Annotated in this window: 102 protein-coding genes, 1 pseudogene and 2 riboswitches (1 of these 105 only partly in view); of the genes and pseudogenes, 54 read left to right on the top strand and 49 right to left on the bottom strand. The window is 72.6% G+C overall.

Going from position 1 to position 114414, the window contains the following annotated elements; all coding sequences use genetic code 11:
• Positions 1-1356: the 5' portion of a phosphoketolase family protein gene (locus DY240_RS06655; protein ID WP_119659162.1), read on the bottom strand. Its footprint begins 1125 nt before the window's first position; only the first 1356 of its 2481 coding nucleotides appear in the window; its start codon is at positions 1354-1356; its stop codon lies off the left edge, out of view.
• Between the two features lie 150 nt (positions 1357-1506).
• On the opposite strand from DY240_RS06655, the gene DY240_RS06650 reads away from it, so the two are divergent.
• The gene (locus tag DY240_RS06650; RefSeq protein WP_119659161.1) at positions 1507-1815 is read left to right on the top strand and encodes a hypothetical protein; all 309 of its coding nucleotides are present in this window, start codon (positions 1507-1509) and stop codon (positions 1813-1815) included.
• Positions 1816-1823: 8 nt separating this feature from the next.
• Here the strand turns inward: DY240_RS06650 and DY240_RS34015 are convergent.
• The 8 genes and pseudogenes from DY240_RS34015 to DY240_RS06610 all read right to left on the bottom strand — a co-directional run.
• Positions 1824-2194 (bottom strand): annotated as a pseudogene (locus DY240_RS34015) (DUF899 family protein); the annotation flags it as partial.
• Positions 2195-2342: 148 nt separating this feature from the next.
• Positions 2343-3221, bottom strand: a complete 879-nt coding sequence (locus DY240_RS06640; protein WP_119659160.1) for a proline dehydrogenase family protein — start codon at positions 3219-3221, stop codon at positions 2343-2345.
• On the bottom strand, positions 3218-4084 hold the full coding sequence (gene sigJ, locus DY240_RS06635; protein WP_199700949.1) for an RNA polymerase sigma factor SigJ: 867 nt from the start codon (positions 4082-4084) through the stop codon (positions 3218-3220). The genes DY240_RS06640 and sigJ overlap by 4 nt, the downstream gene beginning before the upstream one ends.
• Entirely contained in the window at positions 4081-4524 is a 444-nt protein-coding gene (locus DY240_RS06630; protein WP_119659158.1) for a carboxymuconolactone decarboxylase family protein, read from the bottom strand. Before DY240_RS06630 ends, sigJ begins: the two co-directional genes overlap by 4 nt.
• A gap of 276 nt (positions 4525-4800) precedes the next feature.
• Positions 4801-5424, bottom strand: coding sequence for a superoxide dismutase (locus DY240_RS06625; RefSeq protein ID WP_119659157.1), 624 nt, complete (start codon positions 5422-5424; stop codon positions 4801-4803).
• 115 nt (positions 5425-5539) lie between these two features.
• Positions 5540-6196 carry an acVLRF1 family peptidyl-tRNA hydrolase gene (locus tag DY240_RS06620; RefSeq protein ID WP_119659156.1) on the bottom strand — a complete coding sequence of 219 codons (657 nt, stop codon included), beginning with the start codon at positions 6194-6196 and terminating at the stop codon, positions 5540-5542.
• A 373-nt stretch (positions 6197-6569) separates the two neighbouring features.
• Positions 6570-7130, bottom strand: coding sequence for a Uma2 family endonuclease (locus DY240_RS06615; protein ID WP_119659155.1), 561 nt, complete (start codon positions 7128-7130; stop codon positions 6570-6572).
• Between the two features lie 116 nt (positions 7131-7246).
• The gene (locus tag DY240_RS06610) at positions 7247-7756 is read right to left on the bottom strand and encodes a DUF1990 family protein (protein ID WP_119659154.1); all 510 of its coding nucleotides are present in this window, start codon (positions 7754-7756) and stop codon (positions 7247-7249) included.
• Between the two features lie 59 nt (positions 7757-7815).
• On the opposite strand from DY240_RS06610, the gene DY240_RS06605 reads away from it, so the two are divergent.
• Together DY240_RS06605 and DY240_RS06600 are read left to right on the top strand one after the other, a co-directional pair.
• Entirely contained in the window at positions 7816-8367 is a 552-nt protein-coding gene (locus DY240_RS06605) for a carboxymuconolactone decarboxylase family protein (RefSeq protein ID WP_119659174.1), read from the top strand.
• Complete coding sequence (locus tag DY240_RS06600; protein WP_233552628.1) at positions 8364-9287, top strand: RNA polymerase sigma-70 factor; 924 nt, start codon at positions 8364-8366, stop codon at positions 9285-9287. Before DY240_RS06605 ends, DY240_RS06600 begins: the two co-directional genes overlap by 4 nt.
• A 75-nt stretch (positions 9288-9362) precedes the next feature.
• Here the strand turns inward: DY240_RS06600 and DY240_RS06595 are convergent, their stop codons facing one another.
• On the bottom strand, positions 9363-9587 hold the full coding sequence (locus tag DY240_RS06595) for a hypothetical protein (protein ID WP_119659152.1): 225 nt from the start codon (positions 9585-9587) through the stop codon (positions 9363-9365).
• Between the two features lie 139 nt (positions 9588-9726).
• On the bottom strand, positions 9727-10668 hold the full coding sequence (locus tag DY240_RS06590) for a phosphatase PAP2 family protein (protein ID WP_119659151.1): 942 nt from the start codon (positions 10666-10668) through the stop codon (positions 9727-9729).
• 131 nt (positions 10669-10799) lie between these two features.
• On the opposite strand from DY240_RS06590, the gene DY240_RS06585 reads away from it, so the two are divergent.
• Genes DY240_RS06585 through dgoD form a run of 3 tightly spaced genes read left to right on the top strand, consistent with a single transcriptional unit; the run spans position 10800 to position 13434 of the window.
• Complete coding sequence (locus tag DY240_RS06585) at positions 10800-11585, top strand: SDR family NAD(P)-dependent oxidoreductase (RefSeq protein WP_119659150.1); 786 nt, start codon at positions 10800-10802, stop codon at positions 11583-11585.
• Entirely contained in the window at positions 11582-12292 is a 711-nt protein-coding gene (locus DY240_RS06580) for a FadR/GntR family transcriptional regulator (RefSeq protein ID WP_119659149.1), read from the top strand. The genes DY240_RS06585 and DY240_RS06580 overlap by 4 nt, the downstream gene beginning before the upstream one ends.
• Positions 12289-13434 (top strand): galactonate dehydratase, encoded by a 1146-nt coding sequence (gene dgoD / locus DY240_RS06575; protein ID WP_119659148.1) that lies wholly within the window; start codon positions 12289-12291, stop codon positions 13432-13434. Before DY240_RS06580 ends, dgoD begins: the two co-directional genes overlap by 4 nt.
• A gap of 8 nt (positions 13435-13442) precedes the next feature.
• Here the strand turns inward: dgoD and DY240_RS06570 are convergent, their stop codons facing one another.
• Positions 13443-13625 carry a hypothetical protein gene (locus DY240_RS06570; protein WP_119659147.1) on the bottom strand — a complete coding sequence of 61 codons (183 nt, stop codon included), beginning with the start codon at positions 13623-13625 and terminating at the stop codon, positions 13443-13445.
• 31 nt (positions 13626-13656) lie between these two features.
• Positions 13657-13827: a hypothetical protein gene (locus DY240_RS31720; protein WP_158602764.1), complete on the bottom strand. Its 171-nt coding sequence runs from the start codon at positions 13825-13827 to the stop codon at positions 13657-13659.
• A gap of 154 nt (positions 13828-13981) precedes the next feature.
• Between DY240_RS31720 and DY240_RS06560 the strand changes: the two genes are divergently transcribed.
• Complete coding sequence (locus DY240_RS06560; protein WP_199700948.1) at positions 13982-15166, top strand: winged helix DNA-binding domain-containing protein; 1185 nt, start codon at positions 13982-13984, stop codon at positions 15164-15166.
• A gap of 14 nt (positions 15167-15180) precedes the next feature.
• On the opposite strand, the gene DY240_RS06555 is transcribed toward DY240_RS06560, so the two are convergent.
• Positions 15181-15552 carry a VOC family protein gene (locus DY240_RS06555; protein ID WP_119659172.1) on the bottom strand — a complete coding sequence of 124 codons (372 nt, stop codon included), beginning with the start codon at positions 15550-15552 and terminating at the stop codon, positions 15181-15183.
• A gap of 89 nt (positions 15553-15641) precedes the next feature.
• Between DY240_RS06555 and DY240_RS06550 the strand changes: the two genes are divergently transcribed.
• Entirely contained in the window at positions 15642-15923 is a 282-nt protein-coding gene (locus DY240_RS06550) for a DUF2277 domain-containing protein (protein WP_119659145.1), read from the top strand.
• 15 nt (positions 15924-15938) lie between these two features.
• Here DY240_RS06550 and DY240_RS06545 read toward each other — a convergent pair whose 3' ends face one another.
• The 7 genes from DY240_RS06545 to DY240_RS06515 all read right to left on the bottom strand — a co-directional run bounded on the left by DY240_RS06545 (position 15939) and on the right by DY240_RS06515 (position 23583).
• On the bottom strand, positions 15939-17459 hold the full coding sequence (locus DY240_RS06545) for an SWIM zinc finger family protein (RefSeq protein ID WP_119659144.1): 1521 nt from the start codon (positions 17457-17459) through the stop codon (positions 15939-15941).
• An 8-nt stretch (positions 17460-17467) separates the two neighbouring features.
• Positions 17468-17890, bottom strand: a complete 423-nt coding sequence (locus DY240_RS06540; protein ID WP_119659143.1) for an OsmC family protein — start codon at positions 17888-17890, stop codon at positions 17468-17470.
• A 31-nt stretch (positions 17891-17921) separates the two neighbouring features.
• Complete coding sequence (locus DY240_RS06535; protein ID WP_119659142.1) at positions 17922-18920, bottom strand: helix-turn-helix transcriptional regulator; 999 nt, start codon at positions 18918-18920, stop codon at positions 17922-17924.
• A gap of 3 nt (positions 18921-18923) precedes the next feature.
• A complete protein-coding gene (locus DY240_RS06530; RefSeq protein ID WP_158602763.1) occupies positions 18924-19802 on the bottom strand; it encodes a helix-turn-helix transcriptional regulator in 879 nt (292 codons plus the stop codon).
• A gap of 230 nt (positions 19803-20032) precedes the next feature.
• Positions 20033-21847 (bottom strand): HelD family protein, encoded by a 1815-nt coding sequence (locus tag DY240_RS06525; protein ID WP_158602762.1) that lies wholly within the window; start codon positions 21845-21847, stop codon positions 20033-20035.
• Positions 21848-22005: 158 nt separating this feature from the next.
• Complete coding sequence (locus DY240_RS06520; protein WP_119659139.1) at positions 22006-22773, bottom strand: 8-oxoguanine DNA glycosylase OGG fold protein; 768 nt, start codon at positions 22771-22773, stop codon at positions 22006-22008.
• A 57-nt stretch (positions 22774-22830) separates the two neighbouring features.
• Entirely contained in the window at positions 22831-23583 is a 753-nt protein-coding gene (locus DY240_RS06515; RefSeq protein WP_119659138.1) for an 8-oxoguanine DNA glycosylase OGG fold protein, read from the bottom strand.
• 40 nt (positions 23584-23623) lie between these two features.
• On the opposite strand from DY240_RS06515, the gene DY240_RS06510 reads away from it, so the two are divergent.
• Positions 23624-24190 carry an NUDIX domain-containing protein gene (locus DY240_RS06510; protein WP_119659137.1) on the top strand — a complete coding sequence of 189 codons (567 nt, stop codon included), beginning with the start codon at positions 23624-23626 and terminating at the stop codon, positions 24188-24190.
• Here DY240_RS06510 and DY240_RS06505 read toward each other — a convergent pair.
• Positions 24117-25103, bottom strand: a complete 987-nt coding sequence (locus tag DY240_RS06505) for a helix-turn-helix transcriptional regulator (RefSeq protein WP_119659136.1) — start codon at positions 25101-25103, stop codon at positions 24117-24119. The genes DY240_RS06510 and DY240_RS06505 overlap by 74 nt on opposite strands.
• Complete coding sequence (locus tag DY240_RS06500) at positions 25100-26035, bottom strand: WYL domain-containing protein (protein WP_147375213.1); 936 nt, start codon at positions 26033-26035, stop codon at positions 25100-25102. Before DY240_RS06500 ends, DY240_RS06505 begins: the two co-directional genes overlap by 4 nt.
• A 202-nt stretch (positions 26036-26237) precedes the next feature.
• Here DY240_RS06500 and DY240_RS06495 point away from each other — a divergent pair, with 202 nt between their 5' ends.
• From DY240_RS06495 to DY240_RS06485, 3 genes are all read left to right on the top strand, one after another.
• Positions 26238-27560, top strand: coding sequence for an AAA family ATPase (locus DY240_RS06495; RefSeq protein WP_119659134.1), 1323 nt, complete (start codon positions 26238-26240; stop codon positions 27558-27560).
• Positions 27561-27780: 220 nt separating this feature from the next.
• Positions 27781-28983, top strand: coding sequence for an MFS transporter (locus tag DY240_RS06490; RefSeq protein ID WP_119659133.1), 1203 nt, complete (start codon positions 27781-27783; stop codon positions 28981-28983).
• A complete protein-coding gene (locus DY240_RS06485) occupies positions 28980-30359 on the top strand; it encodes an MFS transporter (protein WP_119659132.1) in 1380 nt (459 codons plus the stop codon). Before DY240_RS06490 ends, DY240_RS06485 begins: the two co-directional genes overlap by 4 nt.
• Here the strand turns inward: DY240_RS06485 and DY240_RS06480 are convergent, their stop codons facing one another.
• A complete protein-coding gene (locus tag DY240_RS06480; RefSeq protein ID WP_119659131.1) occupies positions 30360-30887 on the bottom strand; it encodes a DUF6578 domain-containing protein in 528 nt (175 codons plus the stop codon).
• Positions 30888-30993: 106 nt separating this feature from the next.
• Here DY240_RS06480 and DY240_RS06475 point away from each other — a divergent pair, with 106 nt between their 5' ends.
• The gene (locus DY240_RS06475; RefSeq protein WP_158602761.1) at positions 30994-31944 is read left to right on the top strand and encodes a DUF4862 family protein; all 951 of its coding nucleotides are present in this window, start codon (positions 30994-30996) and stop codon (positions 31942-31944) included.
• A gap of 17 nt (positions 31945-31961) precedes the next feature.
• Here the strand turns inward: DY240_RS06475 and DY240_RS06470 are convergent, their stop codons facing one another.
• Positions 31962-32294, bottom strand: a complete 333-nt coding sequence (locus DY240_RS06470) for a nucleotide pyrophosphohydrolase (RefSeq protein ID WP_233552627.1) — start codon at positions 32292-32294, stop codon at positions 31962-31964.
• Positions 32295-32304: 10 nt separating this feature from the next.
• Between DY240_RS06470 and DY240_RS06465 the strand changes: the two genes are divergently transcribed.
• From DY240_RS06465 to DY240_RS06445, 5 genes are all read left to right on the top strand, one after another.
• Positions 32305-33027 carry a sulfite exporter TauE/SafE family protein gene (locus DY240_RS06465; RefSeq protein WP_119659171.1) on the top strand — a complete coding sequence of 241 codons (723 nt, stop codon included), beginning with the start codon at positions 32305-32307 and terminating at the stop codon, positions 33025-33027.
• A 61-nt stretch (positions 33028-33088) separates the two neighbouring features.
• On the top strand, positions 33089-36550 hold the full coding sequence (locus DY240_RS06460; protein ID WP_119659128.1) for a TM0106 family RecB-like putative nuclease: 3462 nt from the start codon (positions 33089-33091) through the stop codon (positions 36548-36550).
• 118 nt (positions 36551-36668) lie between these two features.
• A complete protein-coding gene (locus tag DY240_RS31715) occupies positions 36669-37703 on the top strand; it encodes a hypothetical protein (RefSeq protein WP_158602760.1) in 1035 nt (344 codons plus the stop codon).
• Positions 37700-38593, top strand: coding sequence for a nucleotidyl transferase AbiEii/AbiGii toxin family protein (locus tag DY240_RS06450; RefSeq protein WP_119659126.1), 894 nt, complete (start codon positions 37700-37702; stop codon positions 38591-38593). Before DY240_RS31715 ends, DY240_RS06450 begins: the two co-directional genes overlap by 4 nt.
• Positions 38594-38682: 89 nt before the next feature.
• Complete coding sequence (locus tag DY240_RS06445) at positions 38683-39330, top strand: nitroreductase family protein (protein WP_119659125.1); 648 nt, start codon at positions 38683-38685, stop codon at positions 39328-39330.
• A gap of 3 nt (positions 39331-39333) precedes the next feature.
• On the opposite strand, the gene DY240_RS06440 is transcribed toward DY240_RS06445, so the two are convergent.
• Positions 39334-39729, bottom strand: a complete 396-nt coding sequence (locus DY240_RS06440) for a cupin domain-containing protein (RefSeq protein ID WP_119659124.1) — start codon at positions 39727-39729, stop codon at positions 39334-39336.
• 77 nt (positions 39730-39806) lie between these two features.
• Here DY240_RS06440 and DY240_RS06435 point away from each other — a divergent pair, with 77 nt between their 5' ends.
• From DY240_RS06435 to DY240_RS06415, 6 genes are all read left to right on the top strand, one after another.
• Positions 39807-40397, top strand: coding sequence for a DJ-1/PfpI family protein (locus DY240_RS06435; RefSeq protein ID WP_199700944.1), 591 nt, complete (start codon positions 39807-39809; stop codon positions 40395-40397).
• Positions 40394-40630 (top strand): helix-turn-helix domain-containing protein, encoded by a 237-nt coding sequence (locus tag DY240_RS32740; RefSeq protein ID WP_199700939.1) that lies wholly within the window; start codon positions 40394-40396, stop codon positions 40628-40630. Before DY240_RS06435 ends, DY240_RS32740 begins: the two co-directional genes overlap by 4 nt.
• Positions 40631-40782: 152 nt before the next feature.
• Positions 40783-50100, top strand: a complete 9318-nt coding sequence (locus tag DY240_RS06430; RefSeq protein WP_147375212.1) for a carboxypeptidase regulatory-like domain-containing protein — start codon at positions 40783-40785, stop codon at positions 50098-50100.
• A gap of 81 nt (positions 50101-50181) precedes the next feature.
• On the top strand, positions 50182-51648 hold the full coding sequence (locus tag DY240_RS06425; protein ID WP_119659122.1) for an NAD-dependent succinate-semialdehyde dehydrogenase: 1467 nt from the start codon (positions 50182-50184) through the stop codon (positions 51646-51648).
• 29 nt (positions 51649-51677) lie between these two features.
• A complete protein-coding gene (locus tag DY240_RS06420; RefSeq protein ID WP_119659121.1) occupies positions 51678-52415 on the top strand; it encodes an alanyl-tRNA editing protein in 738 nt (245 codons plus the stop codon).
• A gap of 66 nt (positions 52416-52481) precedes the next feature.
• Positions 52482-53843 (top strand): ATP-binding protein, encoded by a 1362-nt coding sequence (locus tag DY240_RS06415; RefSeq protein WP_119659120.1) that lies wholly within the window; start codon positions 52482-52484, stop codon positions 53841-53843.
• A 4-nt stretch (positions 53844-53847) separates the two neighbouring features.
• Here DY240_RS06415 and DY240_RS06410 read toward each other — a convergent pair whose 3' ends face one another.
• Positions 53848-54366 carry a DinB family protein gene (locus DY240_RS06410; RefSeq protein ID WP_119659119.1) on the bottom strand — a complete coding sequence of 173 codons (519 nt, stop codon included), beginning with the start codon at positions 54364-54366 and terminating at the stop codon, positions 53848-53850.
• 113 nt (positions 54367-54479) lie between these two features.
• Here DY240_RS06410 and DY240_RS06405 point away from each other — a divergent pair, with 113 nt between their 5' ends.
• The gene (locus tag DY240_RS06405; RefSeq protein ID WP_119659118.1) at positions 54480-54821 is read left to right on the top strand and encodes an ArsR/SmtB family transcription factor; all 342 of its coding nucleotides are present in this window, start codon (positions 54480-54482) and stop codon (positions 54819-54821) included.
• Positions 54818-56488 (top strand): SulP family inorganic anion transporter, encoded by a 1671-nt coding sequence (locus DY240_RS06400; RefSeq protein ID WP_119659117.1) that lies wholly within the window; start codon positions 54818-54820, stop codon positions 56486-56488. Before DY240_RS06405 ends, DY240_RS06400 begins: the two co-directional genes overlap by 4 nt.
• On the opposite strand, the gene DY240_RS06395 is transcribed toward DY240_RS06400, so the two are convergent.
• The 4 genes from DY240_RS06395 to thiO all read right to left on the bottom strand — a co-directional run bounded on the left by DY240_RS06395 (position 56473) and on the right by thiO (position 59305).
• Positions 56473-57063, bottom strand: coding sequence for an HAD-IA family hydrolase (locus DY240_RS06395; RefSeq protein ID WP_119659116.1), 591 nt, complete (start codon positions 57061-57063; stop codon positions 56473-56475). The genes DY240_RS06400 and DY240_RS06395 overlap by 16 nt on opposite strands.
• 65 nt (positions 57064-57128) lie before the next feature.
• The gene (locus tag DY240_RS06390; RefSeq protein ID WP_119659115.1) at positions 57129-57917 is read right to left on the bottom strand and encodes a thiazole synthase; all 789 of its coding nucleotides are present in this window, start codon (positions 57915-57917) and stop codon (positions 57129-57131) included.
• 9 nt (positions 57918-57926) lie between these two features.
• Entirely contained in the window at positions 57927-58151 is a 225-nt protein-coding gene (gene thiS, locus DY240_RS06385; RefSeq protein ID WP_119659114.1) for a sulfur carrier protein ThiS, read from the bottom strand.
• Positions 58148-59305: a glycine oxidase ThiO gene (gene thiO, locus DY240_RS06380; RefSeq protein ID WP_119659113.1), complete on the bottom strand. Its 1158-nt coding sequence runs from the start codon at positions 59303-59305 to the stop codon at positions 58148-58150. Before thiO ends, thiS begins: the two co-directional genes overlap by 4 nt.
• Positions 59297-59402: riboswitch (TPP riboswitch) on the bottom strand. (Overlaps the previous gene by 9 nt.)
• A 42-nt stretch (positions 59403-59444) precedes the next feature.
• Here thiO and thiE point away from each other — a divergent pair.
• Positions 59445-60113 (top strand): thiamine phosphate synthase, encoded by a 669-nt coding sequence (gene thiE, locus DY240_RS06375; RefSeq protein WP_119659112.1) that lies wholly within the window; start codon positions 59445-59447, stop codon positions 60111-60113.
• A gap of 4 nt (positions 60114-60117) precedes the next feature.
• On the opposite strand, the gene DY240_RS06370 is transcribed toward thiE, so the two are convergent.
• Positions 60118-60393, bottom strand: coding sequence for a GNAT family N-acetyltransferase (locus DY240_RS06370; protein ID WP_199700938.1), 276 nt, complete (start codon positions 60391-60393; stop codon positions 60118-60120).
• A gap of 190 nt (positions 60394-60583) precedes the next feature.
• On the opposite strand from DY240_RS06370, the gene DY240_RS06365 reads away from it, so the two are divergent.
• On the top strand, positions 60584-61219 hold the full coding sequence (locus DY240_RS06365; protein ID WP_119659111.1) for a VOC family protein: 636 nt from the start codon (positions 60584-60586) through the stop codon (positions 61217-61219).
• Between the two features lie 14 nt (positions 61220-61233).
• A complete protein-coding gene (locus DY240_RS06360; RefSeq protein WP_119659110.1) occupies positions 61234-61917 on the top strand; it encodes an SIMPL domain-containing protein in 684 nt (227 codons plus the stop codon).
• On the opposite strand, the gene DY240_RS06355 is transcribed toward DY240_RS06360, so the two are convergent.
• From DY240_RS06355 to DY240_RS06330, 6 genes are all read right to left on the bottom strand, one after another.
• A complete protein-coding gene (locus DY240_RS06355; RefSeq protein ID WP_119659109.1) occupies positions 61898-62674 on the bottom strand; it encodes an ABC transporter permease in 777 nt (258 codons plus the stop codon). The two genes, DY240_RS06360 and DY240_RS06355, sit on opposite strands and share 20 nt — an antisense overlap.
• Complete coding sequence (locus tag DY240_RS06350) at positions 62671-63693, bottom strand: ATP-binding cassette domain-containing protein (RefSeq protein ID WP_119659108.1); 1023 nt, start codon at positions 63691-63693, stop codon at positions 62671-62673. Before DY240_RS06350 ends, DY240_RS06355 begins: the two co-directional genes overlap by 4 nt.
• A gap of 407 nt (positions 63694-64100) precedes the next feature.
• Complete coding sequence (locus tag DY240_RS06345) at positions 64101-64967, bottom strand: fructosamine kinase family protein (protein WP_199700931.1); 867 nt, start codon at positions 64965-64967, stop codon at positions 64101-64103.
• Positions 64948-65484, bottom strand: coding sequence for a low molecular weight protein-tyrosine-phosphatase (locus tag DY240_RS06340; protein ID WP_119659107.1), 537 nt, complete (start codon positions 65482-65484; stop codon positions 64948-64950). Before DY240_RS06340 ends, DY240_RS06345 begins: the two co-directional genes overlap by 20 nt.
• An 11-nt stretch (positions 65485-65495) precedes the next feature.
• On the bottom strand, positions 65496-65933 hold the full coding sequence (locus DY240_RS06335; RefSeq protein ID WP_119659106.1) for a hypothetical protein: 438 nt from the start codon (positions 65931-65933) through the stop codon (positions 65496-65498).
• 197 nt (positions 65934-66130) lie between these two features.
• Positions 66131-66505 carry a phage holin family protein gene (locus tag DY240_RS06330; protein WP_119659105.1) on the bottom strand — a complete coding sequence of 125 codons (375 nt, stop codon included), beginning with the start codon at positions 66503-66505 and terminating at the stop codon, positions 66131-66133.
• 54 nt (positions 66506-66559) lie between these two features.
• Here DY240_RS06330 and hisC point away from each other — a divergent pair, with 54 nt between their 5' ends.
• Positions 66560-67642, top strand: coding sequence for a histidinol-phosphate transaminase (hisC, locus tag DY240_RS06325; protein WP_119659104.1), 1083 nt, complete (start codon positions 66560-66562; stop codon positions 67640-67642).
• A 303-nt stretch (positions 67643-67945) separates the two neighbouring features.
• Positions 67946-69343: a tetratricopeptide repeat protein gene (locus DY240_RS06320; protein ID WP_119659103.1), complete on the top strand. Its 1398-nt coding sequence runs from the start codon at positions 67946-67948 to the stop codon at positions 69341-69343.
• 165 nt (positions 69344-69508) lie between these two features.
• Here the strand turns inward: DY240_RS06320 and DY240_RS06315 are convergent, their stop codons facing one another.
• A complete protein-coding gene (locus DY240_RS06315; protein WP_199700929.1) occupies positions 69509-70474 on the bottom strand; it encodes an EamA family transporter in 966 nt (321 codons plus the stop codon).
• Positions 70475-70658: 184 nt separating this feature from the next.
• A riboswitch (cobalamin riboswitch) is annotated at positions 70659-70892 on the top strand.
• A gap of 162 nt (positions 70893-71054) precedes the next feature.
• Here DY240_RS06315 and DY240_RS06310 point away from each other — a divergent pair.
• From DY240_RS06310 to DY240_RS06300, 3 genes are read left to right on the top strand one after another with little or no spacing between them, the layout of a single operon-like run.
• On the top strand, positions 71055-73556 hold the full coding sequence (locus DY240_RS06310; RefSeq protein WP_119659101.1) for a ribonucleoside-diphosphate reductase subunit alpha: 2502 nt from the start codon (positions 71055-71057) through the stop codon (positions 73554-73556).
• Positions 73557-73576: 20 nt separating this feature from the next.
• The gene (locus DY240_RS06305) at positions 73577-74563 is read left to right on the top strand and encodes a ribonucleotide-diphosphate reductase subunit beta (RefSeq protein ID WP_119659100.1); all 987 of its coding nucleotides are present in this window, start codon (positions 73577-73579) and stop codon (positions 74561-74563) included.
• Positions 74564-74568: 5 nt separating this feature from the next.
• Positions 74569-75831 carry an Nramp family divalent metal transporter gene (locus DY240_RS06300; protein WP_119659099.1) on the top strand — a complete coding sequence of 421 codons (1263 nt, stop codon included), beginning with the start codon at positions 74569-74571 and terminating at the stop codon, positions 75829-75831.
• On the opposite strand, the gene DY240_RS06295 is transcribed toward DY240_RS06300, so the two are convergent.
• Positions 75821-76966 carry an ADP-ribosylglycohydrolase family protein gene (locus DY240_RS06295; protein ID WP_158602759.1) on the bottom strand — a complete coding sequence of 382 codons (1146 nt, stop codon included), beginning with the start codon at positions 76964-76966 and terminating at the stop codon, positions 75821-75823. The genes DY240_RS06300 and DY240_RS06295 overlap by 11 nt on opposite strands.
• A 98-nt stretch (positions 76967-77064) precedes the next feature.
• Here DY240_RS06295 and DY240_RS06290 point away from each other — a divergent pair, with 98 nt between their 5' ends.
• The 9 genes from DY240_RS06290 to DY240_RS06250 all read left to right on the top strand — a co-directional run bounded on the left by DY240_RS06290 (position 77065) and on the right by DY240_RS06250 (position 86129).
• On the top strand, positions 77065-78234 hold the full coding sequence (locus tag DY240_RS06290) for an ADP-ribosylglycohydrolase family protein (RefSeq protein ID WP_158602758.1): 1170 nt from the start codon (positions 77065-77067) through the stop codon (positions 78232-78234).
• A gap of 75 nt (positions 78235-78309) precedes the next feature.
• The gene (locus DY240_RS06285; protein WP_119659096.1) at positions 78310-79626 is read left to right on the top strand and encodes an ABC transporter substrate-binding protein; all 1317 of its coding nucleotides are present in this window, start codon (positions 78310-78312) and stop codon (positions 79624-79626) included.
• Complete coding sequence (locus DY240_RS06280; protein WP_119659095.1) at positions 79626-80582, top strand: carbohydrate ABC transporter permease; 957 nt, start codon at positions 79626-79628, stop codon at positions 80580-80582. Before DY240_RS06285 ends, DY240_RS06280 begins: the two co-directional genes overlap by 1 nt.
• A complete protein-coding gene (locus tag DY240_RS06275) occupies positions 80579-81415 on the top strand; it encodes a carbohydrate ABC transporter permease (protein WP_119659094.1) in 837 nt (278 codons plus the stop codon). Before DY240_RS06280 ends, DY240_RS06275 begins: the two co-directional genes overlap by 4 nt.
• Positions 81412-82389, top strand: a complete 978-nt coding sequence (locus DY240_RS06270) for an aldo/keto reductase (protein ID WP_199700927.1) — start codon at positions 81412-81414, stop codon at positions 82387-82389. The genes DY240_RS06275 and DY240_RS06270 overlap by 4 nt, the downstream gene beginning before the upstream one ends.
• A gap of 10 nt (positions 82390-82399) precedes the next feature.
• Positions 82400-83614, top strand: coding sequence for an enolase C-terminal domain-like protein (locus DY240_RS06265; protein WP_119659093.1), 1215 nt, complete (start codon positions 82400-82402; stop codon positions 83612-83614).
• Entirely contained in the window at positions 83611-84684 is a 1074-nt protein-coding gene (locus DY240_RS06260; RefSeq protein WP_119659092.1) for an Ldh family oxidoreductase, read from the top strand. Before DY240_RS06265 ends, DY240_RS06260 begins: the two co-directional genes overlap by 4 nt.
• Before the next feature lie 3 nt (positions 84685-84687).
• Positions 84688-85362, top strand: coding sequence for an RraA family protein (locus DY240_RS06255; protein ID WP_119659091.1), 675 nt, complete (start codon positions 84688-84690; stop codon positions 85360-85362).
• Between the two features lie 89 nt (positions 85363-85451).
• Complete coding sequence (locus tag DY240_RS06250; protein WP_147375211.1) at positions 85452-86129, top strand: GntR family transcriptional regulator; 678 nt, start codon at positions 85452-85454, stop codon at positions 86127-86129.
• A 2-nt stretch (positions 86130-86131) separates the two neighbouring features.
• Here DY240_RS06250 and DY240_RS06245 read toward each other — a convergent pair whose 3' ends face one another.
• Positions 86132-86929, bottom strand: a complete 798-nt coding sequence (locus DY240_RS06245) for a thioesterase family protein (RefSeq protein WP_119659089.1) — start codon at positions 86927-86929, stop codon at positions 86132-86134.
• A 144-nt stretch (positions 86930-87073) separates the two neighbouring features.
• On the opposite strand from DY240_RS06245, the gene DY240_RS06240 reads away from it, so the two are divergent.
• The 4 genes from DY240_RS06240 (at position 87074) to DY240_RS06225 (ending at position 92148) form a co-directional block, all read left to right on the top strand.
• A complete protein-coding gene (locus DY240_RS06240; protein ID WP_158602757.1) occupies positions 87074-88327 on the top strand; it encodes a thioester domain-containing protein in 1254 nt (417 codons plus the stop codon).
• Between the two features lie 364 nt (positions 88328-88691).
• On the top strand, positions 88692-89831 hold the full coding sequence (pdhA, locus tag DY240_RS06235; protein WP_119659088.1) for a pyruvate dehydrogenase (acetyl-transferring) E1 component subunit alpha: 1140 nt from the start codon (positions 88692-88694) through the stop codon (positions 89829-89831).
• Complete coding sequence (locus tag DY240_RS06230) at positions 89828-90805, top strand: alpha-ketoacid dehydrogenase subunit beta (protein ID WP_119659087.1); 978 nt, start codon at positions 89828-89830, stop codon at positions 90803-90805. The genes pdhA and DY240_RS06230 overlap by 4 nt, the downstream gene beginning before the upstream one ends.
• An 11-nt stretch (positions 90806-90816) precedes the next feature.
• Positions 90817-92148: a dihydrolipoamide acetyltransferase family protein gene (locus DY240_RS06225; RefSeq protein WP_119659086.1), complete on the top strand. Its 1332-nt coding sequence runs from the start codon at positions 90817-90819 to the stop codon at positions 92146-92148.
• Between the two features lie 11 nt (positions 92149-92159).
• Here the strand turns inward: DY240_RS06225 and DY240_RS34010 are convergent, their stop codons facing one another.
• The 3 genes from DY240_RS34010 to paaI form a co-directional block, all read right to left on the bottom strand.
• Positions 92160-92870: an HNH endonuclease signature motif containing protein gene (locus DY240_RS34010; protein ID WP_147375210.1), complete on the bottom strand. Its 711-nt coding sequence runs from the start codon at positions 92868-92870 to the stop codon at positions 92160-92162.
• A gap of 1101 nt (positions 92871-93971) precedes the next feature.
• On the bottom strand, positions 93972-95171 hold the full coding sequence (gene pcaF / locus DY240_RS06210; RefSeq protein WP_119659083.1) for a 3-oxoadipyl-CoA thiolase: 1200 nt from the start codon (positions 95169-95171) through the stop codon (positions 93972-93974).
• Entirely contained in the window at positions 95168-97069 is a 1902-nt protein-coding gene (gene paaI / locus DY240_RS06205; protein WP_119659082.1) for a hydroxyphenylacetyl-CoA thioesterase PaaI, read from the bottom strand. The genes pcaF and paaI overlap by 4 nt, the downstream gene beginning before the upstream one ends.
• A gap of 96 nt (positions 97070-97165) precedes the next feature.
• On the opposite strand from paaI, the gene paaN reads away from it, so the two are divergent.
• The 5 genes from paaN to DY240_RS06180 all read left to right on the top strand — a co-directional run bounded on the left by paaN (position 97166) and on the right by DY240_RS06180 (position 103375).
• Positions 97166-98845, top strand: a complete 1680-nt coding sequence (paaN, locus tag DY240_RS06200; RefSeq protein ID WP_119659081.1) for a phenylacetic acid degradation protein PaaN — start codon at positions 97166-97168, stop codon at positions 98843-98845.
• Positions 98846-99011: 166 nt separating this feature from the next.
• On the top strand, positions 99012-100379 hold the full coding sequence (locus DY240_RS06195) for an ABC transporter substrate-binding protein (RefSeq protein ID WP_119659080.1): 1368 nt from the start codon (positions 99012-99014) through the stop codon (positions 100377-100379).
• A gap of 104 nt (positions 100380-100483) precedes the next feature.
• Positions 100484-101422 (top strand): carbohydrate ABC transporter permease, encoded by a 939-nt coding sequence (locus tag DY240_RS06190; RefSeq protein WP_119659166.1) that lies wholly within the window; start codon positions 100484-100486, stop codon positions 101420-101422.
• Positions 101419-102333: a carbohydrate ABC transporter permease gene (locus DY240_RS06185; protein ID WP_119659079.1), complete on the top strand. Its 915-nt coding sequence runs from the start codon at positions 101419-101421 to the stop codon at positions 102331-102333. Before DY240_RS06190 ends, DY240_RS06185 begins: the two co-directional genes overlap by 4 nt.
• Before the next feature lie 34 nt (positions 102334-102367).
• Complete coding sequence (locus DY240_RS06180; RefSeq protein WP_119659078.1) at positions 102368-103375, top strand: LacI family DNA-binding transcriptional regulator; 1008 nt, start codon at positions 102368-102370, stop codon at positions 103373-103375.
• Between the two features lie 5 nt (positions 103376-103380).
• Here the strand turns inward: DY240_RS06180 and DY240_RS06175 are convergent, their stop codons facing one another.
• The 3 genes from DY240_RS06175 to DY240_RS06165 form a co-directional block, all read right to left on the bottom strand.
• On the bottom strand, positions 103381-103764 hold the full coding sequence (locus tag DY240_RS06175) for a DUF779 domain-containing protein (protein WP_119659077.1): 384 nt from the start codon (positions 103762-103764) through the stop codon (positions 103381-103383).
• Positions 103765-103777: 13 nt separating this feature from the next.
• Positions 103778-105301: an aldehyde dehydrogenase gene (adh, locus tag DY240_RS06170; RefSeq protein WP_119659076.1), complete on the bottom strand. Its 1524-nt coding sequence runs from the start codon at positions 105299-105301 to the stop codon at positions 103778-103780.
• 84 nt (positions 105302-105385) lie between these two features.
• A complete protein-coding gene (locus DY240_RS06165; RefSeq protein ID WP_119659075.1) occupies positions 105386-106678 on the bottom strand; it encodes a GAF domain-containing protein in 1293 nt (430 codons plus the stop codon).
• A gap of 106 nt (positions 106679-106784) precedes the next feature.
• Between DY240_RS06165 and DY240_RS06160 the strand changes: the two genes are divergently transcribed.
• Positions 106785-108848 carry an alpha/beta fold hydrolase gene (locus DY240_RS06160; RefSeq protein ID WP_233552626.1) on the top strand — a complete coding sequence of 688 codons (2064 nt, stop codon included), beginning with the start codon at positions 106785-106787 and terminating at the stop codon, positions 108846-108848.
• A 21-nt stretch (positions 108849-108869) separates the two neighbouring features.
• Here DY240_RS06160 and DY240_RS06155 read toward each other — a convergent pair whose 3' ends face one another.
• Both DY240_RS06155 and DY240_RS06150 read right to left on the bottom strand, forming a co-directional pair.
• Positions 108870-110654, bottom strand: a complete 1785-nt coding sequence (locus tag DY240_RS06155; protein ID WP_119659074.1) for a bifunctional metallophosphatase/5'-nucleotidase — start codon at positions 110652-110654, stop codon at positions 108870-108872.
• On the bottom strand, positions 110654-111589 hold the full coding sequence (locus tag DY240_RS06150; protein ID WP_119659073.1) for a glycerophosphodiester phosphodiesterase family protein: 936 nt from the start codon (positions 111587-111589) through the stop codon (positions 110654-110656). Before DY240_RS06150 ends, DY240_RS06155 begins: the two co-directional genes overlap by 1 nt.
• 794 nt (positions 111590-112383) lie before the next feature.
• Between DY240_RS06150 and DY240_RS06145 the strand changes: the two genes are divergently transcribed.
• Positions 112384-114228 carry an NHL domain-containing thioredoxin family protein gene (locus DY240_RS06145; RefSeq protein WP_119659072.1) on the top strand — a complete coding sequence of 615 codons (1845 nt, stop codon included), beginning with the start codon at positions 112384-112386 and terminating at the stop codon, positions 114226-114228.
• The last annotated feature ends 186 nt before the right edge of the window (positions 114229-114414 follow it).

The following is a 114414-nucleotide window of genomic DNA, read 5'->3' as shown; positions in this document are numbered from 1 at the left end:
CGTCTCCAGCGTCTCGCCCAGCCAGCGCTTGCCGCCCGCGTCGACCGCGGCGGAGAGCCGGTTCGACGCCGTCTCGTCCGGCCCCATGATGAGGAAGTTCGACGGGTTCGCCGTGACGACGCCGGCCAGCCACTCGCCGAGCACGCGCGTGGGCTCGGCGATGGCGCCGCCCGGCACCGGCACGTCGACGGCGTGGTCGCGGAAGTCGGGCAGCCGCAGGTCGCGGGTGAGCAGGCCGCCGTTGGCGTGCGGGTTCGCGCTCATCCGCCGAGGTCCCGACGGCGACAGCTCACGCAGCTCGGCGCGGAGCCGGCCGTCGTCGTCGAACAGCTCCTCGGGGCGGTAGGAGCGCATCCACTGCTCCAGGAGCCGGGTGTACTCCTCGTTGCCGCGCACCGCGCTCATCGGCACCTGATGCGCCCGGTAGGTGTTCTCGACGAGGTGGCCGTCGACCTCGTGCGGCCCCGTCCAGCCCTTCGGCGTCTTGAACACGATGGCCGGCCATGCCGCCCGCTCGCCGAGGCTGCCGTCACGGGCGTCGCGCTGGATGGTGGCGATGTGGTCGAGCACCTGGTCCAGCAGCGTGGCGAACCGGCGGTGCACGGACAGGTGGTCCTCGTCGTCGAAGCCGCCCTCGAACCAGTACGGCGTGTAGCCGTAGCCGGTCAGCAGGGCCTCCAGCTCGCCGCGCGGGATGCGGGCCAGCACCGTCGGGTTGGCGATCTTGTAGCCGTTGAGGTGCAGGATCGGCAGGACGGCGCCGTCCGTCGCCGGGTTCAGGAACTTGTTGCTGTGCCAGGCCGTCGCCAGCGGGCCGGTCTCGGCCTCGCCGTCGCCGATGCAGGCCGCCACCGTCAGCCCGGGGTTGTCGAAGGCGGCGCCGTAGGCGTGCGAGAGCACGTAGCCCAGCTCGCCGCCCTCGTGGATCGAGCCGGGCGTCTCCGGCGCGACATGGCTCGGGATGCCGCCGGGGAAGGAGAACTGACGGAACAGCTCGCGCAGCCCGGCCTCGTCCTCGCCGACGTTGGAGTAGACCTCGCTGTAGGTGCCGTCGAGCCAGGCCGCCGACACCAGCGAGGGACCGCCGTGGCCGGGGCCGGAGAGGTAGATCATGTCGAGGTCGCGCTCGACGATCGCGCGGTTGAGGTGCGCGTACAGGAAGTTCTGGCCGGGCGAGGTGCCCCAGTGGCCGAGCAGGCGCGGCTTGACGTGCTCGGCCCGCAGCGGCTCTCTCAGCAGCGGGTTGTCCAGCAGGTAGATCTGCCCGACGGAGAGGTAGTTGGCCGCCCGCCACCACGCGTCGATGCGCGTGAGCAGGGCGTCGTCGATGGTCCGGGTGCTGGCCTCGTCGAGCATTCGCCGCTCCTTCGATGGGGTCTGCTCGTCAAGGACCAGCATGTACCCGGGGGCCCTGGACTCATACACGTTTCTCAGGACCGTCTCCGGATGTTCTCAGGAAGGACGGAGAGGATCGCAGCATCGACGACGACCTCACTGGAGGCGGCCATGTACGCGATCCCCACGGCAGCGGACATCCTCGGCGTCACGCCGGCGGCCCTGGAAGCGGCCCTCGACCGCGGCGAGACCATCCACAGCCTGACGATCGCCTGCGGGCAGGACCCCGACCGGATGACCGAGGCGATCGTCGACGCCGAGACGGCCGACGTCGTCGCGCTCGCCGGCATCGCCGGCTTCGGGCCCGACGCGATCGCCGAGTTCACCCGTGAGCTGCGCGCCTACCTGGTGGCGTTCGTGCGCGACGGCGAAGCCGCGGCCGACCGGCTGTTCGAGACCCGCACCCTCCAGCCGGTCTGACGGCACTCTCAGTGGTCGTGGGCGCGCCGGCCGAGCGTCTGCGCGGGGGTCGCGCCGGGGCGGGTCCACTGCGGTACGGGGCGGCTGGTCGGGCCCCAGGTCGCGTTCCCGTCCACGTCCGAGCGCCAGTACCAGCAGGCGTGCAGCTCACGGGTGAACTCGGCGATCGCGTCGGGCCCGAAGCCGGCGATGCCGGCGCCGCCACGTCGCGCACCGAGCACCAGGGCTGGGCGTAGCCCATGAACTCGACGAAGGGGGCCACCTCGTCCCACCGGCCCGTGGTCAGGACGGCGAACGACACGCCGCGGGCGTTGAGGTAGACGGCGTCCTTCAGATGCCAGGCCGCGTACGTGCAGCCCTCGCATTGCCCCACCATCGGCAGCCGGCGGGCGGGCGGCCGGGCAGTTTGGTGGCCGGGTCTCGCGGCGCGGTCGTCATGCGTCCTCCGTGGTGTCTCGTGCCGGTCACGGGAACAGACTCGCGACGCGTCCGGAACTCATCGCGGCGGGGCGCTGAGACGGTGGGCGTCATGCGCCCTGGGACTCGGCCAGCCGCCGCATCCAGTAGCGGAACCAGCTGTCGCCGTACGGCGCGTAGATCCGCACGGGGACGCCGCGCGCGGCCAGCTCGCGGGCGTCGTCCTCGCGGACGCCCAGCAGCATCTCGACGCCGGCGCCGGGCAGGGCCTCGAGCAGCGCCTCGAGCAGCACGCGGTCGTGCGTGGCCAGGACCGGCGCGCTGCCGCCCGCGTGCACCCGATGGGCCAGCCGAACGAACGCGATCCCGGTCGGCTCGCCCCACGCGTACGCGTCGTCGCCGGACTCCAGGTAGGCGCCCTTGACCAGCCGGATGGGCACCCCGGCGGCGAGCAGCCGGTCGACGTCGGCGGGACTGCGCCGCAGGTTCGCCTGCACGGTCGCCAACACCGGCGCGCCGGCCTCGGCCAATGCCACCGTGAGGTCCATGATGCGCGGCGTGCGGTGGCTCTCCTCGGCGCTGATCTCCAGCCGCGATCCGGCCGGCAGGACTTCGACCAGCTGCTCCACGTGCCGGCGGCAGACGTCCGGGCCGAGGTCCAGGCCCAGGTGCGACGGCACGATCTCGAGGTACACGTCGCCGTCGATGCCGGCCAGTGCGGCCGCCGCCTCGCGGTAGCCGCGCACCGTCGCGGCCAGCGCGTCCTCGTCGGCGGCGCCCTCGCCGAACAGGTCGAGGCTGACCGCCAGGCCGGCGCCGGTGAGCCGGCGGACCGTCTCGAGCGCCTCGTCGAGCGTCGTGCCGGCGACGTAGCGGCGCGCGGCCGAGTAGGCGAGGTCCTGGACCGGCGGGACGGCCCGGGCCAGCGACTCGACCTCGGGGCTGGTGGCCAGCGCGTAGAGCGCCCGCCGGGCGAGCGATGCGATCACGTCGCCGACGGTAACAGCCCGCCCAGCTTGTCGGGATTGGCGATCAGGAACAGGGCGCTGATGCGCCCGTCCGCGACGCTGAACGTCAGCGCCTGCCGGTCGGGCAGGCTGATGACGGCGCCCGGTGCGCCGTTGAGCTCCACCAGCTCGTACGCCGGGCGGCGCCGCGAGTAGATGCCGGCGAAGAACCGGGCGACGCGGTCGGCGCCGAGCACCGGGTTGCGGGCCGCCCGGGCCCGGCCGCCGCCGTCGGACCAGGCGACGACGTCGTCGTGCAGCAGTGAGCGCAACGTCGCGAGGTCGCCCTCGCGAGCGGCGACGAGGAACCGTTCCAGCAGGACGGCGTGCTCCCGGCGGCTCGGCGCGAACCGGGCTCGGCCGTCGGCCAGCCGCGCGGCGGCGCGCCGGTACAGCTGCCGGCAGTGCTCCTCGGTGCGGCCGACGATGCCGGCGATCTCCGCGTACGGCAGGTCGAACGCGCTGCGGAGGACGAACACGGCGCGCTCCAGCGGGTCCAGCCGCTCCATCAGATACAGGGTGGCCGCCGACACCGAGTCGCGCTGCTCGACGGTCTCCAGCGGGTCGAACGGCCAGTCGGCCGTGGCCACCGGTTCCGGCAGCCACGGCCCCACGTAGCGCTCGCGTGCCGTCCGCTCCCGCAGCCGGTCCAGCGCGAGCCGCGTCACCGTCCGGGACAGGTAGCGGCGCGGCTCGCGGACGGCGGACCGGTCGACGTCGCGCCAGCGCAGGTAGGCGTCCTGCACGACGTCCTCGGCGTCGCCGGTGGAGCCGAGCATCCGGTACGCCAGCCCGAGCAGCATCGGCCGGTGCTGCTGGACGTCGGCGGCGGCAGCGTCGATCACACCGTCGCCGGCGGCTCGGTCTTGGTCGGTACGGTGATGCGGTTCCATACGTTGATGGTGCCGATGGTCAGCAGCAGATCGGCCAGTTCCTTCTCGGTGAAGTGCTTCGCGGCCAGGTCCCAGACGTCGTCGGGCACGCCGCCGGGCGCCAGCCGGGTGGCCGCATCGGTGAGCGCCAGGGCCGCGCGCTCGCGCTCGTCGAAGAACGGCGCGTCCTCCCAGGCGCCGACGGCGAACAGCCGCCGGGCGTCCTCGCCGGCGGCCAGGGCGTCGCGGCTGTGCATGTCGACGCAGAAGGAGCAGCCGTTGATGATCGAGGCGCGCAACTCGATCAGGTGCATGAGCGTCCGGTCGACGTTGGCCTTGATGTACTCGGCCAGGCCGGCCACCGCGCGGTAACCCTCGGGCGCCACTGCGGGGACGTTCAGCCGTTGCGTCATCGTCGTTTCCTCTCGGTGCGGATGGTTCGTGTCACCGAGACGACGGGGCGGGACCGGGGCGGCGTGACGACATGGGGTGTGAGGCCGCGCACAGCGGCGGGCTCAGAAACCCAGCAGGAGACCCGCGAGCACCGCCGCATAGCCGAGGCACAGCGCGAGGACGGCGATCCTCACGCTGGTGCCGCGCCGGCTGGGCTGCGGCGGCGGTTTGAACACGCGGGCCTCCGGTCGGTCAGGGGGCGCCGGCCGGTTGCCGGCGCCCCCTCGCAGAACGGGTCAGGGCGTGATGAGCCCCGAAGTCTTCGACCGGGCCGCCTCGAACCGTGCGGCGACGTCCGGCCAGTTGACGATGTTCCAGAACGCCGCCACGTAGTCGGGCTTGACGTTCTTGTACTGCAGGTAGAACGCGTGTTCCCACATGTCGAGCATGAGCAGCGGGACGGTGCCGGCGGCGAGGTTGCCCTGGTGGTCGTAGAGCTGCTCGATGACCAGCCGCTGGCCGATGCTCTCCCACGCCAGGATGGACCAGCCCGAGCCCTGGATGCCCAGCGCCGCCGCCGTGTAGTGCGCGCGGAAGCCGTCGAAAGAGCCGAAGAACTCGTCGACCGCCGCGCCCAGCTCACCGTCGGGCCTGTCGCCGCCCTCGGGCGAGAGGTTGTTCCAGAAGACGGTGTGGTTGACGTGGCCGGCGAGGTTGAAGGCCAGGTTCTTCTGCAGCTGGTTCACCGTGTCGAGCTTGTTGGTGGCACGCGCCTCCTCCAGCTGCTCGAGAGCGGTGTTCGTGCCGGTGACGTACGTCTGGTGGTGCTTGGAGTGGTGGAGCTCCATGATCTGACCGGCGATGTGCGGCTCGAGCGCACCGTAGTCGTAGGGGAGATCCGGCAGAGAATAGACAGCCATGCTTCTGAGCTTCCTCTCGACGACACTCGTCAGGCCCGGGACCTGTCACTGGCTAACCTACGCCTGACCACCGGGCGCGACCACCGACGGCCCGGACTCTGTGATGTCGGCCTGATCACGCGGTGACGTCCGGCTCGGAGAGGGAGATCCGGATCGCCCGGTATGCGGCCGGCGCCGCCTCGAGGACGGACTGCTTGGGGTCCGGCACGGCCAGGTGCGGCAGGCCGGCGGAGCGGTCGCGGAGCGCGGCCAGCGCCGTCAGCCGGCGGTCGGCGAGCACGTGGTCGACGGCGGCGCGATCGCCTCCGGTGACGACGGCGTCCAGCTCGGCCGCGTGCGGGAGGATGATGCGCGCCGCGACGTCGGCGGCCGCCTCGAACGCCTCGCGGGCCTGCTTCTCGCGCCGCCGGGCGAACCGCTGCTGCGACTGCCCGCCCGCGGCCGTCCGGCCCTGTACGTGCCGTGAGCCCACCTTCGACGCCACCAGTGTGGCGCCGTGGAAGACGCCGGCGGCGTAGCCGCCGCGGCGGACCAGCAACACGCCGACCCGGCGCTCGCGGGCCGCATGCACGAGCAGGCCGCCGTACGGCTCCGCGTCCTCGGGCAGCAGCGGCGGGAACGGGACGGCGCAGCTGGCCACCGCTCCGTCCGCGGCCTCGACGACGACGGCGTCAGGGCCGGCGCGGTGGGTGGTGGCGCCGTGCCGCTGGGTGAAGCCGGCCAGCCAGGCCGCCAGCCGTTCCGGCGGGACGGTGAGCACGCGATCGGGCATGCCCACGAGGATGCCCTGTGGAGGGCGGCGGCGGAGCGGAGGTTGCGACCCCGGCCTCCGCAGCGAGCCGGGGCCGCAACCGGTACCCGAACGCTGCCATGGGGTCCGAAAGGCTCGGCGGCTTGTTGCCTGACCCCCGCCGGTGCCCGGAACTCCACGGCATTCGTCGAATGGACCCGTGATGTGAACTGGTCTGGGACCCCGGGCGTCAGCCCGGCATCTTCGCTGGACCCTTCGGTCCGGTGGTCGACCGCCGGAAGGGCGAGACAGCGCCGGTGACCGGCACGGTCTCACTTCGATTCCTACACCATACCGGACTGATCGTCGAGGTCCAGGTCACGTTCACCCACTGATCATCTCGCCGTGCGGGGGGTCAGCCGGGCAGCGCCGACGGGGTGACCGTTACCGGGTAGGGCCGCTCGAGCCGGATCTCGTCGTCGCCGCTGCCCTGGGCCACCTCCACATAGTCGCCGTCGACGAGGTCGTAGGCGACGATCGACGGCCCGCCGTCGGGGTCGACGATCCAGTAGGAGGCGACGCCGCCCTCGGCGTACTTCGCGAACTTGACCTTGGTGTCGTACAGCCGGCTGCTCGGCGACAGGATCTCGACCGCCAGCCGCAGCGGGCGGTGGATGGCCCGCTCGTCGACAAGGTCCTTCTTGGCGACGACCAGCAGATCCGGCTCGAGGGAGTTGTGGTCGTCGGGCTGCCAGTCGACCGGTGCGTAGAACAACTCCAGGTCTGCCGGGCAGGCGTCCTCGAGGACGTACAACAGTTTGCGGCTGACCCGCTGGTGCGACCAGCGCGGCGCGGGGCTCACGATGAGCATCCCGTCGACGAGCTCGTATCGATTGCCGTCGCTCTCGGGGAACTGGCCGAGGTCGTCGACGGTCCAGGGATCAGTCGCACGGCGCAGCTCCTGCATGGTTGTCATGGTGCCCTCCTCGGGGCTCGGATGTCACTCGCAGGATGGCGTCGCGACCACCCGGAAACGGGTAGGGCTAACGTCCGGGCTAACCGCCCACCGGTTGCCCGTTTCGTCGCTGCTGGTCAGCCCTGTGACGCGCGCTCGGCCAACCGGCGGGCGGCCGTCACATAGCGGCGGGTGGCGACCGCCTGAGCGGCGCGGGTGAGCGGCCCGCCGAGGCGGGCGTACCAGGCGGCCGCCCGGCTGAACGCCGTCACCGTGAACCAGACGTCGTCGTTCTCGTCCAGCTCGATGACGAAGGACTCCTCGCCGCGCTCCGGGTGGCCCGGCAGCGTCCCGTACGCGTACCCGCCGCGGCGGTCCTCGTCCAGCACCCAGACCACCTCGCAGGGGATCCGGAGCACGCCGGCCAGCGTGCTGGTCACCCGGACGCCCACCGCGGCCCGCGGCTGCGACGTCACGACCCGCAGTCCGATGGAGCGGTGCAGGTCGAACGTCACGACACCCTCGACGACGGCGGCGAAGGCGGCCCGGCCGTGGCCGACGCGCTCGCGGACGCGGACGTGGTGGTAGCCCGCAGGGAGCGGCCCGCCGTCGCGGGTGGCGCCGACCTCGGGATAGGTGAAGGACATCACGGCGACTCTGCCACAACGCCATGTCACATCCGCGCGCCGGTGGGTGTCTGGTGGGCATGGCACGCATCTCGCTCGCACCGAAGCCGACCCTCGGCTACCGCCTGGTCCGATTCGTCCTGCGCCGCCGTTACGGCGTCATGCTCGACCCGATCGCCGCCACCGCCCATCAGCCGCGCGTCATGCGGACGTTGAGCCTGCTCGAGGCAGGCGCGGCGAAGTGGCGGGTGCTCGACCGCGACCTCAAGGCGCTCGCGATCCTCGCGACGTCCGCCCGTACGGGCTGCGCGTGGTGCATGGACTTCGGCTACTGGGAGAGCCACCATGCCGGCGTCGAGCCGGCGAAGCTGCGCGCGGTGACGCACTGGCGCGACAGCGACCTCTACACTGCGCTGGAACGCCGGGTGATGGCCTACGCCGAGGCCATGACCGCCACGCCGCCGGAGGTGACCGACGAGATGGTGGCGGAGCTGCGGGCGGACCTGAGCGAGGCCGAGCTCGTCGAGCTGACGGCGACCGTGGCGCTGGAGAACCTGCGCAACCGCAGCAACGCCGCGCTCGGGCTGACCGGCCAGGGGTTCAAGGACCGCTGCGAGGTGCCGGCCGCATGAGCCGACCGACTGATGACATGACCGCCGACCCGTTCCAGCGGCACCGCGGGCTGCTGTTCACCGTCGCCTACGAGATGCTCGGCAGCGTCGCCGACGCCGAGGACGTCGTGCAGGACACCTGGCTGCGGTGGTCCGCCGCCGACCGCTCCGACGTCGTCGAACCGAAGGCGTTCCTCGTCCGCATCGCGACCCGGCTGGCGCTGAACCGGCTGCGCACGCTGCGGAACCGGCGCGAGACGTACGTCGGGCCGTGGCTTCCGGAGCCGCTGGTGACCGGGCCGGACGCCGCCGGTGGCGTGGAACTGGCCGAGGACGTGTCGATGGCGATGCTCGTGGTCCTGGAGACCCTCACGCCGATCGAGCGGGCGGTGTTCGTGCTGCGCGAGGTGTTCGGGTTCGCCTACGCGGAGATCGCGACGGCGCTGGACCGCAGCGAGGCCTCGGTGCGACAGGTCGCGCACCGCGCGCGCGAGCACGTCCAGGCGCGGCGGCCGCGCTTCGACACCGACCCGGAGCAGCGACGCGCGGTCACCGAGCGGTTCCTGCGCGCCTGCTTCGAGGGCGACCTCACCGCGCTGCTGGAGGTGCTGGCGCCGGACGTCGTCATGACGAACGACGGCGGCGGCAAGGCGCGGGCGGCGCTGCGGCCGGTGCTGGGCGCGGACCGCGTGGCGCGGTTCATCCTCGGCATCCGTGCCCGCGGCGAGCTGGACGGTTTCCGCTTCGAAGCCGTCGAGCTCAACGGCGAGCCCGGGTTCCTGGGCTGGGTGGGCGACCGCGTGGAGGTGGCCGCGATCATCCAGTCGGCGAACGGGCGGGTGCGGCGACTACTGTCGTTCCACAACCCCGAGCGCCTCAGCGGTGTGAACCGCGTGGCTGGATGCGCGTCCCGCCCGGCCGGCCGGCATGGCGGATATTGACACAACCCGATGCCGGACGGCCGGATGCCGGAACGTTTCGGTGGTGTTTTGCGGCTATTTCAGAATGGCGACGGCTCAGAGCCGGGTCACCTTCGGGTTCGGCAGGGCGATGCGGCGTACCGCGGTGCCGAAATCGACGTGTACCTCGTGGTCGCCGGGCACGCTGACAACGCGGCCAAGACCGTGGCGGTCGTGTGTGAGCAGGTCATCGACGGAGAACTTCTCGACGGGGGGCGGTGCGATGGGGCGGAACGGACTCGAAGGAAGAACAGGCCTCGCGGCCGGTGTACGAGAGGTCATTGCGTCAGTCTGCCGCTCTGGACAGCCGTTGTGTAGCCCTCTTTGGAAGACTATGTCAACTCTTGACCATCAGTTCGGCGGGCAGCGTTGAACACCTGTTCCCCGTCCTGCGGCACGCTGGCGTGACAGCAGCGAACCGCTACGACACGGCGTCGGACACCCGCGTCGAGACCGACCGGGCGGAGGCCTGACGAGCGGCCTGTAGCGGGCGGCTGGCGACCTGATGCGCGACGAGGATCGCGGCGAATGACAACGCCGTGACGGCCACCACGCCGAGCGCCGCGCCCACGTACGCCGTCGCCAGGTCCGGCCGTTCGGTGACCGACCCGGCGGTGTTCAGCACGTCGCGCGTGCGCAGCAGCGCCGACGCGGCCATGGCGCCGGCGACGCCGGCCGCCGCGAGGAACAGGCCGGTGACCACCGCCGTCGGGGCGTTGCCGATGGGCGGGGAGGGCATGCGCTCCGGGCTGCTGAGCGCGGTGAGCATCGTCGTCAGCCCGGCCCACGCCAGCACGACGGTGACCGCCGCGACGACGTCGGACGGCCGGTGCCAGCCGCCGACCATGGTCGAGACGCCGGTGACGGCGGTGTAGCCGGCGCCGACGATCGCGACCGCCGGCCGGGTCCGTCGCGGCACCACGAGCAGCAGCGCGGCCGCGACGCTGGCCGCGACCGTCGTGTGCCCGCTGGGCAGCGAGTTGCCCAGCGGCCCGGTGTCGTCGGCCAGCCGCGGCCGGTCGAGCACGGCGTGCTTGAGCACCTGCGTGGTGAGGTTGGCACCGCCGACCAGCACGATGACCTGCAAGGCCAGCAGCCATCGCCGGCGCAGCAGCGCGATGAGCGCCACAGTGCCGAGCACCACCACGACGAACGGGACCGAGACGACGTCGAGCACCCGCTCCGCGCCGGACCACAACGTGGACCGGCCGATCCCGGAGCCGCGGAACGCGACCTGGTCGATGCGCTGCCCGACGGCTGTGTCGACGAACCACCGCCAGCTCGCCCACGTGCCCAGGGCGCCGGCCACGAACATCAGCAGGCCGAGGACGACACCTCCGGGCCGGGGCGAGTAGGGGCGCATGCTCCGAGGGTAGTCAGACTCGCGGTGAATCCCGCCCGGCCGACTCGCCGGCCCACGCCCACCCACTTGGAGGGTAGTCAGCTGTGCGGCCATATAGTCATACAAGATGACTGAATGCTAGGTTGCCGTGCGTGAGTGAGTCGCACACTGTCGTCGCGCCCCGCTACCGCGGCCGGGTCGCGCTGGTCACGGGCGCCGGCTCCGGCATCGGCGCCGCCACGGCCGAGCGGCTGGCCGCCGAGGGCGCGCACGTCCTGCTCGCCGATGTCGACGAGGCGGCGCTGGGCACGGCGGCCGAGGGGGCCGCGGCCGCCGCGGGGTTCGGCGGCGGCGCGGAGAGCGTGCCGCTCGACGTCGCCGACGAGGACGGCTGGGCGCGGATCGCCCGGCGGCTGGAGGACGGCCCCGGGCGGCTGGACCTGCTGCACTCGAACGCCGCCATCGCGGTGATCGAGCCCGCCGACCGGCTGGCCGTCGCCGACTGGCACCGCCAGCTCGACGTCAACCTCACCGCGTCGTTCCTCGCCGTGCGCGCGCTGGCCGGCCTGCTGGTGGGCAGCCGCGGGTCGATCGTCCTGACGTCGTCGGTGCACGCGATGCGCGGGCTCCCCGGCCGGCCGGCGTACGCGGCCACGAAGGGCGCGCTGCTCTCGCTCGGCCGCCAGCTGGCCGCCGACTACGGGCCGCGGCTGCGGGTCAACAGCGTCGTCCCGGGGCCGATCATGTCACCGGCCTGGGACGACGTCAGCGAGCCCGACCGCGAGCGGAGCATCCGGGCCACCACGCTGGCACGGTTCGGCCGGCCCGACGAGGTGGCGGCCGCGGTGGCGTTCCTCGGCTCCGACGACGCGTCCTACATCACGGGGGCCAGCCTGGTCGTCGACGGCGGCTGGAGCGTCACGGCGGACTCCGCGTGAGCGCGTCGCCGTTCCGCGGCATCCACGGCGCCGTGGTCGCCCACCTCGGCGAGCTGATCGTCCGCGGCGACGTCGCGCCGGGCGCCGCCCTCGACTCGGTGAAGCTCGAGGAGGAGCTGGGCGTCAGCCGCACCGTCGTCCGCGAGGCGCTGCGGGTCCTCGCCGCCAAGGGCATGGTCGACGCCCGGCCGAAGCGCGGCACCCTGGTCCGCCCGCGCGAGGAGTGGGCGCTGCTCGACGCCGACGTGCTGCGCTGGCAGGCGCAGAACCGGGCCGACGACGCGTTCCTGGCCGACCTCGCAGAGGTGCGCGACATCGTCGAGCCGGCCGGCGCGCGGCTGGCGGCGGCCCGGCGCACCGACGCCGACCTCTCCGCGCTGCGCGTCGCGGTGGAGCGCATGGCCGACCCGGACGCCTCGGTGGACGCCGTCGTCGAGGCCGACCTGGCGTTCCACCGGGCCCTGCTGGCGGCCGGGCACAACGCGCTGCTGCGGCAGCTGGAGCAGGTCATCGCGACGGGGCTGCGCGCCCGCGACCTGCTGGTCCACGGCGGCGACCGGCAGGCGGACAGCACGCCCGCGCACCGCGCCGTCCTCGACGCCGTCACGCGCGGGGACGCCGACGGCGCCGAGCGTGCCGTTCGCGACCTGCTGGCCCAGGCCGACCGCGACGTCCGGGCGATCACGTCCGGGAAGGAGTCCGAGTGAAGATCACCGCGATCGAGACGTTCCAGGTCCCGCCGCGCTGGCTGTTCTGCCGTGTCGCCACCGACGAGGGGATCGTCGGCTGGGGCGAGCCGGTCGTCGAGGGCCGGGCCGACACCGTCCGCACGGCCGTCCACGAGCTGGCCGACCACCTCGTCGGCCAGGATCCGCTGCGGATCGAGGACCACTGGCAGGTCATGACGAAGTCGACGTTCTACCGCGGCGGGCCGGTGCTCTCCAGCGCCGTCGCCGGGCTGGACCAGGCGCTGTGGGACATCGCCGGCCAGGCGTACGGCGCGCCGGTGCACGCCCTGCTCGGCGGCCCGGTGCGCGACCGCGTCCGCATGTACACCTGGGTGGGCGGCGACGAGCCGGCCGAGGTCGCCGACAGCATCGCCGCGAAGGTGGCCGAAGGCTTCACCGCGGTGAAGATGAACGGGTCGGCGGCGCTCGGCCCGATCGCCACCGTCGCCGAGACCGACGACGTGCTGCGGCGGCTGGCCGCGGCCCGTGAGGTGCTCGGCCCGCACCGCGACGTCGCGGTCGACTTCCACGGACGCGTCTCACCGGCCAACGCACGGCGGCTGCTCCCGCTGATGGCACCGCTGCACCCGCTGTTCGTCGAGGAGCCGGTGCTGCCCGAGCTCGGCGCCCAGCTGGCGTCCGTGGTGGCGTGCAGTTCGGTCCCCATTGCGACCGGCGAGCGGCTGTTCGGCCGGCGCGAGTTCGTCGAGCCGCTGGCCGCGGGCGTCAGCGTCGTGCAGCCGGACATCTCGCACGCCGGCGGCATCTCCGAGGTCCGCCGCATCGCCGCCCAGGCCGAGGTCAGCGGTGCGACGCTGGCGCCGCACTGCCCGCTCGGCCCGATCGCGCTCGCCGCCAGCCTGCAGGTGGCGTTCGCGACGCCGAACTTCCTCATCCAGGAGCAGAGCCTCGGCATCCACTACAACATCGGCAACGACCTCCTCGACTACCTCGTCGATCCCGCGGTCTTCCGGTACGTCGACGGCCACGTGGAGCGGCCGATGGCGCCGGGACTCGGCATCGCGGTCGACGAGGCCGCCGTCCGCCGCGCCGACGAGGTCGGGCACCGCTGGCGCGCGCCGGTCTGGCGGCACGCCGACGGCGGCTTCGCGGAGTGGTGACGGCGGCGTCACCCCGCGCTCAGGAGTCCGGCGGATCGCCGTCGCCGTCCTCGCCGCCCGCGGTGGATGGTGAGCGGCGCGCCGGCCAGCCATCCGATGGCGAACGAGGCCAGCAGGACCACCACCGCGGCCGGGAGCGCGTGGACCGCGACGAGGACCGCGCCCAGCCGTCGATCGTCCGCCGATGCCATCGCGGAGGACGCTACCGGCCTCGGGGAAGCGCTACTCGACCGCGGCGGGCAGACCGCCGAACTCCTGCTGCAGGTCGTCACCAGGCCCGCTCAGACTGAGGATCGCGATGACGGCGCCGACGGCGATGACGAGGCCGATGAGGACGACGACCGCCAGCTCGATGCGGTAGCGCCGCTCTTCCGTTGCCTTGTGCTGACTCACGGAGCCCCCCGAGAAGTCCACGGACTGAGAAGAATCGTTCCAGATCCATACCTTAGAGGCACTGTCAACCGATTCGCGAAGATCGTTCCCGAGTCGTGGTCCAGCGAATCCTGGACATGCCGACGTTGTCGGACCGCCGTGCCAGGATCGAACCGTGCTCACCATCAGCGCCGAACAGCGCCGGCTCCGGCTGCTGCGCCGCCACCACCTCGCCGGCGAGACGCCGGCCGGGTCGGTCGCCGCCGCGGTCGACGGCATGATCGTGCTCCACGCCACCGATCCCGCGACGGTGTACGTGTCGGCGCTGGTCCGGGTGCCCGGTGCGACGCTCGACGACGTGTCGGCCGCGCTCTACGACGACCGCTCGGTGGTCAAGCTGGTCGCCATGCGGCGCACCATGTTCGTCACGCCCACCGACTTCGTGCCGGTCGTGCACAGCGCCGCGGGGCTCGCCATCGCCGACCGCCTGCGCCGTCAGCTGGTCCAGCACCTCAGCACGCTGCCCACCGACCCGCCGCTCGACGGCGACGTCGCGGCCTGGCTGGCCGATGTCGAGGCGAGCACCGAGAAGGCGCTCGACGAGCGCGGCGAGGCGCTGGCCACCGAGCTGGCCAAGGCCGAGCCGCGGCTGCGCACCGCCGTCCTGCCCACCACCGACAAGAAGTGGGACGTCAAGCAGAACATCACCAGCCGCGTACTCACGCTCATGGGCGCCGACGGCCGCATCGTGCGCGGCCGGCCGGCCGGGACGTGGCTGTCGCGGCAGCACCGGTGGGCGTCGGTGCGCGGGCTGTGGCCCGACGGCCTGCCCGACCTGCCGGTGGCCGAGGCGCGGGCCGAGCTGGCCCGGCGCTGGCTGCGGGTGTTCGGGCCGGCCACGGTCGCCGACCTGCAGTGGTGGACGGGGTGGACGCTCGGCGTCACGCGCACGGTGCTCGCGGGGTTGGACACCGTCGAGGTCGACCTCGGCGGAGAACCCGGCATCGTCCTGGCCGACGACACCGAGCCCGAGCCCGGCGCCGCGCCGGTGGCCACGCTGCTGCCGGCCCTCGACCCGACGCCCATGGGCTGGCAGCGGCGCGACTGGTTCCTCGGTCCGCACCGCGACGCGCTGTTCGACCGCAACGGCAACATCGGCCCGACGGTGTGGTGGGGCGGGCGGGTGGTCGGCGGCTGGGGCATGCGCGACGGCGCCATCCGGTGGCGGCTGCTCGAGGACGCCGGCGCCGAGGCGGCCGCCGCGGTCGAACGGGCGGCCGCTGATCTGGAGCCGCGGCTGGGCGGTGCGTCGATCATCCCGAGCTTCCGCACGCCCCTGGAACGCGAGCTGGCCGCCTGACCGGCCGCGTCCGCTCAGTCCAGGCGGCTTCGCAGGAGGCAGAACACGTTGCCTTCGGGGTCGGCCAGGACGTGCCAGGACTCCTCGCCGGTCTGGCCGATGTCGGCGGGGCGCGCTCCGAGCGTCAGGAGGCGTTCGAGTTCGGCGTCCTGGTCGCGGTCGGTGGGGTTGACGTCGAAGTGCAGCCGCAACCCCACCGGCTCGGGCTCGCTGGTGCGGCTGAAGAACAGGGTCGGCTGCACGCCGCCGAATCCCTCCTGTGGTCCGATCTCGACCGCGCCGTCCTCGGTGTCGAGCACGACGAAGCCCAGCACCTCGCACCAGAACGCCGCGAGCCGTTGCGGATCGTGGCATTTGATCACGATCTCGGAGACGCGACTGGCCATGATCGGCACCCTACGAGGCGTCGGCCGAGCGCGGCAATCCGTGACCGAGGGCGTGCGTCCGGCCGGGCGCTGCGCCTAGGCTCGGGGACATGTGCCGCAACATCAAGCCCCTCAACAACCTCGCCCCGCCCGCCACGCACGACGAGGTGCACGACGCCGCGCTGCAGTACGTGCGCAAGATCGCCGGCACCCGCAGCCCGTCGCAGGCCAACCGCGAGGCGTTCGACCGCGCCGTCGAGGAGATCGCGCACTCCACGCGGCATCTCATCGACGCGCTGATCACCGACGCCCCGCCGCGCGACCGCGAGGTCGAGGCCGCCAAGGCACGGGCACGGTACGAGGCCCGCATCGCGGCCGGCGCGCCGCGCTGATCTCCCCGCGGCCGCTCACAGCCCGCCGCGGCGCAACTCCTCGTCGAGTGCCCGGCGCCGGTGGTAGCGCCGGCGGAGGTCGTCGAGATACGTGTCGAACTCGGCCGAGCGGTTCGCCTTGGCCGCGGCGTCGCGCATGCTGCGCAGCAGCCGGGTGGCCACCTGATAGTTCCGGCGATCCGCGATGACCACCGTGGCCTCCACGAGCCGGCGGTAGTGCGGCAAGGTCGACGCCGGGTCGATGCGCCTTCGCGCCCGGAACAGCCGCCGCCACAGGTCGAGATCGAGATCGATCCGCTCGGGCATCGTCTCCGCCGCCGCCCACGCCGCGGCCGAGTCGCCCTGGCGCAGCAGCGCCGACACCCAGCCTCGCGGGTCGGCCGCGGCCAGTACCGGGTCCGCCCGGCGTCGCTCGGCCGCCCACGTCCCCGCCTCGATCGCCGCCCGCTCGAACGCGGCGTAGGTGGTCGTCGACGGGCGGTGGTGGAAGTCGTCGCCGCGCAGGCGAGCCACCTCGTCCAGCGCACCGCGGCGCTGGGCGTCCTCCACCAGACGCTCCACCAGCGGCCCGACGAACGGCGAGGCCGGGTGGGCGGCGACGCCCCGCCGGGCGTACTCGATGGCCAGATCCGCGTATCCGGCCTCGTCCAGTGCGCCGACGAGGTGCGCCGCGTGGATGGGGTGGGAAGGATCGGCGCCGAACTGCGCGACGATCTCGTCCGGGTCCCGGCTCAGGATCGCCAGCCGGCCCCGCGCGTGGCGCAGCGCCGAGGCGGGCGCTGCGTCGCCGGCGTCGTCCAGCAGCCGCCGGTACAGCTCGATCCCGGCCGGCCCGACGGCGTCGGCGTAGTGGTCGATATCGACCCGGAAGGCGTCCTGCCGGCCGTCGAACATGACCCGGAACAGCCACCTGACCAGTGTCGTCGCCGCCTTGCGGTCCAGAACGAGCTGCGCGGCGGCGATCCGGTGCGCGTCGAGGAGACGCGCGATCTGCATGCTCTGGGCGCCGGAGGAGTCGTCGCTGCGCAGGATCGCGCGGATGGCGTGGTCGATCGCGGACTGCACGACCGTCAGCAGCCCGGCCGAAGGCGCTCCGCGGCACCACTGCTCGATGCGCCGGACCGTCGCCTCCGCCTCGTCGGCGTACGCATTGGCCTGGGTGTAGTCGTAGAGGCGCCGGCGCGGCGTGAAGACCCGCGCGACCTCGTCGGCGAGCACGGCGGGGTCGTCCGCGGGTGGGGCGTCGAAGCGGTCGAGCGCGACCGGCTGCCTCTCGCCGCCGGTTCCCGACGCCGCGATGGCGACGGCCACGCAGTGTTTGCAGAACGCACCGGTCGCGCCGACCGGGCAGTCGCAGGACCAGCTGCCGGAGCCGGCGACGAGCTCGACCCGGTAGTCGTCGGTGCCGCGGACTACCGCGCTCAGCCGGCCACCGTCGTCGTTGAGCTCGACCACCTGGCCGCGGTCGGCGTAGGCCCGGCCGCGGTCGACGGTCCGGGCGTCGGCCAGGTCGTGTAGGCGGTCGAGCCAGGCCATGACCGCCGTCAGTCCACGTCCATCGCGATCGGGGTGCCGATCTCGACGGTCCGGCTCACGGTGCACAGGCGGTCGTGCGACTTCTTGACGGCGTCGGGCAGCACCTCCCGCGCGGCGTCGCCGCCCTCGCCGTCGGGGAACCGGATGCGGATGGACACCTCGATGTCCTCGAGCCGGTTGCCCCGCTCGTCGCGGATCTTGTTCGCGGTGGTCACCATCTCGAACGTCTCGGGCTCCGCGCGGCGCGACGTGATGAGGTCGATGTCGATGGCCGAGCATCCGGCGATGGCCGTGAGCAGCAGCTCCACCGGGGTGAAGTCGCCGTCGTCGCCCTGACCGAAGGTCAGTTCGCCGCCGCGGACATTGGTCGCGACGTAGCGGCGCTCGCCGACTCGTCGCAGGGACACCGTGCGTCGTGCGTTCTCAGCCATGCCGGTAAGCCTGGCATGCGGTGTCAGGCGATCAGCGGGCGGTCGCGCCGTGATGGTCCAGGAGCTCGCGGGCCAGCGCGCGTCCGGCGTCGGCCAGCGCGGGCGGGTCGGTGACGAACGCCAGCGGCCCGGCCGTCAGCAGGAGGATGCCCAGCCGCCGCTCGACCGGCGCCCGCAGCCGGACCCGCACCTTCACCGACTCCTCGTCCTCGTCGAGGAGTTCGGAGCTCTCGGCGAACCGGTCCACCGCCCAGCGCGCGTCCTGCGGCACCACCAGCTCGACCTGCTGTTCGTCGTGGTGGCCGGCCAGTCGGTCGTCGACCTCCGGCGGCCGCTCGAACGTCTCGTCCAGCACTGTCGCCTCGCGGATGCCGGTGAGCAGGAAGCGGCCGACCACCCGGGCGTCGGCCGACATGCCGGCGTCGACCTCCCAGCCGCGCCGCGTACGCAGCAGCCGGTACGGCGCGATGCGGTGCTCCGTACTGTCGTCGCGCCACACCGGGGTGTACTCGACCCGCACCCACCGCCGCCGCCGGATCGCGTCGACGAGGAGGCCGGCCAGCTCCGCCTTCCAGTGGTCGTCGACCGGACGGACGCCCGTCAGCATCGTCTCGCCGAGCGCTCGGAGCGCGCGGTCGAGCACGTCGTTCTCCGGCTCCAGGGACAGCAGCGCCTGACCGGCGCTGTAGATGTGGGCGAGCTCGGCCGGCGACGCGTGCCGCACGCCGATCTCGGCGGCCGGGTGGCCGGTCGAGGCGCGCACCACCTCGGCGACGGCCGGGTCGACGTCGTCGGTCTCACCGCCGGCGCCGAGGAACTCGATGCGCACCTGCCGCAGCGGCCCGGGGTCGAACGCGGCGCTGTCGGCGCAGTAGAACGCGACGAGCTCTTCACGCAGGGTCGGCTCGTCGACGTCGAGCTCGGCCGCGAGCCGGCGGAGCGGGACACCGTCGGGATGCATGGTCAGGATGCGAAGCGCGTGTGTCACCCGCTCGAAGCGGCGGACGAACACGGGCGAGGAAACGCTCATGGGTCAGTCCAGAAGAAGGGATTCCAGCTCCTGCCGGAGCTCGCGGCGGATGGTGTCGGGAGCAAGAACGCGGACGCGCGGCCCGAGCTCGTACACGCGGCTGCGGAAGGCCGCCCGATGGGTCACCCGGATGGTCAGCCGGACGGCGTCGTCGTCGATCTCGTGGTACGACGGCGTGCCCAGCAGCGTCTCGACCTGGTAGCGGTGCGCCGGCGTCGTCTCGACCGTGACGTCCACCGGCTCGTCGACGGTCCAGGTGAGCGGGTCGAGCTCGTCGCGGTACGGCTCGTGCCGAGGGTCGGCGGTGCGCGGGAGGTCGACCCGGACGTCGGACATGCGGTCGGTGACGAACTGCTTGTCCTTCTCGCCGCCGTCCTCGTGGCCGACCAGATGCCACCCGGACGTGCCGGGATAGACGAAGTGGGGGTGCACGACCCGCTGGCGCCGCTTGTAGACGAACCGGAGCCGGCAGTGCCGCTCGAGCGCGTAGAGCACCTTGTCCAGCGCGTCGTCGTCGCGCTCGGCCGGCGGCGCGGTGCGCAGTTCCGGGATCGAGGCGGCGTCGGTGCCCTCGATGCCGGCGCGGGTGGCGAACGCGGCGTCGCCGGCGATCAGCGCGGCACGGGCCAACTCGGTCTGCTGTTCCGGCGTCAGGGTCAGCCGCAGCCGATTGTCACCCGCGAACGCGCGATAGACCGCCGTCTGGCCGGGCGGGGCGGTATTGCGGATGTCCCACCCGGCGCCGTTGAGATCCTCGATCAGCCGTTTCAACTGCCGTACGTGATGGTCTTCTCCCCCGCCGAAGGCCGCGATCTTCAGCAGTCGCGGCGTCGGGATGCCCTTCGGCTCGGCCGCGGCCAGCGCGACCAGCACCCGAGTCACCCGTTCCAAAGGACCGAGTTGGTCCCGTCCACCAGCCATGGCGCCCCTCCACAGCAACATCGGACGATCATGCTATGCCCGTGTCATGAGAAAGGCCAGACTAGTTGGTCATTTCTCATTTGGGGAGAATTGAGCGCCACTAGATTGTGGCTAATACCCCTAGAACGCTTGGAATACGTTAGGCACTAGGTGTGGATGGTTTCAGTAGGTGAACTCATCGACGCGTTGTGTCAGTCCTCGCGTTCGAGGGAGTCGCGCAGCAGCCGGCGGATCAGGACCTCGACGAGCATGCGGTCGTCGTCGCGGAGGAGCTTGAACAAGTCGTAGAGGTCCTCGGAGCGAGCCGGGCGCGGACGGTGCTCGACCTCGGGCTCCTGCGGCGACGCGGGCCGCTCCAGGTGCTCCATGCCGGCCGGCAACGGCGCGGAGTGGAAGATCGCCAGCGACTGCGTGCACCGCGTCATCGCGACGTAGAGCAGCCGGCGGCCCAGCTCCGTCCCGTCGCCGATCTCGGCCGGCTCGACCAGCGCGATCGCGTCGAACTCCAGGCCGTTGGCCAGATCGGCGGGGAGCAGCGTGACCGGCTGGGCGAGGTCGCCGTCGCGGCCGTCGCCGACCTTGACGCCGGCCGACTGGCAGTACCGCAGCGTCTCGTCGTACCGCGCCGGCGCGACCACCACACCGACCTTGAAGCCCGTCCCCGCCGCCGCCTCGCCGGCGGACAGCGCCACCGCTGCCTCGTCGCCCGGGTCGACCCGGCGGACCAGCGGCAGGCCGAGTCCGTCGCGCAGCGACCGCGCGAGCTCCAGCGGGCCGCCGTCGGGCAGCTGCCGTCGCGACAGCTCGACGACGGGCCGCGGCACGCGGTAGCCGAGGCTCAGCGTGGCCTCGCCCCACTCGGACCCGAAGTAGCCGGTCAGCTCGCTCCACTCGTCGTGCTTGCCCGGCCCGGTCGAGCACTCGAGGTCGCCGGCCAGCGTGACGTCGCGGCAGCGACGGGCGATGGCGCGGGCCTGCATCGGCGAGAGGTTCTGCGCCTCGTCGACCACGGCGTGACCGAAACGCGGCGTCGCGCGGCCCAGCAGATGCGCGAGCTCGTCGAGCAGCACGAGGTCGTCGACGGTCCACGGCTCGTCGGCGGCGGACGGGGCCGGCTCGCGGTAGAGCACGTCGCGCTGGCCGGCCTTGAGGAGGTCGTCGGCCAGCCGCTCCAGCAGCGCCGGGTCGGCGTACAGGCCGCGGAGCAGGTCCTCGGGCGTGGCCGGTCCGTCGGTCGCCTCGACCAGCCGGCGCAGCACCATGGCCATGACGGCCGAGCCCTTGACGCGGGCCGCCTCGGGCCGGGTGTCGCGGCCGCGCACCGTTGCGGGGCCGTCGTACAGCGCGCCGATGTCGGTGGTGACGGCCTCGGCGCCGAGTCGCGGCAGCACGTCGGCGACATAATTGCGCAGCGTCGGCGTGGGAGCCACGACCAGCAGGCCGCCGGCCCGCACGGCGTCGTCGTTGGCGGCCAGCCAGGCGGCACGGTGCAGTGCGGTGATCGTCTTGCCGGTGCCCGGGCCGCCCTGGATGACGAGGACGCCGCGCGCGGGCCGGCGGATGGCGTCGTACTGCTCGGGCCGCAGCGTGGCGGTGGCGTCGGCGAGCGCGCCGGTGCGGAACTGCTCGAGCGCCGCGACGACGACCTTGCCGACGACCGGGCGCTGGTCGCGCGCGGAGCTGACGTCGCCGGCGGCGCCGTCGGCGATCTCGTCGTGCACCGCGATGACCTGGCGTCCGCTGACGGTGACGACCCGCTTGAGCATGACGCCGGCGGGCTCGGTGGCGCAGGCCTGGTAGAACGCGCCGGCCTCGGGGGCGTGCCAGGCGACGACGACGGCGTCGCCGGACTCGTCGCGGACGTCGGTGCGACCCACGTAGCGCGAGCCGCCGGCGTCGTCGATGCGGCCGAACAGCGGCGGCAGGTCCGGCGCGCCGTCACCCAGGAGGGCGAACGAGCGGTCGAGCTGCTGCTGCTCGTCGTCGAGAGCAGGGTGTGTCGTCACGTCTGTCCCTTCCATCCCCACGGTGTGCCGGGTTCGACGTCGACAGCTGGCGACCTACCCCGCGGAACCTCCCGCGCCGTTGCGGTATTTGACCATGATTGCGCAGATCCCCGCGCCGGTCAGGCGAACGACCGGAAAGGCGCCTTCCAGTGACCTCGTCACCCCGGCGGAGTCGACCCGCCGTCGTGCAGCCCGAGCACGAACACGATGCGCTCGGCGTCGACGTCGCGGCCCTCCAGCCGCAGCTCGACGGCCCACCGGTGCACCGCGTCGACATAGGCACGGTAGCGCGCGGCCCGGCTGCGGGAGCTGGCCAGCCGGGCGGTGCCACCGATCTGGAGCGTGCGGTTGAGGGTCGCGTAGACCCGCTCGTCGAGCACGAGCGGCTGCCAGTTGCGTCCGGGGACGTAGCCGGCGGCGGCCCACCAGCAGCTGGCCGGCGACTGGCCGGCGCCGCGCAGCGACCACGCGCGATGGTTGGCCTCCAGAGCCCCGTCGTGCAGTGCCTCGGCCGCGCGGAGGCGTCGCACGGAGTCGCCGAGGACGCGGTGGGCGCGATCGGGATCGGCGAGCGCGCCGGCCGTGGCTCGCAGCGTCGGGTTGACGGCGCCGGCCGACGCCCAGGCCATCGTGAGCACGAACGCCTGCAGCACCTCGCGTTGGTTGCCGACATCCATCGCCCGGCACGCCGAACGGACGCTGGCGAAGGTCACCGTCCGATCCTTCGCCTTGGAGCCGGCCAGCGGCGCCGTGTACAGCCGGCTGCGCAACAGCGCCGTGACGTCGAGCTGCGGCTGCACGCGGTAGAGCACCGCCGTCCAGTTCGGCGGCCGGAACCGGACCGGCCGCGGCTGGACGTCGCGGTACTTGTCGACGAGCGCCGGCAACGCGGCCGGCAGCCCCGTGCCGCTGATCGTGCGCACCATGGCGTCCCCCGTGGGCCACTGATGTCCTCGATTCGGACATTACGCCTGTTGGGGGATTCATCGACCGGGTGGTGCGCCTCCGTTGTGGTGGAAGAGCACGAACTCGATGCGCTCGGCGTCGACGTCGTGGCCGGCCAGCTGCAGCTCGACCGCCCAGCGGTGGACGGTCTCGACGTAGGCACGGTAGCGGTCGGCGCGTCGTCGTGAGCCGGCCAGGCGCGCCGTCCCGCCGATGCGCAGCGTGTCGTTGAGCGTGGCGTAGACGCGGTCGTCCAGGACCAGCGGCTGCCAGTCGCGGCCCTCGGTGCGGCCGGCGAGCGCCCACCACTTGCTGGCGTAGGACTGCCCGACGCCGGGGAGGGACCACCAGCGATGCACCTCTTCCAACGCGCCGTCGCGCATGGACCCCGCGTGGCGCAGCGCCTTGGCGGCGTCGCTGAGCACCCGGAACGCCCGGGCCGGGTCGAGGATCGCCTTCGCGGTGTTGGCCTGGTAGCGGCCGCCGGTCAGCCCGGAGGCCCACGCCATGGCCAGGACGAACGTCCGCAGCACCTCCTTCGTGTCGTCGACGTTCATGGCGGCGCAGGCCGCGCGGACGCCGTCGCGGCCGACCATGCGGTCGTGCGTCTTCGACCCCGGGACGGCAATGGTGAAGCTGCGGCTGGTCAGCAGCGCGGTGACCCCGAGCGACTCGGGCACGCGGATGAGCGCGTTCTGCCAAGTGCTCGGCCGGAGGCGTACGGGCTGTTCGCGCACGTCGGCATAGCGGTCCAGCAGATCGCGCAGCACCGGCGGCGGCGACGTGCTCATGGTGTCACGCTACGGGCCGGGACTGACATGATCGAGTGCCGTGACGGCCACGCGCTCGGCTCGCGCCCTGCTCTTCGACGACGCCGGCCGGCTGGTGCTGATCAAGCGGATGCGGCCGGGGCTGCCCCCGTACTGGACGACCCCCGGCGGCCGCGTCGAGCCGTCCGACGCCTCGGTCGAGGCGGCCCTGCACCGCGAGCTCATGGAGGAGCTCGGCGCCACGGCGGAGCTGTTCGGCGAGGTCCACGTGGTGGAGCCGACCCCCGCCCACCCCACCCGCCAGCACGTCTTCCTCGCCCGGCTGCTGACCATCGATGCGGGGCTACGCTGCGGTCCCGAGCTCACCGACGGCCACGTGGTCGACCTCGTCGCCGTCGACCGCCTGACAGCGATCGACCTCCGCCCGCCCGAGCTGGTGGGCGTCGCCGTGGAGCTCGCCCCGGGCAGTGCGGCGGCGAGTTGGTCGTCGCTCTCGAGGGCGGCGAGGACCAACACCGTCGACCCGTCCGTCACCTCGGACGGTTCGCCGCCCGTCAGCCGGCATAGTGGGCAAGGAGGTCGCGCGCGAGGTCGGTGCCGGCATCGCGCAACGTGGTGGGGGTGTTGACCCACGTGTCGGGGCCGGCGACCAGGAGCAGCAGCCCGAGCCGCCGATCGACCGGGGGCAGCAGGTGGGCCCGCATCCGGATCATGTCCTCGTCCGCGCCCAGCACCTCGACGGACTCGGAGAAACGGTCGACGACCCAGCGGCTGTCCTGAGGCGTGACGAGGTCGACGGCGGTGGTGCGGCGGTTCGCCGCGATCAGCGCGTCGACGTCGGCGGGGTGCTCGAACCGGGCTGCCAGGATCGTCGCGGACCGGACGCCGGACAGCAGGAAGGTGCCGACCCGCCCGTCGAAGGCGTCGCCGGTGACGAAGCCGGCGTCGAGCTCCCAGCCGCGGCGGGTCTTGACCAGACGGTAGGGCTCGACGACGTGGGTGCGCACCCCCGGCTGCCAGGCGCGGGCGTAGGTGAGCTCCATCCGGTGGCGCGAGCGCAACGCGTCGCCGACCGACGCGGCGAGGTCGGCCAGCCAGGTGGATCGGCCGGCGCCGAGACCGGAGAGGACGGTCGCCGTGAGGGCGTTGAGGGCGCCCTCGAGCCCGGTGTTGGCCGGTTCCACCGCGAGCAGGTCCTGCCCGGCGCGGTAGATGCGGGCGAGCTCGCCGACGGTGACGTAGTCGGCGCCGACCTCCTCGGTGGGACGCGGCGATGCGGAGACGAACTCGGCCTCGGCGGGCTCGACGTCGACACCGTCGGCGTCGTGGAAGCGGATCGTGGTCTGGCGGATCGCGTTGGGGCTGTACGCGGGGTCGACGTCGGCGCGGAAGTACGCGCGCAGCTCGGCCCGCAACGTCTGCGCGTCGGTCCCCAGCTGCTCGGCGAGCGCCGCGATGGGCAGCCCGCCGGCGTGCAGGGACAGCTCGTTGAGCGCGCGCGTGACGCGGTCGAACCGGCGGACGTACTGCGGCGTGCTCACGGTGTCCCCAGCGTCGCTGGGCCCACGAACCGGCGCAGCTCGGCCACGATCTCGTCGACGACCTCCTGCGGTGAGACCACGCGGACACGCCGGCCCAGCTCGTAGAGGCGGGCCCGGAACGCCGCGCGGTTCGTGACCGGCACGGTCAGCCGGACGGTGTCGGCGTCGGCCTCGCGGCGGGCCGGCGGACCGAGCATGGCGGCCACCTGCGGCTCGTGCTCGGCCGTCGTCTCGACGACGACGTCGACGCGCGGGTCGCGGCGCCACGTGATCGGGTTCAGCTCCTCTGCGGTGACCTCGCGGGGCGGGCCCGCGGTCACGGGCGGGTCGACGGACACGGCGGACATGCGGTCGGTGACGAACCATTTGGGCGCTGGCGAGCCGGCCTCGTCGCCGTACAAGTACCAGCCGGAGGCGCCCGGCCGGACCAGGAGCGGGCGTACCACGCGCGGCCGGCCCTTGTAGGTGAAGCGGATGAGGCAGCGCCGCTCGACCGCGTACGCGGCCTCGGTGAGCGGGTCAGGCGTCGCCCGGGGCTGTGCACCGGAGCGGACCAGGCCGGCCTCGTCGGGTTCCGGCAGGTCGCCGAGCCGGTCGCGGAACCCCGCGTCGCCCGCGACCAACGCCGCCCGGACCAGCTCGACCTGGTGCTCCGGCGCCAGCTCGACCCGCAGCCGGGTATCGCGCGCGTGCAGCCGGTAGACGGCGTCGACGCCCGGCCCGGCGACATTGCGGATGTCCCAGCCGATGGCGGTCAATGCGGTGATGTCGCGGGCGAGCTGCCGCTGCGCGTCGTAGGCGGAGCCGGCACCGTACTGGCCGACGGCGACCAGCCGCGAGGCGGGCAGCCCGGCCGGCTCGGCGGCCTCCAGCACGAGCAGCAGCCGCGTCAGTCGCTCCAATGGACCGAGCTGGTCACGTCCTCCTGGCATGGGCACCCTTCGCCGCCGATGGGGTCGGCGTCACCATAGGCGCCACCCCGGACTCAATCGGCGGGCGAGAAATCCGATGGAGTTCTGTCGGAGGCCGCCCGTATCGTCGAGCCATGGCATCCGGCCACGCAAGGACCCGCGGCTCCATGGGGGAGCGCGCGGCAGGAGGTGGTGCGCTTCTACGCCCAGGGAGGTGACGGCGATGAACGCCGAGCAGGAACCGACCGATGACGTGAAGCGCACGGACGACGGGACGCGGCGGATGCCGCCCGGCGTCAGGGACACGCTGTCCTGGCTGGCGCACCTGATCGACGCGACGCTGCCGCTGCGGACGGCCGAGGACCACGACGAGTTCGCCCGGCGGCAGCTGGACGGCGACGCCGCGGGGGTCGTCGCGGTGCGGGAGCGGCTCGGCCCGTTCACGGCGCCGCTGGTCGCCCGGGTGCTCGCCGAGGACATGCGCGCGCACCCGCCGTCCGATCTCGCGGGTCTCGAGAGCGATGAGAGCCCGCGCTGGGACCGCCTGCAGCTCGACGACACGGTGGAGACGGTGCCGACGTCGCTCGTGGCGGCGTTCGAGCCGGGCACGCTGAGCGCCGCACCGCTGGTCGTCGCCGTCGATGCGCGGTGGTCGGACAAGGAGCTGATCGTCCACGCCCGCACGGCGGACGTCGAGGCGGCGGAGCGGTACCTGCAGGACGTCGTCGCGCGGGCGCGCGGGCCGCGGAACTACTTCAAGGGCCGCTGCCTGCACATCCGCGCCGACCGCGGCGGCTTCGAGGTCGTGCCGGTGCCGGTGCCCGACGAGTCGCGGGCCGGCGTCATCGTGCCCGCGGCGGTCTGGGCCGAGGTCGACCTCAACGTCGCCGGGCTGTTCCGGCGGCGCGGCCTCCTGGAACGGCTCGGCCTGGGGACCAACCGCGGGCTGCTGCTGTTCGGACCGCCGGGCACCGGCAAGTCCGCGTTGTGCCGCGTGCTCGCGGCGGAGCTGGCCGGCGACGTCACGGTGGTGTTCTGCGACGCACGCAGCATCGCCGACGCCATCGAGGCGGTGTACGAGGAGCTCACGCGGCTCTCGCCGGCTCTGGTCGTCCTCGAGGACCTCGACCTCGTCATCGGCCGCCGCCGGCACGGCAACGACCTCGGGCTGCACGGGTTCCTGGCCGCGCTCGACGGCGCCATGAGCCGCCACCAGGGCGTCGTCACCGTCGCCACGACCAACGACCCCCGGGTGCTCGACGACGCCGCCGTGCGGGCCGCGCGGTTCGACCGGACGGTCGAGGTGCCGCTGCCCGACGGTGCGCAGCGGCGGGCCATCCTGCGCCGTTACCTGGGGCCGCTGGCCGTCGCGGTCGAGGTCGGGGCGATCGCCGACTCCACCGACGGCGCGTCGGGGGCCGACCTGCGCGAACTGGTGCGCCGCTCGGTCCTGGCCGACGGCGACGCGGTGACGACGGCGACGCTCGCGCGGTTCGCCGGCGACGGCAGCTGGGCACCCGCGGCCGGAGCCGGCCTGTACGTCTGACGTCGCCCTGACAGCGGCCGAAGCCGCGACGACTACAATATCCACAGCCGTCGCGCCAGGCGCCGGGACGACGCGGCTGGACTCCGGCCGACCTGCCCGCACCCCCAAGACCGAGCAGGTCGAACCGGAGCGAGAGGACGGTACGACACACCCCGGACAGAACGAGCGCCACGGCCCCGCGTGACCGGGCCAGGGAGGCTGCCCCAGTGCAGGACCGGCGTTGACGGCCCGCCCGCAGGTCGGCATCTGGTCGATCGGCCCCTCGGTGTACCTTCCGTCGCTCCTGTTCGGCATCGGCCAGGGCGCGATCGCGCCGGTCATCCCGCTCTCGGCTCGCGAGCTGGGCGGCTCGGTCGCCACCGCCGGCCTGGTGGTCGCGCTGCTGGGCGTCGGCAAGATCGTCGGCGACCTGCCGGCCGGCACCCTGGCGGTCCGCCTGGGGGAGCGGCGGGCCATGCTGGTGGCACTCGGCGTCGTCCTCGCCGCGCTCGCCGCCTGTCTGCAGGCGCCGTCGGTGCACCTGCTGGCGGGGGCAGTGGTCCTCATCGGCATCTCGTCGTCGGTGTTCGGGCTGGCGAGGCATGCGTACGTCACCGAGGCGATCCCGTTCCACCTGCGCGGCCGGGCGCTGTCCACGCTCGGCGGGATGCAGCGGATCGGCCTGTTCGCCGGGCCGTTCCTCGGCGCGGCGGCGATGAGCCGGCTCGGCGTCGCGGGCGGCTACTGGGTGCACGTGGTGGCCGCGGTCGCGGCGGTCGTCGTGCTGCTGGTCGTGCCCGAACCCCCGGCGGCCGCCGGCGCGAAGGCCCGGCGCGCAGACCCCGCGGCCGGGAAGCCGGACACCACGGCCCGCGTCATCCGCCGTCACCTGCCGGTCCTGCGCACGCTGGGGGTGGGTGCGCTGCTGGTCGGGGCGGCCCGGGCCTCGCGGCAGGTCGCGATCCCGCTGTGGGGCGAGCACCTCGGGCTGGACCCCGCGGCGGTGAGCCTGCTGTTCGGTGTCTCCGGCGCGATGGAGATGCTGATGTTCTATCCGGCCGGCTACGCGATGGACCGCCTCGGACGCCGCTGGATCGTCGTCCCGTCGATGGTCCTGCTCGGCCTCTCGCTGGTACTGCTGCCGCTGACCAGCGGCGTCGGCACCTACACCGCGGTCGCGCTGCTGATGGGGTTCGGCAACGGCCTGGGCAGCGGCATCATCATGACCATCGGCTCGGACATCTCACCGGACGTGAGCCGGGCGACGTTTCTGGGCGCGTGGCGGCTGTTCGCCGACGTCGGGAACGGCCTCGGCCCGGTCCTCGTCAGCGTCGTGACGGCGGCCGCCACCCTCGGCGCGGCCATCGCGGCGGCCGGCGCCGTCGCGTTCGTCGCCGCGGCGCTGATGGGCCGCTGGGTGCCGCGGAACGGCGCCGCCGGATGACCCGGGGACCCGGAGGCGTCACCAACCGCCTGCTGCTCACGCTGTCGCTGGGCACGCTGCTCAACCCGCTGAACTCGTCGATGATCGCGGTGGCGCTGGTGAGCCTGCAGCGCGACTTCGGCGTCGGCATCGCGACGTCGACGTGGCTGGCGTCCGGGTTCTACGTGGTCGCCGCGGTGTGCCAGCCGCTGATGGGACGGCTGGCCGACCAGCTCGGCGCGCGGCGGCTGTTCGTCGGCGGACTGGCGCTCATGGGGACGGCGTCGGCCCTGGCGCCGCTCGCGCCGGACTTCGGCTGGCTGCTGGTGGTGCGGCTGGTCCAGGCGGCGGCGACGTCGACGGCGTACCCGTCGGCGCTCATCCTGGTGCGGTCCGCCGCGGGTGCAGAGCCTGAGGGAGGGCAGGGCGCTCAGCCGCCGGCCCGCGCGCTCGCCGTCCTGTCCGTGGCCGCGTCGGGGAGTGCGGCGCTGGGCCCGGTGCTCGGCGGGCTGCTGGTCGCCGCCGCCGGGTGGGAGGCGGTGTTCCTGGTCAACGTGCCGGTGACGCTGGTGGGCATCGTCCTGGCGATGCGGGTGCTGGCCGGCGTGCCGGTCCGGCGCGGACCGCGGGTCGGGTGGCGGGAGCTGGACCTGCCGGGGATCGCCCTGTTCAGCGGCACTCTGGTGGCGCTGATCTTCGGCGTGCTGTCGCTCGCGGGCCGGCCGCTGTGGTGGCTCGCGCCGGTCGTCGTCGCGCTGGGCGCGCTGCTGGTGTGGCGGGAGCGGACGGTGGCCGAGCCGTTCCTGGACGTGCGCGGGCTGGCCGCGAACCGCGCGCTGAGCACGGTCCTCGCCCAGCAGGGCGGGATCAACCTGGTCTTCTACTGCATCTTCTTCGGCATGCCGATGTGGCTGGAGCGGGTCCGCGGCTTCGACCCGGCGACGGTGGGCCTGCTGGTGCTTCCGACGACGCTGCTCAGCATGGTCGTCACTCCGGTCACGGCCCGGGCGATCCGGCGGCACGGCTCGACCGGTCCGCGGCTGCTCGGTCTCGGCCTCCTGGTGGTCGCGGCGTCGGCGCTGCTCCTGCTGGGTGACGGGACGCCGGTCGTGCTGCTGCTCGGGATCGCCGTGCTGCTCGGCGTCCCCAACGGCGTGACGAACCTGAGCCTGCAGACGGCGCTCTACTCGGCGGCGCCGGCCGGGCGGATGGGGGCGTCGGCGGGTCTGTTCCAGACCTTCCGTTACCTCGGCGCCATCGCGGCGACGAGCGTGCTCGGCGTCATCCTCGAACAGGACCTCTCCACCGACGGCCTGCACGACGTCGGCCTGCTCGTGACGGCGGTCGCGGTCGTCCTGTTCGGCCTCGGCCTGTTCGCCGTCCGGCGCGGGCGCTGATCAGGTCGGGTCCACGACCTGGAGGTCGACGAGGAAGTACGGCGTGCCCACGGCGCCGTCGCCGGTCTCGGGCACGTGGTCGGTCACGCTGGTGATGTCGTCGAGCTCCCACGTCGCGGGGTCCGGGACCATGACCCGGCCGTGGGCCTCGTAGGCGACGCGCGCCGCCCGGATGCGAGCGATCCGCCCGAGGACGAGTGGCACCACGTCGGGGACGAGGTCATGGTGGTCCTCCGCGAACGCACCGGTCAGCCTGACGGCCGTGCCCGCCGCGTGGGGCGGGCCGAACGCCGTCACGCCGGCCGCGGCGCCGTGCTGGACGGTGAGCAGGCTGCCCGCCCGCCGGTGCTCGCCCTGGATCGACGGGCCGGCGACGGCGTCGACGGTCACCCGCGCCGCGTTGGGCCCGAGGTCGCCGTCCCCGGAGAACGACAACCGCCAGCGCACCAGGTCGCCGATGGCGAACGGATCGCCACAGCAGGTGAACTGCCATTCCTCGACGAGCACCGGCAGCGGGTCCATGGTCATGCACCCATGATGACCGCCAGAGCGAACCGCGGACCCGGCATACCGTTCCATGTCGGGGCGACCTACGCTGGGCGCGGCCAGTCCACCAGGCAGCGAGGAGATCGGCATGGCCTTCATCGTCGGTGCGTACGCGGCGGCGCCCCGGGGCCTCGAGCCCGGCACGCAGTTCCGGACCTTCGTCGACGACGTGCTGGCACTGCCGGCGGTCGACGGGCTGGAGGTCCCGTTCATCGACAACGGCTCGCCGTGGAACGACCCGGCCTACCTGCACGCCGGCGACCCGGCCGGCGAGCACGTGCTGACGATGATCCCGGCGACGATGATGGCGCTGGCCGGGTCCCCGGCGCAGGGCCTCGCGTCGTCGGACGACGGCGGGCGCAAGCAGGCGGTCGAACAGCTGCGCCGCGCGTACGAGTTCGTCGCCGCCGTCAACGCCGGCCCGGGCGGCCACATCGCCGCCGTCGAGCTGCACTCGGCGCCGCGGCACCCGTACACGTCCGCCGACGCCTTCCGCGCGTCGCTCGACGAGGTGCTGACCTGGGACTGGGGCGGCGTCCGGCTGCTGATCGAGCACTCCGACGCGCACAGCGACGCCCACGAGCCGGCCAAGGGCTTCCTGACCTTCGCCGGCGAGCTCGCCATCGCGGAGGAGCACGGCATCGGGATGTCGGTCAACTGGGCCCGGTCCGTCATCGAGACGCGCAGCGCCGGCGGCGCCCGCGAGCACATCGCCGCCGCCGTGGAGCGTGGCCGGCTCGACGCGCTGGTGTTCTCCGGCGTGTCCGACGCCGACACGCTCGACGGGCCGGCCTGGGCCGATCTGCACCTGCCGATCCGCGACTGGTCCGACGCCCCGATCGCCGCCGCCGCCGCGACCAGCCTGCTGACCGCCACGGAGGTCACCGACAGCCTGCGCGCCGCCGGCGGCGCGCCGTCCTACGTCGGTGTCAAGATCACCTCGCCCAGCACCGCCACGCCGGCGCAGTGCCTGGACCTGGTGCGGGCGCACGTCGCGATCGTCGCCGGCGCGGTGGCCGCGGAGCAGAGCGGCGCGTGACGCCGTCACACCGGCCGTCAGGCGCCGGGCGGGTAGCGCACCTCTACCTCGTCCAGCTTGCGGTGCGCGTTGGCGACCAGGTCGACGTCCAGTGCCGCCGCGAGGTGGACGAGGTAGTTGGTGACGTCGGCAAGCTCGGAGCGGATCCGCGCGGCCGCCTCGGGGTCCGCCGTCACCACCGCGACGGACTCCTCCGGCGTCAGCCACTGCAGCTCGGCCAGCAGCTCGCCGACCTCGCCGGCCAGTGCCATCGCGAGGTTCTTGGGCGTGTGGTACGGCTCCCACTGACGGTCGGCGACGAATCGCAGCAGGCGGTCGCGCAGGCCGTCCAGGTTCGAGGTGTCGGTCACGGAGGCCATGATGCCGCCGGTTGAGGTCGTGGTCGTGCTCGCGGCCGCCGTGTTCCTCGGCGCCGCCGTCCAGGGCACGATCGGGCTCGGGCTCGGCCTGCTCGCCGCCCCGGCGGCGGCGCTGCTGGCTCCGGAGCTCGTGCCGGGCACCCTGCTCTGGCTCTCGCTGCTGCTGCCGGTGTTCACGCTGGCCCGCGAGTGGTCCGACGTCGACTGGTGGGGGCTGCGCTGGGCGTTCCTCGGGCGGCTGCCGGCGACGCTGCTGGGCGCGTGGATCGTGTCGGTCAGCTCGCCCCGCGTGCTGAGCGTGACCGTCGGGGTGGTGATCCTGGTCGCCGTGGCGCTCACCGCACGGACCATCCGGCTGCCGATGACGCGCGGCGTGCTGGTCGCGGCCGGCACGGTGTCCGGCATCTCCGGGACGGCGACGTCGATCGGCGGGCCTCCGCTGGCGCTGGTCTACCAGAGCGAGCTGGGACCGCGGGTGCGCTCGACGCTCGCGGTGTACTTCCTCGTCGGCGTCGGGGTCTCGCTGGCCGCATTGGGCGTCGTCGGCGAGCTGACGATGGTCCAGACGACGACCGCGCTGTGGCTGGCGCCCCCGCTGGTGGCGGGGTTCGCGGCGGCGTCGGGGCTGCGGACGTTCGTCGACGGCGGCCGGCTGCGGCTGGCGGTCATGGTGGTGTGCACGCTGTCGGGCGCGACGCTGATCGTCCGTTCACTCGCCGGTTGAGCCACGTCCCCGATTCTGTCGGTGGCATGCGGCAGTCTGGTCCCACGAGAGGAGGTGCGGCATGTACGTCACCGACGCGGGCCTGGTGCTGAGCCCGACGGACCTGGTCGGTCACCTGGAGTGCCCGCACCTCACCACGCTCAACCGCGAGGTCGCCGAGGGCCGCCGGCCGCGGCCGGCGGCGGACGACCCCGGCGCCGACGTCGTGCGGCGGCGCGGCGACGAGCACGAGGCCGCCGTGCTCGCCGAGATGAGCTCGGCGCACCGGGTGGTCGAGATCCCGCGCGGCATCGGCCCGGCCGACGCCGAGGACCGCACGCTCGCGGCCATGAAGGACGGCGCCGACCGCATCTTCCAGGCCACCTTCCACGACGGCCGGTGGCTGGGCTACGCCGACTTCCTCATCCGCAACGACGACCGCCCGTCCGGCCTCGGCTCGTGGTCGTACGACATCGCCGACACCAAGCTCGCCCGGCACGTCAAGGCGGCGGCGCTGCTGCAGATGGCCGTCTACGCCCAGCGGCTGGAAGTGCTGCAGGGCGTGCCGCCGCAGACGCTCACCGTCATCCTCGGCGACCGCCAGCAGGTCGCCGTGCCCTACGTCGACGTCGCGGCCTACGCGCGGCACGCCATGCGGCGGTACGGACAGTGGCTGGCCGACCCGCCCGAGACCTATCCGCTGCGGGTCGGCCACTGCGCCATCTGCCCGTGGAAGGCCACCTGCGCCCGGCAATGGCAGGACGACGACGACCTCGTGCTGGTCCCGTTCCTTCGGCGCGACCAGCGCGACGTGCTGCGCTCGGCCGGCATCGCCACGGTCGAGCGGCTGGCCGCTGCGGCGCCGGGCGAGCTCGACGCCGTCGGGCGCATCGGCCGGTCCACCAAGCGCAAGCTGGCGACCCAGGCCCGGCTCCAGGTCGGCGCGCGGTCGCGGGAGCTGCCGCCGTACGAGCTGATCACGCCCATCGAGGCGCGCCGTGGCCTGGCGCTGCTGCCCGAGCCCGACGACGGCGACCTCTTCCTCGACCTCGAGGGCGACCCGTTCTTCGGCGACCACGGCCTCGAGTACCTGTGGGGCGTGTCCGACGCGCGCGACGCGTTCACGTCCTGGTGGGCGCACGACCCACCCGCCGAGCGGCGGGCGTTCGAGCAGGTCGTCGACCACATCATGGCGGCGTGGCGGGCCCGGCCGGGCATGCACGTCTACCACTACGCGCCGTACGAGCCGAGCCGGCTCAAGGGGCTGTCGCAGCGCTACGGCACGCGCATCGACGAGGTCGACGCGCTGCTCCGGGGCGAGCGGCTGGTCGACCTCTACGCCGTCGTCAAGCAGGGGTTGCTCATCGGGACCGAGTCCTACTCCATCAAGGCGCTCGAGCGGTTCTACTCACCCGGCGGCCGGGCAGGCGCGGCCGTCAAGGACGCCGGGTCCAGCATCGTCGAGTACGAGCGCTGGCTGGCCGAGCGCGACCAACGGATTCTCGACGACATCGAGGCCTACAACCGCGACGACTGCGTCAGCACCCGGCAGCTGCGCGACTGGCTCGAGGACCGCCGGTCCGAGGCGCTGGCCGCCGGGCACGCCGTCCCCCGGCCCGACGACATCGGCGACGAGCAGGCCGAGCACCTCAAGGAGCGCGACCCCGAGCTGGTCGCCATCGAGGCGCGGCTGCTCGACGGCGTCCCGGCCGACCCCGCGTCCCGCACGCCGGCGCAGCAGGCCAACGCGCTGCTGGCCGGACTCCTGGAATGGCACCGGCGCGAGAACCGGGCCGAGTGGTGGGAGTACTTCCGGGTCCGAAGGCTGGCCGTCGACGAGCTGGTCGACGATCCCGCGACGCTCGGCGGCCTGCACGCGCCCGAGCTGCTGCGCACCGAGAAGCGGTCCGGCGTGTGGCGCTACGCCATCCCGCCGCAGGAGAGCCGGCTGCGCCCCGGCGACCAGTGCGGGCACGCCGGTCCCGACGGCGGCACCAGCAAGATCCTGCGGCTCGACCTCGAGAACGGCGTCGTCGAACTGAAGCGGGCGCTGGCCAAGGAGCAGCCGCACCCGGTCGCACTGCTGCCACCCGACCCCATCCCGGCCGGCGTGCAGGAGAAGGCGCTGGTCCGGGTCGGCGGCTGGGTCGCCGAGCACGGGTTCGAGGCCGACGGCCCGTTCCGCGGCGTACGCGACCTGCTGACCGGGCGGTCGCCGCGGCTGGCCGGCGGGGTCCCGCTGCGGCTGGCCGGCGAGTCCGGCTCCGACGCGCTGTGCCGGGTGGCGCCGGCGCTCGCCGGTTCGCTGCCGGTCCAGGGTCCGCCGGGGGCGGGTAAGACGTACGCCGGCTCGCGCGCCGTCGTCGAGCTGCTCCGCGCGGGCAGGACGGTCGGCATCACCGCGCTCAGCCACCGGGTCATCACGCACCTGCTCGAGGCTGTCCTCGAGGCCGCCGGCGACGACGAGCAGGGCGTGCTGTTCGGTGGGCCGCCGCTCGTGCGGGCGATCCAGAAGGCCGACGACGGCAACGCCAGCCGGCACCCGGCGGTCACCGTCACGACCTCCAACGACGACGTCGAGGCGGCCCTCGCGGCCGGCGCCGTCAACCTCGTGGCCGGCACCGGCTGGCTGTTCGCCCGCCCCGACGTCCACGTCGACGTGCTCGTGGTCGACGAGGCCGGCCAGTTCTCGCTGGCCAACACCGTCGCCGCCGGTGCCGCCGCCGACGCCGTCATCCTGCTCGGCGACCCTCGCCAGCTGCCGCAGCCGGTGAAGGGCAACCACCCCGACGGCGCCGGCGTCTCCGCGCTCGACCACGTGCTGGGCGAGCACGACACCGTCCCGCCGGAGCGCGGCCTGTTCCTCGACACCACCTGGCGCATGCACCCCGACGTCTGCGCGCCGGTGTCCGAGCTGTCCTACGACTCCCTGCTGGTGCCGCGGTCCGGCCTCGAGCGGCAGCTGATCGGCGGCGACGACGACCTCGCCGGCGCCGGCGTGCGCTGGGTGCCGGTCGAGCACACGGGCTGCTCGGTGCGCAGCGACGCCGAGGTCGCCGTGGTCGCCGAGCTGGTCGACTCGCTGGCCGGGCGCACCTGGACGGCGCCCGATGGTTCGTCGCGGCCGCTCGGGCCCGCCGACATCCTCGTGGTGGCGCCGTACAACGCGCAGGTCGGGCAGTTGCTCGGCGCGCTCGACGGCCGGGCTCGCGTCGGCACCGTCGACAAGTTCCAGGGCCAGGAGGCGCCGGTCGTCATCGTCTCGCTGACCACCTCGTCCGCGGCCGACGCACCTCGCGGCGTCGACTTCGTCGCCAACCGCAACCGCCTCAACGTCGCCGTGTCGCGGGCCCGGTCGCTGGCCGTGCTGGTCGGCAGCCCGGCCCTGCTGAGCGCGCCGGTACGCAGCCTCGACCAGGTCCAGGGCGTCAACACCCTGTGCCGCCTCGTCGAGTACGCCCGCGGCGTCCACGCGGCGAGACCTGGCGCCGGCGGCGCTGGCGACATCCCGGTCGTTGGCCGGACACGGCGCGATGGGGGCTGAAGCCCCCTCACGCAGCTTCAGCATCATGCCCGGAGGGTTGACGAGCGGATGGTCTCGCTCACACCGGCTACCATTCATACATGTGCAGTGTTCACTCAGTGGTGAAGGATGCGATTCCGTGAAGGGTCGAGTTCAGCTCACATCAGAGTCGCCCCCGTTCTATCGGGTGGCTCTCTCGACCATTCCTGAACTCGTTGTGACCACTGGAAGCGACGAGCGCATCGAACTGAATGGCGACGAACGCCGACTCACCATCCTGCCGCGACCGCCACGAACGTCGAACGGACCTGACGTCCAGGTGCTTCGGCCGGAGCCTGGAACGGTCGGCTTGGTCGTAGCCGCGAGTCTCAGTAACAAGGAGCGGGACCGCATCGAACAGGCCGGTCTCTCCTGGTGTGACGCACGGGGGGCTGCCCACTTCACCTGGCCTGGCCTCTACTTCCACGTGGACCACGGAACCCGGAGGGCCACCCGTCCGTCCCGAGTTCCGGAGCCCGGGCTTGGAGTAGCCAGCATCCGGGGTGTGCAGACTATGCTCGCGTCTCCGGAAGCGCCATGGTCCGTCTCCATCCTGGCGAAGGAGGCGGCGTTGTCCACCGGCCAAGCTCACAACGTACTGAAGATCCTGGAGCGGAATCGCCTAGTCCGGATTCAGGGTGTCGGCCCTAGGACGCGCAGGTACCTGCGTGATCGCGACGAGGCCCTGGAGTGGCTTGCGAGCGTTGAGCGAGGCCGCCGAAGGCCGGAGACAGCTGCGGGCTACCTGTACGCGCGTACGTTCGACGACCTCATCGATCGGTTCGTCCGGCGCGCCTCGGAGGCGAAAGTGACTTACGCACTCACGGCGAGCAGTGGCGCCATCGCGCTCGGTCACCCCGTACTCACCAATCCTCTGGTTCTGCAGGCGAGGGTAAGTCCTCTCGATGCCGGTCAAACATTGGGGGTACTCGGCCTGGAACGTCTCGACGCAGAAGAGGCCGGGAGAGGCATGAACCTGGAGCTCTGGACCGACTCCGGCGAACTGGGCACTTACCGCAGCGAGGACGCTGGTCGAGCGCGGGTCGCGCCACGAGTGCGGGTCTGGTTGGACATGGTCCGACAAGGCGGCCGCAACGCAGACGCTGCTGAGCTGTTCAAGGAGCAAGCCCTTTGACTGAGCCCGACGGCCGCCATCGCACGCAGTACGACCCGGCGTCAGCCGATCTCGTCCTCGCTCAGGCGGCAGATATCGTTCGCGCCACCGGGTTCGCCGCGCAGCACATGGTGCTCATTGGCGGACTGGTGCCAAGCTTGCTCGTGCCGGTGCTCGATCCCGGGATCGAACCGCACGTAGGCACCGCAGACGTTGACCTCTGCCTGAGTCTCGCACTCGTCGATGGCGATACGGGGACATACGAGCGAATCGAGACCGTCCTCAAGCGGATGGGGTTCGTGGCGGGTGAGACGTCCTTCCGCTGGGTCCGCCGAGGCGATTCTCCGATGGTCGTAGAGTTCTTCTGCCCCGCTGGACCTGAACGGCCTGCAGGAAGAATCTGGCGACCGAAGTCCGCAGAGAATCCCATCGGAAAGCAGAATCTCGGTGGGACGCTCTCGGCTCTGTCCCTGGACGCCGGCGCGATCTTGACCGACGACGTCGAGGTTGTCCGACGGGACATCATGCTGCCCGACGGGAAGGGTCGGGTCACGATCGAACTGCGTGTCACCGGCCCCGTTGCCTTCGTCGTGGCAAAGACCCAAGCACTTCTCAAACGTGACAAGCCGAAGGACGCATACGACATCGTCTGGTTGATCGAGAGCTGGCCGGATGGCCCCAGCGCGGCGGCGAAGGCGTTCGCCGAGAGGCCGGCGTTCGATGCACCCGAGACCGAAACCGCACTTGACGATCTTCGGGTTGCGTTCACCGACGTCGAGGCCATCGGCTCGCGTAGCTATGCCCGCTTCCTCGCTGTTGATCCGCACGAGCAAGCCGGTCTCGAACGGCGTGCAGTCGGTGCCATCGAAGAGTTTCTCGCCACGGTCGACCAGATTCGTCACCCCGGCTGAGGACTCGAGGCGACGAAGGCAGGCGTCCGGGCAGTGCTACTAGGCCGTTCGGCAGCAACGAGTGTTGTGGAGAGGCAGTCGATATGCGCATGGACACCGCCGTCACCGACCATCTGCTCAGCACCACGCGCGCGGTCCGGCGCAAGCTGGACCTCGACCGTGAGGTCGAGCCCGAGGTCATCACCGAGTGTCTGCGCCTGGCCGTGCAGGCGCCCACACCCGGGGCGGCGCAGAGCTGGCGCTGGCTGGTCGTCCGCGATCAGGAGCTGCGCAACCAGCTCGGCGCGATCTTCCGCGAGGTCGGCTCCGAGTACATGCGCCGCCGCCGCGAGGCGGCCGGCCCAGCCGCCGAGCAGCAGCCGATGAAGCGGATTCTCGAGTCCGGCCAGTACCTCGTCGACGTCATCGAGCGGGTGCCGGTGTTCGTCATCCCGTGCGTGCAGGGCCGTCCGCACGGCACCAACGCGGCCGACTCCGTGTTCTACGGCGGCATCTTCCCGGCCGTGTGGAGCTTCCAGCTGGCGCTGCGCTCGCGCGGGCTCGGCTCCACGCTCACGTCGTACCACCTGGTCAAGGAGGCCGAGGCGGCGCGCATCCTCGGCATCCCCGACGACGTCACGCAGGTCGGGCTGCTGCCCGTCGCCTACACGACCACGCAGGACTTCAAGCCCGGTACTCGCCAGCCGGTCGAGGAGCTCAGCTACCTCGACCGCTGGGGGTCGCCGCTCGTGCCCTGACGGTCACAGGGCGCTGCCCGTGGTGCGGGTGATGTGTGCGGGCACGTCGCCGTCGTGGTCGCCGGTGTTGACGGTGCCGGTGGGCTCGACCATGAGGATCGACGCGCCGGCGGCCGACGACGGGCGGTGCTGCGTCCCGCGGGGGACGACGAAGACGTCGCCGCGGTGCACCACGACCGCAGACTCCGCGCCGGTGGCGTCCCGCAGCGCGATCGTCAGCTCGCCGTCCAGCACCAGGAAGAACCCGTCGGTGTCGTCGTGCGCGTGCCAGACGAACTCGCCGGCCACCTTGGCGATGCGGACGTCGTAGTCGTTGACCCGCGTGACGATGCGCGGGCTCCAGAGGTCGTCGAACGAGGCGAGGGCGGCGTCGAGGCCGATCGGGGCGGAAGAGGTCATGCCGACAAGCCTCGGCCACGACGCCGCTCAACCGTGAGTGCCAGGAATGGCACATGTCGCAAGGATCCTCGCATCGAGTGGCCCTCGTGGCCGGGCCGGGCTCGAACCCGCTCGAGATGGCCATCGCGATGGAGCTGTTCGGCATCGCTCGCCCGGAGCTCGACGTCGACTGGTACGACCTCGTCGTCTGCTCGGCCGGCGACGAGCTGGAGGTTCGCGAGGGCCTGTTCACCATGCGCTGCCCCGGCACGCTGGACGACATCGCGGCGGCGGACACCGTCATCGCGCCGAACCGTCCCGACCCGGAGGCCGGTTTCGGCGCCGACACGCTCGACGCCCTGCGTGCGGCGGCGGCGCGTGGCGCGCGGATGGTCAGCTTCTGCACGGGCGCGTTCACTCTCGCCGAGGCCGGCGTGCTCGACGGTCACACCGTCACCACGCACTGGCGCTGGGCCGACCGCTTCCGCCGCCGCTACCCGGCCGTCGACCTGCGGCCGAACGTGTTGTTCGTCGACGACGGCCAGGTGCTGACGGCGGCCAGCAGCAGTTCATCGAGCGCCCGGTGTCGCGGCCGGACGAGGCGCCGTTGGCCGGGGTGCTCGAGTGGGCCTCCACCCACCTGGACCGCCCGCTCACCGTCGCCGAGCTCGCGAGCCGCGCGGCGATGAGCCCGAGCACGTTCCACCGCCGGTTCCTCGCCGAGACCGGCACCACCCCGCTGCGCTGGCTGCACCACGAGCGCATCGACCACGCCCGCTCACTGCTGGAGACCAGCGGCCTGGACGTCGCCGCGATCGCGCGGGCGGCCGGCTTCGGCACCGCGGCCAACCTGCGGCAGCACTTTCGCCGGCACACCGGGCTGACGCCGACGGCGTACCGGGCGGCGCACGCTGTCGGATAGCTGCCAGTGGCGGCAACCGGTCACGTGATCGTCACCGACCGGTCTTTACATCGTCCCTAACTGGTCTATATCGTTGCGCACCACAATGCACCGATATGGCCCGGATGGTGCGGGCCGTCGACGTGCTGACTTCGTGGTGAAGGGCGGTCACCATGCCAGTGCGGACCCTGCTCGCTCGCTCGTTCGCGGTGCTCCTGGCTCCGTTGCTGGCCGTGGGGGTGGTGCCGCCGACGGCGACGGCGTCCGGCTCACTCCCGGTGCGGACGGCAGTCACGAAGGCCGCCGACGCGACCGACGGCGTCCTCGCCGACCTGACCGCGGGCCTGCCGATCGACCCGTCGACGTTCGGTGCGGCGCCCAGCGACGCGCCGGACGCCGCCACCGCACCACCCACCGGCGTCGAGGACGCCGTCCGCACCGCAGCGGCGGACGGGGGCACCGTCCCGGTGATCATCAGGCTCCGCCAACAGCCGGATCTCGCCCGGGTCGCCGAGCAGGCCGACGCGGCCGCGACGGCGGCCGCCGCGCAGGCCCGCGCGAGCCTCCGCGGCAGCGGCACCGAGGCCGAGCGCGCGATCGCCGAGCGGGCCCGCATCGCCCGCACCGAGACCGTCGTCGCCGAGCTCCGGTACACGGCCGACGCCACCCAGCCGGAGGTGCTCGACCTGCTCGCCGACCGGGGCGCCACCTCCGTCACCCCGTACTGGATCTTCAACGGCGTCGCCGCCACGGTCGACGAGGAGACGCTCGACGCCCTCGCCGCCCACCCGGACGTCGCCGGCGTCGAGCTGGACGAGGAGATCACCCTCGAGGAGCCGATCGAGCCCGCCCCCAGTGAGCCCCTGCTGCCCAGCTGGAGCCTGGAGAAGATCCAGGCGCCCGACGTCTGGGGCGAGTACGGCGTGCGCGGCGAGGGCGTCGTCGTCGGGATCATGGACGGCGGCGCCGACGGCGGGCACCCGGCGCTGAGCGCCTCGTGGCGCGGCACCACCGGCGACCCCGCCACCAGCTGGTACGTCCCCACCGGCGAGAACTATCCGACTCCCGGGGACGGCAACGGCCACGGCACACACGTCACCGGCAGCATCGTCGGCTCCGCTCCCGGCGAGCTGACCGGCGTCGCGCCCGGCGCCACCTGGATCGCCGCGAAGATCTTCCGCGACTCCGGCAGCACCACCGAGTCGATCATCCACGACGGCTTCCAGTGGATGCTCGCGCCCGGCGGCGACCCGGCCGCGGCGCCGGACGTCGTGAACAACTCGTGGGGGTCCGACGCCGGCGGCGCGACGACGTTCTGGGCCGACGTCGCCGCATGGGAGGCCGCCGGCATCGTGCCGATCTTCGCCAACGGCAACAACGGCCCGGCGCCGGGCACGGTCGGTTCGCCGGCCAGCTTCCCGAACGCCATCGGCATCGGCGCGACCGACGTCAACGACGTGGTCGCGAGCTTCTCCAGCCGCGGCCCGGCGGTCTGGGACGGGCAGCGCCACCGCAAGCCGCAGGTCAGCGCGCCCGGCCACCAGATCCGCTCGACCTGGCCGCGGGACCTCCCGGACGGCGAGGACGGCTACCACACCATCTCCGGCACCTCGATGGCCGCGCCGCACGCCACGGGCGTCGTCGCGCTGATGCTGTCGGCGAACCCGGACCTCACCATCGACGACATCCGCGCGCTGCTCGAGGACACCGCGCGCACCGAGCCGCACATGGGCGACCTGCCCAACGACACCTACGGCGCCGGCATCGTCGACGCGTTCGCCGCCGTCACGCGGGCGGCGTACTCCGGCACCGTCGCCGGAACGGTCACCGACGACGACGGCGACCCGCTCGGCGACGTCACGGTCACCGCGGGCGACGCCACCACCACGACGGCCGGCGACGGCACGTACACGCTCCCGGTCGCGGCCGGCGACCACGAGCTGACGGCCGCCGCGTACGGCTACGTCACCGCCACCGCGGCCGTCTCCGTCGCGATCGGCGAGACGACGACGCTCGACCTCGCCCTCGACACCGCGGCGACCCACGACGTCACCGGCACCGTCACCGGACCCGGCGGCCCGGTCGGGCACGCCCGCGTCACGCTCGGCGGCACCCCGCTGGAGCCGGCGACCACCGGCGACGACGGCGGCTTCGCCTTCGACGACGTCGCCGCCGGCACGTACACCGTCCGGGTCACCGCGGCCGGGCACGAGCCGCACACCCGGGAGCTGACGCTCGACGGCGACGAGCGCCTCGACATCACGCTCGACGCCCTGGACCAGCCGAGCGACCCGGGCTGGACGCAGTACCAGAACAACGCCACCCGCAGCGGCATGAGCGGCGACGCGCTGGCGGCCGGCACGCTCCAGCCGAGCTGGACCGCCGCGGCCGGCAGCGCCGTGACCTTCGCCTCGCCGGTCATCGCCGGCGGCCGGGTGTTCCTCGGCTCCGACGCCGGACGGCTGGCGGCGTACGACGCGAGCAGCGGCGAGCGGCTGTGGTCGTTCCAGACCGGCGACGCACTGCGCGGCACGCCCGCCGTGGCCGGCGACCTGGTCGTCACCGGCGGCGGGCTGGACGGCGGACTGGTCGCGCTCGACGCGGCCACCGGTGCTCAGCGCTGGTCGGTCCCGACACCGGGCCGGCTCACCGTCTACACCGCGCCAAGCGTCGTCGACGGCGTCGTCTACGCGGCCACCGGCCCGACGCAGGACCGCGAGGACACGGTGTTCGCGCTGGACGCCGCCACGGGGAAGCAGCTCTGGGCCACCGACGTCGGCACCTCCGTCTTCGCCGGCCCAGCGGTCGCCGAGGGCCTGGCGATCGTCGGGAACGCCGACGACGGCGAGCTGATCGCGCTCGACGCGGCGACCGGCGCGGTCCGCTGGACGCTGACCCGCGAGAACGACTACTTCATCGGCGGCGCGAGCATCGTCGACGGCACGGTGTTCGTCCCGACGACGGACGGCGACGGCGGCGGCAGCCTGCTCGCCGTCGACGCCGCCACCGGCACGCTGCGCTGGGAGGCCGCGACGCACGGCGACGGCCAGGGCAGCACGCCGGCGGTCTACGGCGACCTGGTCATCGCCGGGTCGCACGGGCTCGGGCTGGTCGTGGCGTACGACCGTGAGACCGGCGACCGCGTCTGGCAGTACGCGGTGTCGGGCGCGGTCAGCGCGTCGGTCATGGTCACCGACGACGGGTTCGTCGTCGGCGGCTCGCAGCTGGACAACCGCCTCTGGGCGCTCGACGCCGCCACCGGCACGCCGGTCTGGGAGGCGCCGGCCGGCGGCAACGTGACGACCGCGCCTGCCTACGCCGGCGGCCTGCTGGTCAGCGCGGACGTACGCGGCAACGTCTTCGCGTTCCACCCGACCGGTACCATCGGCGGCACCGTCACCGGGCCGGGCGGGCCCGTCGCCGCGACCGTCCGGATCGAGGAGACCGGAGCCGAGATCACCGCCGACGCCGACACCGGCGCGTTCGAGCTCACCCAGCCGCCCGGCACGTACACCGTCACCATCGCGCACTACGGGCTCAGCACGCACACGGAGGTCGTCGACCTGTCCGCCGGCGCCGCCGTCACCGTCGACGCCGAGCTCACCGCGGTCGAGACCGGCGCCGTCGCCGGCACCGTCCGCGACGCGGCGGGCGCCCCGCTGGCCGGCGTCACCGTCACACTCGCCGGCACCCCGCTCGACCCGGTGACCACCGACGGCGGCGGCGCGTTCGCCTTCGACGGCGTGGCGGCCGGCACGTACACCGTCGAGGCCGAGCTGGCCGGCTATGTGCCGCTGCGCGAGCGGGTCACCGTCGCCGCCGGGCAGACCGCGACCGCGGACCTCGCCCTCACCGAGTACGACGTCGCCGTCGTCGGCGACGACCGCGGCCGCATCGTCGCCGTCCTCGAGGACCTCGGCTACGCCGCACAGGCCACCGACTACGCCGACGTCACCGCCCGGCCGGACGACTTCGAGGTCGTCGTGGCCAACGGCGCCGACGGCACCGAGCCCGGCGCGGCGGCCTTCCAGCAGTTCCTCGCCGCCACCGACGCGGCCGGCACCAGCGTCGTCTGGCTGGACCAGTGGTCGCTGGGCTGGGGCGCGATCAACCACCTCGTCGACTACACCGGCGACCCGCAGGCGGCGCCCGGCGACCTCGGCGGCGCCGGCCGCGTCTCGTTGCTGCCGACGGCGGAGCACCCGCTGACCGCGGGGCTGCCCCTGGGCGAACGGACCGAGATCCTGGTCGCCGGCTCGGCGTGGTCGGCGTTCGAGGGCTACTCCGGCGTGACCGTCGCCGAGCTGCACACCGACGAGACCGGCGCGGCCGGCGGCGGCATCGGCTACGCGCCGCGCGGTGTGGGCAGCGCGCACGTGCTGCTCGGCTCGCTGGCCGCTGCGGCCAGCTGGGGCGTTCCGGGCGACGACTGGCTGCCGCCCGCGTTCACCGTGCTCGACAACGCCGTGCGCTATGCCGCCGACGCGGAGTTCGGCGCGGTCACCGGCACCGTCACCGACGAGTCCGGCGTGCCGCTCGCGGGCGTCACCGTGGCCGCCGCCGGGCAGACCGCCACGACGGGCGGCGACGGCGGCTACCGGCTGCTGCTCGAACCCGGCGACCACACGGTCCGGTTCACCCGGGCCGGGAGCACGCCGGTCGAGCGGCCCCTGACCGTCGTCGCCGGCGGCACGCTCAGCGTCGACGCGACGCTCACCGGCTCCGGCCTCGGCGCGGTCCGCGGCACCGTCACCAGCGGCCGCGACGGCGCCGTGGTGGCGGGCGCGCAGGTCGGCCTCACCGGCACCGAGCTGACCGCCACCACGGACGAAGCCGGGACGTTCCGGCTCGCCGACGTGCCGGGCGGGACGTACGAGCTGCGGGTGTCGGCGCCCGGCCACTTCACCGCGACCGCCTCCGTCGACGTCGTGGCCGGTCAGGAGGCCGTCGCCGACGTCGAACTGGCGCCGGCGCCGCGGGTCGGCGTCATCGGCGACTACGCGAGCGACGGCATCGTCGCGCTGCTCACCGCCGCGGAGATCGCCGCCGAGCCGATCGCGTTCAGCGACGTCGCCCGGGTCGGCGAGTTCGACGTCGTCGTGTTCAACGATCCGCCGGATCCGGGTGCGGAGGTGTTCCTCGGCTTCCTCGACGCGATGGACGCCGCGCAGGTCAGTGGCATCTTCCCGGACGACCGGTTCAGCTCCGACGGCGGCGTCCGGCTGCTGCGCAAGTATCTGGGCGACCCGGCCGGCACGACGCCGGTCAGCGGCGAAGGGCTGGTCTCGCTCGCACCGACGCGGCCGGACCACCCGCTGTTCGCCGGGCTGCCGGGCCAGCCGGAGATCCTGCTGGCCGACCGGTACAGCACCGGGATCACCGGCTACTCCGGCGTCCCGCTGGCGCACACGATCACCGAGGAGGGCGGCGACCGCGGCGTCGGCGCCGCCTACACCGCGCGCACGCCGGGCAGCGTCCACCTGCTGCTGTCCGGCCTGGCCGCGACGCTGCTGCAGCACCCGGCCGAGGACTGGACCGACGACGGCCGCGCCCTCTACGTCAACGCGGTCCGCTGGGCCGCCGCGCCCGGCCTCGGCAGCGTCGAGGGAACCGTCACCGGGCTCGACGGTGTCCCGGTGCCGGCCACCGTCGAGGTCGCCGAGACCGGCCGGTCGGTCACCGCCGGAACGGACGGCGCCTACGTCGTCCCGCTGGAGGCCGGCGACTACACGGTGCGGATCAGCGCGTTCGGCTACAAGACCGTCGAGCACGACGTCACCGTCACCCGCAACGGCGCCACCACCCTGGACGTCGAGCTGACCCCGGCGGACACCGGGGCGATCCGCGGCCGGATCACCGGCGAGGCGGACATCAGCGGGCCGTCCGCGCTCGGCTCGCCGATCGCCGGCGCGACGGTGTCGCTGCTCGGCACCGCGCTGAGCACCACGACCGCCGAGGACGGCACCTACACGTTGTCGCTGGTCGAGCCGGGCGACTACGAGCTGGAAGTGGTCGCGGACGGCCACGTGCGCACCCGCGTGCCGGTCACCGTCACGATCGGCGGGCAGGCCGGCGGTGACGCCGAGCTGCGCTCGTCGCCGTCGGTCGGCGTGCTGGACGACCACCAAGGCCGGCTGGCCGGGTACCTGGCCTATTGGGGCTACGAGCCGCGCACCCTGACCTGGTCCGACACCGCCGCGGTCGGCGACCTCGACCTGGTGGTCGGGAACTTCGGCTCGTCCTCCGGATTCGACCCCGGCGCGGCCGGCTGGGCGGCGTTCGACGACGCCCTGACGCGGGCCAGCGTGCCGGCGATCTGGCTCGACCAGTTCGGCCGCGGCGCGTTCCGGTACCTGTCCGACTACGACGGCGACCCGGGCGTGGCCGGCGAGGGCCGCGACGACGGCGCCGTCACAGCCTCCGCCACGGAGCCCGGCCACCCGTTGCTGGCCGGGCTGCCCGCGACGTTCCCGCTGGTCGAGGACGACGCCGAGTACTCGTGGTTCGACGAGTTCAGCGGCACGACGATCGCGACCGTGGGTGCCGCGGACGGGTCCGGCGGCGGGCTGGCCGGCGTCCGGCACCGTGGTGCGCGGGCGGTCGACGTGCTGCTCGGCACGCTGTCGGTGAGCACGTACGGCTACCCGGCCCACGGCTCGCAGCCGGGGCTGGCGTGGACGCCGGAGGCGGAGCGGTTGCTGCGCAACGCGCTCGGCTACGCGCTGGACGCCGAGGGGCTCGGCGCGGAGGTGCGCGGCACGCTCACCGACACCGGCGGCACCGCGCTGACCGGCACCCTCACGGTGGTCGAGACCGGCGAGACGGTCCCCGCGCGGGCCGGCGACGGCAGCTTCGTCGTCGCCCTGACACCGGGCACGTGGACGCTGCGGGCGGAGAGCTTCGGGCACGTGACGGCGGAGGTCCCGGTCACGGTCAGCGCCGGCCAGGTGCTGACCCGGCCCATCCAGCTGGCCACTCGGCCGATGGGCACCGTCGCCGGCACGGTCGTCGGCCCGGACGGCGCGGCCGTGGGTGGCGCGCGGGTCGAGCTGCTCGGCACGCCGCTGTCCGCCACGACCGCCGCCGACGGTACGTTCAGCGTGCCCGGCGTGCCCGCCGACGCGTGGACGCTGCGGGTCACGGCGGCCGGGTTCCAGGCGTCGGAGCGGGCGGTCACGGTGCCGGCCGGGGCGACGGTGGACGTCGCCGTGCGGTTGCGGGCGTCGCTGCCGATCGCCGTCGTGAAGGACCTGTCGTCGTCGATCACCGGCCTGCTGCAGGGCGAGGGGTACGCCGTCGAGCAGGTCGGCGGCGCGCAGCTGGCCGGGCTGGCGGATCGGGTCGGCGACTTCCGGCTGATCGTGTTCAACGGCACGCTGCTGACGTCGGAGCGGGCGGCGTTCGGCCAGGTCGTCGCGGCGGCCGAGGCCGCGGGTGTGTCGGTGATCTACGCCGGGCAGTGGGGCGGGTACGCCGTCGGCGCGCTGTCGGACCTGCGCGGCGATCCGGCCGACGTCCAGTACGACTTCGTGCCCGAGGCGGTCGAGTACGTGCCGTCCGCCGCACACCCGATCTTCGCGGGGTACGCGGCCGGCGAGCCGATCCCGCTGCTGGTCAACCCCGGCGGCAACCAGCAGTACCTGACCTACTCCGGGTACAGCGGGACGACCGTCGGAACGCTCCGGTCGTCCGGCGGCACCGCGCTGGGCGACGCCGTCGGCTACCGGTTCACGTCGGCGAGCAGCGTCGAGATCCTGCTCGGCGGGCTCGCCGCGAGCACGTACGGCCGGCCCGGCGACCGGTGGACCGCGGCCGCGGCGGACATCTACCTCAACGCCGTCGCCTGGGCGACCGAGGCACGGCAGGCCCAGCTCACCGGCGTGGTGACGGCCGGCGGCGCCCCGGCCGGCGGCGCGACGGTGACGGCGGTCGAGGCCGCGGTGTCGACGACGACCGAGGCGGACGGCTCGTACGTGCTCGGGCTGACGGCCGGCACGCACACCGTCCGCGTCGAGGCGTTCGGCTACGCGCCGGCGACGCACACCGTCGAGATCCCGGCGTCCGGGACGGTCACGCTCGACGTCGATCTCGCGCCGCTGCCGAGGGGGAGCGTGGCGGGCACCGTCACCTCCACCGATGGCGAGCCGGTGGCCGGCGCCGTGGTCACCGGGACCGGGCCGGACGGCTGGACCGCGACCACCGACGAGGCCGGCGCCTACACCGCCGAGGGCCTGCTCGAGGGGACCTACGCCGTCACCGTGACGGCCGGCGGGCACCTGCCGGCGACGGCGTCGGTGACGGTCGCCGCCGACGCCACGGCCACGCTGGACGTGACGCTGGAGCCGCTGGACGTCGGCGTGCTCGGCGACGTGGGCGGTGCGGTGACCACGTTCCTGCGCGACGAGGGCGTGGCCGCCGCGCCGCTGGACTGGACGGTGGCGGCCGGGAACCTGGACGCCTACGAAGTGGTCGTCGTCAACGGCGGCGAGCCGGACCGGGCGACGTTCGAGGGCGTGCTGGCCGCGGCCGACGCCGCCGGGACCAGCCTGGTGTTCACCGGAACGTGGGGCGTGGACCAGGGCGGCGTCCGGCTGCTCGAGGCGTACACCGACCGGGTCGCCGTCGGGGCGCAGGGCTATGGCGAGGGTGCTGTGACGATGACGGGCTTCGACCCGGCGCACGAGCTGTTCGCCGGGCTGTCCGACCCGGCGATGCTGATCAGCGACGGCGGCTACTACAGCGCGCTGGCGTCGTATGCCGGGCGGCCGCTGGCGTCGCTCTCGTCGCCGGTGAGCGGGATCGCGGCCGGGTACGACTGGCGGACCGCCGGCAGCGTCGAGGTCGTACTGTCCGCGAGCGCCGTCACCGGTGCGGTCGGCCCGGGGCGGGGCTGGACGGAGGACGGCGAGCGGCTGCTGGTCAACGCCGTCGACTGGGCCCGCGACGCCACGCTCACCGCGCCGGGCGCGCCGTCGGTCACCGCGCCCGCGGTCACGGTGACCGCGACCGTGGAGGCGAGCGGCACCGCCGACTGGCCGTCGACGGTGACGGTGCTGGCCGGCGGTGACGCGGTCGCGACAGCGACGACGACGCCCGACGGGACGTGGCAGGCGGCCGTGCCGGTGACCGTCGGCGCGAACGAGCTCACCGCCGTCGCCGCCAACGCCGCGGGCGAGTCGGCCGCCTCGGACCCCGTCGCCGTCGAGCGGTGGGAGCCGGAGTGGACCGTCAGCGGGTCCGGCCGGGTCCGTCCCGTCACACTGGACCTCACGGGCCCGGCCGCCGGGGCGCCCGCCGACGCCGCCGTCCTCGTCGTCCACGACGCCACCGGCGCCGAGGTGGCGCGGCACGGCCTGCGCTGGGCCGGCGTCCGCTACCTGCATGTCCTGTCCGGCCTCGCCGGCGGCACGTACACGCTGAGCGCCGAGCTCGACGTCGACGGCCTGCCGCTCGTCGTGCCGGGTCCGGTCGTGACGGTTCCCGGTCCCTGAGCCGCGTCGGCGGCACGCATCCGGCCGCACGCTCACGCGAGGGGGCAGACATGGCACGGCAGGCGGGGTAGGAATGGAGACATGACTGCCGACAGAGAGCGTGCCGTGGTGTCCCAGGTCCCGACCGACCTGCTGATCGGCGGCGACTGGCGGGCCGCGTCGTCCGGCGAGCGGTTCGACGTCGAGGACCCGTCCACGGGCGAGGTCGTCGCCACCGTCGCCGACGCCACCGTCGACGACGGCCTGGCCGCGCTGGGAGCGGCGGCCGAGGCACAGGCCTCGTGGGCGTCCACGCCGCCACGCGAGCGCGGCGAGCTGCTGCGCCGCGCCTTCGAGGCCGTCGTCGAGCGCGCCGACGACCTCGCACTGCTGATGACGCTCGAGATGGGCAAGGCGGTCAAGGAATCCAGGGCCGAGATCCTCTACGCCGCGGAGTTCCTGCGCTGGTTCTCCGAGGAGGCCGTGCGCATCAGCGGCGGCTACTCCGTCGCGCCCGCGGGCGGCAGCCGGTTGCTCACCATGAAGCAGCCGGTCGGGCCGTCGTTCTTCATCACGCCGTGGAACTTCCCGATGGCCATGGGGACGCGCAAGATCGCCCCGGCCATCGCGGCCGGCTGCACCATGGTCGTCAAGCCGGCGCACGAGACGCCGCTGTCCATGCTGGCGCTCGCGCAGATCCTGCGCGAGGCAGGCCTCCCCGACGGCGTCCTCAACGTCATCCCGACCTCGTCCAGCGGGAAGGTCTCCGAGCCGATCATCCGCGACCCGCGGCTGCGCAAGCTCTCCTTCACCGGCTCCACCGCGGTCGGCCGCACGCTCATCGAGCAGTCCGCGCAGCAGGTGCTCCGCGTCTCGATGGAGCTGGGCGGCAACGCGCCGTTCCTGGTGTTCGAGGACGCCGACCTCGACGCCGCCGTCGACGGCGCCATGCTGGCCAAGATGCGCAACGTCGGCGAGGCGTGCACCGCGGCCAACCGCTTCCACGTCCACGAGTCCGTCGCCGCCGAGTTCACCGACCGGCTGGCCGAGCGCATGGCCGCCCTCCGCGTCGGCCGCGGCACCGACGACGGCGTCGACGTCGGCCCGCTGGTCAGCGCGAAGCAGCGCGGCACCGTCGAGGAGCTGGTCGCCGACGCCGTCGACCGCGGCGCGAAGGTGGTCACCGGGGGCGGCCGCACCGGCGACGCCGGCTACTTCTACCAGCCCACCGTGCTCGCCTCCGTGCCCGACGACGCCCGGCTGCTGACCGAGGAGATCTTCGGCCCGGTCGCGCCCGTCGCCACGTTCCGCACCGACGACGAGGCCGTCGCGCGCGCCAACGCCACCGAGTACGGCCTGGTCGCCTACGTGTTCACGCGCGATCTGCAGCGGGCCCTGCGCGTGAGCGAGGGCATCGAGGCCGGCATGGTCGGCCTCAACGCCGGCATCGTCTCGAACCCGGCCGCGCCGTTCGGCGGCGTCAAGGCCAGCGGCTTCGGCCGCGAGGGCGGCGCCGAGGGGATCGAGGAGTATCTCGAGACCAAGTACGTCGCGATCAGCCTTCCCTGAGCTCCGCGGCCGGGACTACGTTGCCGTAGGTGCGACACGACCACCACGGCCGGACTCACCGGCTGGAGCTCGACGACCAGACGCTGCGCGAATGGGACTGCACGGTCCTCGCCAGCGATCCGGAGGACGGCATCGTCCTCGACCGGTCCGCCTTCTACCCGGGCGGCGGCGGCCAGCCGCCGGACCACGGCGTGCTGATCTGGGGCGGCGTCCAGACCCGCATCGTCGGCGTCCGCCCGCGCGACGACCTGTGGCTCGTCCCCGACCCGGACGACCCGCTGCCGCCGGTCGGCACGCAGGTCCGCGGCGCCCTCGACGACGCCCGGCGCAGCCTGCTCATGCGCACGCACTCCGGGCTGCACGTCCTCTGCGGCGTCATGGCCCGCGACTTCGGCGTGCCGGTGACCGGCGGCAACATGGAGCCCGGCCAGGCCCGCCTCGACTTCGACCTCGCCGAGGTGCCGGCCGGGTTCAAGGACAGCCTCACCGAGAAGCTCAACGCCGAGGTGGCCGCCGACCGCGTCATCGACGTCCGCGTGCTGCCGCGCGCCGACGCCTACGCCCTCGGCCCCATCGTCAAGACGGCGACCGACCTGCTGCCGCCGGACCTCCAGGACATCCGCCTGGTCGACATCCGTGGCCTCGACCTGCAGGCCGACGGCGGCACCCACGTCGCCTCGACGAGGCAGATCGGCCGCATCGAGGTGGCCAAGGTCGAGAACAAGGGCCGCGGTTTCCGCCGCATCCGCCTCAAGCTCGTCGACTGAGTTGTCACCGACACATGTGTCGGTGACAAAATCGTCACTGACAAGTCTGTCGGTTACGATGCGACCATGGCCTTCGTGAACCGCCGTATGGAGCTGGCGGAACTCGAGCGCTGGTGGCAGCGCGATCGCCCCCGGCCGGCCCTGGTCTGGGGCCGCCGCCGGGTCGGGAAGACAGCGCTGCTGCAGAGGTTCGCCTCGGACCGTCGCTCGGTCTTCCACCTCGGCTCCGGCCGGACGGAGGCCGGCGAGCTCGCGCAGCTCTCCCGCAAGGTCGCCAGCGCGCTTCCCAGCACGCTCCGCGACCTGGCGACGAGTCCGTTCCGTAGCTGGGAGGAGGCCTTCGAGCACCTGGCCCAGCAGGCGCGGCAGGAACCACTCCTGCTCGTACTGGACGAGTTCCCCGAGATGATGGCGAAGTCCCCCGAGCTGCCTGGCGTGCTCCGGGCGTTCCTCGATCTCTCCGCGGGGCAGACCCAGTTGCGCATCCTGCTGTGCGGCTCCGCGATGCGCACCATGCGGGCGATCCAGGAGGAGTGGGCGCCGCTCTACGGCCGCTTCGACCTGGCGCTCCAGGTGCATCCGTTCCGGCCGCACGAGGCCGCCGAGATGCTGCCGGGCCTGCCCCCGGCGGAGCGGGCCATCGCCTACGGACTGCTCGGCGGGATGCCGCTCTACCTTTCCTGGTGGGACCAGCTGGCCACGGTGGACGACAACCTCGCGGCGCTCGCCGGCACGTCGTCCGCACCGATCCTGCTGGAGGGCGACCTGGTCCTCGCGACCGAGAGCCGCGAGGGCGACCAGGTGGCCGACGTGCTGCGCGCCATCGCCGAAGGCCGGACGAAGCACCAGGAGATCGCAGACGCTATAGGCACCGACCCGAGCCGGACCCTGCGCGACCTGCAGGAGCTGCGACTCGTCGAACGGTTGCAGCCGGTCACCGAGGCGGCGCGATCCCGGCGGCGGATCTACCGCATCACCGACAACCTCGTGGCGTTCTATCTCGGTGTGCTCGGCCGGTACCGCGACGAGATCAACCGAGGGCTGGGCCCGACCATCCTGGGTGCGGTCCGGGCCGGCCTCGACGATCACCTCGGCCGGCCCTGGGCGGACGCGTTTCGTGAGCACCTGCGGCGGCGCGCGGCGGAGATCCATGCCGAGACGGTGGCGGTGGGCCCGTGGTGGCGCCTCGGCGGTCAGGACGAGATCGACGCCGTCGTCCTGGCCGGCCGCGACCGACGGCCGGTGCTCGTGGGCGAGGCGAAGTGGGCGCGCACGGTCAACGGCGGCCGCGAGGTGGCGAGGCTCGCCGCGAAGGCCGCCGCCCTCGGCGACGTCGGCGACCTGCGGTTCGCCGTGTGCGCTCGGGACCAGGTGACCGACGCGCCGCCCGGAACGCTCGTGGTCACCGCCGGCGACGTGTTCGGCTGACCGCTCACTCGCCGACGGCGCCGTCGATGGCCTCGCGGAGGAGATCGAGGTGGCCGCAGTGCCGCCCGGTCTCCTCGATCATGTGGACGACGGCGTAGCGCAGGTCGAAGTCCATGCCCTCGCCACGCGCGACGTCGTCGAGGGAGTAGGCGGCGATGACCTCGTTGGACCGGGCGCACTCGGCGAGGTACGTGCGGACGACGGAGGCCAGCGTCTCGCCGGGCTCGAGGTCGAATCCCCCGGCGTCGTGCTCGCCCCAGGGCTCGGGAACGTCGGGCAGGGCGGCGAAGTCGAGCGCGAACCACCACCGCTCCACGCACATGAGGTGGCGGACGATGCCGGCCGGGGTGAGCGTGCTCGGCGGGACGGGGGCCGTGGTGGCCTGCGCGGTGCTCAGGCCGGCGACCTTGTTCACGACGGTCTCGCGCAGGAAGTCCAGCCGCAGCACCAGCGCGTCCTTCTCGGCGGCCCGCAGCGGCGGCTCGACCCGCGTGAGCGGCACCACCGCGTCGACGTCGGTCATGGGCCTCACCCCCTGTGCGTCAGACCGTAGCTGATCAAGGGTCGCACGGCATCGACACGGCGCCACGGAACACGCGATTTGAAGAACTCTTCAATTTCGCAGATGATGCATTCATGCCGGTCCCGTTGCACCACGCCAAGGCGGAGTTCTTCCGCATGCTCGGTCACCCGGTCCGCATCCGGGTTCTCGAGCTGCTCCAGGACGGCCCGGTGCCGGTGCGTGAGCTGCTCGAGCAGATCGAGGTCGAGCCGTCGAACCTGTCCCAGCAGCTGGCCGTCCTCCGCCGCTCGGGCATCGTGACCTCCACCCGCGAGGGGTCCACTGTCGTCTACGCGATGGCCGGGCCGGACGTCGCCGACCTGCTGCGCGCGGCCCGCCGCATCTTGACCGAGCTGCTCGCGGGGCAGCGCGAGCTGCTGCAGGAGCTGGAAGAGGAAGCCGCCGCCGCCCGATGAGCCGGGCCTGGCTCCGGCTGCGGTCCGTCCTGCCCACCCGCGCTGACGTCGCGAGCATGCGCCGGCGGCCCCGCCGCGACCTGCTGGCCGGCGCGACCGTCGCGATCGTGGCGCTGCCCCTCGCCCTCGGGTTCGGCATCTCGTCCGGGCTCGGAGCAGCCGCCGGCATCGCGACCGCGGTGGTGGCGGGTGCGGTCGCGGCGCTGTGCGGCGGCTCCAACCTGCAGGTCTCCGGGCCCACCGGAGCCATGACGGTGGTGCTGGTGCCGATCGTGCACCAGCACGGCGCCGACGGCGTGCTGATGGTCGGCCTGTTGGCCGGACTGCTGCTCATGGTCCTGGCGGCCGGCCGGGCCGGCCGCTACATGGCGTACGTGCCGGCGCCCGTCGTCGAGGGCTTCACCATCGGCATCGCGGGCGTCATCGCGCTGCAGCAGGTGCCGGCCGCACTGGGGGTGCCGGTGCCCGACGGCGACCGCGTCGTGCTCGTGGCGGTCCAGGCGGTCCGCGACTTCGCGGCCGCGCCGGACTGGGTCGCGGTAGGGCTGGCCACCGGCGTCGCCGCGCTCATGCTCGCCGGCGCGCGCTGGCGGCCGTCCGTTCCGTTCTCGCTCCTCGCGGTTGCCGCCGCCACCGGCATCGCCGAGCTGGCCCGGTTCGACGTCGCCCGCATCGGCGCGTTGCCGGCCGGGCTGCCGGCGCCGTCGCTGGGCTTCGTCGACCTCGCGGCGCTGCCCGACCTGCTCGCCCCGGCCGTCGCGGTCGCGGCGCTGGCCGCGCTGGAGTCACTGCTGTCGGCCACGGTCGCCGACGGCATGAGCGTCGGCCAGCGGCACGACCCGGACAAGGAGTTGTTCGGCCAGGGCCTCGCCAACGTCGCGGCCCCGCTGTTCGGCGGCGTTCCGGCCACGGCCGCCATCGCCCGGACCGCGGTGAACGTGCGCTCCGGCGCGGTGTCGCGGCTGGCCGCGCTGTCGCACGCGGTGATCCTCGCCGTCGTGGTCGCCGCGGCCGCGTCTGTGGTCGGCCGGATCCCGCTGGCCGCCCTGGCCGGGGTGCTGCTGGCGACCGCGGCCCGCATGGTCGAGGTGGGGTCGGTACGGGCGATGCTGCACGCCACTCGCTCCGACGCGGTCGTCCTGGTGCTGACCGCGGCCGCCACCCTGGTGCTCGACCTCGTGCAGGCCGTCATCCTCGGCCTGGTGGTGGCGGGTGCGCTCGCGCTGCGCGCCGTCGCCCGCAACGTCCGGCTCGACGAGGTCCCGCTGTACGACGACATCCCCGCGGGCCACGGCGAGGAGGAACGGGCGCTGCTCACATCGCATGTCGTCGCGTACCGGCTGGACGGACCGCTGTTCTTCGCCGCCGCCCACCGCTTCCTGCTGGAGCTGTCCGAGGTCGCCGACGTGCGCGTGGTGATCCTCCGGATGTCGCGGGTGACGACGATCGACGCCACCGGCGCACTGGTGCTCAAGGACGCCATCGAACGCCTGGAGCGCCGTCACGCCGTCGTCGTGGTGTCAGGCCTGCGCGGTGGCCATGCTCGGCCGCTGGACCGGCTGGGCGTCATCTCGAGGCTGCGCGACCAGGGCCGGGTGTTCGCGACGACGCCCGAGGCGATCGGGTACGCGCACGGCCTGCTGGCGGCGGGTCAGAGCAGCCGGTAGGCCTTGCAGGCGTCGGTGAGGTCGCTCACCGACGTGAACAGGTGCGCCCGCATGCCCACCGCCCCCGCCCCGCGCACGTTGGCCGCGGAGTCGTCGAGGAACAGGACGGACGACCGCGAGACGCCGAGAACGCGCAGCACGTGCATGAAGATCCGCAGGTCGGGTTTGGCCACGCCGATCTCCGCGGAGTTGAACACGTGGTCGAAGTCGTCGGCGATGCGCAGTTCGGCCAGTTCGGCGGCGATGCGGTCGGTGCCGTTGGTCAGCAGCCCGACCCGGACGCCGGCCACCCGCAGCCGGCGCACGAGGCCGAGCACCTCGCGGTCGACGGACGGGCGCTGGGTCGCCCACGCGGTGGCGGCGACCGGGCCGACGGTCTCGGCGACGTGGTCGACCCACTGCGCGCGGGTGATGCCGCCGGTGACGACCGACTGGAGCAGCCGCGGCTCGAACGCCGTCTCGTGCAGTTTGCCCGGCGGCAGTCCGCAGCGCTTCTCGATCGCCTCCGTCGCCGCGGGGTCGAAGTGGCGCACCACGCCGTCGAGGTCGAGCAGGAGGACGTCGATCAGACCCATGAGGACGAATCGTGCCAGGAACGATCATCCGGCGACAGCCGGACACCTCGACGCGTCAAAAACAGTCACATCGCCAGGTCGAGATTGGCCCGCCCGTCGAGCGGCGACGACGCCAGCGCGTCCTCGCGGCGCGGGATCCGTCCGGCGAGGTGGGCGTCGCGCCCCGCCTCGACCGCCAGCCGCATCGCCCGGGCCATCCGGACCGGGTCGGCGGCGCGCGTGACCGCGGTGGCGAGCAGCACGCCGTCGCAGCCGAGCTCCATGGCCAGCGCGGCGTCGGACGCGGTGCCGATGCCGGCGTCGAGGATCACCGGCACCGGCGCGTCGGCGACGATCGCGGCGATGTTGCGCGGGTTGAGGATGCCCAGACCGGTGCCGATGGGCGCGCCCAGCGGCATCACCGCGGCGCAGCCGGCGTCGGCGAGCTTGCGCGCGAGGATGGGGTCGTCGTTGGTGTACGGCAGCACGGTGAAGCCGTCGTCGACCAGCTGCCGGGCCGCCGACACCAGCTCCACCGGGTCGGGCAGCAGCGTGACGTCGTCGGCGACGACCTCCAGCTTCACCCAGTCGGTCTCGCACGCCTCGCGGCCCAGCTTCGCCGTCAGCACCGCCTCGGCGGCGGAGAAGCAGCCGGCGGTGTTCGGCAGCGCCCGGATGCCGTTGCGCTGCAGCAGCTCCCAGACCGACCCCTCGCCACCGGCCTGCACCCGGCGCAGCGCGACCGTCGTCAGCTCCGTCCCGGACTCCAGCAGCGCCGCCTCCAGCCCGAGCAGGCTGGGCGCGCCGCCGGTGCCCATGATGAGCCGCGACGACAGCTCGACGCCGGCGATGACGAGGGGATCGTCGGTGGACATCTCAGCTCCTCAGCCTCCTTGGACGGCGGTGATGATCTCGATCTTGTCGTCGGCCCGCAGTGGGGTGGCCGCCCAGTCCGAGCGGGGGACGACGATCTGGTTGACGGCGACGGCGATGCCGCTGTCGCTGTACGTGCCGTCGGGCTTGGTCATGGTGCGCAGCACGACGTCGCCCAGCGTCGCGCCGGAGTCGAACGCGACGACGTCGCCGTTGACCGTCACCACCGTGGTCATGTGGGTCCTCCCGTCACAGTCGCGGAGAACCGGCGCGGGTCCGCGGCCGCGGCCCACTCCGGCACCGTTCCCGCACCGTACCGAGCGGCGAGCGCCGACGCGGTGAGCGGCGCGAGCAGGATGCCGTTGCGGTAGTGGCCGGTGGCCAGCAGCAGGCCCGGAATGCCGGAATCGCCGATCAGCGGCAGATTGTCCGGGCTGCCCGGACGGGCCCGCGCGGTGAGCTCGGTCAGCGGCAGCTCGTCGATGCCGGGGACCAGCGCCCGCGCGTCGCGCAGGATGCCGAACGCCCCGCCGGCGGTGACCCGCCGGTCGTCGGGCTGCTCCTCGCTGGTGGCGCCGACGACGACCTCGCCGCCGGGCCGCGGCACCAGGTAGACCGGCCGCGCCTGCACGAAGCCGCGGACCACCCGGCCGAGGGTGAAACCGGGCTGCCCTGACGCGTCCAGCCGCAGCACCTGCCCCTTGACCGGCCGGGTGGGCACGCCGGCGAGGCCGGGCAACGCGCGGGCCAGCTCGCGGCTGGCCCAGCCGGCCGCCAGCACCACCGAGCCGGCGCGGTGCCGGGTGCCGTGATCGTCGATCACGCCGTCGACACCGCCCGACGGGGTCAGGCTCAGCTCCGCGACTCGCCGGTGGACGACGGCCACGGCCATGTCGGCGAGCACGGACAGCAGCGCCGCGTGCACCCGGCGCGGGTCGACCTGGTGCTCGTCGGGCGTCCACGTGGCACCGGCGATCCGCGGCCCGAGCAGCGGCTCCAGCTCGCGGGCGTCGTCGATCGTGACCTCCTCGATCGGCAGCCCGAGCCGGCGGCGCAGCGACAGCAGCCGGCGCAGCTGCTGCCGGTCGCCGGAGTCGTAGGCGACGGTGAGGGTGCCGGTGCGGCGGAACGCGAGATCCACGCCCGAGGCGTCGGCCAGCTCGGCGGCGAAGTCCGGCCACGCCCGCGCCGAGGCGACGTTCAAGGCGGTGAGGTGGTCCTCGCCGAACTCCGCCTCGGTGACGTCGGCCAGCATGCCCGCGGCCGCGAACGTCGCACCGTCGCCGGGGGCGGGGTCGAAGCACGCGACCGTGCGGCCGAGCTGCGACAGCCGCCAGGCCACGGCGGCGCCGATGATGCCGCAGCCGGCCACGGCCACGTCCACGCTCACGTCAGGGCTCCCTCCGCTGGCATGACCCAGTTCAGGTGATGACGGTCGGCCCGCTGGCCCTCTCAGCCCTGCCGCCAGGGCTCCCGCGCACTCCCCACCGTACTCCTCGGGCATCCGGGGCTCGTGGCAGACTCCGGCTGTGACCACGGCACCCGAAGCGACGAGGGCGGCGCGGTGGCGCCGGCGGCTGGCCGGCGCCCGGCTCTACCTGTGCACCGACGCCCGGCGCGACCAGGGCGACCTGGAGCGGTTCCTGCACGCCGCGCTGTCCGGGGGCGTCGACATCGTCCAGCTGCGCGACAAGACGCTCGACGCCCGCGCCGAGCTGGAGCTGCAGCCCCTGGTGGCGAAGGTGGCCGCGGAGTACGACGCGTTGGTCGCCGTCAACGACCGCGCCGACCTCGCGGAGCTGGCGGGATCGGCCATCCTGCACACCGGCCAGGAGGACCTGCCGGTCGCGGCGAGCCGGCGGCTGCTCGGCCCGCACGTGCTGCTCGGGCGGTCGACGCACTCCGTGGAGCAGGCCGCTGCGGCCGAGGCCGACCCCGATGTGGACTACTTCTGCGTCGGACCGGTCTGGCCGACGCCTACCAAGCAGGGCCGGCCGGCGGTCGGCGTCGACACCGTCCGTGCCGTCGCCGAGTCTGCGCCGGTCACGCCGTGGTTCGCCATCGGCGGCATCGACGAGCGCACCGTCGCCGAGGTGGCCGACGCGGGCGCCCGCCGGGTGGTGGTCGTCCGGGCCATCACCGCCGCGGACGACCCGGAGGCCGCCGCCCGGCGGCTACGGGCGGCGCTCGGCAGTTGATCGGTCAGCCGGCCCGCAGGTCGGCGTACTCGGGATGCCGGTCGAGGTAGCCGGCCACGAACGGACACTGCGGGACGACCTTCAGGCCGCCTTCACGGGCGTCGTCGAGCAGGGCCCGGGCCAGTGCGCCGCCGACCCCCTTGCCCTCCGCGGCCTCTTCGACCACGGTGTGCAGCGCCACGACCTCGTCGTCGCGGCGGGTGTAGACGAGTTCGCCGACCCGGATTCCGTCCAGGTAGGCGGCGTAGCTGCGGGCGGTCCTGGTGATCTCGATGCTCACGCGCAGTCGCCTCCAGGGGTGCTGGATCGATGCCACAGATGGTGCTTGATCGTTTCTACCGGTGCCGGTGACCCTTCGTACCGATCTCCCGATGCGCAGTGATCACCAGTTTGCAACCGTAACGCACCGACCGGCCGCGGCGGACCGGCTCGGTTCGCCAAACCGGACCGGAGGCTGCGACGATGCACGAATGCGCCTCGATCACCTCTCGTACGCCGCGGGACCGGACGGACTCGACGCCACCGCCGAGCGGCTGGCCGGGGAGCTCGGAGTCGAGCTCGTCGACGGAGGGGTCCATCCGCGGTTCGGTACCCGCAACCGGGTGCTCCCGCTGGCCGGCGGCCACTATCTCGAGGTCGTGGCGGCGCTGGACCACCCCGCGGCCGACAAGGTGCCGTTCGGGCAGGCGGTCAAGGCCCGCTCCGCGGCCGGCGGCGGCTGGCTCGGCTGGGTGGTCGCCGTCGACGACCTCGCCCCCATCGAGGAGCGGCTGGGACGGCCCGCCGTCGACGGCCATCGGGTCCGGCCCGACGGCTTCGACCTGGTGTGGAAGCAGATCGGCGTCATGGGCCTGATGAACGACCCGCAGCTGCCGTTCTTCGTCCACTGGGAGTCCGACCCCGCCGAGCACCCGTCCAAGGGCGGCCACGACGTCGAGCTGCTCAGCATCGACATCGCCGGCGACCCTCACTTCGTCACGGCCTGGCTGGGCGAGCCCGAGGACCACCCGCTCGACGACGTCGACGTGCGCTGGCTGCCGCCGAACGGCGGGCCGGGCGTCCGCTCCGTGCGGTTCCGAACCGCCAACGGCGAGGTCGCGCTCTGAGCCACAATGACCGCATGGTCACCATCACGGTCGCCGGGACCGCCCGGCGCTTCCTGCCCGCCGAACGCGGCACGGTCTACCTTCGGGCCACCCGCGAGGCGCGCCGGTCCGCCGACGTCGTGCCGGTGGTCGCCGACCTCCACGCCCGGCTGTCCGCCGACGCCGAGCGGCACGTCACAGCGGGCGCGGCCACCCGGTGGTGGGCCGACCACCTGTACGTGTCCACCGTCCAGCGGTATCGGCGCGACTCCGACGTCAGCGAGACCTTCCAGGTGGCGGCGGCGGGCATCTCGGTGCGGTTCTCCGACTTCGGCGCGCTGTCGGCATGGGTCACCGACGTGGGCAGCGTCGACGGCGTGGTCGTCGACGGCGTCGAGTGGGAGCTGACCCGGGCGCACCGTACCGCGGTCGAACGCGAGGTGCGGGCCGAGGCCGTGCGCGACGCCCAGGAGCGGGCCGACGCGTACGCCGCCGAGCTCGGCTACGCGACGGCCACCGCCACCGCGCTGTACGAACCAGGGCTGCGACCGCACACGCAGCCAGGGTTCGAAGGTACCCGTGCCTACCGCGTCGTCCCCTTGGCGGCCGACAGCGCCGGTGGTGCCGTGGTCTCGATGCGTCCTGAGCAGATCGAGATCACGGCCACCGTCACCGTCGACTACCTCGCCTCGGGGTCGGCTACGCGTCGCGCTTCTTGAACAGGTACCAGGCGACGGCCAGGATGATCGCCACGAACGCCGCGAACACCCCGCCGGACGCCCAGCGGTCCAGGTAGTCGAACTCCGGCCCGCCGTTGGCCTCGTACGGGCCGGTGGCCAGCAGCCGGGCACCGGCCGAGAACGGCAGGAACTTCAGCGCCGGCTGCAGCCAGTCCAGCGCCGGCACCAGCGAGAGCCCGGAGATCAGGCCCTCGACCAGCAGCGGCGTCACCAGCAGGACGACGATCGCGCTGGGCACGCCGCGGAAGAGCTGGGCCAGCGCGAGCCCGCAGATGGCGTACAGGATGACCAGCACGAAGTAGCCGGGGATGACCTCGTCGAGCGGGTTGCCGAACGACGGCAGCTCGCCCCAGAAGATGAGCCCGATGACCAGGTTGATCGCCAGAGACAACGCGACCACCACCACCGAGCACAGGCTCACCATGATGATCTTCGCCAGCAGCAGCCGAGACCGCTGCGGGATGGCCGTCAGCGTCGGCTGGATGGTGCCGTGCCGGTACTCGTGGCCCGTGGAGAAGATGCCGATGATCGCCATGAACACCGGGATGAACGTGGCGAACTCGGCGCCGCCGGTCAGCACCTGCGCCGCGATGTCGGCGTCGAGCGGGTCGTTGCGGGTGGCGTAGGCGATGATGAACGCCACGCCGGCCGTGACGAGCAGGCCGATCCCGAGCAGCCAGTAGGTCGAGCGCAGGGTGCGCAGCCGCACCCACTCGAAGCGCAGCGCGCTGCTCATGCCGCACCTCCAGGGGTCGAGTCGCCGGGTTGCGACGGTGGGACGGGCGGCGCGGCGGGCGGTCCCGCCTGGGGCGTCACCGGCGCGGGCATCTCTGCGGCCGGCGGCCCCAGGATCTCGTGCGCCCGATACTCCTCCGACTCGCCGGTCGCGGTCATGAAGGCCGTCTCCAACGAGGCGGTCTGCGTCGCCAGCTCGTGCAGCATGATGCCGTTCTGGAAGGCCAGCTCGCCGATGGCCGGCGCGTCGAGGCCGGACACCTCGATGCTGCGGTCGGCGCCCGGGCCGACGATCTCCACGCCGTCGCGGTTCAGCACCTGGACCAGCCGGTCGACGTCGGGGCTCTGGACCCGGACCGTCGACTGGGTGAACCGCCGGACGAAGCCGGCGACGTCGCCGTTGTAGATCATCGTCCCGCGGCCGATGACCACCAGCTGGTCGGCCATCAGCGACATCTCCGACAGCAGGTGGCTGGAGACGAAGATCGTGCGACCCTCGCGGGCCAGCGACTTCAGCACGTCGCGCAGCCAGTGGATGCCGTGCGGGTCCAGGCCGTTGGCCGGCTCGTCGAGAATGAGCGTCTGCGGGTCGCCGAGCAGCGCCTGGGCCAGGCCGAGGCGCTGAGCCATGCCGAGCGAGTAGCTCTTCGGCTTCTTGTTCTTCACCTCGGACAGCCCCACGAACTCCAGCACCTCGTCGGCGCGGGAGAACGGGATGCCGCTGCCCGCGGCCAGCATGCGCAGGTGATTGCGGGCGGTGCGGGTCGGGTGGAACGCCTTCGACTCCAGCACGGCGCCGATCTCGCGCATCGGGTGCTTGATCGTGCCGAACTTGCGCCCGTCGAACAGCGTCTCGCCTCCACCGTTGTCGAGGTCGAGCATCAGCCGCATGGTCGTGGACTTGCCGGCGCCGTTGGGTCCGAGGAAGCCGGTCACCATGCCCGGACGCACCTCGAACGACAGATGGTCGACGGCGACTTTCGCGCCGTATCTCTTGTAGAGCCCTTGGGCGGTGATCATGCCTCTCCCGGGTGGTCGGTCGCCTGCGAACCTATCGGGTCTCGGCCCCGGACCAGCTCATTCGCGGTACCGAACGTGCGTGTCCCACTTCAGGAGGAGGGGCAAGCCCGGCGAACCAGGATGATCAGCTGACGATCTCCGTGGACGACGATGATCATCGGCGATCGCCTACATCACGAGGATTACGTGAGCTTCACCATGGCTGTAGGGGTGTTGACGCTGGGGTAATCCTCGTGATGGCCCCCGAATCACGGCTAAATCTCACCAGGTGGACGCTCCACGACACCCACGCCACACGCAAACGCGGCGAACGCACGCGGCTAAGACAATCGGGCAGCAGGGGGACGGCCCAGTGCGCAGGGGGACGGCCCAGCGCGCACGGGGACGGGGCTCAACGCCACAGCTGATCAGGCGGCGCGGAGAGCCTGGCGGGCCAGCTGACCGGCCTGGGCGCCGTACGAGCCGCCGAACAGCACCGCGTGGACCAGCACAGGGTGCAGCTGGTGCAGCGGCAGCCGCTCGCGCCAGCCCGGCGCCAGCGGCCAGGCCTCGTCGTAGGCGGCGAGGACGCGGTCGAGGTGGGGCAGGCCGAACAGCGTGAGCATGGCGAGGTCGGTCTCGCGGTGGCCGCCGTGCGCGGCGGGGTCGACGAGGTAGGCGCCGGTCTCGGTCCAGAGTACGTTGCCGGCCCAGAGGTCGCCGTGGATCAGCGCGGGCGGCTCGGGCGGTCCGGCCAGCCGGGGCAGCTCGGCGATGACCTTCTCGACGTCGGCGACGGTGCGCTTGTCGACGGCGCCGGCCTTGCGGGCCGCGCGCAAATACGGCTCGATGCGTCCGTAGGCCCACAGCTCCGGCCAGTGCTCCCACGGGCCGGGGGGAAGGTCGAGGCTGCCGATCCAGCCGGGGCCGTCGGCCGACCCGAACACGTCGGCGCCGTGCCGGTGGGTGGCGGCGAGGGCGCGGCCGAACCGCTCGGCCGCCGCCGGCGAGGGGACACCCGTCGTGACCCATTCGAGGACCAGGCAGCGGTCGTCGTGCGCGAGCACCTGCGGGACCGGGACGCCGTCGCGAGCGGCCGCGAGCCGGCCCAGGCCGGTCGCCTCGGCCCGGAAGAACCCGTCCGGCGCGCCGGCCCGGGTCTTGACGAAGACGGTGCGGCCGTCGCCGAGCCGGGCCCGGCGCGCCTCGCAGATGGAGCCGCCGCCGACCGGGGTGAGCGATTCGACGGCGGTACCCAGCAAGGCGTGCAGGTGCTCACTGTCGACTGGGCTCACCACCCGGCACGTCCAGCTCGATCTCCTCGCGCACGGCCGCGACGAAGCCGTCGGCGGCCCGCTCGATCATCAGCAGCACCTGTTCGAACGACGCGTCGTCGCCGTAGTAGGGGTCGGGCACGTCGGTGTCGTCGCCCGCCACGGCCTCGGCGTCGTAGCTGCGCAGCAGCTGGACCTTGGCGCGGGCGTCGTCGTCGGGGGCCAGCGCGCTGAGGTCGGCGAAGTTCTCGCGGTCGAGGGCCAGCACCAGGTCGACCTCGGCGAACCAGTCGCGCAGGAACTGCCGCGCGCGGTGGCTGCTGCCGTCGTAGCCGTGGTCGAGCAGTGTGGTGAGGGCGCGTGGGTCGGCCTGCTGGCCGGCGTGCCAGCCGCCGGTGCCCGCGGAGTCGACGGTGACGAGGTCGCCGAGGCCGGCCTCCTCGAGGCGCCGGCGCAGCACGAACTCGGCGATGGGGGACCGGCAGATGTTCCCGGCGCAGACGACGCAGACGCGGTAGGGGGTGCTCGGGTCGGTCACGGCCGCGCGCCTCAGCGGCGCTGGCGCGCGAGCTCCCCGACGGCCAACGCGAGCTCGGTGGCCAGATCGAAGGACCGCTCGTGGTTGGGGTTGCTGCGCATCCACAGGCAGATGGTCTGCACGACGGCGCCGGACCACGCGGGGTCGCGGCGCAGCGCGTGGCGGACCGAGACCGGGCGCGGCGCGAAGGACGTGACGTCGAACCACTGGCCGTCGGCGAAGGCGAGCATGGGGTTGCCGTTCGGATCGTCGTAGACGACCTCGTAGACCATGGAGCCCACCAGCGCGTGCCGGTTGGTGTCGGGTTCGGGATACCCCGGCGGCGTGGTGACCGCGAGAGGTACCGGCCGCGACGGAGACGTGCCGCGCTCCGGGTGCCGGGCGCGCTGATGGCCCGAAGGAGGCTGCTCGGTCAGAACCGAACCGACGGGGCCGTAGCCGATCGTCATATGTTCACCATGCCCACACTGAGTTCAGGGCACAACGAACCCCCGTGGCGCCGCGGGAAACGGCGCCTATCCGTCGTGCAGAGGATGCTAGGCCAAAGGTACGTCAAACATCGGCCCAGCGGAAGAAGGGTCGTGTCGAGGTGGCTTCAAAGGCCCATGGTGCGACGACGGACGGATGACCGGCACTACACCGTTCGTCAGTTCGGCAGCAACAGATTCAGGATCCAGCTGACGAACGAGACCACCAACGCGCCCAGCACGGCCTCCCAGAAGAACCCTTCGACGTGGAAGGGCACGTCCAGCGCGTCGGCGATCCACGAGGTCAGCCAGAACATCAGCGCGTTGACGATCAGCGTGAACAGGCCCAGCGTCAAGATCAGCAGCGGCAGCGACAACAACTGGACCACTGGTTTGATGAGTGCGTTGACGAGGCCGAAGATCAGCGCCACGACAAGCAAGGTCAGAACCTCGCTTGACGTGCTGTCAGAGCTGATGGTCACGCCGTCGACGATCCGGGTCGCCACCCAGAGGGCGAAACCGTTGACGAGCAGGCGGATGATGAAGGACGTCACGGCTGCCGAGCGTACACATCCGGAGCCCTCCGCGGGAGCGACTAGTGTGCCGACATGAGCGGTTCCCAGGTGCGCATTCGCAAGGCTCTCGACGGTCTCCCGTCCTACAAGCCCGGCCGCCCGGCCGCGCCGGTGGCCGGTGCGGAGCAGGCGTTCAAGATCTCCTCGAACGAGAATCCCTACCCGCCGCTGCCCGGCGTGCTCGAGGCCGTCACCGCGACCGCGGGGTCGATGAACCGCTATCCGGACATGTTCGCCACCGGCCTGGTCGCGGCGCTGGCCGACCGCTTCGACGTGCCGCCCGAGCACGTGGCCACCGGCACCGGCAGCGTCGGCGTGCTGCAGCAGATCGTCCAGGCCACCGCCGCCGAGGGCGACGAGGTGGTCTACGCCTGGCGGTCGTTCGAGGCATACCCCATCGTGGTGGGCATCTCCGGCGCGTCGGCCGTGCAGGTGCCGCTGGCGCCCGGCGCGCGGCACGATCTGCCGGCCATGGCCGACGCCATCACCGACCGCACCCGCCTCGTGCTCGTCTGTACGCCGAACAACCCGACCGGCACCGTCGTGTGGCGCGACGAGCTGGAGGCGTTCCTGCGCCGGGTGCCCGAGGACGTCCTCGTGGTCGTCGACGAGGCGTACCGCGAGTTCGTCCGCGACCCCGAGGCCGCCGACGGCCTCGACTTCTACCGCCGGCACCGCAACGTGTGCGTGCTGCGCACGTTCTCGAAGGCGTACGGACTGGCCGGGCTGCGGGTCGGCTTCGCCATCGCGCACGACGAGGTGGCCGACGCCCTGCGCAAGACCGCGGTGCCCTTCGGGGTCTCCGGCATCGCCCAGCGGGCCGCCGTCGAGTCGCTGGCCCGCGAGGCCGAGCTGCTCGAGCGGGTCGAGGCGCTGGTGGGCGAACGGGCCCGGGTGCACGATGCGTTGGCGGCCCAGGGATGGGAGATTCCTCACACCGAGGCGAACTTCGTGTGGCTCGCGCTGGGTGAGCAGACCCTCGACTTCGCACGCTTCTGCGAGGACGCGGGGCTGGTCGTGCGGCCCTTCGCCGGCGAGGGCTGCAGGGTCACGATCGCCGAGCCGGAGGCCAATGACAGGCTCATTCGACTGGCTGGTGAATGGCGGGCACGCTAACGCCCGCCATGGTGCGCGATTCCCCGCTTGCTGGGGAAACAAAGGCACGGACGGCGTCCTGCGTTCGGGGGGCGAGACGCCGGACGCCGTCCGTGCGGTCTATGACTCCTGCGTCAGCAGCAGAATTCTCCAGGGCTACCGGTCGGTGCGAACGCGGCGACCGCAGGTGATGACACCGTGAACATGAGCGCGAACGATGCGACAACCGCGATCACGACTCGCTTGGCACGCCCCATCTAGATCGAACTCCCAAAGTCGGCATATGGACTGGCAAAATGTGACTGACTGTAGTCCAATACTGTCATGACAGAAGACCAGCCAGCAACAGTGGACGAGGCGCCGCTCCCGACGCCCGTCGGGCAGCGTATCCGGTCCCGCCGGTTGGAGCTCGGCCTGTCCCAGGCCGAGATCGCAGAGGGCATGCTGTCCCCCAGCTACGTCTCGCTCGTCGAGAGCGGCCGCCGGCAGCCGGCCGCGTCCGCGCTCGCGCACATCGCCGAGCGCCTGCGCATCGACGTCGAGTACCTGCGCGACGGTGTGGACGCCTCGGTGCGCACCAAGGCCCGGCTCGCGCTGGGCCGCGCCGAGATGGCGCTGCGCGAGGGCCGCGCCGACGAGGCGTACGAGCAGTTCACGCAGCTGGTCGGCGACCCCGGTCTCAACGACGAGCAGAGCCGCGCCGCCCGCCTCGGCCGCGCGCTGGCCCGCGAGCGCACCGGCGACCTCGAGGACGCCATCGCGATCCTCAGCGAGCTGGCCGACGAGGCCCGGCAGACGCCGGCGGTCCAGTCGTGGCTGGACGTCGCCATCGCGCTGACCCGGTGCTACGACCGCGCCGGCGACTTCGACATGGCCATCCAGATCGGCGAGGAGGCCCGTCGCGCGGCCTTCGACCTCGGGCTGGAGAGCACCGACGAGTACATCCGCCTGGGCTGCACCGTCCTCGGCGCCTACTCCGGCCGCGGCGACCTGGTCCGGTCCAAGGCGCTCGCCGCCGAGCTGGTCGCGGCCGCGGACAAGATCGGCACGCCGCAGACGCGCGGCGCCGCCTACTGGAACGCCTCGCTGATCGCCGAGTCGCGTGGTGAGCTGGCGCTCGCGCTCAACCTGGTCGACCGCGCGCTGGCGATGTTCGGCGAGGGCGACGACGTCCGCAACCTGGCCCGCCTCCGGGTGGCGCACGCCGGACTGCTGCTGCACGGCAGCGAGCCGCAGGCCGAGCGGTCGCTCGAGATCCTCGACGGCGTCGAGGAGAACATCAAGCGCTACGGCAGCTCCACCGACATCGCGAACTTCTACAGCCGCCGGGCGCAGACGCTGCTGCAGCTGGGCCGGCTCGACGACGCCCGCGAGTCCGTCGAGGCGTCGCTGCGCGAGCTCGGCGACCAGCCGCGGGTCGGCGGTGCGATCGCCCGGCTCACGCTGGCGCGCATCCTGCGGGCGCAGGGTGCGGTCGACGAGAGCATCCGCGAGGCCGCGCTGGCGGCGTCCATGCTCGAGTCGATGGGCGCGTCCCGGGTCGCCGCGGCGGCCTGGCGAGAGCTGGCCGACCTCTACCGCGATCTCGGCCGCGTCGACGACGCCATGAACGCCTACGACAGCGCGCTGCGCTCGGTGCGGGTCGTCCCCTACGCCGGCGCCAGCCTGGTCGAGGACGAGCAGCCCGGCTCCGGAGTCAGCGAGCTGGCCGGCAAGGCCTGACCTCATCAGCACGTCGTGAAGGCGTGAACGGCAACGTCGCCGTTCACGCCTTCGCCATGTCCGGGCCCGGTTTCCGCCACCGCGCGCCGAGGCGGCACGACTGGCGGTTGATCTTGGAGTCAACCGGCCCGGCCGTACGCGATGACTTCATGATCGATCAGGCAGTCATCCGGCCAGGGCCTCGTCGGGCGCGAGGTCGGCCGGCTTCTCGGTGCGCTCCTTCTTCCGGCCCGTGCGTTCGCCGTTGACCACCAGCACGACACCGCCCACGACCAGCGCGCCACCGATCAGCACGATCGAGGTCACCGGCTCGGAGAGGATCGCCCAGCCGAGAACGACCGCAACCACCGGGTTCACGTAGGCATACGTCCCGATCAACGAGAGCGGCGCGTTCGCCAGCAGGTACCCGTACGCCGTGTAGCCCAGCAGCGAGCCCAGCACCACCAGGTACGCCAGCGCCAGCCAGCCCTTCGCCGGCACCTCGGCCACGTGCAGGTCGCCGAACTCGCCGGTCGCCGCCGAGACGACCATCAGCATGACGCTGCCGGCCAGCATCTCGTACGCCGAGGCCACCAGCGCGTCGCGCGGCAGCCCGAGCCGCGGCGAGAAGTACGACCCGAACGCCCACGAGACGGTGCCGAACAGCAGGACGCCGATGCCCCACGCCTCGACGCCCTCGATGCCGCCGCGAGGCAGGCTGATGACGGCGACACCGCCCAGGCCGATCAGGACGCCGATCCACGTCAGCACGGGCGGCCGTTCCCCGCCGGCCACCTGGAGGAGCACGAACCAGAGGGAGATCGCGCCGACGATCAGCGCCGCCAGTCCGCTCGGCACCGTCTGCTCGGCGACGGCGACCATCGCGTTGCCGAGCACGAGCAGCAACAGGCCCATGGTGGCCGCCCCGCGCAGCTCGCGCCGGCTGACGCGGATCCGTGCGCGGCCGTGCCGCAGCCACAGGTAGGCCAGCATCAGGCCGCCCGCGAACAGGAAGCGCAGGCCCATGCCGAGGAACGGCGGGATGTCGGCCTCGACCACCACCCGGATGCCGAGGTACGTCGAGCCCCAGACGACGTAGACGACGATCAGCGCGGCCCAGATCATCGCCGGCCGCGCAGGCGCGTGGGTCACGAGTGTCTCCCTCTGTGAGTGCTGACGGCGACCATTGTGGCGGATCGCCGGCCAGCAGCGACAGCGACTTTCGGCCATGTCGCTGCGATATCGCGACAGCGTCGTCGCGGCATATGTCCCGGTGTGCGCGACCGAGGGGCGAGACACTAGATGTAGGTGACTTGCATCTTTGTAACTACCAGATAGTGTGGCTCTTGCAGCTGGTTCCACCGGTCATCCAGAGCGGTGGAGGCAACAGGGAACCCGGTGTGAGTCCGGGACTGCCCCGCAGCGGTGAACGGGAACGACCGCCGTCAACGAAGCACTGGGCCTTCCGTGAGAGGGCCTGGGAAGCGACGGCCAGTAGGTGGAACGCCACCAGCCAGGTGGCGCCTCCGCGCCCGTGAGTCCGAAGACCTGCCAGCGCACCGCACGCCCCATGCGCGCGGTGGTCCGCGGCTCCCGAGGGAGGGGCCAGGGGACGATACGGCGACGTACTCACGCAGCGGAACGGCACCTGCCGTCCGGTGCCGGCGACGCATCTCTCCTGCCCCCACTCCGGTGCCGCGGGCCGAGCCAGCCGAGCTCGCGAGGAGAGAGCATGAGCGTCAACGTCGTCAAGCGCGACGGGTCGGTGGAGCCCTACGACGGCTACAAGATCGCCCGGGCCATCGAGGCCGCCAGCGTGGGCCTGGACAACCAGGTCGCCCGGGTCACCCAGCTGCAGTCCGAACTCGAGATCACCCTGTTCGACGGCATCACCAGCGAGCAACTCGACGAGGCCGTCATCCAGGTGGCCCTGCAGAACGTCCGCGACGACCCGGCGTTCGACACCGTCGCGGCGCGGGTGCTGCTGAAGACGGTGTACAAGCGGGTCCTGGGTGACTTCGAGAGCCCGGACCAGCTGACCGAGCTGCATCGGTGGCGGTTCCCCGGCTACGTGGCGGAGGGCGTGGCCGCGGGGCTGCTCGACGAGCGGCTCGCGACCCACTTCGACCTCGACCGGCTGGCGCTGGCGCTGGACCCGTCGCGCGACGACCTGCTGCGCTACATCGGCGCGGTCACCATGAGCAACCGGTACATGATCAACGACCGCGACGGTCACCGGCTGGAGGTCCCGCAGTTCTTCTGGATGCGCGTCGCGATGGGACTGTCGCTGAACGAGGCCGACCCCACCGCCGCCGCGGTCCAGTTCTACGACAAGATGTCCCGGCTGGACTACCTGGCCGCCGGATCCACGCTGGTCAACGCCGGCACGGCGTACTCGCAGCTGTCCAACTGCTTCGTCATGGAGATGCACGACGACATCGAGCACATCGCCAAGAGCGTGCGCGACGTCATGTGGCTGACCAAGGGGACCGGCGGCATCGGGTTGTCGGTGACGAAGCTGCGCGCCGAGGGCTCGCCCATCCGCAGCAACAACACCGTCTCGACCGGCCCGATCCCGTTCATGCACACCATCGACTCGACGCTGCGGGCGGTCTCGCGGGGCGGCAAGAAGTTCGGCGCCCTGGCCTTCTACATCGAGAACTGGCACCTCGACTTCCCGCAGTTCCTCGACCTCAAGCAGAACGCCGGCGACCCGTACCGGCGGGTCCGGACGGCGAACACGGCGGTGTGGATCTCCGACGAGTTCATGACCCGCGTCGCCAACGACGACGACTGGTACCTGTTCGACCCGCTCGACGTCCCGGACCTGCCGGAGCTGTACGGCGCCGCGTTCAGCCGGCGGTACGCCGAGTACGTCGCCGCTGCCGAGGCCGGTGAGCTGCGGACGTTCACCAGGATGAAGGCGCGCGAGCAGTTCCGGGCGATCCTGGTGGCCCTGCAGACCACGTCGCACCCCTGGCTGACGTGGAAGGACACCATCAACAACCGGGCGCTGAACGACAACACCGGCACCATTCATCTGTCCAACCTGTGCACCGAGATCACGCTGCCGCAGGACCGCGACAACATCGCCGTCTGCAACCTGGCGTCGATCAACCTGTCCGCGCACCTGACCGACGGCCGCATCGAGTGGGACCGGCTGCGCGAGAGCGTCCGGCTCGCGGTCCGCCAGCTCGACAACCTCATCGACATCACCATCTCGTCGGTGCCGGAGTCCGAGCGGTCCAACGAGCTCAACCGCGCCGTCGGCCTCGGCGTCATGGGCTTCACCGACGTCGTCGAGCGGCTGGGCTGGTCGTACGAGAGCGAGCAGGCCTACGACCTCATCGACCGGCTGATGGAGTTCATCAGCTACCACGCCATCGACCAGAGCGCCGACCTCGCCCGGGAGCGGGGCGCCTACCCGAACTTCGACGGCTCGGGCTGGAGCCGCGGACTGGTCCCGATCGACACCGTCGACCGCGCCGAGCGCGACCGCGGCGTGCCGATCACCGTCTCGCGGGCCAGCCGCCTCGACTGGGACGTGCTGCGCGACAAGGTCCGCGGCGGCATGCGCAACGCCACGCTGATGGCCATCGCCCCGACGGCGTCGATCGGCCTGGTCGCGGGCACCACGCCGGGCCTGGACCCGCAGTTCTCCCAGCTGTTCAGCCGGGCTACCAGCTCCGGCAAGTTCCTCGAGGTCAACCGCAATCTGGTGGCCGACCTCAAAGCGCGGGGCCTGTGGGAGGAGGTGCGGGAGGACCTGCTGCGCGCGCAGGGCGACGTGTCTGCGCTGGACGCCGTGCCCGCCGGCCTCAAGGCCATCTACAAGACCTCGTTCCAGCTCTCGCCGTACGCGTTCATCGAGGTCGCGGCCCGGGCGCAGAAGTGGATCGACCAGGCGATCAGCCGCAACATGTACCTCGAGACGCGCGACATCGACGACATGGTCGACATCTACTCCGCGGCGTGGTCGAAAGGCGTCAAGACCACCTACTACCTGCACGTCAAGCCGCGGCACACCGCCGAGCAGAGCACCGTCCGCGTCAACAAGGCCGAGTCGTTGGCCGGCTCGGGGGTCTCGGCGGCCGGCCCGCGGCGCGGCTTCGGCGCGGCCCGGGCGGCGGCCGTGCAGCCCGCGCCCGAGCTGACCGTCGTCGACGCCGGCGAGGAGGCGATCGCCTGCCCCGTCGATCCCCAGGAACGGCTGCAGTGCGAGTCGTGCCAGTGACCGGAGAGGAGCGAACGTCGATGGGCATTCTCGGCACCGGCATCCAGGAGGGCCTGCTGCTCAAGCCGGTCCGCTACCCCTGGGCCTACGAGCTGTACAACCAGGCCGTCGCGAACACCTGGTTCCCGCACGAGGTGCAGCTCGGCGAGGACATGGCCGACTTCCGGAGGATGTCCGAGGAGGAGCGGCACGCGCTGACCTTCCTCATGAGCTACTTCAACCCGAACGAGCTGCTGGTGAACAAGGCACTGGCGTTCGGCGTGTACCCGTACCTGAGCGCGGCCGAGGCGCACCTGTACCTCGCCAAGCAGATGTGGGAGGAGGCCAACCACGTCATGGCCTTCGAATACGTCCTCGAGACGTTCCCCATCGACCGCGAGCAGGCCTACGCCGCGCACGTCACCGTCCCGTCGATGGTGGCGAAGGAGGAGTTCGAGGTCCGCTACATCAAGCGGATGACCGAGCAGACGCTGGACGTCACCACCGTCGAGGGCAAGCAGGACTTCGTCCGCAACCTGGTCGCCTACAACATCGTGCTCGAGGGCATCTGGTTCTACAGCGGGTTCATGGTGGCGCTGAGCTTCCGGCAGCGGAACCTGCTGCGCAACTTCGCGTCGCTGATCGACTGGATCGTGCGCGACGAGAGCCTGCACCTGAAGTTCGGCATCAACCTCGTCCTCACGGTGCTGGACGAGAACCCGGAGCTGCAGACGCCGGAGTTCGCCGCCGAGATCGAGCAGATGATCATCGACGGCGTCGCGATGGAGGAGCAGTACAACCGCGACCTGTTGCCGACGGGGATCCTGGGTATGAACGCCGACTACATCAACCAGTACGTGAAGTACCTGGCCGACCGGCGGTTGGAGGAGCTCGGTCTCGAGCCGCACTATCGTGTGGCCAATCCCGCGAAGTGGATGGCGACGGCGAACGACACCCTGCAACTGGTGAACTTCTTCGAGTCCATCAACACCAGCTACGAGGTCGACGCCCGAGCCAGCGGAGGATAGGACGCATGTACGTACGGGTGCGCCGGCGCCGTCCGGATCGGCTGGACGGGCCGGCGCCTCGGCTGCCCGGGGCCGGGCTCGGCCTGCTGGGTCCGGCCTTCGTCGCGGCCGTGGCCTACGTCGACCCCGGCAACGTCGCGACCAACCTGTCGGCCGGCGCCGGTTACGGGTACCTCCTGGTGTGGGTGCTGGTCCTGGCCACGGCGATGGCCGGGCTGGTGCAGTACCTGTCCGCGAAGCTGGGCGTGGTCACCGGCACGTCGCTGCCGGAGGTACTGCGCGACCGGCTGCCGCGCGGCGGCCGGCTCGCGTACTGGGTGCAGGCCGAGGTCGTCGCGATGGCCACCGACATCGCCGAGGTGGTCGGCGGTGCCATCGCGCTGAACCTGCTGTTCGGCCTGCCGCTGTGGCTCGGCGGCATCATCACCGGCGTCGCGTCGATGGCCCTGCTGACCGTGCAGAACGGCCGCGGGCAGCGGGCCTTCGAGCGGGTCGTCACGACGGCGCTGCTGGTCATCGCGATCGGATTCGTGGCCGGGCTGTTCGTCCAGCCGCCGTCGCCGTCGGGCATCGCCGACGGGCTGGTACCGCGGTTCGACGGGACGCAGACCGTGCTGCTGGCGGCCGGCATGTTCGGCGCGACGGTCATGCCGCACGTCGTCTACCTGCACTCGGCGCTGGCCCGCGACCGCTTCGGCGTCACCCCGGAGCCCGGACTGGTCGGCCGGCTGCTGAGCGCCACCCGGGCCGACGTCGGCGTCGCGATGCTGGTGGCCGGCAGCGTGAACATCGCGCTGCTGCTGGTCGCGGCCGCGTCGCTGCGCGGCGTCGACGGCACCGACACCATCGCCGGGGCGCACGCCGCCGTCGAGTCCGGGCTGGGGACGGCCATCGGCGCGCTGTTCGCCGTCGGCCTGCTGGTGTCCGGCCTGGCGTCGACGTCGGTCGGCTGTTACGCCGGCGCGGTGATCATGGAGGGGCTGCTGCTGCGTCGCATCCCGCTGCTGGTCCGGCGGCTGGTGACGCTGGTGCCGGCCGTGCTGATCCTGACGACGGGCGCCGAGCCGACGTGGCTGCTGGTGCTCTCGCAGGTGGTGCTGTCGTTCGGCATCCCGTTCGCGATCATCCCGCTGGTCGCCGTCACGGCGAAGTCGTCGGTCATGGGCCGGTGGGCCAACTCGCGGCTGACCACGACGCTGGCCGTGCTGGTCAGCGTCGTGGTCGTCAGCCTCAACGTCGCGCTGCTGACGTTGACCGTCATGGGGTGAGCTGCGCCTCCAGGTCGGCGACGCGCTCCTTCGAGCGGCGCAGCTCGTTCTGGACCGCCTCGTAGAGCCCGGTCGCGCTCTCCATCGGCGTACGCCGCGAGACGGTGTACGGGTCGGTCTTCACCTGCTCGGTCACGGTCTTCACCCAGCGTTCCGGGACGGCGTCGATGCCGCGCAGCGCCGCGGACCAGCCGCCGGCGATGTAGGCCCGGCAGTCGGTGTCGCGGCCCAGGTTGACCGCCTGGACGATGGAGTCCTCGACGTGCCCGCCGGTGATCTGGAAGATCGCCGCGCCGCCGGACAGGATCTCGACCGCGTCCGACATCCAGTGACCGAGGTACTTGTCCTGGAACTTCGGCCGCAGCTCCCGCCAGTCGGCGGCGTCGCTCGCCCACTGCAGCGCCGTCTCGACCTCGCGACGGGGCACCCGGCTCAGTTGCTCCAGCGCCACCCCGAGGACGGAGTCGACGGTGGCCGACGGTTTCAGCGCCTCCGCGGTGCCGGCCGCGACCGCCGCCGCGACCTCGAGCGAATAGTTGTCGCGCGGGCCGCGGACGTCCTTGATGCGACCGACGTCGAGGGCGTCGCGGGCCGCCTGGCGGGGGTCGCAGGCGTTCACCGTCCCGATCGCGATCATCATCTTGGACGTGCCGATCATGCCCGGGAAGGTGGCGTAACGGCCGGTCTCCCACGGCCACACGCCGGCCTTGAGCGCGTAGTAGATGACCTGGTCCTGCGGGCCGAGCAGATAGCCGAACCGCGCCGGGTCGATGTCGCGCAGCCAGATGCGCGCGACGTCCTCGACCGTGACCCGGCCGCCCTTCTCGATGATGGCGGTGACCGCCAGGCGGTGCCGTTCGTGCCCGTCCTCGCTCTGGCCCGGGGGACGGTCGTGCGGGTACCAGACGAAGTCGTGCCCCCACTCCTGCGGCATGCGCGCCGGGCCGTTCTCGTCGGCGCTGATGCCCATGACCGGGCGGCTGCCCCACTTGTTCGGCTGCGGCAGCAGCTCGGTGACCAGCCCGTACCGCTCCTCGATCTCGAACCAGGCCAGGCCCTCCAGGACGTCCCCCATGGAGTTGGCGATGGTCGTGGCGGCCTCGACTCCGTAGATCTTCTCGAACAACGTCGCCATTGATGTCCTCCGGATCAGGTCGGTGGGGATGCCTTGACCAGAATACAGACTTTTGAATACCATCCACCGCCATGGAGCTCCGCAGTGGATGGGAACCCGTGCCGACGACGACCGGGAGGGACATGGCGCCCGACACGCCCGCCGACGGTGAGCGGGACACTCCGAGCGACGGCCGCCTGTACGACCGCATCCTCGCGGTGGAGGTCGCGGCGACGGTCGGCCATTCGATGGGCGACGTCACCGAGGTGATGCACTGGAAGGACATCGAGGAGCAGTTCGGCCTGGTGACGACCATGCTGCCGCAGCCGAACAAGTGGGAGGACAAGTTCCCGAACCTGCCGGTGGTCCGCGGCTACCCGAACACCTACCAGGTGCACGACCGCCCGCCCGGCATGAGCGAGGACGGCCACGAGCGGCACCGGCTCTCCGCCACCGCCGTCATCGAGAAGGGCGGCCGGGTCACCGTCGAGGACGTCGCGAAGATCTGGGTGCGCGACATCGACCCGGCGAAGTTCGGCATCCTGCTCGGCGGCCAGGACCAGATCATCTACTACTCCGCGAAGGCCGGCGTCCCGCCGTGGGAGATCGGCAAGTTCGCCTACTTCCCGGGCGCGTGGGGCGTGACGGCCATGATGGCGCCCATCGGCATCGTCAACGCCGGCAACCCCGGCCAGGCGGCGCTCGACGCGCTGGACGTCGGCCGGCTCAAGGACCAGAGCGGCGTCCCGGGCAACTACGCGCTGGAGGTCGCGTCGGCCGTCGCCGCGGGCATCGCCGAGGGCCTGAGCGCCGACGCCACCGTCGACACCGTCATCGACGCCGCGCTGGCCCGGCTCTCGCCGCTGCCCCGCGCGGAGGTCGAGCACGTCCTCGAGTACGTTCCCGCCGGCGGCGACTGGCGCAACCTGCGAACTCTTCTCGACGATGAGTACGCGGGCCGGACGATCCTCTGGCCGGTCGAGACGCTCGGCACGGCGCTGGCCGCCGTGAACATCAGCCGGGGCGACCCGTTCGAGGCCGTCGTCGCGGCCGTCAACCTCGGCCGCGACACCGACGGCCGCGCCTGCGTGGCGGGCTCGCTGTGTGCCGCGCTCGGTGGGACGGCCGCACTGCCGGCCGACTGGGAGCCCACCATCACCGCTCAGGTGGCCACCGACCCGTACACCGTCTCCACCCGCACCCCGAAGGAGACCGCCGACGGCCTGTTCGCGGCGGTCCAGGGCAACCTCACCCAGCTCCGCCGCCAGCTCGGGCGCACCACGTCGTGATCTGACGCCACCGACCGCCCGGCGGCGCCCCCCCGCACTCTGCCGTGATCGATAGCTCTCAAGGAGGAGACCGCTATGACGGTACGGACCAAGCGTCAGCGGGCAGTCACAGCTCTGACGGCGACGATGTGCGCCGTGCTCGTCGCGGGCCTCGCGGCCTGCGGAAACGACGGCGACTCCGCCGGCGCCGGTGGCAGCGGCGACGGCGAGGTGTCGCTGCGCATCGCCTGGTCCGGATCGGACGAGCGCAACACCCGCACGCAGGACGCCCTCGACCTGTACATGGAGCAGAACCCGAACGTCGACATCAGCGTCGAGTACACCACCGCGACGAACTTCTGGGACCGGCTGACCACGCAGGTCGCCGGCGGCAACGCTCCCGACATCATCCAGATGTCCGGCCAGGTGCTGTCGCAGTACGCGACCAGCGACGTCCTGCTCGACCTCGGCCCGTACGTCGACGACGGCACCATCGACGTCGACGGCTGGGAGGAGGAGCCGCTCGAGGCGCAGACCATCGACGGTACGCTCTACGGCATCCCGCCCGGGCTCGACGGCCACGCGCTGGTCTACGACGCCACCAAGCTGCAGGAGCTGGGCATCGACCCGCCGAGCGAGACGTGGACGTGGTCGGAGTTCGCCGACCTGGCCCGCGAGATCGCCGCCGCGGGAGGCGAGGGCTACTACGGCACCGAGGACGGCGGCCCGCAGTACGAGGTGCTGCAGTCGTTCCTCAACCAGCGCGGCAAGCAGCTGTTCGAGGGCAACGAGCTGGGCTTCGAGGCGCAGGACGTCAAGGACCTGTGGCAGTTCTGGGGCGACCTGCGCGAGGACGGCGCCGCGGTGCCGGCCGACCTGCAGACCGCCCAGGGCGCCAACCCGGAGAACTCCGGCGTCGTCCAGGGCTACGCGGCTATGGACTTCACGACGTCCAGCCAGTACACGAACTTCGTCGGACTCAGCCCCGGCGAGGTGGGCATCGCGACCTACCCGTTCGGCGACGACGGCGCCCCGGGCCAGGTCTGGCGGGCCGGCATGGCGTGGAGCATCACCCGCACCAGCCCGAACGCCGAGGAGGCGGCGAAGCTCATCGACTTCCTGGTCAACGACTCCGAGGCGGGCGCGCTGCTGCAGACCACCCGCGGCGTCCCGGCGTCCCCGTCGATCCGCGAGGAGGTGCGCGCGGCCGTCGACGAGACCGAGCAGCGCTCGTTCGAGCACCTCGAGGTGGTTCAGGCACACGATGCCCAGGTCACGCCGGTCCTGCCGACCGGGTTCGGCGACTTCAACGACCTCTACCAGAGGCTGTACTACGAGTTCGCGTTCGGGCGGATGAGCCTGGACGAGGCCGTCGACCAGCTGATGAGCGAAGCGCCGGGACTGCTCGGCTGATGTCCGCCGTCGCGACACGAGGCCGGGTCGACAGCCCGCCGGAGCGGCCGCGCCGCACCGGCGGGCGCCGGTTCCGGATCAGCGAGAACGTGGCGGGATACCTGTTCCTCTCGCCGTGGCTGGTGGGGCTGTTCGTCATCGTCATCGGCCCGATGATCGCCTCGCTCTACCTGTCCTTCACCGAGTACAACCCGCTGACGACCCCGACGTGGATCGGCCTGGACAACTACGTCCGGCTGTTCAGCGACGACCCGCGCTACATCGCGTCGCTGAAGGTCACGCTCGTCTACGTCGTGGTGTCCGTGCCGCTGCAGCTGGCGTTCGCGTTGTTCCTGGCGATGGTGCTGGACAAGGGGCTGCGCGGGCTGTCGTTCTACCGGTCGGTGTACTACCTGCCGTCACTGCTCGGCTCGTCGGTGGCCATCGCGATCCTGTGGCGGCGCGTGTTCAGCGGCGACGGCCTGGTGAACTCGTTCCTCGGCGTGTTCGGCGTCGAGGGCAGGAGCTGGATCTCCGAACCGGCGACCGCCGTGTACACGCTGGTGGCGCTGAGCGTCTGGACGTTCGGCGCGCCGATGGTGATCTTCCTGGCCGGGCTGCGGCAGATCCCGGACATGTACTACGAGGCGGCGGCGGTGGACGGCGCCGGGCGGGTGCGGCGCTTCTTCGCCATCACCGTGCCGCTGCTGACGCCGGTCATCTTCTTCAACCTGATCCTGCAGATGATCGGCGCCTTCCAGGCGTTCACGCCGGCGTTCGTGGTGAGCGACGGCACCGGCGGCCCGGTGGACTCCACCCTCTTCTACACGCTGTACCTGTACCAGGAGGGCTTCGCCAGCTTCCGCATGGGCTACGCGTCGGCGATGGCGTGGGTGCTGTTCGTCGTCATCGCGCTGTTCACCGCCCTGAACTTCGCCGGCTCCAAGTACTGGGTGTTCTACGGAGACGAACGATGACGGCGACGACGCGCACCCGGCGGCTGGCCAAGCACGCCGCCCTCGTGGCGTTCGGCCTGCTGCTGCTCTATCCGCTGATCTGGATGCTGTCGAGCTCGTTCAAGCCGACGGAGCTGATCTTCAGCGACTCGAGCCTGTGGCCGCGCGAGTTCACCCTGTCCAACTACACCGACGGCTGGAACGCGCTGCGGATCCCGTTCTCCACGTTCTTCTGGAACTCCTTCGTCGTGGCGATCGGGTCGATCGTGGGGAACCTGGTGGCCTGCTCGCTCGCGGCGTACGCGTTCGCCCGGCTGAACTTCACGCTGCGCCGGATGTGGTTCGCGATCATGCTCGCGACGATCATGCTGCCACAGCACGTGGTGCTGATCCCGCAGTACATCCTGTTCTCCGAGCTGAACTGGATCGACACGTTCCTGCCGCTGGTCGTGCCGAAGTTCCTGGCCACCGATGCGTTCTTCATCTTCCTCATGGTGCAGTTCATCCGGACGCTGCCGCGGGAGCTGGACGACGCCGCGAAGATCGACGGCTGCGGCTGGTGGGGCATCTACTGGCGGGTGATCATGCCGCTGACCATGCCGGCGCTGGCGACCACAGCGATCTTCACGTTCATCTGGACGTGGAACGACTTCCTCTCGCCGCTGATCTACCTGTCGACGCCGGAGAACTACACCGTCCCGCTGGCGCTGCGCGCGTTCATGGACGCCGAGGGCGAGTCGTCGTGGGGGCCGCTGTTCGCGATGTCGATCCTGTCGCTGGGCCCGATCTTCGGGTTCTTCCTCGCCGCCCAGAAGTACCTCGTCCGCGGGGTCGCGACCACGGGGCTGAAATGACCAACGATCCGCAGGAGGAGCAGCTCATGCCGCTGACGATCGGCCGCGTGGTCCTGGGCACCATGACGTTCGGCGCGCAGGTCGACGAGCGGGGCGCGGCCGAGATGGTCCGGGTCGCCCGCGACGCCGGGGTGACCATGTTCGACACCTCGAACAACTACGCCGGTGGCGCGGCGGAGGAGATCCTCGGCCGCGCCGTGAAGCCGTTCCGCGACGACGTGCTGCTGGCCACCAAGGGCGGCAGCCACGTCGAGCAGGCCGACGAGTCGCTCAAGGGACTGGGCCGCGCGGCGCTGACGAAGGCGGTCGACGCCAGCCTGCGCCGGCTCGGCACCGACCGCATCGACGTCTACTACCTGCACCGGCCCGACTACGCGACGCCGGTCGAGGAGACGCTGGCCACGCTGGCCGACCTCGTGGCCGCCGGCAAGATCCGCCACGTCGGCCAGTCCAACTTCGCCGCCTGGCAGATCACCGAGCTACTGCTGCTCGCCCGGGCCCACGGCTGGCCGGAACCGCTCATCTCGCAGCCGATGTACAACCTGGTCGGCCGGCGCATCGAGGCCGAGTACGCCGCCTGCGCGCAGCACTTCGGCCTGACGAACATCGTCTACAACCCGCTGGCCGGCGGACTGCTCACCGGGAAGCACCGCATCGACCGGCAGCCGGAGCCGGGCACCCGGTTCAGCCGCGAGATCTACCGCGACCGGTACTGGAACGGGCCGCTGTTCGACGCCGTCGAGCGGCTGGCGACGATCGCCGGCGCCGCCGGCATCACGCTGGTCGAGCTGGCGCTGCGCTGGGTGGCGCACCGGCCGCTGACCAGCGCCGTCCTGCTGGGCGCCTCACGGCTGGAGCAGCTCGAGGCGAACCTGCGGGCGATCGGCGGCGGACCGCTCGACGCCGCGACCGTGGCGGCCTGCGACGAGGTCTGGGCGGACGTGGGTGGCGCCGCGCCGCTCTACAACCGGTGAGGAGACACCGATGAAGATCACGGACATCCGCGCGACGACCGTGGCGATCCCGCTGGAGGCGCCGCTGCGGCACGCCAACGGCGGGCACTGGGGCCGGTTCGTGCGGACCATCGTCGAGGTCGACACCGACGAGGGACTGACGGGGCTGGGCGAGATGCGGGGCGCCGGCCGGGCCACCGAGGACGCGTTCCGCGGCCTGCTGCCGTACCTGCAGGGCCACGACCCGTTCGACCTGGAGGCGATGCGGTTCAAGCTGCTCAACCCGACCGCCGCGCTCTACGGCAACCGCACCCACCTGCACGCCGCGCTGGAGTTCGCCTGCATCGACCTCATGGGCAAGTACCTGAACCTGCCCGCCTCGCAGCTGCTCGGGGGGCGGCTGCGCGACCGCGTGGAGTTCGGGTCGTACCTGTTCTTCCGCTACCCGAACGAGGACGGCTCCGGCGAGGTGCGCACGGCGGAGCAGCTCGCGGCGCATGCGCTGGACCTCAAGGAGCGGTACGGGTTCGGTACCCACAAGCTCAAGGGCGGGGTGTTCCCGCCCGACTACGAGCGTGAATGCTACGAGGCGCTGGCCGAGGCGGCACCCGAGGACGGGCTGCGGTACGACCCGAACTCCGTGCTCAGCGTCGAGGAGTCGATCCGGTTCGCCCGGGGCATCGAACACCTGCGCAACGACTACTTCGAGGACCCGACCTGGGGCCTCAACGGCATGCGGCGGGTCCGCGAGGCCATCAGCATCCCGACCGCCACGAACAGCGTCGTCGTGAACTTCGAGCAGCTCGCGGCGAACGTCCTGCAGCCCGCCGTCGACGTCATCCTGCTCGACACCACGTTCTGGGGCGGCATCCGGCCGTGCGTCAAGGCGGCGGGCGTGTGCGAGACGTTCCAGCTCAGCGTCGCCATGCACTCGTCGGGTGAACTGGGCATCGGGCTGGCGACCATGCTCCATCTCGGCGCGGTCCTGCCCGCACTGCCGTTCGCCGTCGACACCCACTACCACCACCTGGCCGACGACGTCATCGTCGGCGGCAAGATGACCTACGAGAACGGCAGCATCGCGGTGCCCGACGGACCCGGGCTCGGCGTCGAGCTCGACCCGGACAAGGTCGCGAAGTACGCCGAGCTGTTCGCCGAGGTCGGCAACTACACCTACGACCGCGACCCCGCCCGGCCGGACTGGTACCCGCTGATCCCGAACGAGCGGTGGGCCGACCCCGCATGACGCAGGCCGACCCGATCCCGCTCGACGTCCTCAGGGCGCACTGCGCCGCCGTCCTCGCGGCGGCCGGGCTGCCGGCGGCGACGGCCGACCTGGTGGCCGGCTCGCTGGTCGACGCCGAAGCGCGCGGCATCGGCTCGCACGGCGTGGTGCGGCTGCGGGTCTACGCGTCGCGGCTGCGGTCCGGCGCCGTCGACCCGCTGGCCGTCCCGGTGGTCGAGCGCGACGGCGCCGTCGCCCGGGTCGACGCGCGCAACGCGGTCGGCCAGCTGGGGGCGCTGACGGGGATGGAGACGGCGGTCGCGCTGGCCAGGGACACCGGCGTCGGAGTGGCCGGCGTGCGCAACTCCAACCACTGCGGCACGTTGGCCTACCTCACCCGCCGCGGCGCCGCCGAGGGGTTCGCCGTCGTCGCGCTCTCCAACGCCCCGCCCACCATGACCTACCACGGCGGTCGCAGCCGCGCCGTGGGCACCAACCCGCTCAGCATCGCCGTTCCGCGCGACGGCGGCCCGCCCCTCGTCCTGGACATCGCCACCAGCGCGACCGCCCGCGGCAAGGTGATCGTGGCCGAGCGGCAGGGCCGCCCGATCCCGGCCGGCTGGGCGGTCGACCCCGACGGCCGGCCGACCACCGACGCCGCCGCGGCGCTAGCCGGGTCGATGCTGCCGTTCGCCGGGCCGAAGGGCTCCGGGCTGGCCATGATGATCGAGCTGCTCTGCGGCGGGTTGGTGGCCGGCGTCACCGGGCACGCGCTGGGTGACATGTACCTGCACCCGCACCGGCCGCAGCAGGTCAGTCACCTGTTCCTCGCGCTCGACCCGGACCGCTGGCTGGGCCGGGCCGCGTTCGCCGCCCATGTGGAGGGGTTCGCTCGCGAGGTGCACGAGCTGCCGCCGGCTGACGGCGTCGACCGCGTCCTGCTGCCCGGCGAGCTCGAGGACGCCGCGCTCGCCGCCGCGGAGCGCGACGGCGTCCGGCTGTCCGCCGCCGCGCTGGCCGAGCTGGACGCCGTCGCCACCGAGTTCGGCCTGCCGCACCGCCTGTCCGATCTGACCCCGCAGATGGAGTGACCCATGCCCGTCGACTGCCCGATCCACCCGGCCACACCGCTGCCGCCGTCCGAGCTGGTCGACCGGCTGCGCAAGCTGGCGACGTCGCTGATCTCCGACGTGTTCGGGCGGTGGGCCGGCGCCACCGGCCTGTTACCCGTCGCGGGGCTCGTGCCCGGTCAGGTCGTGGCCGGGCCGGCGCTGACCGTGCGGACGCGGCCGGGTGACAACCTCGTCGTGCACAAGGCCCTCGATCTCGCGCGGCCCGGTGAGGTGCTGGTGGTCGCCGGCGGTGGGCAGACCGACCGAGCCGTGCTCGGCGGCCTGATGGGCCAGTACGCCACGACCCGCGGGCTGGCGGCGCTCGTCGTCGACGGCGCCGTCCGGGACCGGGCGGATCTCGCCGCGCTGGCGCCGCCGGTGTTCGCCGCCGGGGTGAGCCACCTCGGGCCCTATAAGGACGGGCCCGGCGAGCTGCGCTGCCCGGTCGCACTCGCCGGTGTGGCGGTGGCCGACGGCGACCTGGTCGTCGGCGACGAGGACGGCATCGCGGTCATCCCGCGCGGGCGGGCCGAGGAGATCGTGGCGCTGGCCGAGGAGAAGCGGTCGGCCGAGGAGGCGGAGCGGCGGGCGATCGCGGCCGGGACCTGGGACCGTGCCTGGATCGACGCCGCGCTGCGGATGGTGGAGCTGCCGTGACGCGTTACGGATCATCATCCGGAACACACGATACTGTTCTCGGAAGACCAGACGCGCGGACGGCGCAGACGAAGGGGGTGGCTCCGACCGTGACGTCCCTGCAGCCCATCGAGACCGTCCAGCTGGGCGACCGTGCCTTCGAGTCCATCCGCGAGGCCATCGTCCGCACCGAGCTGCCGCCCGGCGCGCCGGTGAAGGACCGCGAGCTGGCCGAGCTGCTCGGTCTGAGCCGCACGCCGGTGCGCGAGGCACTGCACCGGCTGGAGGCCGCCGGTCTGCTCACCGCGCGCGGCCGCGGAGGCTGGGTGGTCACCCCGTTCTCCGAGCAGGACGTCCACGAGCTGTTCGAGCTGCGCCGCCGGCTCGAGCCCGCCGGACTCGACCGGCTCGAGGCGGAGCCCGACGACGAGGCCATCGAGCGCATCGCGACGTTCTTCGACGGCTACCAGCACCCGATCCTGCCCGACCGCTTCGACGACTACTTCAGTCAGGACCACTCGTTCCACACGTTCCTGGTCGCCTGCAGCAAGAACGTGCGGCTGCAGGGGTTCTACTCGGTCATCGAGAGCCACATCGTCCGCGGCCGCCACTATCTGTCGTCGGGCGTGCCACAGCGCATCGACGACACCCTCGACGAGCACACCGGCATCGCCGAGGCGGTGGGTGCGCGTGACTTCGAGCTGGCGCGCCAGCGGCTGCTCGCGCACCTGCGCACCGGTGAGGCGCGCATGACGGAGCAGCTGCGGCAGAAGCTCGCCGCCGACTGAGCTCAGGTCACGCGGATGCGGGCCAGCTGCCGCGACTGCGCGACCAGGGCGCCGTCGGCGTCGTAGACCTCGGCCTCCTCGTCGAACCAGCCGTCGCGGACCAGCCGGCCACGCAGATGGACCGTCAGCCAGCCCGGCGCGGGCAGGCTGCGGGTCAGCACCGTCAGCTGGACGGTGGGCGCCCAGCCGAGCCGGCCCAGGCCGAACACCGTCGGCGGCAGGGAGTCGACGGCCAGCGCCAGCACCACCGGGTCGGGCTGGGTGCCGTCGGCCAGCCGCACGTGTCCGCGCATGGACAGCTGTCCGGCCGGCCGGCCGGAGAACCAGCCCAGGGTCTGCGGGTCCAGCCGCAGGTCGACGTGTTCGAGCAGGCCGACGTGGGTGCCGTCGGGGAGGTCGACCACCGCGCGGATGCACTCGTCGACCGGCGCCACCGGCTCCGGCGGCGGCCCGACCCACTCGACCGGCGACGTGCGCGACAGCCGGCTGGTGGTGACCGTCGCCTCGACCCGCGGCTCGTCGTCCTGGATCAGCGTGGCCCGCAGCGTCTCGATGGTCCGCCCGGTGCGCACGACGTCGACCAGGACGTGCGCCGGCCCGGCGGTCGGCGGGGCCACGAAATGCGCGTTGGTGCTCACCGGATGCGGATGCGCCGACTCGCCCAGCACGGCGCGCAGCACCAGGGCGAGCAGGTAGCCCCCGTTCGGCACGTCGCCCACCGACCAGGTTCCGTCGATGTCGACGTCGTGCCGCCCGGGCGACACCCGGCGCGTGGCCGACGCTTCGTCGAAGTCAGGCACGAGTCAAGACCCTATGCGACGCCGCGCGACACCGACAGTGCCCGCAGTCATGTCCGCGTTGGGGAGGACTTCTTTCGGTTCGTTCCGTAATCCGATAGCCTGCGGCAGTTCTCGGGGGAATGTACATATTCACGAAGGAGAACTGTGTCCACCCTTTCCCGCCGGCGCGCCGCAGGTGCCGGTGTCGCGGCCGCACTCGGTGCGGCCGTTCTGCTTCCCACATCCGCAGCCGCTTCCGACTTCGAGACCGCCGACGCCGAGGCGCGGGCGATCATCCACCCGGACGGCAATGTCGCGGGCTACCGCGTCAACTTCGAGGGCGGCTCGATCCAGGCGATCCTGCTCGGCCTGCTGGCCGACGACGGCGCCGAGCTGAAGACCTACTGTGTCGAGGTCAGCGTCCCGATCAACGACGATCCCGAGCTGAACATGATCGAGGTGCCCTGGGACGCCTACCCGGTCCCGGACGCCCCGTTCACCGCGAACGCCGACCGCATCCTCTGGGTGCTGCAGCACTCGTACCCGGTGACGTCGACGGCTGACATCGAGGCCGCGCTGGACGGTGTGGTCGCGTTCAACGACGGGCTGTCCGAGCAGGAGGCGATCACCGCCACGCAGGCCGCCGTCTGGTCGTTCAGCGACGCCGTGCAGCCCAACCTCGACGACTTCACGCGTGAGGGCGACGACGTCGACGCCGACGTGCGCGCGCTGTTCGAGTACCTGACCGGCGAGGACAACACCGGCATCGGCGAGCAGCCGACGCCGGCGCTGTCGCTGGAGCCGTCGTCGCTGTCCGGCGAGGCGGGCACCGTCATCGGCCCGTTCACCGTCAGCACCACCGCCGACACCGTCGACGTCACCGCGGACCTGCCCGAGGGCGTCGAGCTGGTCGACGGCGACGGCGCGCCACTGGGTGACCAGCTGGCCGACAGCGCCACGTTCGGCGTCCACGTCCCGGCCGACGCCGAGGCCGGCGACGGCACCGTCCGGCTGCACGCCGAGGCGCACCTCAACATCGGCCGGCTGTTCGTCAGCGACACCGACGAGATCCGCACCCAGTCGCTGATCCTCGCGCAGTCGGAGAAGACCGAGCTCGACGTCGAGGGGACGGTCGACTGGACCGCCGCCCCGACGGAGACGCCGACGCCGACACCGACGGAGACGCCCACGCCGACGCCGAGCGAGACCCCGTCCGAGTCGCCCACGCCGACGCCGACGCCGTCGGAGTCCCCGTCGGAGACGCCGAGCCAGAGCCCCACGCCGTCGCCGAGCGACACGCCCGACGAGGACCTGCCGGACACCGGCGCCTCGCCGACGCTGCTGCTGACGATCGGCCTGGGCCTGGTCGCCGCGGCCGCGTTCCTGCTGCGCCGCCGGTTCGCCGGAGCCGCCGAGTAACGCACGCGGTCACCGGAACGCCACGCACACGTCCTCTGTCGTCCGTTAGTCGGACGGCAGAGGACTTGTGCGTTCAGCGCAGCGTCCCGGTGAGGAAGTTTGTCCGGAACGACGAGCCTCCGGGCGATCCCGAGCGGGCAGGCTGACAGGAGGTGCTGCAGGATGAGCCCCACCTGCCGCCTCGGTCCACCCGTCCGACCCCGGATCTGGGTACCGTGGCGGTAGCGAGGTCGTGACTCCGGTCACGGTCATGCACCGCGGCGCGGGGCGAGGACCCACCCGTAGTCCTCACCCACGCCGCCGGTGGTCACGAGGAGCAGGCTCCCGCGGCAATCCTGCGGAGCCGACGACGTGAAGGAGACACATGACTGTCGAGACGGCGGCCGGGGCGACTCCGCCCGAACCCGAGCTCGTCCAGCTGCTCACCCCCGAGGGTCAGCGGGTTCCACACGAGCGCTACGACGCTCTCATCGCCGACATCACCGGCGACGACATCCGGTCCATGTACCGCGACCTGGTGCTGGGCCGCCGGGTCGACGGCGAGGCCGTCGCGCTGCAGCGGCAGGGCGAGCTGGGGCTGTGGGCCAGCCTGCTGGGCCAGGAGGCCGCCCAGGTCGGTTCCGCCCGTGCGCTGCGCGCGCAGGACCACGTCTTCCCGACCTACCGCGAGCACGCGGTCGCCCTGTGCCGCGGCGTCGACCCGGTGCGGCTGCTGGCGCTGTTCCGCGGCGTCGACCAAGGCAGCTGGGACACCGACGAGTCACGGTTCCACCTCTACACGATCGTCATCGGCGCGCAGACCCTGCACGCCACCGGCTACGCCATGGGCGTCCAGCGCGACGGCGCCATCGGCACCGGCGACCCCGAACGCGACACCGCCGTCATCGCCTACTTCGGCGACGGCGCCACCAGCCAGGGCGACGTCAACGAGGCGTTCATCTGGGCCAGTGTCACCAACGCACCGGTCGTGTTCTTCTGCCAGAACAACCAGTGGGCCATCTCCGAGCCGCTGGAGCGGCAGACCCGCGTGCCGCTGTACCGCCGCGCCGCCGGCTTCGGCTTCCCCGGCGTCCGCGTCGACGGCAACGACGTGCTCGCCTGCCTGGCCGTCTCGCGCGAGGCGCTGCAGCGGGCCCGCGACGGTGAGGGTCCCACGCTGGTCGAGGCGTTCACCTACCGCATGGGCGCGCACACCACCACCGACGACCCCACCCGCTACCGCCTCAACGCCGAGCTGGAGCACTGGAAGCTCAAGGACCCCATCGAGCGGGTGAAGGCGTACATGGTCCGCGGCGACCTCGCCGACCAGGCCTTCTTCGACGGCGTCGAGCAGGAGGCCGAGGAGCTGGCCGTGCACCTGCGGGCGGCCTGCCGGGCGCTGCCCGACCCCACGCCGACGTCGATCTTCGACCACGTCTACGTCGAGCCGACGCCCGACCTCGTCGCCCAGCGCGAGGCGATGTCGACCTACCTGGACAGCTTCGCCGAGGAGGTGGCCCGATGACGGCGCTCAACATCATCAAGGCGATCAACGCCGGGCTGCGGCGGTCCATGGAGAGCGATGCCAAGGTGCTGGTCATGGGCGAGGACGTCGGCAAGCTCGGCGGTGTCTTCCGCGTCACCGACGGCCTGCAGAAGGACTTCGGCGAGGACCGCGTCATCGACACCCCGCTCGCCGAGTCCGGCATCATCGGCACCGCCGTCGGCCTGGCGCTGCGCGGCTACCGCCCGGTGTGCGAGATCCAGTTCGACGGGTTCGTGTTCCCCGGCTACGACCAGATCGTCAACCAGGTCGCGAAGATGCACTTCCGGTCCGGCGGCCGGCTGCGGCTTCCGATCGTCATCCGCATCCCCTACGGCGGCAGCATCGGCGCCGTCGAGCACCACAGCGAGAGCCCCGAGGCGACCTTCGTCCACATCCCGGGCCTCAAGGTGGTCACCTGTTCCAACCCGGTCGACGCCTACTGGATGATCCAGCAGGCCATCGCGCTGGACGACCCTGTGGTGTTCTTCGAGCCCAAGCGCCGCTACTACGAGAAGGCCGAGGTCGACGTCGACGGCGAGCCGGACCTGCCGCTGGAGTCCGCCCGGGTCGCGCTGCCCGGTACCGACGCGACGGTGGCGGCGTACGGCCCCATGGTGAAGACCTGCCTCGACGCCGCGGCGGCCGCCGCCGACGACGGCCGGTCGCTCGAGGTCATCGACCTGCGCTCGCTGTCACCGCTGGACCTGCGCGCGGTGTACGACTCCGTCCGGCGCACCGGCCGGCTGGTCGTCGTCCACGAGGCGCACCGCACGCTCGGCGTCGGCGCCGAGGTGGCCGCCCGGGTCACCGAGGAGTGCTTCTACTCGCTGGAGGCGCCGGTGCAGCGGGTCACCGGCTACGACACCCCGTATCCGCCGGCCCGGGTCGAGGAGGAGTACCTTCCCGACCTCGACCGCGTGCTCGACGCCGTCGACCGCACGTTCGCCTACTGAGGAGGGTCTGCATGAGCGTGTCGCAGTTCAACCTCCCCGACGTCGGCGAAGGGCTGACCGAGGCGGAGATCGTGTCGTGGAAGGTCAAGCCCGGCGACGCCGTGAAGGTCAACGACGTCATCGTCGAGATCGAGACGGCCAAGTCGCTGGTCGAGCTGCCCTGCCCGTTCGCCGGCGTGGTCGAGACTCTGCTGGTCGACGAGGGCCAGACGGTCGACGTCGGCACCCCGATCATCGCGGTCCGGACGGGGGAGGGCGTCGCTCCGTCGGCCGGCGATCCCGCCGAGGACATGGTGCCCACGCCGCCGGCTCCGGCGGCCGCGCCTGAGGGGGAGCGTCAGGCCGTGCTCGTCGGCTACGGCCCGCGGACCACGGCGGCCAAGCGCCGGCCGCGCAAGGTCGCCGAGGCGCCCGCGCCCGAGCCGGAACCGGTCGTCGCGCGGGTGTCGGTGCTGGCCAAGCCGCCGGTGCGCAAGCTCGCCAAGGACCTCGGTGTCGACCTGACGACGGTCACCCCGACCGGCCCCGGCGGAACCATCACCCGCGACGACGTCCAGGCCGCGGCCGCCGTGCCGGCCGCACCCGCCGCCGCGCCCGTCGGACCCGCCGCGGTGCCCGCCGGCTCCGGCTGGGACGGCCTGCCGCGGCAGGAGCGGGTCCCGATCCGGTCGGTCCGCAAGGCGACGGCGAAGGCGGTCTCCACGTCGGCGTTCACCGCGCCGCACGTCACGGAGTTCGTCACGGTCGACGTCACCCGCACGATGAAGCTGGTCGAGCGGCTGCGCGACTCCCGCGAGTTCCGCGACGTCAAGCTGTCGCCGCTGGCGGTGCTGGCCAAGGCGGTCTGCATCGCGGCTCGCCGCACGCCCGACGTCAACGCCCGCTGGGACGACGCCGCCGGCGAGATCGTGCTGCAGCGTTACGTCAACCTCGGCATCGCGGCGGCCACGCCGCGCGGACTGGTCGTGCCGAACGTCAAGGACGCCGACCGCCTGCCGCTGCGCGAGCTGGCGGCCGCGATCAACCAGCTGGCGGCGACGGCGCGCGAGGGGAAGACGCCGCCCGAGGACATGCTCGGCGGCACCATCTCCATCACCAACGTCGGCGTCTTCGGCGTCGACACCGGCACGCCGATCCTGCCGCCCGGCGAGGCGGCGATCGTCGCGTTCGGCGCGGTGCGCCAGCAGCCGTGGGTGCACAAGGGCAAGGTGAGGCCGCGCTGGGTCACCACGCTGGCGCTGTCGTTCGACCACCGCCTGGTCGACGGCGAGCAGGGCTCGCGGTTCCTCGTCGACCTGGCGGCGCTGCTCGAGGACCCGGGCAACGCCCTGGTCTGGGGCTGACCCCGGGCGGGTCAGAACGACGGCTGTTCGGGACTGGCGCCACCGCCCAACCGCGGTGGCGCCGGCCCAGTCGCTTCGGGTGGTTTCGCATAGCGGTGGCCGGTGGGGCTGGTCCAGACGGTGGTGCCGTCGGGTTGTCGGTGGACTCGCCAGTCGCCGCGGTGTTTGAGCAGGTGGTGGGTTTCGCACAGGGCGTGGCAGTTCGCCGTGCAGGTGGTCCCGCCGGCGGTGAACGGGGTGATGTGGTCGATGTCGCACGCCCCCGCGCGGCGATGGCAGCCAGGTGCGCGGCACGTCTTGTCACGCGCGACGATGAACTCCGCCAGCGCCTTGGTGGGTCGGTACTTGGTGCGGCCCAAGTCGAGCAGCTGCCCGGTGCCGGGGTCGGTGCGCAGCCATGTCCAGACGCCTTCGGCGGCGAGGACCTTGGCGGCGTGCGCGGGGATGGGCCCGTAGCCCTCCAGCTCGCCCGGCTGGTCACTCAACCCGACGGCGGTGGCGAACGGGACGGTGATGTGCACGCTGATCGGCCGCCGCCGCGGCAGCGTCGCGCCGCTCCCGGATGGTGCCGGTGGTGGCTGGCCGGCAGCGGCGTCGGCACGAGATGGCGCGCCGCCGGCGGAGCCGGCCGCACCGGCGAACGCCTGGTGGGCGGGGTTGCCGGCAGCGGCTGCCGCGTCGCCGGTGATCTGGTGAGCAGGCTCGCCGGCCGAGCTTGCCACCCCGGCGGCGTGGCTCNGCGGGGTTGCCGGCAGCGGCTGCCGCGTCGCCGGTGATCTGGTGAGCAGGCTCGCCGGCCGAGCTTGCCACCCCGGCGGCGTGGCTCAGCGGGGTGGTGGTGCCGTCGGCGCAGGCGGTGAGGGCGGCCCAGCCCAGCTCGGCCAGGGCGTCGGCGCGGCGCTGGTCCTTGGTGCGGGCGGGGAGTCCGGCGGCGGCGTCGGCACGTTTGGCGTCGGCCGCGGCCGCGTTCAGCGCGGTGTCCAGGGCGGCGGCGTCCGCGGCGGGCAGCCGCGCCTCCAGATGCGCCATCCCATCCGACGCGGGGGTGATGGCGACGTAGCGGCGCTCACGCGCGGCCTCGTACCGGTCCGCCGCCTCCACCGGCGCCAGTTCGTGCAGCAACTGCTTGATCAGCTTCCGCAGCGCGACCGAATCCAGGCCGGGGGCTTTCGGCAGCACGGCGGCTTCCACCCGTGCCCGGACGTGGGGGTCTTGGCCGCCGAGCTCGTCGGTGATCACCCGGGCGCGGCGCAGATCGATCGCGCCGGTCGCGAGCAGGGCGTGGGTATCGGGAAAATCCAGCACCAGCTGGATCGCGTGGCCGACCTGGTTCTCCGCCTGCTTACAGGTGACCTGGCACCGCCCGGCGAGCGTTATCGCGGTGTTCGTCACCGGATTCACCGACCGGTACCCGGTCTCGTCGGGGCGCATCTCCGACCGCGTCGCCAGTTCGGCCAGCACCGCCGCCTCGCCGGCGGCCACCCACGCGGCCTGCCGCCCGAACGCGGCCTCGGCCTCGACCAGCTCGTCCGCGCTCGCGGCCGCCGGGTCGAACGCCGCCAGCCGGGCGGCCAGTTCCGGCCCGGGCGGCACCTGATCGATGTCGAAGACCGCGACAGCGGCCTCACCGCCGGTGCACAACTGTTCCAACAGCGCCGGGTCGATGTCGGCGACGCTCGGGTCATCACACGGCGACGCCGCCATCCACTCCACGGGCGGAGCAACCTCCGGCGGCGGAGCAGTCGACAGCGCTTCTTCGAACATGCAAATGATCTTACCGGCCCCCACCGACAAGGTCCGGCTCAGCGGACCGGCCCCCTGGGCTACGGGCGGGAGAGCAGGACGGCGATGCCCTGGCCCACCCCGATGCACATCGTCGCCAGCGCGTGCCGCGACCCCCGCCGCTGCAGCTCCAGCGCGGCGGACAGCGCGAGGCGGGCGCCGCTCATGCCCAGCGGGTGGCCGAGCGCGATCGCGCCGCCGTTGGGGTTCACGTGCTCGGCGTCGTCGGGCAGGCCGAGCAGCCGCAGGCAGGCCAGCGCTTGGGCGGCGAACGCCTCGTTCAGCTCGACGTTCCCAACGTCGGCCAGCGCCACGCCGGCCCGCCCGAGCAGCTTCTCCGTCGCCGGGACCGGGCCGAGCCCCATGACCCGCGGCTCCACCCCGGCGGTCGCGGCACCCGCGACGCGAGCCAGCGGCTCGACGCCGTACCGGTCGACCGCGGCGGCGCTCATCACCAGCAGTGCGGCGGCACCGTCGTTGACGCCGGACGCGTTGCCGGCCGTGACGGTGCCGTCCGGCCGCACGATCGGCCGCAGCCGCGCCAGCGCCTCGAGCGAGGTCTCGCGCGGGTGCTCGTCGGCGTCGACGACGTCGGGCTCGCCGCGCTTGCGCGGCACGGTGACGGGGACGATCTCCGCCGCGAGCTCCTTGCGCCGCGCGGCCGCCCGCTGCTGGCTGCGCAGGGCGAACGCGTCCTGGTCGGCGCGGCTCACCCCGTGCTCGGCGGCGACGTTCTCGGCCGTCTCCGGCATGGAGTCGGTGCCATAGGCGCTCTCGATCGCCGGGTTCACGAAGCGCCAGCCGATGGTGGTGTCGTAGACCTGCGCCTGGCCTCGGTCGAACGCGGACTGCGCCTTGGGCAGCACGAGCGGCGCCCGCGACATCGACTCGACCCCGCCCGCGACGACGACGTCGGCCTCGCCGGTGCGCACCGCCCGCGCGGCGTACGCGAGCGCGTCGAGCCCGGAGCCGCACAGGCGGTTCACCGTCACGCCGGGCACCGACGCCGGGTAGCCGGCCAGCAGAACGGCCATGCGGGCGACGTTGCGGTTGTCCTCGCCGGCCTGGTTGGCGCAGCCGAGGACGACCTCATCGACGGCGTCGGCGGGCACTCGCGGGTGGCGGGCCAGCAGCTCCCGCAGCACATGCGCCGCGAGGTCGTCGGGCCGCACGGACGACAGCGCGCCGCCGTACCGCCCGATCGGCGTCCGCACCCCGCCGGCCAGGAACGCCTCGGTCATGTCTCCTCCTCGTCCGGCGCCAGCGTGCCGGGGATCTCGCGCGACCGGCCGCGGAACTCCGCGATCGTCACGCCGTCGCGGTACACGGCGACGTCGCAGATCCCGGTCCGGCCGGAGCGGTACCGCTCGTGGGCGACGGCGCGCAGCAGGTCGCCCTCGCGCGCGGGCGCGAGGAACGTGACGTCCGCGCCGACCGCGACCGTGCGCCGGTTGTGGGTGTTGCACGCGACAGCGAACGCGCTGTCGGCCAGCGTGAACACCAGGCCGCCGTGGCAGATGCCGTGGCCGTTCACCATGTCTGGCCGGACCCGCATCGTGACGACGGCGTGCCCGGCGCTGACCTGCTCGATGGTCATCCCGAGCGCCTGCGACGCGGCGTCGTCGGCCCACATCGCGTCGGCGGCCCGCCGGGCCAGGTCGTCGCGCTCGCGGACCTCGGGGTCGTCGGGCCGCCCGTCGGCCTCGCGGGCGCGGCGGCGCAGCCCGGGAGACACTCGGTAGCGGCCGGGGTCCTCGGCGGCCGCCAGCGCGTCCAGCACGCCGGCGACCCAGTTCCACCCCAGGCGGTCACCCCAGTCGTAGGGGCCGCGGGGGTAGTTGACGCCCAGCCGCATCGCCGTATCGACGTCCTCGGCCGTCGCGACCCCGGAGTCCACGGCGTCGGCGGCCGCGGCGGCCAGCGTCGCCACCGTCCGGGCCACCACCAGGCCGGGCAGGTCCGGCAGCACCGTCACGGCGAACCCGTGGCCCTGCAGGAACGCGACCGCGGCCTCGACGTGCTCCTTCGGCGCATGCTCCGGCGCGGCGATACCGACCCGAGCCGGCGACCGGTCCAGCGTCAGGTCGACCAGCACGACGGTGCCCGGCCCGCCGCCGGTGTGCTGGGCCGCGGTCCGCCCGTCGGTGAGCCGCAGCTCGACGTCGCCGCTGCTCATGGTCCAGCCGGGGACGGACGGGTCGAACCCGCCGGTGCCGGTCCAGATCGCCGCCGTGCCGGTGACCGGATCCGCCGTCGCCGGCGCCGGGCGCGGCTCGTCGTCGGCGTAGATGCCGCGGCCGGTCTTGCGCCCCAGGCGCCCGTCGGCGACCAGGCGCTCCTGCAGCACCGACGGCATGAACCGCGGGTCGCGGCCGAACGCCTCCCAGACGGACCGGCTCACCGCGAGGTTGACGTCGTGACCGATGAGGTCGGCCAGCTCGAAGGGGCCCATCCGGAACCCGCCGGACTCGCGCAGCAGCGCGTCGACGGTCGCGGCGTCGACCCGGCCGGACTCCAGCAGCCGAAACGCTTCGCCGTAGAACGGGCGCGCCACCCGGTTGACGACGAAGCCCGGTGTCGACGCGGCCCGCACCGGCGTCTTGCCCCAGGCCGTCGCCGTCGCCACCAGCAGCTCGGCCACCGCGGCGTCGGTGTGGGCGCCCCTGACCACCTCGACCAGCGGCAGCACCGGCGCCGGGTTGAAGAAGTGCAGGCCGGCCACCCGGCCCGGGTGCGCGAGCTCGCCGGCGATCGCGTCGACGGACAGCGACGACGTGTTCGTGGCGAGGACCGCGTCGGGACCGCAGACCGCCTCCAGCCCGGCGAACAGCGCCCGCTTGACCTCCAGGTCCTCGACGACGGCCTCGATCACCAGGCCGCAGCCGGCGAGATCCTCCAGCGTCTCGACGGCGTGCAGCCGGGTGGCGACGTCCTCGGCCTCCTCCGCGAGCAGCCGGCCCTTGTCGACCGCGCGGGCCAGCCGCTGGAAGATCGCCTCGATGGCGGCCGCCGCGGCGCCGCCGGCCGCGTCGTACACCCGCACCTCGTGCCCGGCCGCCGCGGCGACCTGGGCGATGCCGGCGCCCATCGTCCCGGCGCCCACGACGCCGACGGGCACCGAGCGAGCGATGGCGTCCATGGTTCGAGTGTCTCCCCTCATGGACGGGTGATGTGTGGATGTGACAGAGTGGAGGCAACTGTGCGCTAGTTTGTCACACGCTCCCGGAGGTTCGCGATGGCGCTGGGCAGTCTGATCGATCGGCACCGCGACCTCCTCGGCCGGGCCGAGGCGGCCATCGGCGAGCGGACGTACTTCTCGGCCTATCCGGAGTCGCCCAGTCCGCGCGTCTACGGCGACACCGCCGCCGCCGAGGGGCAGGCCGCGTACGAGGCGCACCTCGGCGCCGACTTCCCGCTCGAGACGCCCGGCGCCGGCGGCACCGTCGCCACCGAGACCAGCCCGTACGGGCCCGACCTCGGCGTGCGCTATCCGCGGGTGCCGGCCACCGACGACGCGGTGACGACGCTGCTCACCGCCGCGCAGGCGGCCATCCCGGCCTGGCGCGACGCCGGCGTCGACGGCCGCGCCGCGGTCTGCCTCGAGGTGCTGTCGCGGCTGCACGAGCGCATCTTCGAGCTGGCCCAGGCGGTCATGCACACCTCCGGTCAGGCGTTCGTCATGGCCTTCCAGGCCGGCGGCGCGCATGCGCTGGACCGCGCGCTGGAGGCGGTCGCGTACGCGCACGCCGAGCAGGCCCGCATCCCCGGCGAGGTGCTGTGGGAGAAGCCGGCCAAGGGCGAGCCGCTGCGCATGACGAAGACGTTCCACGTGGTGCCCCGAGGTGTCGCGCTGGTCATCGGCTGCAACACGTTCCCCACCTGGAACTCCTGGCCGGGGCTGTTCGCGTCGCTGGCCACCGGCAACGCCGTCGTCGTCAAGCCGCACCCGAGGGCCGTCCTGCCGCTGGCCATGACGGTGCAGACCATCCGCGAGGTGCTCGGCGAATACGGCTTCGACCAAGACCTCGTCACGCTCGCGGCCGAGGACCCCGCCGACGGTCTGGCCGCCGTGCTGGCCGTCCGTCCCGAGGTGCGCATCGTCGACTTCACCGGCTCGACGGCGTTCGGCTCCTGGCTCGAGGAGCACGCGCGTCAGGCCGTCGTGTTCACCGAGAAGGCCGGGCTGAACACCGTCCTGGTCGACTCCACCGACGACCTGCAGGGTCTGGTGAACAACCTCGCGTTCTCGCTCAGCCTCTACACCGGCCAGATGTGCACGGCGCCGCAGAACGTGTTCGTCCCGCGCGACGGGATCCTCACCGACCAGGGGAGGGTGACGTTCGACGAGTTCGGCGCGGCGCTCGCGGGCGCCATCGACAAGCTGCTCGGCGACGACGCCCGGGCGGTCGAGATCCTGGGCGCCGTGGTCAACGACGGCGTCCGCGACCGCGTCGACGCCCTGGGCGGCGACGGCGGCACCGTCCTCGCCGCGCGCACCATCCGGCACCCGGCGTGGCCGGACGCCACCATCCGCACGCCCGCCGTCGTCGCCGTCGACATCGCCGACGACGACCGCTACTCGGCCGAGTGCTTCGGCCCGGTCTCGTTCCTCATCGCCGCCGACTCGACCGCGCAGGCGCTGGACCGCTTCGCCGCGTCGGTCCGCGAGCACGGCGGCATGACGGCGTCGGTCTACTCCACCGACCCGGCCGTGCTCGACGCCGCCGAGCAGGCCGCGATGGAGGCCGCCGTGCCGCTGTCGATCAACCTCACCGGCGGGGTCTTCGTCAACCAGTCGGCGGCGTTCTCGGACTTCCACGGCACCGGCGCCAACCCGGCCGCGAACGCCTGCCTCACCGACGCCGCATTCGTGGCGTCGCGCTTCCGCGTGGTGGCCGCGCGCCGGCACACCTGAGCCCTCCCGTGTGACATCTCACATGCGTCCGAGCGGCGTGACGTAATCGTTACGGCGAAGTTGCCGATGGGCTCTTGCAATTTTCGAGCGTAAACGTTTTCGTTCATGCACTGGGATTCGAGCGGCAGGTGCTCGGACCGATCCCTTCTGGGAGGGAGACAGACACATGGCGAAGAGCAGCGCCCGCAGGGGCTGGGCGGCTGTCGGCCTCGCTGCCAGCGTGTCGCTCGTCCTTGCCGCATGTGGTGGCGACGACGGCGACGACGAGACCGCGGGCGGCGGCGAGACTGGTGGCGGTGAGACCGACTGCGCGTTCGCGGAGGAGTACGGCGACCTCAGCGGCTCGACGGTGACCGTGTACAGCACGATCGTCGCGCCGGAGGACGCGCCGCTGGAGGCGTCGTTCGACAAGTTCGAGGAGTGCACCGGGGCCACGGTGGACTACGAGGGTTCCGACGAGTTCGAGGCCCAGCTGCCGATCCGCATCCAGGGCGGGTCCCCGCCGGACCTCGCGATCATCCCGCAGCCGGGTCTGCTGGCCAGCCTGGTCCGCGACTACGACGCCGTCATCCCGGTGCCCGACGAGGCCCGGGCCAACGTCGAGGCGTCGTTCGACCCGTCGTGGATCGAGTACGGCACCGTCGACGGCACCTACTACGGCACGCCGTTCGGTGCGAACGTGAAGTCCTTCGTCTGGTACTCGCCGTCGGCGTTCGAGGACGCCGGCTACGAGGTGCCGGAGACGTGGGACGACCTCATCGCGCTCTCGGACCAGATCGTCGAGGACGGCAGCATCCCGTGGTGCGCCGGCTTCGGCTCCGGTGACGCCACCGGCTGGCCGGGCACCGACTGGGTCGAGGAGGTCATGCTCCGCACGGCCGGCCCGGACGTGTACGACCAGTGGTACAAGCACGAGATCCCGTTCAACGACCCGCAGGTGGTCGAGGCGTTCGACACGGTCGGCGAGATCCTGAAGAACGACCAGTACGTCAACGGCGGCCTCGGTGACGTCGCGAGCATCGCGACCACCCGATTCGAGGACGCCGGCCTGCCGATCCTCGACGGCAACTGCTGGATGCACCACCAGGCGTCGTTCTACCAGGCCAACTGGGGCGAGGGCGTCGAGGTCGCGGAGGACGGCGACGTGTTCGCGTTCTACCTCCCCGGCATCGAGGAGGAGCACGGCAACCCGGTCCTCGGCGGTGGCGAGTTCGTGGCCGCGTTCGCCGAGCGTCCGGAGGTCCAGGCCTTCCAGACGTACCTGTCGAGCGACCACTGGCACGCCGAGCGGGCCAGTCACGGCAACTTCGTGTCGGCCAACCGGACCGTCCCGATCGACGCCTACGAGAGCCCGGTCAACCAGCTCTCGGCCGAGATCATCCAGGACCCCGAGGCGGTGTTCCGGTTCGACGCGTCGGACCTGATGCCGGCCGAGGTCGGGACCGTCGCGTTCTGGACGGGGATGGTCGACTGGGTCACCGGCGCCAGCACGCAGGAGACCGTCGACGCCATCGAAGCGGCCTGGCCGCAGTAGTAGGGCAGCAGGTGGGGGTGGCCGGCACGGCCGGTCATCCCCGCCTCACCCCGCTCCGCTCTCCTAGGTGGTGATACGTGGACACTTTCGAGAAGTTCGGGCAGATGGCCCTGGCGGTGGCGCTGTTCGTCGGCGTCATGGGCGCGATTCTGCTGCTGGTCGGCCGGGCGCGGCGCCGCGCCGACCTGTGGCAGTCGCTGGCGTTCGTGCTGCCGGCTCTGCTGCTGCTCGGCGTCGGGCTGATCTATCCCGCCGTCCGGACGATCTATCAGTCGTTCTTCGACCGCACCAGTGACGAGTTCGTCGGCGTCGACAACTTCACCGAGATCTTCACGAACTCGGACATGCTGATCGTGCTGCGCAACACCGCGATCTGGGTGATCCTGACGCCGTTGCTCGCCACCTTCATCGGCCTCGTTTACGCCGTCCTGGTCGACCGCAGCCGCGTCGAGGCGGCGGCCAAGGCGGTCATCTTCATGCCGATGGCCATCTCGCTGGTCGGCGCCTCGATCATCTGGCGCTACGTCTACGAGTACCGGCCCGACCAGCAGAACATCGAGCAGGTGGGCCTGCTCAACCAGGTGCTCGTCTGGCTCGGCATGGAGCCACGGCACTTCCTGGTCGACACGCCGTGGAACACGCTGTTCCTCATCGTCATCATGGTGTGGGTCCAGGCCGGGTTCGCCATGACGGTGCTCTCGGCGGCCATCAAGGCCATCCCGTCCGACATCACCGAGGCGGCACAGCTCGACGGCCTCACCGGCGTGCGGATGTTCCGCTACATCACCGTGCCGAGCATCCGACCCGCGCTGGTCGTGGTGCTGACGACCATCTCGATCGGGACGCTCAAGGTGTTCGACATCGTCCGGACCCTGACCGGCGGCAACTTCGACACCAGCGTGATCGCGAACGAGTTCTATACCCAGGGCTTCTCGCTGGGTGACACGGGACTGGCGTCAGCGCTCGCCGTCATGCTGTTCGTCCTGGTGATCCCGATCGTGGCCTACAACGTCCGACAGCTGCGAAAGGCGGAACTGCGATGACCGCCGCGATTCCCACCCCCGCCCTCCAGGATGAGCTGGCGACGGTCACCCCGGCGACCATCACCGGCCGGACCCGCAAGCGGCTCACGTCCAGGTGGGCGTCACTGGTCGCACTGATCATCGCCGTGCTGTGGACGCTGCCGACGTTCGGCCTGCTGCTGACCTCGTTCCGGCCGGAGCGGGACATCCGGACCTCCGGCTGGTGGAACTGGTTCGGCGATCCCCAGTTGACCCTCGCCAACTACGACGAGGTGCTCTACGGCGGCTCCTCGCTGTCCACGTACTTCATCAACTCGCTCGTCATCACGGTCCCGTCGGTGATCATCCCGGTGTCCATCGCGTGCCTGGCGGCGTACGCGTTCGCGTGGATGAGGTTCCCGTTCCGCGACACCCTGTTCGTCGCGGTGTTCGCGCTGCAGATCGTGCCGTTGCAGGTGGCGCTGATCCCGCTGCTGCGCATCTACGTCGACACGGGCGTCAACGGGACGTTCTGGCCGCTGTGGATCTCGCACACGATCTTCGCGCTACCCCTGGCGATCTTCCTCCTGCACAACTTCTTCAAGGAGGTTCCCGGCGAGCTGATGGAGGCGGCCCGGGTCGACGGCGCCGGGCACGTGACGATCTTCCTGCGGGTCATGCTGCCGCTGGTCACGCCGGCCATCGCCGCGTTCGCGATCTTCCAGTTCCTCTGGGTCTGGAACGACCTGCTGGTGGCGATCACGATGGCGACCGGCGCGCAGGACGTCCAGCCGCTCACGGCTCGGCTGGCCGAGCTGGTCGGCAGCCGCGGCAGCACGTGGCACCTGCTGTCGGCCGGCGCGTTCGTGTCGATCGTCATCCCGGTGATCGTCTTCCTGCTCCTCCAGCGCTACTTCGTGCGAGGACTGCTCGCAGGTAGCGTCAAGGGGTGACCCTGGACCCGCCCGCGGCCGAGAGATGTGACCGATGACCGGAATCGTCGACGTCGCCGCCCGAGCCGGGGTCTCGGTGGCGACGGTGTCCCGGGCGCTGCGCGGGCTGCCGGGGGTGTCCGCCGCCACCCGGCAGCTCGTGCAGGACATCGCGGCCGAGCTGGGCTACGTCGCGTCGCCCAGCGCGGCCGGGCTGCCCACCGGCCGCACCGGCGCGGTCGCCGTCGTGTCGCCGGTGGCGCGCGGCTGGTACTTCACCGCCGTCCTCGAGGGTGCGCAGGAGGTGCTGGCGCAGCACGGCTACGACGTCCTGCGCTACGACCTGTCCGAGGTCGAGACCAACCGGCGCAAGGTCTTCGACACCCAGCTGCTGCGCAAACGGGCCGACGGCCTGCTCATCATGAGCCTGCCGCTCGACGCCGACGAGGTCGCGGCGCTGCACGCCATGCACCGTCCGGTCATGGTGGTCGGGCCGATCGTGCCGGGCATCCCCACCGTCCGCGTCGACGACGTCGAGGTCGGCCGGCAGGCGACCCGCCACCTCGTCGAGCTGGGCCATCGCAGCATCGCCTTCGCCGGCGGCGACCCCGACGACCACCTCGGCTTCCCGGTCTCGCCTGACCGCCGGCTCGGCTACGTCGAGGTGCTGCGCGAGGCCGGGATCGAGCCGGACCCGCGGCTCACGGTGCCGGCCAAGTTCACCGTCGAGGCCGGCATCACCGCGTACGAGGAGCTGATCGCCCGCGGCGTCCGGCCGACGGCGCTGTTCGCGGTCTCCGACGAGGTCGCCATGGGCGTCATGTACGCGGCCCGGCATCGCGGCGTCCGGGTCCCCGACGACCTCTCCGTCATCGGCGTCGACGACCACGACATGTCCTGGCTGTTCGGCCTCAGCACCGTCGCCCAGGACGTTCGCGAGGAGGGCCGGCTCGCGGCGATGGCGCTGGTCGAGCGGCTGCGCTCCGGCATCGACACCGAGCCGTCGGTCACCACCGTCCCCACCAAGCTGATCGCCCGCACCAGCACAGCGCCGCTCCGCTGAGCAGCTCAGTGCTGCGGCCCGTGCGGGGGCGGGTCGGCGGCCAGGGCGGCGTCCTCGTCGTCGGTGTAGAGGCGCGAGCGGATGAGGAACCGGACCCCTTCCGGCGCCTCGACGCTGAACCCGCTGCCGCGTCCCGGCACCACGTCCACCGTCAGGTGGGTGTGCCGCCAGTACTCGAACTGCGGCCCGGACATGTAGAACGGGGTGTCCGCCACCCAGCCGAGGAACACGTCGACGTCGCCGACGAGGAAGTCGCCGCGCGGGTAGCACATCGGCGAGCTGCCGTCGCAGCAGCCGCCGGACTGGTGGAACAGCAGGGGGCCGTGCTGCTCCACCAGTCGCTCGACGAGCGCGGCCGCGGCGTCGGTGATGGCGACGCGCTCGGGCATCAGCAGAACCTCATCAGAAGAAGCCCTGCGCCTTCGGGCTGTAGCTGACCAGCAGGTTCTTCGTCTGCTGGTAGTGGTCGAGCATCATCCGGTGGTTCTCGCGGCCGATGCCGGACTGCTTGTAGCCGCCGAACGCCGCGTGGGCCGGGTAGGCGTGGTAGCAGTTCGTCCACACCCGGCCGGCCTTGATCTCGCGGCCGGCCCGGTAGGCGGTGTTCGCGTCCCGGCTCCACACCCCGGCGCCGAGGCCGTAGAGCGTGTCGTTGGCGATCGTCATGGCGTCGTCGTAGCCGCTGAATCCGGTGACGGCGACGACCGGTCCGAAGATCTCCTCCTGGAAGATCCGCATCGAGTTGTCGCCCTCGAAGATGGTCGGCTGGACGTAGTAGCCGCCGGACAGCTCGCCGCCGAGATCGGCCCGTTCGCCGCCGGTGAGCACGCGGGCGCCCTCGGCCCGGCCGATCTCCAGGTACGACAGGATCTTCTCCAGCTGGTCGTTGCTGGCCTGCGCCCCGATCATCGTCTCGGTGTCCAGCGGGTCGCCCTGCTTGATCTCCTTGGTCCGGATGACGGCGGCCTCGAGGAACTCGTCGTAGATGGACCGGTCGATCAGCGCCCGCGACGGACAGGTGCACACCTCGCCCTGGTTGAGGGCGAACATCGCGAACCCCTCCAGCGCCTTGTCGCGGAAGTCGTCGTCGGCGGCCAGCACGTCGGCGAAGAAGATGTTCGGTGACTTCCCACCCAGCTCCAGCGTCACCGAGATGAGGTTCTGCGACGCGTACTGCATGATCAGCCGACCGGTGGTGGTCTCGCCGGTGAAGGCGACCTTCGCGATCCGGGAGCTCGACGCCAGCGGCTTGCCCGCCTCGACGCCGAACCCGTTGACGACGTTCACGACGCCCTCGGGCAGCAGGTCGCCGATCAGCTTCATCAGCTCGAGGATGGACGCGGGCGTCTGCTCGGCCGGCTTGATCACGACGGCGTTCCCGGCGGCCAGCGCGGGCGCCAGCTTCCACGTCGCCATCAGTAGCGGGAAGTTCCACGGGATGATCTGCCCGACGACGCCCAGCGGCTCGTGGAAGTGGTAGGCGATGGTGTCGTGGTCCAGCTCGCTGATGCCGCCCTCCTGCGCCCGGATCGCGCCGGCGAAGTAGCGGAAGTGGTCGATCGCCAGCGGCAGGTCCGCGGCCAGCGTCTCGCGGACCGGCTTGCCGTTGTCCCACACCTCGGTCACGGCGAGGCGTTCGAGATTGTCCTCGATCCGGTCGGCGATCCTGTTGAGGATCACGGCGCGCTCGGCCGGCGACGTGCGGCCCCAGGCCGGTGCCGCCTTGTGCGCCGCGTCCAGCGCCAGCTCGACGTCCTCCGCCGTCGACCGCGGGATCTCGCAGAACGACTGGCCGGTGACCGGGGTGGGGTTCTCGAAGTACTGGCCCTTGACCGGCGGGACGAACTGCCCGCCGATCCAGTTGCCGTAGCGGGACTCGAACTCGGCGGGGCTGCCGGGCCGCCCGGGTGCGGCGTACACGCTCATGGCTGGTCTCCTTCGACTGCACGGGTGCGCGGTGCCGGAGACGGTAGGCGGGGCGTGGTTGCCGCAACGTTGCCGCGACGGCGGTCAGGACAGGCCGAGCTCGGCGTCGAGGAGGTCGATCCGGCTGCCGACGGTGGACCGCCGCGGGTCGCCGGCCGGCAGCCGGTCGTGGGCCGCTGTCCAGACCTCGAGGTCGTCGTCGGCGTGACGCTGGGCGAAGTCGAGCAGGGTGCCGCCGTCGGCGTGGTCGAGCAGCACCCGCCGCAGCGCCGCGGCGGTCTCGGCGCGCAACCGGGCGATCCGCGGCGCCTGCGAGAACGGCAGCACCGGCCCGGTGTAGCGGTCGACCGCCGCCCGGGCGTCGCCGCGGGCGAGCAGGGCGTCGAGCTCGGCGAGGTCGGTGGCGACCGGGACGTGCAGGCGGTACGGCCGCGACCCCAGGGCATCGGTGCCCAGCAGTGCGCGCAGCCGGCTCAGCTCGGCCCGGACGGTGACCATCGACGGCTCCCGCTCGTACAGGTCGACGGCCAGCTGCTCGGCCGTCAGCCCGTCCGGCCGCAGGGTGAGCAGCAGGAGGACCTCGGCCAGCCGGGGCGAGATGGTCCGTGGCGCGCCGTCGCACAGCAGCCGCCCGGTGGTGCCGAGGACCTCCAGCCGCGGGCGGGCGGCCGGCGGCGCCGCCGGATGCGACCGGGACGGCGCCGGTGGACGCAGCGCCTGCAGGCGCAGCTCGCCCTCGGCCGCCGCCGCGGCGGCACGGACCAGCGTCAGCATGTGCGGCGAGGCGACGTGGTCGCCGCCGGTGACGTCGATGACGCCCAGGACGGCGCCGGTCCGCGGGTCGTGGATGGGCGCGGCCGAGCAGCTCCACGGCTGCACCGCGGCGGAGAAGTGCTCGGCGGCGAAGATCTGGACCGGCCCGCCGATGGCCAGCGCGGTGCCGGGGGCGTTGGTGCCCGCCGCCTGCTCGCTCCACCGCGCCCCGGCCAGGAAGTGCATCGCCTCGGCCCGGCGGCGCAGCACCGGCTCGCCCTCGACCCACAGCAGCCGGCCCTCGTGGTCGGCCACCGCGACCAGCAGGTCGCTGTCGGCGGCGTCGGCCACCAGCAGGTTCCGGATCACCGGCATCACGGCGGCCAGCGGATGCCCCGAGCGGTAGCCGTCGAGGTCGGCGTCGGTCAGCTCGACCGGTGGGAGGCGGGCACCGGCGGGATCGGCACCCGACGACACCGACCGCTGCCAGGAGTCGGCGACGACCGGACGCACTCCGGGGGCCGCCCGGCCGGTGGTGACGAACGTTTCGTGGGCGAATCGCAACCGGCGCGCGATGGCGGGCAGGTCGGCACCGGCCGACCAGGCCATCGCCGTCTTCGTCATCGAAGCTCCCTCGTCGCGCGCCCGCCACGTCGAGGGTAGAACGCCCTCGTGCCGCTGCGTAAGTCGTCCTGTCAGGACGTCTCATTCCCGTGATAGGTAAGAAACCGTGACAGAGACCCCGCCGGAGACCCCGGACATCCCACCCACTCCGTTCCACGACCTGGACGCCTACGTGGCACTGCCGCGGACCGGCGGGCTGACGCTGTCACCCGACGGCACCCGCCTCGTGACCGCGGTGTCCACGCTGAACCCTGACAAGACCAAGTACGTCACGGCGCTGTGGGAGGTCGACCCCGCGGGCGAGCGTCCGGCGCGCCGGCTGACCCGCAGCGCCAAGGGCGAGAGCGGCGCCGCGTTCCTGCCCGACGGTTCGCTGCTGTTCGGCTCGGCCCGCCCCGACCCGGCCGCGAAGGACGATGACGAGGTTCCGCTGCTCTGGCTGCTCCCGGCCGGCGGAGGTGAGGCCCGCGTCGTCGCCAAGCGGCCCGGCGGCATCGGCGGCGTGGTCGTCGCGCGCGAGTCCGGGGCCATCGTGGTCGCCTCCAGCACCTTCCCCTCGTCGGCCGATCTGGAGTCGGAGGAGAAGAAGCGCAAAGAGCGCAAGGAGAAGAAGGTCTCCGCGATCCTGCACGAGCGCTACCCGGTGCGGTACTGGGACCACGATCTCGGCCCCGACGCGCCGCGGCTGTTCGCCGGCTCGCTGCAGGACGGTGAGTCGCCGCTCGACGACCCCGCGGTCGAACTGCGCGACCTCACCCCTGACGCCGGTCGCTCGCTCGACTCCACCTCGTTCGACGTCAGCCCCGACGGCTCCACCGTGGTCGCGGTGTGGAACGTCCCCGAGCGCGGCGGCTTCCGTCAGTCGCTGGTGCTCGTCGACGTCGCCACCGGCGAGCGGCGCGTGCTGGCCGACGACCCCGACTTCGAGTTCGAGGCGCCGAAGTTCGCGCCCGACGGCGCCAGCGTCGCGGCCATCAAGGGCCGGCGGTCCACGCCGACCGAGCCGGTCGACCAGGAGCTGGTCGTCATCACCGTCGCCGACGGCGCCACCCGGTCGCTCACCGCCGACTGGGACCGCTGGCCGGGGTCGCCGGTGTGGACGCCCGACGGCTCGGCCGTCCTCTTCGCCGCCGACGACGACGGCCGGTCCCCGGTCTTCCGGGCCGACCTCGGCAGCGGCGAGATCACCCGGCTCACCGCCGACGACTACGCCTACTCCGACCTCGTCGTCTCGCCCGACGGGCAGACCGTCTACGCGCTGCGTACGTCCTACCTCGAGCCGCCCCGGCCGGTCCGGCTGTCCGCGACCGCTCCCCGGCAGCAGTCCGAGCCGCTGCCGGCGCCCGCCCCGGTGCCGGCCCTCCCGGGCACCCTCACCGAGGTCGACACGACGGCGGCCGACGGCGTCCGCGTGCGGGCCTGGCTCGCGCTGCCCGACGGCGCATCGGCCACCAGCCCCGCACCGCTGCTGCTGTGGATCCACGGCGGCCCGCTCGGCTCCTGGAACGCGTGGTCGTGGCGGTGGAACCCGTGGCTCGCGGTCGCCCAGGGTTACGCCGTCCTGCTGCCCGATCCGGCGCTGTCGACCGGCTACGGCCTCGACTTCATCCGCCGCGGCTGGGGCGCCTGGGGCAAGGCGCCGTTCACCGACCTCATGGCCATCACCGATGCCGCCGTCGCCCGCGACGACATCGACGAGACCCGCACCGCGGCCATGGGCGGCTCGTTCGGCGGCTACATGGCGAACTGGGTGGCCGGCAACACCGACCGCTTCGACGCCATCGTCACCCACGCCAGCCTGTGGGCGCTCGACCAGTTCGGCCCGACCACCGACGCCGCGTTCTACTGGGTCAAGGAGATGTCGGCGGAGATGGCGGCGGCCAACTCGCCGCACAACCACGTCGACTCCATCACCACGCCGATGCTGGTCATCCACGGCGACCGCGACTACCGGGTGCCCATCGGCGAGGCGCTGCGGCTGTGGTTCGAGATCGCGTCGCGGGCCGAGGCGGAGGACGGCGAGATCCCGCACAAGTTCCTCTACTTCCCCGACGAGAACCACTGGATCCTCACGCCGCAGCACGCGAAGGTCTGGTACCAGACGGTGTTCGCGTTCCTCGCCCACCACGTGCTCGGCAAGGACTGGGAGACGCCGGCGATCCTGGTCTGACCGCCGGCGCCCCCGTCGTTCTCAGCGCGCGCTCGCCCTGCCCACCGCGGGCGGGGCGAGCGGCGAGTGCGCCTCGGCGTACCGCCACAGCGCGTCGCCGCCGTTGAACAGGCTGCGTTCCTGGTCGCGGGCGTCGAACAGGGCGGTGAAGCCGGGCGTGGCGTTCTTGGCGAAGAAGTTGTTCGCCAGCGTCGCCACCCGGTACTCCCCGCCGGGCCGCAGCGGCCGCCCGTCGATGCGGACGCTGCCCGGCACGATCCGCCGGCCCACGGGCCGGTCGGTGTCGTAGGCGTACGTGACGTTGCCGGACACCGCCATCGAGCGGAACGTCACCGTCCCGTTCGGGCCGGTCTGCCACTGGCTCTCCAGCAACTCGAGCACGTCGCCGCCGGTCACCGTGCCGCGGACGATCCCGACGCCGATGCCGGAGTCGTAGACCAGGCCGACCGCGAGCTCCGGGAAGAGCACCCGGCCGGGTGCGTCGCCGGGCCGGGACGCAGTCGGCGCGTACGTCAGGTCGGCCCGCAGGATGCCCGGCATGGCGACCGCGAGGTCGGCCTCGCCGTCCTGGTTCGCCGCCCAGAGGAAGGCGTCGGCCGCCAGGTTGTACGCCGGTGACTCGGCGGCGTCGCCCGCCGCTCGCCGGATGTCGCCGGTGATCGTCGCGACCTCCGTGGCGTTGCGCTCGGCCAGCTCGGCCCGCCAGTAGGCGGCGATGCGCAGCGCCTCCGGGTCCCGCGCGACGTCCTGGGTGTTCGGGTGCAGGACGGACGTGGTCCGGTCGCGCACGACGTCGCCGGTGGCCGGGTCCAGCTGGAGGCCGATCTCGCTGATCAGGTGGCCGTGGTTGCCGCCCTGGACGATCGGCCGCGGCACGCCGTCGGGGCCGGGCAGGAAACAGTTGGCCATGCCGTGCCAGTGCCCGGTGACGATCGCGTCGACCTCCGCGTCGATCTCGGGGTTGACGTCGACCGCCGGGCCGAACGGCGCGACGCACTCGTCGTAGCCCGCGCCGGCCTGCTGCGAGAACCCCTCGTGCAGCACGACGACGATCGCCTCGACGCCCTGGGCCCGCAGGTCCGCCGTCGCGGCGTTGATCGCGGCGACCTCGGGCGCGTAGTCGTACCCGGCGGGCGTGTACGACATCTGCTCGCTCGAGGTCAGCGAGGTCGTCGCGTGCACGAACCCGACCGGCAACGTGCCGCCGGCGCCGTCGTCGACGTACTCGACGTGCGACGGTGACAGCGCGGGCTCGCCGGTGGCGTGGTCGACGAGGTTGGCCGAGTAGTAGTCGAACTCCGCGCCGTCGAAGGCGCGCCCGGTCGAGTCGGTGAAGCACAGGTCGTCGTCGGGGCGGCCCTCGCAGGTGCCGTTCATCATGTGGTCGAGGAACGCGAAGCCGCGGTCCATCTCGTGGTTGCCGACTGTGCTGAACTCCAGCCCGATGGCGTCGAGGTACTCGATGGTCGGCTCGTTCCAGAAGAACTCGGTCTCGTCCGGCCAGCCGGAGAAGTCGTCGCCGGCGGAGAACAGGATCGAGTTCGGCTGTCCCGCGGCGAGCTGCTTCAGGTGCGTGGCGAGGTACGCGCCGCCGCCGACCCGCTGCGCCGGGTCGCCCGCGTGCGGGCCGCGGATCGTCGCGGTGTACTCGCCGAAGTAGCCGTGCAGGTCGGTGATCGACAGCAGCTGGACGGGGACGGTGCCCGCGGCGGCCTGGTCCGCGGTCGCGGCGGGAGCGGCCGCCCCCGCCAGGACGAGGGCCGCTCCGGCCGCTCCGGCGGCGGTGAGGACGTGGTGACGGCGCATCAGCGGCTCCCGATCCGATCGAGCTCGAGCCAGTCGAGGTTGAAGTTCTGGTAGGCGTCCGGATCGACCTGGACGGTGACGTGGTGCGTGCCGCGGTCGAGCACGATCTCGCCGACCGGCTGGGTCATGAACGTGTTGTGGCCGGTCGTCGTCCGGACGTCCACCGGGCCGAGAGTGACCCCGTCGTCGACCTCGACCGTGAACCGGCCGGCCGGGCGGTACGGCGACGACACCCGGGCGGTGACGGCGTAGCGGCCCGGCACCCGCACGTCGACGGAGTAGCGGATCCACTCGCCGCCGCGGATCCAGCAGACGACGATCGCGCTGCTCTTGAAGATCGCGTTGCGCAGTGTGCCGGTCCGGACGAGCAGCTCGTACTCCTGGTCGCGGAACGGCCAGCCCTTGTCCAGGTTGACCATCGCCCGGTCCTTGACCACCGCCAGCGCCTCCTCCAGCGTCGGCACCTGGTGATCGGTGAGAGCGGCCTGGGCGCCGCCGAGGTGCTCCTTCAGCCGCAGCGCCTTGATCTGGGCGAGCGTCAGCGACGAGACCGCGCCGGTGCCGTTCGTGGTGCGGTCGACGGTGGTGTCGTGCATGAGCACGAGGTGGCCGTCCGCGGTCCGCTGCACGTCGATCTCGACGACGTGCGCGCCGCGCTCGATGGCCTGCTCGATGGCGGCGATCGAGTTCTCCGGCGCGCCGCGCCAGTAGCCGCGGTGCGCGATGACCATGACGCCGGCGTCCGGCCCGTGGTCGAGGTACATCTCGTGGATCGCGTCGATCCCGCGGACGGGTGCGGCCGCGGCCGTGGCGCTCGGCTGGGTGGCGGCCGGAGCCGCGGGTGGCGGAGCCTGCTCGTCCGTGCGGACGAAGCCGGCCACCGTCAGCGCGACGGCGGCGGTCGTGACCGCCGCCGTCCTCCAGGTGCTGGGCATGGGTGCTCCCTGATGGGTGGGGTGAACCACCCACTCTCGGGACGAAAGGTGTGCGGCAAGGGGCCGCCCGGTGACGCCCGCCCGACGCTCCTGTGAAGTCGGGCTCGCAGAATGGGCGCATGGCATCGACTGGACGGGCCCGGGTCCGCGCCCCCGAGCTGGTGGGACGCGGCGGCTGTTCGCTCCCTGGCGGCCCGACGTCAGCCGGCCCTGTCCAAGGTCACATCCGAATCAAGAACGCCACCACGAACAACGGCCACAGATCCCGAAGGACCTGACCAATGACCTTGGTGTGACTGCGGAACCTCTCCAAGCGCTCCAGCGTCGTGCGTCCTCGCCTGTGAGTGTGGCTCACTCGGCTACCTCCTGAGTGCTGAGGCCACCGGAGAGCCGCTCCCACAGCCCGCCCGGTAGCCCATTTCTGGACTACGCCGGGCGGATTCCCGATGTAGTTAGCCCACCAGGATGACAGTCGGACATCCGAACGGTCAACGGGTAGCCTTGGAAGCGGTCGGAGGAGGCGCTCCCACGTCGGCGATCCCGGCTAGGCCCCGGCGCGTGCTGTGTGGCTCCGCGCCGGGGCTCTTGATGTCCAGCGCAACGACGACGCTCGGCGGGCTATCCGGTGCGAAGGACCGACGCGCCCTTCCACAGAAGTGACCAGCGTGTCGGACCGCCTGGGGCGGGCGATCGGCCTCAGCGGATGCGGCATAGACATTCTGGCCTGGTCTATCAGGCGAGGTCATGGTCTCCCCGCTGCGGGGCCGCATTGGATAGTCGCGGACAATGGCCCCATGACGCAACACCGAGCGCGAGCGCGGGTCCGCGCCCCCGAGCTGGTGGGACGCGGCGGCTGGCTCAACACCGGCGACAGCGCGCCGGCCCTCGCCGAGCTGCGCGGCCGCTTCGTGCTGCTCGACTTCTGGACGTTCTGCTGCATCAACTGCCTGCACGTCCTCGACGAGCTGCGGCCGCTGGAGGAGCGGTACGGCGACGTGCTGACGGTGGTCGGGGTGCACTCGCCGAAGTTCGTGCACGAGGCCGACCACGAGGCGGTCGTCGCGGCGGTGGAGCGCTACGGCGTGCACCACCCGGTCCTCGACGACCCGGACCTGACGACGTGGCAGAACTACGCCGTCCGGGCGTGGCCGACCCTCACGCTGGTCGACCCGGAGGGGTACATCGCCGCGCAGTTCTCCGGCGAGGGGCACGCGCACGCGCTCGCCGCGATCCTCGACGAGCTGATCCCGGTGCACGAGGCCAAGGGCACGCTGCGCCGCGGCGACGGCCCGTACGTCCCGCCGGAGCCCGAGCCCACCACGCTGCGCTTCCCCGGCAAGGCGATCGCGCTGCCGGGCGGGACGTTCCTGGTCAGCGACAGCGGCAACCACAGCCTGGTGGAGCTGGCCGACGACCTCGAGACGGTGGTGCGGCGCATCGGCACCGGCGAGCGCGGCCTGGCCGACGGCGGCCCCGACGCGGCCAGGTTCAACGAGCCGCAGGGCCTGACGCTGCTGCCGCCGGAGTTCCACCCGTGGACGGGGTACGAGGTGATCGTCGCCGACACCGTCAACCACGTGCTGCGCGGCGTCCGGCTGGCCGACGGCCACGTCACGACCATCGCCGGTACCGGCACACCGTGGATGCAGGGCGACCCGAACGGCGACGACGTCCAGGGCGACCCGCGCGCGTTCCCGCTGTCGTCCCCGTGGGACGTCGCCTGGTCGCCCGAGCTGCTCACCGTCGTCGTCGCGATGGCGGGCATCCACCAGCTCTGGGCGTTCGACCCGAAGGAGCCGTCCATCCAGGTCCTGGCCGGCACGACGAACGAGGGTCTGGTCGACGGCAAGCTCCGCGAGGCCTGGTTCGCGCAGACCTCGGGCTTGACGGTGACGGCGGACCGCACCCTGTGGCTGGCCGACTCCGAGACGTCCGCGCTGCGCGCGGTCCGCGACGGCGTCGTCGAGACCGCCGTCGGCACCGGGCTGTTCGACTTCGGCTTCCGCGACGGCCCGGCCGGCGAGGCGCTGCTGCAGCACCCGCTCGGCGTGACGGCGCTGCCGGACGGCTCCGTGGCGATCAGCGACACCTACAACAACGCCGTCCGCCGCTACGACCCCGCGACCGGAGAGGTGAGCACACTGGCCACAGGCCTGCGCGAGCCCAGCGGAGCGGTCGTCGACGGCGAGCACCTGGTGGTGGTCGAGTCCGCGGCGCACCGGCTGACCCGCATCCCGCTGGGCTCGGCGGCGACGGCGTCCGGCTCGGCGCACCGGACCCAGCGGCCGGCCCTCGACGTCGCGGCCGGCGAGGTCGAGCTGGTCGTCGTGTTCGACCCGCCGCCGGGGCAGAAGCTGGACGAGCGGTACGGCCCGGCCACCCGGCTGACGGTGTCGTCGACCCCGGCGCCGCTGCTGGCGGACGGCGCGGGCCGCGACACCGCGCTCACCCGCCGCCTGACGATCGCGGCGGCCGGCGACGGTGACGGCGCCGGCGTCCTGCACGTCGCCGCCATGGCCGCATCCTGTGACGACGGTGGCGAGAACGCCGCCTGCCACATCCACCAGCAGGACTGGGGCATCCCCGTCCGCGTGGTCGACGGCGGCGCCAACCGCATCGAGCTCGTGCTCTCCGGCTGAACGGCGGTCGGGCTCCGCTCAGCGTTCGCTAGGGGCTCCCCGTCCCCCTGCTGCCCCATTCTCTTGCCGCGCAACCGCGCCTCAAGTCCGCGCGCGTCGTGGCCGGGCTTCGCTGTGGTGGGGGCGCTTGGACTTGACCCGCGGTTGCGCGGCCAAGAACGGGCAGCTATCAGGGGGACGGGGAGG

The sequence above is a fragment of the Jiangella rhizosphaerae genome (assembly GCF_003579925.1).
Taxonomy (GTDB): domain Bacteria; phylum Actinomycetota; class Actinomycetes; order Jiangellales; family Jiangellaceae; genus Jiangella; species Jiangella rhizosphaerae.
Note: the sequence above shows the minus strand (reverse complement) of the source record. Positions and strands in the feature narration are given on the sequence as shown.

Bases quoted from the DNA above. Each gene is read 5' to 3' on its own strand.
- DY240_RS06650 (WP_119659161.1), top strand. From the start codon at position 1,507: ATGTACGCGATCCCCACGGCAGCGGACATCCTCGGCGTCACGCCGGCG.
- DY240_RS06630 (WP_119659158.1), bottom strand. From the start codon at position 4,524: ATGACGCAACGGCTGAACGTCCCCGCAGTGGCGCCCGAGGGTTACCGC.
- DY240_RS06625 (WP_119659157.1), bottom strand. From the start codon at position 5,424: ATGGCTGTCTATTCTCTGCCGGATCTCCCCTACGACTACGGTGCGCTC.
- DY240_RS06620 (WP_119659156.1), bottom strand. From the start codon at position 6,196: ATGCCCGATCGCGTGCTCACCGTCCCGCCGGAACGGCTGGCGGCCTGG.
- DY240_RS06615 (WP_119659155.1), bottom strand. From the start codon at position 7,130: ATGACAACCATGCAGGAGCTGCGCCGTGCGACTGATCCCTGGACCGTC.
- DY240_RS06610 (WP_119659154.1), bottom strand. From the start codon at position 7,756: ATGTCCTTCACCTATCCCGAGGTCGGCGCCACCCGCGACGGCGGGCCG.
- DY240_RS06605 (WP_119659174.1), top strand. From the start codon at position 7,816: ATGGCACGCATCTCGCTCGCACCGAAGCCGACCCTCGGCTACCGCCTG.
- DY240_RS06600 (WP_233552628.1), top strand. From the start codon at position 8,364: ATGAGCCGACCGACTGATGACATGACCGCCGACCCGTTCCAGCGGCAC.
- DY240_RS06595 (WP_119659152.1), bottom strand. From the start codon at position 9,587: ATGACCTCTCGTACACCGGCCGCGAGGCCTGTTCTTCCTTCGAGTCCG.
- DY240_RS06590 (WP_119659151.1), bottom strand. From the start codon at position 10,668: ATGCGCCCCTACTCGCCCCGGCCCGGAGGTGTCGTCCTCGGCCTGCTG.
- DY240_RS06570 (WP_119659147.1), bottom strand. From the start codon at position 13,625: ATGGCATCGGCGGACGATCGACGGCTGGGCGCGGTCCTCGTCGCGGTC.
- DY240_RS06555 (WP_119659172.1), bottom strand. From the start codon at position 15,552: ATGGCCAGTCGCGTCTCCGAGATCGTGATCAAATGCCACGATCCGCAA.
- DY240_RS06550 (WP_119659145.1), top strand. From the start codon at position 15,642: ATGTGCCGCAACATCAAGCCCCTCAACAACCTCGCCCCGCCCGCCACG.
- DY240_RS06545 (WP_119659144.1), bottom strand. From the start codon at position 17,459: ATGGCCTGGCTCGACCGCCTACACGACCTGGCCGACGCCCGGACCGTC.
- DY240_RS06540 (WP_119659143.1), bottom strand. From the start codon at position 17,890: ATGGCTGAGAACGCACGACGCACGGTGTCCCTGCGACGAGTCGGCGAG.
- DY240_RS06535 (WP_119659142.1), bottom strand. From the start codon at position 18,920: ATGAGCGTTTCCTCGCCCGTGTTCGTCCGCCGCTTCGAGCGGGTGACA.
- DY240_RS06520 (WP_119659139.1), bottom strand. From the start codon at position 22,773: ATGGTGCGCACGATCAGCGGCACGGGGCTGCCGGCCGCGTTGCCGGCG.
- DY240_RS06515 (WP_119659138.1), bottom strand. From the start codon at position 23,583: ATGAGCACGTCGCCGCCGCCGGTGCTGCGCGATCTGCTGGACCGCTAT.
- DY240_RS06500 (WP_147375213.1), bottom strand. From the start codon at position 26,035: ATGCCAGGAGGACGTGACCAGCTCGGTCCATTGGAGCGACTGACGCGG.
- DY240_RS06495 (WP_119659134.1), top strand. From the start codon at position 26,238: ATGAACGCCGAGCAGGAACCGACCGATGACGTGAAGCGCACGGACGAC.
- DY240_RS06485 (WP_119659132.1), top strand. From the start codon at position 28,980: ATGACCCGGGGACCCGGAGGCGTCACCAACCGCCTGCTGCTCACGCTG.
- DY240_RS06480 (WP_119659131.1), bottom strand. From the start codon at position 30,887: ATGACCATGGACCCGCTGCCGGTGCTCGTCGAGGAATGGCAGTTCACC.
- DY240_RS06475 (WP_158602761.1), top strand. From the start codon at position 30,994: ATGGCCTTCATCGTCGGTGCGTACGCGGCGGCGCCCCGGGGCCTCGAG.
- DY240_RS06465 (WP_119659171.1), top strand. From the start codon at position 32,305: ATGCCGCCGGTTGAGGTCGTGGTCGTGCTCGCGGCCGCCGTGTTCCTC.
- DY240_RS06460 (WP_119659128.1), top strand. From the start codon at position 33,089: ATGTACGTCACCGACGCGGGCCTGGTGCTGAGCCCGACGGACCTGGTC.
- DY240_RS06445 (WP_119659125.1), top strand. From the start codon at position 38,683: ATGGACACCGCCGTCACCGACCATCTGCTCAGCACCACGCGCGCGGTC.
- DY240_RS06440 (WP_119659124.1), bottom strand. From the start codon at position 39,729: ATGACCTCTTCCGCCCCGATCGGCCTCGACGCCGCCCTCGCCTCGTTC.
- DY240_RS32740 (WP_199700939.1), top strand. From the start codon at position 40,394: ATGAGCCCGAGCACGTTCCACCGCCGGTTCCTCGCCGAGACCGGCACC.
- DY240_RS06430 (WP_147375212.1), top strand. From the start codon at position 40,783: ATGCCAGTGCGGACCCTGCTCGCTCGCTCGTTCGCGGTGCTCCTGGCT.
- DY240_RS06425 (WP_119659122.1), top strand. From the start codon at position 50,182: ATGACTGCCGACAGAGAGCGTGCCGTGGTGTCCCAGGTCCCGACCGAC.
- DY240_RS06415 (WP_119659120.1), top strand. From the start codon at position 52,482: ATGGCCTTCGTGAACCGCCGTATGGAGCTGGCGGAACTCGAGCGCTGG.
- DY240_RS06410 (WP_119659119.1), bottom strand. From the start codon at position 54,366: ATGACCGACGTCGACGCGGTGGTGCCGCTCACGCGGGTCGAGCCGCCG.
- DY240_RS06405 (WP_119659118.1), top strand. From the start codon at position 54,480: ATGCCGGTCCCGTTGCACCACGCCAAGGCGGAGTTCTTCCGCATGCTC.
- DY240_RS06400 (WP_119659117.1), top strand. From the start codon at position 54,818: ATGAGCCGGGCCTGGCTCCGGCTGCGGTCCGTCCTGCCCACCCGCGCT.
- DY240_RS06395 (WP_119659116.1), bottom strand. From the start codon at position 57,063: ATGGGTCTGATCGACGTCCTCCTGCTCGACCTCGACGGCGTGGTGCGC.
- DY240_RS06390 (WP_119659115.1), bottom strand. From the start codon at position 57,917: ATGTCCACCGACGATCCCCTCGTCATCGCCGGCGTCGAGCTGTCGTCG.
- thiS (WP_119659114.1), bottom strand. From the start codon at position 58,151: ATGACCACGGTGGTGACGGTCAACGGCGACGTCGTCGCGTTCGACTCC.
- DY240_RS06365 (WP_119659111.1), top strand. From the start codon at position 60,584: ATGCGCCTCGATCACCTCTCGTACGCCGCGGGACCGGACGGACTCGAC.
- DY240_RS06360 (WP_119659110.1), top strand. From the start codon at position 61,234: ATGGTCACCATCACGGTCGCCGGGACCGCCCGGCGCTTCCTGCCCGCC.
- DY240_RS06355 (WP_119659109.1), bottom strand. From the start codon at position 62,674: ATGAGCAGCGCGCTGCGCTTCGAGTGGGTGCGGCTGCGCACCCTGCGC.
- DY240_RS06350 (WP_119659108.1), bottom strand. From the start codon at position 63,693: ATGATCACCGCCCAAGGGCTCTACAAGAGATACGGCGCGAAAGTCGCC.
- DY240_RS06335 (WP_119659106.1), bottom strand. From the start codon at position 65,933: ATGACGATCGGCTACGGCCCCGTCGGTTCGGTTCTGACCGAGCAGCCT.
- hisC (WP_119659104.1), top strand. From the start codon at position 66,560: ATGAGCGGTTCCCAGGTGCGCATTCGCAAGGCTCTCGACGGTCTCCCG.
- DY240_RS06320 (WP_119659103.1), top strand. From the start codon at position 67,946: ATGACAGAAGACCAGCCAGCAACAGTGGACGAGGCGCCGCTCCCGACG.
- DY240_RS06310 (WP_119659101.1), top strand. From the start codon at position 71,055: ATGAGCGTCAACGTCGTCAAGCGCGACGGGTCGGTGGAGCCCTACGAC.
- DY240_RS06305 (WP_119659100.1), top strand. From the start codon at position 73,577: ATGGGCATTCTCGGCACCGGCATCCAGGAGGGCCTGCTGCTCAAGCCG.
- DY240_RS06300 (WP_119659099.1), top strand. From the start codon at position 74,569: ATGTACGTACGGGTGCGCCGGCGCCGTCCGGATCGGCTGGACGGGCCG.
- DY240_RS06295 (WP_158602759.1), bottom strand. From the start codon at position 76,966: ATGGCGACGTTGTTCGAGAAGATCTACGGAGTCGAGGCCGCCACGACC.
- DY240_RS06285 (WP_119659096.1), top strand. From the start codon at position 78,310: ATGACGGTACGGACCAAGCGTCAGCGGGCAGTCACAGCTCTGACGGCG.
- DY240_RS06280 (WP_119659095.1), top strand. From the start codon at position 79,626: ATGTCCGCCGTCGCGACACGAGGCCGGGTCGACAGCCCGCCGGAGCGG.
- DY240_RS06275 (WP_119659094.1), top strand. From the start codon at position 80,579: ATGACGGCGACGACGCGCACCCGGCGGCTGGCCAAGCACGCCGCCCTC.
- DY240_RS06270 (WP_199700927.1), top strand. From the start codon at position 81,412: ATGACCAACGATCCGCAGGAGGAGCAGCTCATGCCGCTGACGATCGGC.
- DY240_RS06265 (WP_119659093.1), top strand. From the start codon at position 82,400: ATGAAGATCACGGACATCCGCGCGACGACCGTGGCGATCCCGCTGGAG.
- DY240_RS06260 (WP_119659092.1), top strand. From the start codon at position 83,611: ATGACGCAGGCCGACCCGATCCCGCTCGACGTCCTCAGGGCGCACTGC.
- DY240_RS06255 (WP_119659091.1), top strand. From the start codon at position 84,688: ATGCCCGTCGACTGCCCGATCCACCCGGCCACACCGCTGCCGCCGTCC.
- pdhA (WP_119659088.1), top strand. From the start codon at position 88,692: ATGACTGTCGAGACGGCGGCCGGGGCGACTCCGCCCGAACCCGAGCTC.
- DY240_RS06230 (WP_119659087.1), top strand. From the start codon at position 89,828: ATGACGGCGCTCAACATCATCAAGGCGATCAACGCCGGGCTGCGGCGG.
- DY240_RS06225 (WP_119659086.1), top strand. From the start codon at position 90,817: ATGAGCGTGTCGCAGTTCAACCTCCCCGACGTCGGCGAAGGGCTGACC.
- pcaF (WP_119659083.1), bottom strand. From the start codon at position 95,171: ATGACCGAGGCGTTCCTGGCCGGCGGGGTGCGGACGCCGATCGGGCGG.
- paaI (WP_119659082.1), bottom strand. From the start codon at position 97,069: ATGGACGCCATCGCTCGCTCGGTGCCCGTCGGCGTCGTGGGCGCCGGG.
- paaN (WP_119659081.1), top strand. From the start codon at position 97,166: ATGGCGCTGGGCAGTCTGATCGATCGGCACCGCGACCTCCTCGGCCGG.
- DY240_RS06195 (WP_119659080.1), top strand. From the start codon at position 99,012: ATGGCGAAGAGCAGCGCCCGCAGGGGCTGGGCGGCTGTCGGCCTCGCT.
- DY240_RS06190 (WP_119659166.1), top strand. From the start codon at position 100,484: ATGGCCCTGGCGGTGGCGCTGTTCGTCGGCGTCATGGGCGCGATTCTG.
- DY240_RS06185 (WP_119659079.1), top strand. From the start codon at position 101,419: ATGACCGCCGCGATTCCCACCCCCGCCCTCCAGGATGAGCTGGCGACG.
- DY240_RS06180 (WP_119659078.1), top strand. From the start codon at position 102,368: ATGACCGGAATCGTCGACGTCGCCGCCCGAGCCGGGGTCTCGGTGGCG.
- DY240_RS06175 (WP_119659077.1), bottom strand. From the start codon at position 103,764: ATGCCCGAGCGCGTCGCCATCACCGACGCCGCGGCCGCGCTCGTCGAG.
- adh (WP_119659076.1), bottom strand. From the start codon at position 105,301: ATGAGCGTGTACGCCGCACCCGGGCGGCCCGGCAGCCCCGCCGAGTTC.
- DY240_RS06165 (WP_119659075.1), bottom strand. From the start codon at position 106,678: ATGACGAAGACGGCGATGGCCTGGTCGGCCGGTGCCGACCTGCCCGCC.
- DY240_RS06155 (WP_119659074.1), bottom strand. From the start codon at position 110,654: ATGCGCCGTCACCACGTCCTCACCGCCGCCGGAGCGGCCGGAGCGGCC.
- DY240_RS06150 (WP_119659073.1), bottom strand. From the start codon at position 111,589: ATGCCCAGCACCTGGAGGACGGCGGCGGTCACGACCGCCGCCGTCGCG.
- DY240_RS06145 (WP_119659072.1), top strand. From the start codon at position 112,384: ATGACGCAACACCGAGCGCGAGCGCGGGTCCGCGCCCCCGAGCTGGTG.